This window comes from Chryseobacterium oranimense (genome assembly GCF_900129755.1).
GTDB lineage: Bacteria > Bacteroidota > Bacteroidia > Flavobacteriales > Weeksellaceae > Chryseobacterium > Chryseobacterium oranimense.
On the sequence record NZ_FQWT01000008.1, the window covers coordinates 115344 to 230686 of the forward strand.

Sequence of the window (115343 nt, forward strand, 5' to 3'; positions counted from 1 at the left end):
TGAAAACAAGATATTTTGGAAACGGAGCCAGGGTCATTCTAAAAAATAAGAATGAAAAATGGACTGAAAAATCCAAAATGGTTAAAAAAGACAAACCCGTAAAAGATCAGGTTCATTTCAGTGACACGGCACAGAATATTTGGGAAGAAATTCAAAAATATGCAACCATAAACAGGCTGAATAATGTGGTAAGTAAAATTGGAGAATTTGAACCCAAAATGATGGGGAAAGTCATTGGCCTTTTTGCACAGGATATATTGGAAGATTTCGGGAAAGATTTTCCTGAAGCCTTCAGGAGCGTGGAGAAAGAAGAGCAGAAAAGAATCAATAAGAAGTTGAATACTTTAGTTATTGATTTTATAAAACAAGAATTCATGACTCTTAAAGTTTAGTTCCGGTAAAATTGACCGGAACTTTTTTATGTCTAAAATTAACAAACGAATTATTAAAAATGAAAACAACAGAAAATATATTAATTATAGACCTGGAAGCCACCTGCTGGAACGACAGACCGCCCAGAGGCCAGGAAAGCGAGATCATCGAGATCGGGGTATGCATTATGAATGCTGTAACCGGCAAGGTCTCCAAAAATGAAGGCATTTTAGTGAAGCCGCAATATTCAAAGGTGAGTCCTTTCTGTACGGAACTGACTTCCATTACGCAGAATATGCTGGATAATGAAGGCATCATGCTGGAAGACGCACTGGACATCCTCAGAGCAGAATACAATTCCGAAGATCTTACCTGGGCAAGTTACGGAAACTACGACCTGACCATGCTTCAAAACCAGGCCAGAAGATTCAATGTGGATTATCCGTTAAGTGATGATCATATCAACGTGAAGACATTGTTTGGCCAGCTGCATCCAACGGTGAGAAAAAGTGTGGGAATGAGCAGAGCTTTAAGCGAACTTAATCTCAAGCTTGAAGGAACTCACCACAGAGGGGTAGATGATGCTAAAAATATTGCAAAAATCCTTCATTGGTGCCTTCAACAAGATTAATGAAATCATTTGAAAAACTATTTTATAGATGACTCTCTTTCTAAGAAAGGGAGTTTTTTTTGTATCAGATACAGCAATGCATATTTTTTAATTTTAAAGCTGATTGCAGTTTATTGCAAAAATTGTTTGTTTTTTGTCAGAACAGGGATTGAATAATTTAACTTTTTATTCAGAAATACGGATTAAATTACTATTGAAAGCATAATTTTTTGTTAAAAAACTCACTTTGAAGGGATAATTACATACCCTGTCAGTCATTTTTTTATTATTTTAGTCCCCAAGATTGGAATTATGCTTACTGAAGACGAATTGAAGAGGATTTATTTAAATTATAAAATCAAACAAATAATTCCTTTTCTTAAAAAGTTTACCCCAAAAAATAAGAAAGATGCCGCTGTCATTTTAAATAAAGACAGAGGTTATAATCAGGCCTCCATGCTTGCCATTTTAGCTTCCAGCCGGACCCAGGACCAGTACAAGAAACTGTTACCGGGTTATTATACAATCCCTACCAATTTTCTTTCAGAATTATTGCTCATTAATGATGTCCCCAGATATACTGAGTAAAGATAGAAACCTCGTCTGGTACGGCTTTTGAAGAGATTTGAGAATTAAGTTCCGGCTTTGCCGGATGAGTCCTGAACAAAGGACATTTGAAAAACTATTAATATCCATTCTTACAGCATAGAACATCCGGTTTTAATCTTAAAAATCTGGAGATATACTAAAGCTGTTACCTCTTGATCAGCCCAAAGCTGCGGCCGTAAGACTGAAAGAATGGCAAACAACATAACCTGAAAAAATTATTATCAAATTAAAAACAAATGAAAGAAAGACTTTATGAGATCCTTAATGAGGAAAAAGCACATGAGATTATTCCGTTTCTGAAACAACTTACAGCAGAAGAAAAAAAAGCCCTGGTACCTACCATAAAAAAACTGGACAGGGAGATCAGCAAGATCGTAATGACGAAAAATTCCTATCATACTGCCGGCTCCGCAGACCAGCATTCTATTATTGATATAGCATCGTTTGTCTGTATGGACCAAAAGCATTACGGGAAAGATTACTGGAGCCTTTTTCACAACAGGGAACAGACCGAAAAAATACTTGAATGGGGATGCCCGCACTGGTTTTCAGACTTTATCAACAATTCTATAGATGCAGAATTTACAGCATTTAATTATCAGGATATTCTTGGGTGGGCAGCAAAAGGCTATGTACAGCCAAGACCTGAATTGCTTGGATATCATTTAAGTCTTCAGCCCTATGACCTGGAGAAATTCCCGGAGACCCTGGAAACCCATTTCTGGTACCTGTGCGAATTTCCTTCAAAATCACTTCCTTTTAAAAGAGAATGGCTTCCATTAATTCAGAAACTGATTGCCGAGAATAAAATAGAAAGAAAAAGATTCCTGAAAGAATGTCTGTTGGCAGCCAACAGGAATTTTAACAAAAATGTTACAGGATGGTTTATGGATGCATTTAATGCATTGAAACCTTCTGATGAGGAACTTATTATATTTCAGGATGAACTGATGGCTGGTCTGGCCTCTGTACAGTCAAAAGCGGTGAATACCATGCTTACGAATTTGAAGAAAATCGTTCAGGATCCTGCGTTCAGAACCGATGAGTTTTCAAATTTCCTTCCCAATTTGTTGAGCTCAGAAGTCAAAACGGTGGTGGCCGCCAGTTTGGTAGTAACAGAAAGAATTTTTCAGAAAAAGAAAGCCGATACAGAAAACTTGGCAATGGCCTTAAGTGCGGCCTTCGTTAGCAAAGATGAGAGCATACAGACCAAAGCGGCCAAGATCATTCTAAAATATATTCCTGTTTCTGAGCAAATAAAAGAAGCACTGTCCCATTATGCTGATAATATCTTGGCTAATATAAGACCAGCACTGGTTCAGTATATAGATAACAGGCAACCTGAACTGGATATTTTTGAGCCGGAAAAATTAGAACTCATCAATGAGGAGTGTAAAGTTCAGGAGCTGCAAAGTTTTGAAGATCTTATGTTTCTTCTCCCGCAGGCTATTGAAAATCCAGGAACCCACTATTACGATTTGGCACTTGCAGGGCTTATCCGTTTCGCTGATGAAGCTGATGCCGGCTCTGTAAAGCTTTTTGAACCTGTATTTCAGAAAGCCTGTAAAACCATTGCCAAATGGGAAGTGCACCATTTTAATATATTATTGTGTAATCTCATCATTAATTATGGACTTTCACTTTTAGAAAAATTTCCTTTTCAGCTTAAGAATATTGAAAAAATATATAGGAAAACCCGCGAGGATGAAGCCTCCAGAGAAGTGTATTCCACCTATCATAAAAAGCTGAAGCCTGTTAAAGATATGTATGCAGGTGGTTTGGTTATGGAGCCGTTTAAGCATATTGCAGTCCATGTTTTCACTCAGATAGCTTCAGGAGATAAAACTCCGTTACTGTCTACAGTCACCCATGAGCCATGCTGGGTAAGCCCTGAAGCATTGGTAGAAAGATTTGAAATTTATCAGAACAAAAATATAGAACCGGATGACCTGGATGTACAGCTTGCATTGCAGCGATGTTCCTTAGAAAAGACTTCAGAGGCATTACGGTTGGCGGAGGAAAAGTTAAAAGGCGAGTATAAAAACCTCCTGCTTTTCTTCTTTAATAAAAATTCTGCTCCTGAAGGACAGTTTGAGCATCCGTCGTGGTGGATGACGGCCGGAATCACACGTTCTCCAGAAACTACTTTTGAAGAATTTAAGAACTTTGGTTATGACGATATTCCAAAAGAATTCCTGACCGGAATTTATGAATGGAAGACAATCGACAGCAAAAAAAATTCCTATTATCCTGTTGAGCTTAACATCAGGGTTCCGAAATACCACCTGAAAAAAAGGGAGCATCAGCTTTTCCTCGAATATTTTGTTGCAGAGCAGAAAAACTTTTCAGAAACCCCTTCATTGATATGGAGTTTCCCGAATACATTAGGAAATGTTTTGGCTAAAACCATTAAAGACTGCTTGTTCTATTCAGGAATTGCAGAAGTTTACGAAAGAAATTTTGTTCTGAATATAGCCCAGGCGCTCTATCAGATGAAAAAGCCTCTGGATACAATGGGCTACCTGTTCCTGGGAACTATTTTCCTGGACGGAGACAAAGTGATCCGTGGAACAGCCGCTGAAATATGGCTGGAACATGTTTCTCATAAAGTAATGGATAATAAAAGTCTGGGAAAGGTAATAGGTCTTCATGAAAAGCTGGAATGGGCTCCTGTTAAAAGACTCACAGACCTTATACAGCATCAGATGATCAATGTCAGCAAAGATCATAACCTGGCTTTGGAACAGCTTCTTACCCATATTTTGTTACAGATGGAAGCACCCGTTACCAATCTTAAAAAAATATTGGAGATTTACCACGAGGTTTTAGCTCTGAACCAATCGGAAACCGATACCAACTTAAAAGAAAAACTGAACAGCTGGAAAGAAAATTCCAGCCTGAAAAAAATCTGCAGTCTTCTTCTAAAAAAATAGATATGGAAGATACGCTAACTTATCATTATCAGAGACCTTCATCTTTGATAAAAAAATCTGCATCTGAAGAATTATTTCTGTCCAAATACAGTGAAATTCAGAAAAATACAGATGCTCCCTGCTTTTTCTGGGGCGATGTCGGCCAGCCTTTTATACTGGCAAGATGTCTCATCACGCTTTCCAATATTGTGAAATCAAGCTTTAACCTGTCACCGTTTCAGATGGCATTGCTAAAAGATCCTATTGTCACTGCCGGAAACGGGCGGTTGCGGTTTGAAGGTTTTTCGCATTGTGCCGGTGTTTATGCGCGGGTAGATATTTTACCTGACGGACTTCACGGTGAGTTTCTGGAAAACGGAACCACCAATGTAGATTTTAATCAGTCTATGATTACAGCTCTGGGGAGTATCCGGCCTAATGAAAAAATAATGCTTTCCGTAGGTGAAAAAGAATTGGGACTTTATAAAGAAGAACAAAAAGTGGTGGAACGGAAAGTTCCGCTGCCCGTAAAATGGATCAAAGGGCTAGGTACCGTTCAAATCTATCTTTCCGAATCAGAAAAGATTCATTGTTTCAATAAAATCCAGACTCAGCAGCTGTTCAGGGGAATACCCAAAGGCGCCATAAAATCAGATTATTACCTGATTATCAGAGGGAACAAGCCCATGTTTTCACCGGTGAAATCAGCGGATGCGGTTTGTATCGGGGGGCTTCACCGGCTGCGTCTGCTGGAACCTCTTATTCCTTATATTGATCAGATGCAGGTATTTCCACATGCCGATATGCAGTCTATGACCTGGCAGCTCTACATGGGGAATCTGAGGTTCAGCTTTTCATTGTCAAGAGAAGCCTGGAGGGGATTTTCCGGAGAAGGGGCTGTTTTGAACAGTCTTATTGACGATATTTCGGATGAATGGATAGATGCACTGGATAAATATGCTTACGCCAATCAGTCTTTTAATCCTTCGGCTTTTGCTTTAGATGAAAATATAAGCCTTGAAAAAACAGGTAATCTTACGGGAAGGCTGGCTGCTATGGGACTTTTGGGTTACGATCTGGATGACAACGGTTTTTTCTACCGGAGACTTCCATTTAAGCTTAGTAGGATTGTTGGTTTAAATCCAAGGATGAAAAACGCAGAAAAACTCATTGCAGAAGGAAAAGTTGAAATTTTAAATAAAAATACTACCAGAACGGAAGCAAGGGTAGAGGGTACCGGTGTACATCACACAGTGATCATAGAGAATGACAAAGAACGCTGTACCTGCGAATGGTTTAGCAAATACCAGGGTGAAAGGGGACCGTGTAAACATGTTCTTGCCGTGAAGAAATTAATACATCCTTAAATTAAAATAAAAAGGGCGGCTTATAGAATTAGCTGCCCTTTTTATTTATTGATGTTTCGTCCATTTCTCATAAGAATTATACCCAATTCCGGCTTTCCTTTACCTTTAAGGATAGATTAAACTCGAGCTGGTTTCCGTTTGCGGCATCGAAATAAATAGCCAATGCTGGCATCAGTGCAAAAACCATAAGCTTATCCATGCCTTCCCTCAGAAAATTATAAGGTTTTAATCTTTACTGGAAAAAACAAAATGTCTTGGCTGAAGATTTCTATCTGTTCCCACAATTCCAATGTAAACCTATCCATAAAAATACTTTTCATCCATATATTCAAGCTTCAGACCCAATATTTCAGTATAAAACTGGATTGAATTCTTCACATAATGTCATTTCGATAAAAATAAAAAATAATATAAAAAAAATGACTACGCAAAAAGACTGCGTAATTCTGTTTTTACTTTGCATCAGAAATCAAGAGGAAGATGATTTTCTCTAATGTTTAACAAAAAACAGTAACTCATGAAATTTAATTTTTTAAAGAAAGAGAAAAATACCATTCTGAACTACGAAGGTGCAAAGGCATTTACCATGACACCTGCCGAAGAACTATATAGTGCTGTAGTTACAACAGGATTATCCAATACCTCTTATGAAAAAGGAAATGAAAGATTGGAAAGGATTCAGTCTCTGATCAAGAAAAATGATCCTGAATTTGTTGCTAAACTGGCAGTTTATGCCAGAAAAGATATGCATCTGAGATCTATCCCATTAGTATTGACTGCAGAACTTGCAAAAAAGGCTTCAGGCACAGATTTGGTGAGCAGAACCGTTGATGGTGTTGTACAAAGGGCAGATGAAATCACTGAACTTTTAGCCTATTATCAGACTGCCAATAAAAGAACAGAAAATAAAAAGCTGAACAGGCTTTCCAAACAGATCCAGAAAGGTCTTGCAAAATCTTTCAATAAATTTGATGAATATCAGTTTGCGAAATACAACAGAAAAGCAGAAGTAACATTGAAAGATGCATTGTTTTTGGTTCATCCGAAGGCAAAAGACGAAAATCAGCAGACAGTTTTTAATAAAATTGTTGGTGATGCATTGGAAACTCCCTATACATGGGAAGTAGAGCTTTCTGTTTTAGGTCAGACCAAATTCACGGATGAAACAGAAAAAAAGCGTGCATTTAGCAATAAATGGGAAGAACTGATCTTCAGCAATAAGCTGGGTTACATGGCTACCCTGAGAAACCTGAGAAATATTTTAGAAGCAAACGTTTCTTCTGATGCTATGGATAAAGTGTGCAGCTATTTATCGAACGAAAAAGCTGTAATGAAATCAAAACAGCTTCCGTTCAGGTTTTTGGCAGCATATAGGGAATTGAAAACGATGAATTCTCCTTATCTGTCATCTGTTTTGGAAGCACTGGAAGATGCAGTGATGATGAGTGCCAAAAATATCAAAGGTTTCGGTTTTGAAACTTCAGTGGTGATTGCAGCAGATGTTTCCGGTTCTATGCAGCAACCGGTTTCTCCAAAAAGTAAAGTATTGCTTTATGATATTGGTTTGCTGATGTCTATGATCTTGCAGTCGCAATGCAAAAATGTCATTACAGGCATGTTTGGGGATAGATGGAAGAGAGTTCCTATACCTAAAAACGGTATTTTGAGAAATGTTAATGAATTTTATAAGCGTGAAGGTGAAGTAGGCTATTCTACTAATGGTTACCTGGTGATTGAAGACCTGATCAAAAGGAAAGAAAAAGTAGATAAAGTAATGTTATTTACTGATACGCAGCTATGGAACAGCAGCGGAAACCGCAACTCTTTTGAGAATTCCTGGAACCGTTACAAAAGCAGTGCTCCTGATGCTAAATTATATATTTTTGACTTGGCAGGCTACGGTAAACAGCCGCTGGATATCAAGGAAAATGATGTATATCTTATTGCAGGCTGGTCAGACAAAGTTTTTGATGTACTGAATGCCTTGGAAGATAGAAAATCTGCCGTTCAAGTGATTAAAAAAGTAGTGCTGTAAAAGGCACTGCTTTAATCAATTGATGAGTGATTACAATTGGTTTATAAATAAACAGAACTTAATATTTAAAAATAAAAATAAACTGCGTAAAAAGAATGCGCACTTCAGAAATAACTTTGCATTGTTATTAATCCGGTGCCGTAAGGAAAGAACTTCTTCGACTTTCACTTGAACAGAGTCTATCCGCCACATCGCCCGGTAAAACAAACCAATGCCGTACAATAAGAGTTTCATCGTCAAACTTCCAATTTGAATACATTCAAAAACTCTTATATCCATTGCTTGGTTTTATACAAAAAATAAAATAAGATTAAAAAACAGATAGTTATGAAAATTTATAAATCATGTCTTAAAGAAGCAGTGTACTGAGGTTAATCTCTCAATACATGAAAAATTTTAAAATATTAAAAAACTCCTTTAGAATTAATGAACATGGGCTCATTGATTTCCCAAAGAAAATTTCTGGCATACGAATCTCAAGGCTAGTGTATGGTGATAAAATGGGATGCTCATATTGTTTCCCACACGGTTTTGAAACCGTTAATTCCCATTATGGAAAATATCAGAGAAACTGGAAAAAATACAGAAAAACTCACTATAAAATATAAAGTAGGTGCCGTAAAACAGAATTACTTCGCTGGTGGCAGCAATATAGGTTCGAATCCTGTTCTGGAAACAGATGGCGTAATGGTATCGCTCTGTCTTAAGTTTCTGTTTGCCTGATTGATTGCCTTGCTAAAAAAAATCAAGTGTCGTTTTAGGATCATACTTCGGGATTTAGAACATTGGGGTCGCAGGTTCGAATCCTGCCTTTTCCCTCGAAAAGGAGAAGTAGCTCAGCAGGTAGAGCACATGCACGAAAGGTCCTTTTATTATTACCTTGATTTAAAATAAAACAAGGCTTAATTTAAAATGAGTCATTAAAGTAAATAAAAAAGTAGGGTGTCGTTTTAGAATCTTACTTCTTTTGTTAAACGTTTGGCCGCAGGTTCGACTCCTGCCTTCCCTGTTGTAAACGGGATTGTAGCTCAGAAGGTAGAGCAAAACGCAGAAAAGATTCTTTCATTATAACCCTGACTTCAATAAAAGAGTACCGCATAAAAGGCTTACTTCGAGTCGGAAAATTAAATCTCAAAATCTAAGAAAAGTGCAATGTCTCTGAATAACAGTAAGGAAAAAGATGCACGTCTGCCTTTTCCCTTTTGCCTCTTTTTGGTTAAAAATATAAACAAGTGCCGTAGAATAGTGTTACTTCGCTCATCACGACGGGGTCGCGGGTTCGAGTCCCGTCTCTTCCACAAAAACACAGCTTAACATAGGAAGAGTAGCTCAGTTGGTTAGAGCACGATTACACACTTTCAGCCGTTGCCTTGTTTTACCTAATATAAAAGTGTCGTAAGGAAAAAATACATCGTACCATTTTTGGGGAGGAATAGCGAAGCCGGTCACACCGGCAAGGTTATCCGGTTCGATTCCGGCTGAACGAGAGCCCCACTTTTTCCTGCTTATTACCTTTTACAAAAATGCCGGTGAGTTATTCGCCGGCATTAATTACTTGTTCTATTTCTTCTTCGAAAGTTTTCTTCCAGTTCATGATGGTTGTCCTGCTGATTTTATATTTTCTGGACATATAGCTGGTGGAAAAACCATGCTTATTCTGATACTGTAAAAGTTTGAACATTGTTTTTTTATCATAGGTTTTCAGCTTCTGGTTGTTGATCTGGCTTTCCTTAGACTGTTCAAAAATTTTTTCGTTAAGATTCAGAATATCCTCAGTTGTATTGAGTTTTCCCAGAAGTTCTTTGATCTTGGGGTCTTTCAGCTTTTCCGGATGCTCCAGTTTCAGCATATCGTAGTATATCTTTTTGTAATTGGGGCGCATAATGAGCTCTGTTTATCCGTTAGTATTATCATTATTTTTCTGAAGCCAGCGGTGAAGCGTACTTTTGGGGATAGAGTATTCTTTGATCACTTCGCTATACGTCATCTCGCCGGATAAGATTCTTTTCATAATAAAATCCTTGATTTCCTGGGTATAAATATTTTTTCTGAAATAGGGAATTTTATCAGATTTCTTCTGGTTCTTGTTCACTGCAGATGGTGGTGCATACAGAATGAGGTGTGAGCTGTAAAGCCTGAAAAAATCATATTCCAGGAGCTTGCTCCATCTCAGCAGTAAATCTGTATCAATGGATTTGCTCTGATATACGTTTTCAATAAACTGCTCGTCTTTGCTGAGAAAATTACAGATCCTTTCCATAGATACCTCATTTTCATCAACCATTTCTTTGATAAACTTTCCTATATGAATTTCCTTATATAACATGTATTATTATTTATTAAATCATGAATAAAAAAGAAAATAGATAATATATTACATTCCAATGAATGTCTGTAGCGTCAAAAATGTACGCTTCAGAAAATCTTAGCGGCAGCAAAAGGGAAATTTAAGCTGGGTAGCATATCTTTATATATGCACAGCGGCAGTCTGAGGGATGACCGGCCAATAATTGTTTTAGGTTATATCTTTAAGAATACTTTATATCTTCCATTTCCTGCTCTATATTCTATCAGTTAATTCAGATAACCTTTTATGCTTTAGATTTTAATTCTGTATAAATATGCTTATCAGGTATTTCCATACAGTTTTGTAATATTTTTAGCTATTTACCTTAGTGTCAACAGGGTTTACCAGGTATAATTTTAATGAATAGTAAACGATCTGTTTGTTAATTTTCAAATTTAAATAAAAAATAGAAGTTATTTCCTAAAAATAAATAAAAAAAGTCTTCAAAAATAAAATTTAATTAAAATTTAACATATTAAATAAACGTATTGGTGAATTCTTATAAGCTGGAATAAGCAATATTGAAGGAGGTTTAAATAAAGTGAATAATATTAAAGAAAATCCACTTTTATTATTATGTTAAAAACTATTTAGGCATCACACGGTATGTAGGATCATCCTGAATATTTACTTCTATAAAACCACTGGCATTATCCAGAAGCTTAATGCAGTCGGGGCTTAAATGTTTAAGAATGACATGTTTATTCTGTGCCTTATATTTTTCAGTGATTTTTTTCAGGATTTCAATAGCCGACATATCTACCACACGGGATTCTTTAAAATCAATAATAATAGTCTGCGGGTCATTAGTGACGTCAAATTTATCGGCAAAAGCAGTTGTACTGCCAAAGAAAAGAGGTCCGTAAATTTCATAGACTTTATTACCCGCTTCATCTATTGTCTTTCTGGCTCTGATCCTTTTGGCACTGTCCCAGGAAAATACAAGGGCAGAAATAATAACTCCAATCAATACCGCCAATGCAAGATTATGGAGAATAATTGTGATGAGAGCAACAAGTATCCCTACGAATATATCCGATTTTGGCATTTTTGTAATGATGCGGAACGAAGCCCATTCAAAAGTGGTGATGGCTACCATCATCATTACTCCCACCAGCGCAGCCATTGGGATCTGCTCAATAATGGAGCTTCCGGCAAGGATAATAAAAAGGATCGTTAAAGCCCCGACAATAGCAGAAATTCTGGTTCTTGCGCCCGCCCCGATATTGACCAGCGTCTGGGCTACCATGGCGCAGCCACCCATTCCGCCAAAAAATCCGTTGGTAATATTGGCAATGCCCTGAGCTACCGCTTCTTTATCAGATTTGCCTTTTGTATTGGTGATCTCATCTACCATATTTAAAGTCAGTAAAGATTCTATCAATCCTACACCGGCCATTACTAAAGAATAAGGAAAAATAATTTTCAGGGTTTCCAGGGTGAAAGGAATTTCAGGAATATGAAAAGAAGGTAATGAACCACTTACTGAAGCAATATCTATCACTTTCTTGGTATCAACATGGAAAAAGTACACTATAGCAGAAACAATAATGATAGCCACCAAAGATGCTGGAACAGCCTTGGTTATCTTAGAAAAAATTAAGACGATCAAAATAGTAAGAGCTGTCAATCCTGCCATAATCATTAATGCTGAACCTTCCATCCATGTCGTAATACCATCCTTTACCACTTTAAACTGAGCTACCTGGGCCATAAAAATAATAACAGCAAGACCGTTTAAGAAACCATACATAACAGGTTGGGGAATGAGCCGCACAAATTTTCCAAGCTTAAAAGTTCCCACCAATATCTGAATCATTCCTCCAAGGATAATCGCTCCGAAAAGATACTGTACTCCGTGAGATGAAGCCAAAGCTATTAAAACAACAACTGTTGCACCCGCGCCACCGGAAACCATTCCCGGCCTGCCGCCAAAAACGGCAGTGACAATTCCCATTAAAAATGCAGCATATAAACCTGTAAGTGGAGATAGCCCGGCCAATATGGCAAATGACAAGGATTCAGGGATCATTGTCATGGCAACCGTTAAGCCCGCCAAAACCTCATTTTTAAGATTGATATTCCGCAATGATTGAAAACCAGATAATATGTTTTCCATAAACTATTGAGATATATAAAGGTGCGAAGATTAAAAATTAAGTGATTATGAAAGACAGATCCAAAACAGAAACTCCGGATATGAGGAAAAATATTCACCTTAGTACTTAAGGCGGTGTGATTTGCGAAAATGTAACTGCGAATCGTTTCATAGACTGCAAAGGTAGAAAAAATAAAACGAACCTTAAAAAGGATCGAAACGGGATAGAATTTTAAGAAAAGGAGAAGAAAAACGATGAAAAATATAGGATATAGACAGTTGTAAAAGATAAATCTGTGAATCAGTAAGATCAGCGAGAATATGAAAATTACTATTCGCAACAACCAAACAAGGACTGTAAAATCAATCTACAGCCCTTGTTTTTTAAGTTGTTAATGTACTTGCAATGAAATCAGGTACTAAAGCATAGTGCGCCAGTTTCATGCTGATCGAAGCCCTTCCGCTCGTAAGAGTTCTCAGATCGGAAATATATCCGAATGTAGACGCTAACGGAACTTCCGCAGCAAAAACTTTCCTTCCGGACTTTTCATCAATAGACAGAATAATCCCTCTTCTCCGGTTAATATCAGCGGTTACTGCGCCTGTATATTCTTCAATACTCTGGATCTCGACCTCCATCACAGGTTCCAGAAGCTTAGGACTGCATAAAACAGCTGCTGCTCTGAACCCATCCCGCGCAGCCATCTCAAAATCATAAGCCGCAGAATCCTGACTGTGGAAAGATCCGTCCAGAAGAGTGATCTTCAAACTTTCCAGAGGATAGCCTTTTAAAGGACCGTTCTCCATAGCTTCCCTGAATCCTTTTTCTACAGAAGGAATAAATTCGCCGGGAATAACGCCTCCTTTAATAAGATTGACGAATTCCAGTCCCATTTCATTGTTTTCTCTTGGACCGATCTCAAAAGTGATATCTGCAAACTGTCCGTTCCCGCCGTTCTGTTTCGAAAGCTTTTCACGGTGGATCATAGCTTCAGTTAGAACCTCTCGGTAAGATACTTTAGGTTTCCCCTGATTGACTTCTATACCATGATTCAGACGCATTTTTTCCAGAGTTACCTCAAGATGAAGTTCGCCCAGGCCGCTCAATAACGTTTCTCCGGTTTGCCTGTCCCTTTCAACGACCAAAGAAGGATCTTCCTCCTGAATCTTGGCCAGAACCAAACCGAAAGATTTCTCGTCACTGTTTGTTTTAGGCTCAATCGAAACCCTGATCACAGGGGCAGGAATTGTAATCGCTTCCAGTAAAACAGGTTTCTCAACAGCTGATAGGGTATCTCCTGTTTTGGCATCTTTTATTCCTGTTAAAGCTACAATATCACCTGCTTTTCCTACCTCTATCGATAACGTTTTGTCCGACTGCATTTTAAGGATTCTCGAAATCCTGAAGCTTTCACCCGTTCTTGCATTCAGAACCGTATCTCCGGATTGTATCATACCGGAATAAATACGAAGCATAGCAAGCCTGCCCATGTGCTTGTCGATCACAACTTTAAAAATCAGTCCCGACAAAGATTCCATTTCATTTCTTGCCAATTCTACAGTTTCTCCCGTATGAGGATTTTCCCCCTGAATGTTTGAAAGCTCCTCCGGTGCGGGAAAATACGTTACTATAGCATCCAGAAGAGGTTGTACTCCTTTATTCTTGAAAGCTGAGCCGCAAAGAACAGGAACTGCTGCTCCGGATCTGCAGACTCTTTGTAATGCTTCACTGATCATTTCCTCAGTGACCTTCTTGTCGGAATCCATAAAAATCTCAAAGAAACTCTCATCATATTCTGCAAGGGTTTCCATAAGCTTCATTCTGTATTCATCCGTGTCAGCTTTAAGATCTTCAGGAATTTCCTTTTCAATAACAGTTTCCCCATTGTCATCCATCCAGTATAATGCTTTCTGCCTGATCAGGTCAATGACCCCTTCAAAATGGTCTTCCGCTCCGATAGGGATTTGAAGAGCCATAGGAACCGCATGAAGTTTCGTTTCAATTTCCCTGAGAACGGAAAAGAAATCAGCACCGATCCTATCCATTTTATTGATGAAGCATATCTTTGAGGTCCCATGTTTCTCAGCCTGGAACCAAACGTTTTCGGTTTGTGGCTGCACACCTGAAGAGGCACAGAAAACAGCAACAACACTATCCAGAATCCTTAAAGAACGCTCGACTTCTACTGCGAAATCGATGTGTCCAGGCGTATCAATGATATTGATGTTATAAACCGTTTCTCCCTTTTTCCATTGTGTAGATACAGCAGCAGATGAGATGGTAATTCCCCTGCTTCTTTCCTGGATATCTTTATCCATGGTAGTATTTCCATCGTCTACATTTCCGATCTTATGGATGAGGCCTGTGTAATAAAGAAGCCTTTCTGTTAAAGTAGTTTTTCCTGCGTCTACATGGGCAATAATTCCTATGTTTCTTGTGTTATATTTCATTTTGCTGAATTTAAATTGTTGATTTTTAAGAATACAAATGCGTATTCTCTCTGTTTGAAATCTGAAAATAAGGCAGCAAAAAAGACCCATCTGAATAGATAGGCCTTCAATATATTTTTTGTAATGTAAAATCTAAGGAACTATTCAGATAAATATTTAGTGCTGCCAGAGTACACAGCTCTCACAGGGTTACTTAAAGTTATTATATTTATCATTGTTGTTGACATTTTTGATTTTTAATCAGGTGCAAAATTAGATATTTTTTTTAATTATCAAAATTTTTTCGGATTAATTGAATTTAAACTAATAATGAAGTCTTGTTTAAATGACAGGAAAATCACAGTCAAAATTCATAAAAATTTCTTAAAACAGAGAAGTACATAATGCATTTATGAGAAAAATTTTATCTTTGGGAAGAATAGCCTATTAAACACTTGTTGATGATTAAATAATTTTAAATCTTTTTCAAGAAAGCTAAATAAAACTTTTAACTTAAAACTATTGAAAACGGATATCGACATTCATAACCACTGTCATTTTTCTTTTGACTTGTGGCTCACCCTAATCAAATCTCATCCTGAATTTAAAACAAAAAGAGTTGAGCTGTTCACCTCGTTTTTTAATATTGATAAGCCTATTGATGAAGTTGCGAAAACCGTAAAATATTATGATGATCTTTGCAATACGATCAATGAGGTAACTGGAGGGAATATCGATACATTTGAGATCTACTTAATGATTCTGAATGCGCTGAATGTAGATGTAAAACAATTAGATAATAAAAAACTGGACTCATTTTATCAGAAAAGTGAAGAACTGTTTTTAGAATATAAACCGGTTGTCATTTTCGAAAACATAAAAGAATTTCTCGATCAGATTAAAAATCAGGGAAAAACCATTAATATTTTAAGCAATACAGGATTTATCAAAGGAAGAACGATGCGGAAATTTTTGATCCAGGAAGAGCTGGATCAGTACATAGATTTTCACATTTATTCTGACGAGATCAATATTTCCAAACCGAATCCCCTTATTTTTCAGGAAGTAAAAAATAATCTTAAAGATCAGGAACTTCCGATGCACCGTATTCTTCATATCGGAGACAATCCGGTGGCAGACTACAGGGGCGCAAAGGATTTCGGTTTCAGTGCACACCTGCTAAAACACTAATATATTATGAACAAAAGATACAGCTTACACCACATTCATTCGGCGGATGAGTTCACATTCTCACCTGCGGAATACAGTTATTTTAAGTATGGCGCTAAGTCGTATGCTGAAAAATTTGCCAAAGAATTATTCGATGGATTTATTGCCGGGCATGCAGAACTTTTAAACACAGAAAAAGAAATTGTGGTTCTGCCAAGTCCCTATATGGCCATTCCGACAGCCTCTAATTTCTTATGCTTTTTCTTTAAAAAGCATCTGGATATGTATCTCTTTCAAAAAGGGAGAAAATCCAGTGTTTTATCAAAAATTAATAGAAATCATACCTATATCACAGATTACGGGAATCTTAACTTTGAAGACCGTAAAAATCTGATTGCCAATGATACATATTATATAGACAAAGACTTTTTACGCGGAAAACTTTGTATTTTTATAGACGATATTAAAATCACGGGAAGTCACGAATTTACGGTGAACAGGATTTTGGATGAATACAATGTGGAGGCCGATTTTATGTTCCTCTATTATGCGGAACTGATGAATTTTGATCTTGACCCGAAGATTGAAAACTTTTTCAATTATTATGCTGTAAAAAATATAAAACACATCGCAGAAGTAATGGAGAAGCCCGATTTCGAATTTAATACAAGGATCGTAAAATATATTTTAGGCCTGGATTCAAGTAATTTTGACTATCTTACGTCTAAAGTAAAAAAAGAGCAGATGGATCTGCTTCTGGAGCTGGCAATCAGCAATAATTATCATTTAATAAAAGAATATAAAAATAACATCAATACTTTAACACAAACGGAACTATATTATGGCTATTAACTTACAAAAAGGACAAAGAGAAAACATTAACGCACCTAAATTTACTGTAGGTTTAGGATGGGATATCAATAATACTTCTACAGGAACGGCATTTGATCTTGATGCTTCTTTATTTTTATTGGGAAGCGACAAAAAATTAGTTTCAGACGAGCATTTTATTTTTTATAATAACCTGGAGTCACCGGATAAATCTGTGATCCACACAGGAGACAACCTTACCGGTGAAGGTTCAGGAGATGACGAGCAGATCAAAATAGACCTTACAAAAATAGATTCAGCAATTCAGGAGATTACCGTTGTGGTAACGATCCACGATGCTGATGCGAGAAAACAGAACTTCGGGCAGGTAAGAAACTCTTTCATCAGAATTTTTAATTCAGATACCAATGAGGAAATCCTGAAGTACGAACTGGATGAAGATTTCTCTATTGAAACAGCTGTGGAATTCGGAAGAATCTACAACAGAAACGGAGAATGGAAATTTGAAGCTGTTGGGGCCGGCCAGAGAGAAGGTCTCGAAAAATTTGTATCAATTTATCAGAAGTAATTATGGACAATCAGGATAATCAGCCCATAGATCCGATGGGATCAATTGAGCCCCTTAAAACATTTGAACCCACACCAATGACTCCTCCGGGCCAGCCTGCACAAAATGCAGCACCTCCGGTTCTTGTAGACAAGGAAGGAAATGTAAATCTGGCTCATTTACCGTCAGATGAAAGACAGAAATACGAGCTTCTGGCCAATTCTATCGATGAAACCAATCCCGGTTCCATCGTGAATTATGGTGCCGAGCTTCAGAAAACCTTGTCCAACCAGAGTGACAGCTTTTTAGGAAATGTAAGAAGATCAAACTCAGGAGAAGTTGGCGCATTGATCAATGACCTTTTGGTAGAATTGAACTATGTAGACGTTGATGAGCTTCAGCAGAATAAAGTGAAAAGCTTCCTGAGCAAAATCCCTTTTATGAAAAAGGTCATGACGCAGGTGGAAAATCTTTTTGCAAAATATGACAAGATCATCAGTAATATAGATCAGATTGCCCATAAAGTGAATGCCGGAATCATTACGTCTACCAAAGACAATGCGGTTCTGCAAACCATCTTTGAAAGCAATGTGAATTCCATCAAGGCTATTGAAGAATTAGTGATCGCAGGAAATGTAAGAATGGAAAGAGCTGCCGGAGAACTGGCCCAAATGGAAGCTGCCCCGCAGAACTACCAGGATTACCAGATTGCAGATAAAAGAGATTTCATTGCGAGGTTAGACCGGAGAATGGCAGATCTTAAGGTAGTGCGTATCATCATGATGCAGTCGCTTCCACAGATCAGGCTGGTACAGAACAACAACGTTTCCATTGCAGAAAAAGCGCAAACGATCCTTACTACCACACTTCCGGTTTGGAAAAACCAGCTTTCACTGGCGGTGGCAATGTTCAGACAGCAGCAGAATATCGAGATCCAGCAGAAAGTATCATCTACTACAGAAGCGATCCTGAAGAAAAATGCAGAACGTCTTGGCCAGAATTCAGTGAATGTGGCAAGAGCGAACGAACAGACAATCGTATCCGTAGAAACATTGAGAGAAACCACTTCAATGCTGATCAATACACTGAATGAAGTGAAGCAGATCCAAAAGCAGGGAGCAGAAGGCAGAAGAAAACTGGATCAGGATCTTCAGACATTGGAGCACGAACTGAAAGCAAATGTCAGAAGCTAAATAACAGCATACCAAGGTGGGGGATGACGCAGCAACCATAATGTCTCAGAGCAAAAGAAGATTAACCAAGCTTAAACTTCTTGCTAATTTTTTTGAACATATTGATATCATATCTATTTACATCAAAACAGATATTATCCACAGTTTGTTTCAGGAAAATAAAACACTGGACTATAGCAAGCTGGAACTTTTTCACCTGCAGTATACCGACAGCCTCATTGAACTTCTGACCAAAATAAAGCGTCAGAAAGAAAATGATATGCTGACTGTTATTAACGAAATTGATGTTAATACAAAATATATTGAAAGCTTTGAGGAAAGGAGAGTAGATAGTTTTCAGACCGACCGGAAGATGTACAGCGGTATATTTTCCCAACATCTGAAAACACTCTACAAAGACCTTACAGAAGATATTTTTACAGCGGACTGGAATAATGTCCTGTATTTCCATAAGAAATACGGCCAGGAATTCTACAGAACGGGAGCAGATGAAGAACAGCTTAAGCCTAAACCTTTTCCGGCGTATCAGTATAAAGATTATACAATAGAAAGGAAGCTTTTGGGAAGGCTGAACATTCAGGGCTTCAAAGTACGTTTTATCTGCGGCTACCTGATCGGAACGTTCGAATATGAGCTCTTTAAAATCTTCCAGTCCGATGACTATTTTATTTTCGGGGTGGATGACAAAAAGCTTTATCTGTTTGACGGTAAACTGGAAAAACTGGATATTTCAGAAAACCAGTCCAACCAGAGTTCAATTATCAATCAGCTCAGAACAAAGAATGAGCTGCTTGAAAACTCGATCAACGAAAGAAAGCGTACGATGCCCGCAGAAGTGGAAAATGTGCTGAAAGATTATCTTAAAAGCCTCGAAAATATAGATATTATGAGCAAAATATTCGCATTCGATGAAGAAACAAACATCCTGCGGGCAATGCTTAATTTGAATTTAAATAATAATTAATGAGAAGAAGGCAAAGAAAGCTTATGAGCAAAGAAAAAACGATTTATTAAGCTTTACAAGCTTCCTTCCAAAATAAACAACAATACTAAACATACAAAATATGGCTATTAACTTACAAAAAGGTCAGAGAATTAACCTGAAAAAGGAAAACGGTGCCGAACTTACCCAAGCTTGTGTAGGAATCAACTGGGGAGCAATTGAGAAAAAAGGATTTTTCGGAACTAAAAAAGAAGCAGTAGACTTAGACGGAAGCTGTATTTTATATGACTCCAACAAAAACGTTACAGAAGTAATCTATTTCGGAAACCTGAAATCAAAAAACGGTTCTGTAAGACATAGCGGAGACGACCTTACGGGTGATGTAAACGGAGATGATGGATTGGATAACGAAGTGATCACAGTAGATTTCAGCCAGCTGGAACCGAATGTGGAACACGTTGCTCTAGTACTGAACAGCTACCAGGGACAGGATTTCGGAACCATTCCTTTTGCTTCCATCCGTATTTATGAAGGAACACCTACCAACGTAAGAGAGGTTTTCGCGAAATACGATATTGCCAATGATGCTTCATTCAAAGGACATGTAGCGATGGTTATGGGAGTTTTCTACAAGAGAAACGGCGAATGGAAATTCAATGCCATCGGAGATCCTACATCAGACAGAAAACTGGAACAGACCATCCAGACGGTTCAGGCCAACTATTTATAGTCAATAGCTGATCAGTAAAGATGCGTTTTGGCTCATTCGGAAAAAAAGAATAATTTTATAAGCTTGAGCTAAAATTTATTGATCTATTGATATCAACATAAAAACATTAAAAATTAGCAATATTTGTGCATACCGTACATCTATTGCTTTTATCATATAATAACATAAACTGAAGTGGAACATCAAAGTATTTTAGAATTGCACCCGGGCTTGGTGTGGGGATTTGCGGTAACGGTTGTTATCATGCTGCTCCTGGATTTAGGAGTATTCAACAAAAAAAGCCATGAAGTATCGTCCAAAGAAGCTACCATCTGGTCTATCGTATGGATTTCATTATCCATGGTATTTTCCGGAGTAGTATACTGGGTTTTCAACACAGACGGAACGCCTGAAAGTCATGCACTGGCCGTAGAGAAATTTACGCAGTATCAGGCAGCCTACTGGATTGAAAAGGCCCTTTCTGTGGATAACTTATTTGTATTTATCCTTGTTTTCGGGTTCTTTAAAGTTCCGAAATACCTTCATCACAAAGTTCTCTTCTGGGGAATTATCGGAGCGTTGATCTTCAGGGCGATATTTATCTTTGCAGGAGTAGGGTTGATTAACCTGACCTATCTTCCTGAAATGAATATTTTCGGTCATCCCGTACAAATCAATGTGGTAATGACCCTGTTCGGTCTGTTCCTTGTCTATGCCGGGATCAAATCTTGGGGCGACGGCGATGGCGATGATGATGAAGATTACAGTGATACTGCAGGGGCAAGACTGATCAAAAGTTTCTGGAAAGTTTCCGACAATTATGATGGTGATAAATTCTTCACGATTCAAAACGGGATCAAGATGGCGACGCCACTTTTAGTAGTGGTTGGGGTAATCGAATTTACGGACGTTCTTTTCGCAGTAGATTCCATTCCGGCAATTTTTGCAATTTCTAATGACCCGTTCATTCTTTATACATCCAATATTTTCGCAATCCTGGGATTAAGATCTCTTTATTTCCTGTTGGCGAATTTCATCCATATGTTCAGCAAACTTCCTTACGGATTGGCAATTATCCTTTCATTTATCGGGGTAAAAATGCTGATTGCACCGTGGATTCATATTCCGTCCCCAATTTCATTGGGAATTGTAGGAGGAGTTTTAGTGATCTCCGTTCTTCTGTCCATTATCTTCCCTGAAAAAGAAGAAGAGGAAAAAGAAAAATTAGAAGACTAAGAAAAAATTCTTTATTCAAAATAGATGCTCCTGAAATATGACTTTCAGGAGCTTTTTTTATTTTGGATTGCTTAAAATAAAATTTATCAAAAAAATAAACAGACCAGTCTGTCTATATTAAAATTTTCTTGTACATTTGTGGTATAAATTAGGAAGAATGAAATCTCCAAGAGAAAGAATACTGCAAATAACCTTTGATCTGTTTGGACGTCAGGGCTATAATTCTACAGGAATCAACCAGATTATTTCGGAAGCAGCAGTGGCCAAAGCAAGCTTTTACCAGCATTTCAAATCCAAAGAAGACCTTTGCGCAGAATTTCTAAATGTAAGACATCAATATTGGTTCAATGAGCTGAATCTTTTTTGTGCTGATGAAGAAAATCTAAAGCAGCGAATTCTGAAATCTTTCGATTTTCTTATTTATATGAATCAGAAAGAAAATTTCCGGGGCTGCAGTTTTCTCAATATTTTATCTGAGATCCCAATGGATAATGTTAAAATTTTAAGCGTAATCCAACAACATAAAAAAGACCTCAGAAATTATTTCTTCCAGCTTTTGAAAGATGAAGAACTGTCTGATCATATCTATTTGCTTTTCGAAAGCAGTATCATCGAAAGCCAGCTTTTCAGATCCAATGATCTCATAGAGCGATCAAAAAAAATAATCAATAATCTAATTCCTTAAAAAATGGAACAGAAACACCCGCTTCCGCCTTTCACCCTTGAAACGGCAATAGAAAAAATACAGATGGCAGAAGATGCCTGGAACAGTCAGGACCCTGAAAAAGTATCCAAAGCTTATACGGCAGACAGTGAATGGAGAAACAGAGATACCTTCATTAAAGGAAGAGAAGAAATCGTTAGTTTCCTGCAGAAAAAATGGGAAAACGAGCTTCATTATCATCTTAAAAAAGAATACTGGGCCCATACGGACAACCGTATCGCCGTCCGCTTCGAATATGAATATCAGACCAGGGAAGGCAACTGGTTCAGAGCCTACGGAAATGAAAACTGGGAGTTTGATCCTAATGGACTTATGCAGAAAAGATATGCCAGCATCAATGATGTAGCGATTCAGGAAGAGGACAGAAAATTCAGGTAAAATTCCAATCTATGATTACAGATTAAGGTGAGCAGAAAACGACTCACCTTTTTATTTCTTTAAAATTTTACTGAATAAAATGGTTCATGGTCTTCGTTACTAAAGCTTCTTACTCATAGCTCTTTCCGTGAAGCAGCTTATTGATTTTCTTTCTGGTCTGCATGGAAACTTTATAAGCTTCATCCCGCAGTTTCTGGATCTTTCCGACTGGCTGGAAAAAAATCTTGCTTTCGAAGGGATTAAATGACAATAATTCGTTCGTACAGCTGGCAGGATCCAGTAATGAGCCTTTATTAATTTTCACCTCCCCGATCTTAATGTAAGGCGAATTTTTCCATTCTACATTAAGCCTGTTAATGGGTTGGTTTTTCAGGTCATAGCAGAATTGGATTAGAACCTCTGCCGTATAATCATTTTCCTGGAAATAACTTTTCAAAGCATCTTTTATCTTTAATTTACGTCCGAATTTTTTGTTTACGGACACCGGGACCAGCTTTATTTTAATCATATTTTCCCCAAGCCGGTAAGCGCCTACAGAGTGATAATCGAAAGACAGGATAAAATCGTTCCTTTTGCTCAGGATTTTCAATACATTTTTAACAAAAGACAGAGAAAAGGTGGCAGGGATTATTTTAACAGCCTGAGAAACCAGTGAAAAAATACCGCTCCATCTTTTGGTATAAAAACGGTTTATTGCAGTAAAAAGCTTCAGAAAATGAGATACGGAATTCGTTGGAAATAAAGGAAAATTAACCAGTGGGAAATTCGCGATCAGGCCGCCGTTTTCATCTTTTACCTTTATGGCAAATCCATAAGCTGGAATATCCTTTTCAGTGTTTTTAATTTTCAGATGAGCATTCGAAAACCTGATGGTCAGGTCAAATTTTTCATTGTCAAAAAACGGAAGAAGTTCTTCAGGAATGTTCTGATCAATAAAAAAAGTACCATCAGCTGCAGCATACGTTTTAGCATGGGCATTTCTGGTGGCATAGTTGACATCGCTAATGGAAGATGACTGTTCTACGAAATCTGCAATAGACCTTTTATTGATTTCCAGAAGTTTTTTTTCCTCTTCATTAAGCTCATCAAATTTCTTATTATATTTTAGTGGTTGTGGCATTTAGTTTTTAAATCCAATTATAACGCCAAGTTTCGGAATCTGTGTTAACATAATATTAAAATTGTTTGAATTTTCATCAGATAGTGAAGTAATAATGCCAACCTGTACCCTAAACCATTGAATTCGCTTCCATTAGCCTAAACTCAAGAACTCAAGAACTCAATTAATCAAAACTTTAAACATAAAACTTTAAACACAAAACCTTAAACCCTAAACTCAAAACCCGCACCCGCAACTTACTCCCACAACTCAAAAACTCCTATCTTTGTAAAAAATATCAACAATGGGAGTAGCAGATATGTTATTTAAAAAGAAAAAAGAACTGGCAGAAAAGAACCTTAATGATGGTAAGGAATACATGGAAGAATATGGTAAAAGAGAAAGTGTGGTACAGCTTCCAAGCGGTTTGCAGTATGAGATCATTACCGAAGGCGAAGGTGCGAAACCGGGACCTAAATCTACTGTAAAATGCCACTATCACGGAACTACTATTTCCGGTAAAGTCTTCGACAGCTCTGTGAAAAGAGGAACTCCGGCATCTTTCCCTTTAAATAAAGTAATTAAGGGATGGACAGAAGCACTTCAGCTAATGCCTGTAGGAAGCAAATGGAGACTTATCATCCCTCCGCACTTAGCTTACGGGGATCAGCAGATCAGCAAAGAAATAGGCCCTAATTCTACGCTTGTTTTCGAAGTTGAATTATTGGATATAAAATAATCCGGCTTAAAAATAGCTTAAAAATTTACCTGAACTCAGGTAAATTTTTTTATTTATACTATATTCGTACAGATAATCGTAAAGCACGGTTGGGAACCAGTTTCCAATGTCTCTTTATAAACATGGTGTTTAAATTTATCATGATAAAACCTGGTATCTTAAAAAAGCACTCTAAAATCTTGCTCTTGCGATTACCTGAAACATTACACAAAGCAAAAATAAAACTGAATGAAAAAAATCGTTTACTTTTTGGTGGTATTCAGCCTGTTCACGTCCTGTGTTTCCAAAAAGAACCAGGCCATAAAGCAGAATATCCTTACCTTAAAGGACAGTTACTGTAAAGCCCCTTTTAAATATAACTACAGCAACAGAATTCCATCTTACAATTCAGACTCTATTTTGTTGGCCAATAAAGATTTGAGAGGAATGTTTTCCGATCAGAGTATTTTAATTCTGAATGCGCTGGATAATCTTGATGAGGTGCATCAGATCATTGAGCTTAAAAAAGATTCCTCTATAGCCTCACAGGTTAAAGTATTGCAGCTTAAAAGTAAAATCAACAGTAAAATTACCATTGCTCTCACTGAGCTGGATGCTGTGGCGGCAGAATTCGACTGTGAAGGGGAAAGAGTGACACAAATAGGAAACTATGTAGATAACCTTAATGACTCCAAAAATAATAAGCTGATTCTTCTTTCCATAGTAACAGGGGCTGCCGCATCCGTTGCAGGCGGAATTATACAGGATGGAGGATGGAGTAATGCCGTTGACATCAGTGGAGGAGTCCTGGGAGCTGGCTTTGGTCTTGCCACTCTTAATCCCAAAGGAAAGAAGGTAGAATTTATCCATCAGAGAAACCTGTTGAGAGATATCTGGAGGCAAAAACTGGAATCTCCTAATTTTCCGCCTTTCATCTGGTACATGTATACGGAGAAAAAATTTTCCAATAAAGAAAGACATTCCATTATCAGCAGCATGAAAGAAAGATGGCTTCATTACCAGTTTGATGATGACAAAACCGCTGCCGACCAATCCGTGATATTCAGTGACGGAGGTTTCTACAGGGCAGATGACCTCCATAACCGGGCTGCAATGCTGAACCAGATGCAGTCGGCAACACGAACCATTAACCAGAATATCAATTATCTGCTGCTGGATTTGGATAAATTAATTCTTTAAGAAAAAATTAACTGTAATAAAATTTGTTACATTTAAAAATTTTTATATCTTTGCCCTGTAATTACAATGAACAATACAAGATTTGCTACGGCAATACATATTATGACCTTATTGGCAAAAAGTCCTCAGGAGTGGCTCACTTCTGAATGGATAGCCGGTAGTATCAACATAAATCCCGCGATTGTCCGAAAAGAAATCAGCGTATTGAGGGAAGCTGGTCTTATTACCAGCAGACAGGGGAAAGAAGGAGGAAGCCAGCTTGGTAAAAGCGCAGAACAGATCAGTATTTCTGAAATCTACAGAGCGGTGAAGAATACTGAAGTTTTAGGCAAGAAAAATCAAAATCCTAATCCTGCCTGTAGTGTAGGGAAGGAGATTAATACTCATTTAAATACATTATTTGAAGAAACGGATCAATTGGTTACTCAATTTTTAGGTGATAAATCTCTGAAAGAGTTTTCCGAACAGTTTGAGTAAAATTTTTTAACCATAAATGTAACAGTTTTTATTACAATTTAATTTTAAAATAAAATATTATGAAAAAAGTAGCAGTAATCGGCGCAACAGGTTTTGTAGGAAGCAAAATCGTAAATGAATTAGCAGAAAGAGGATATGCAGTGGAAGCTTTGGTAAGAGATGCTTCCAAAGTAGAATCAAAAGAAAATGTAACAGCAAAAAGCGTTGATGTAAACAACACTGAAGAGCTTGCAGAAGCTTTAAAAGGAAATGATGCCGTGATCAGTGCCTTCAATGCGGGCTGGACGAACCCGAATCTTTATAATGATTTTCTGAACGGTTCCATCAATATTGAAAAGGCAGTAGAAAAATCAGGAGTGAAAAGGCTGATCGTAGTGGGAGGAGCCGGAAGCCTTTATACTCCGGACAACGTACAGATCGTAGATACTCCGGATTTCCCTGAAGCTTACAAGCCGGGAGCAACCGCAGCAAGAGACTATCTAAACAAAATCAAAGAAAATAATACCCTTGACTGGACCTTTTTCAGTCCTGCCATTGAAATGAACCAGGCGAATGTAGGAGAAAGAACAGGGAAATACAGAACCTCTCTGGAAACTCCTGTTTTTGACGAAAACGGAAGAAGCCGTCTTTCTGTAGAGGATGTAGCTGTAGTCCTGGCAGATGAACTGGAACAGAATAACCATATCCGTGAACGTTTTACAGCAGCTTATTAATTCACACAAAAAATCAACAATGTTAAAAAAGAAATTATTATCGTTGATGGCCATATTGGGTTTTGCAAGCTTGCTGTTGGCCGGAAACTTAAAGATCAAAGTTTATAATCCCGGTTCAAAAGCCATCTTTCCCATTACTTCCACCATTATTTATGGAGATAAGGATGCAATGCTGATCGATGCCCAGTTTCAGAAGCAGTATGCAGAACAGCTGGTAAAGGAAATTAAAGCCACAGGGAAAAACCTGAAAACAGTATTTATTTCCCACAGTGACCCGGATTTTTACTTTGGACTGGATGTCATCAAAAAGGCATTTCCAAATGTGAAAATCATTTCAACTGCACAGACTGCTTACCTTATATCTGCCTCGAAAGATGATAAAATGGCAGTTTGGAAACCACAACTGAAAGAAGATGCTCCGTCGGAAATCATTGTTCCTGAAGCTGTCAATGCAATTCCGGACCTGGAAGGGAATAAAATTGAAATAAAGCAGAATGCTGAAGATACAGCCCATAGTTTTGTGTGGATTCCATCACTGAAAACTGTTGCAGGAGGTATTTCCGTTTCCGTAGATTCACACATCTGGATGGCAGATACACAGAATGTGAAAGCCATTGATCAATGGTTAGCCCAGATTGATGCCATGAAAGCGCTGAAGCCTGAACAGGTAGTGCCTTCTCACTTTGCTAAATTATCTCTGTCTCCCCAGTCTCTTGATTTCGTCAGAAACTATCTGGAAAACTATAAAACAGCAGTGACTGAAAATAAAACATCTTCCGGGGTTGTAGATTTCATGGTTAAAAAATATCCTGATCTTCACGGAAAAGATGAACTGGCAATGGGAGCAAAAGTTTTCTTCGGAGAAATGGATTGGGACCTGAAGTCACCTTATCCGGCTATTGGAAATAAAGTGGAAGTTGATTTCGGAACACTTAAATTCGTTCTGGACTTTAAAGACAATAAGGAAATGTCTTTCACAGGAATTTCCGAAAACGTAAAAGGCCGCACGGATACCGTACAGTATACTGCCGTAGAAGTAGCAAAGAATGTCTTCATGGTGTACTGGCACGAACCCAAATTAGGCTCTAATGTTACCCATATTCAGGATTATAATAAAAATATAATCTATACCAATATTGCAGATCCAAACGGGACCTTTACCCATCTGAAAGGAACCTTAAAAATTCTGAAATAAATTGAATAATAAAGCAAAAACAAAAACTGCTGTCGATAAGACAGCAGTTTTTCTTTTATAAATTCATAAACAATTTCGGATTTACCGGAGTATTGTTTTTGTGTACTTCATAATGAAGGTGTGGTCCTGTAGAACGCCCGGAATTTCCGGATTTTGCAATAACCTGTCCTACCTTTACTTTATCATTTACTTTCGAAACCAATTGGGAAAGATGTCCGTATAGCGTAGCCAGTCCGTTTCCGTGAGAAACAATAACGCAGTTTCCGTAACCTCCCTTCTGCCCGGAAAAAATAACGGTTCCTGCAGCAGCAGCCCTTACATCTGATCCGTAAGCAACCGCAATGTCCAGACCTTTATGAAACTGCATCTGATCTGCCTCAGCAGGGGGATTGTTCTTTTCCATTGGAGCTTTAGCGGAAGTATTACCGGCAATAGTTTTCGTTGAGGTAGCAGCAGAGGATGGTTCAGGAGCCGAAGCAGAAGGAGCTGCTTTTGGGGTTACCATTACTTTTACTTCTCTTTTATTGCCATAGCTGTCAGTCAATTCTATGATTTTCTCAACAGGTTCAGCCTTTACTTCAGGTTTTGGAGCAGCAGCAACGGCTATTTTAGATTCAGCAGCGCCTGATTTTACAGAGGCAAATACGGTTTTAAATGGAATAGGATTTTTTCTGATGCCGAAATTAGAGGAAATATATCCATCAGTAGGCATTCCAAGAGGAACTTCCATCAGTTTTTTCTGCAGATTCATCAGATACTCGCTGTAGCGGTTGGCCTGCTTGGCAAGGTATATGGAATTCGAAATGCTGTCTTTACTGAGGACCATCAGCTTTTCATCGGTGATGTTTTTAGATCTCAGGAAAGAATTAAGCTCAGCAACAGTCTGGTCTACCATCGTAAGATCTGTTTTCATTTTTAGATAATCCACACTGTCTTTCTCAGTGTTGATCTTAACCAGGTTCACTTCATACATTTTGTCATCTTTTTCGGAAAATAACTTTGCGATAAAGACGGCCTGTGCAAAAACTACTAGCAAAAGCCCTCCCAGGAGAATATTCACGTTCTTCTTGCTGTTTAGAAATTTCTTCATATTTCTTCTCTTAGTATATTACAAAACGGTTTTAAGCGTGCAAATTTAATTAAAAATACTCTTTGTACGATATTTTTAGAGAAAACTTAGTTTTTTCTGTATTTAACGTATGATTAGATATTTAATTGTGTTCAAGTGTTAATTTTTTCAGAAAATGGTTTTTATCATAGGCTCAAAAGTCCTTGTTCCGTCTTTGTTTTAATATATTTGCAGTTCACATTCCAATTATGGCTAAAAAGAAAATAATTTCAGAATCTTCTCATCCAAAAAAGAATAAAAACGAGGTTTCTGTAGGAGTAGTAGGAAGCGGAAGTTTTGCAACCGCTATCGTAAAAATGCTTGTTGAAAACTGTAAAACGGTGCACTGGTGTGTAAGAAATGAATTCGTAAAAGGAGCTATTGAACTTCGCGGGCACAACCCATCCTATCTTACGGCAGTTAATTTCAATCTTAAAAGTCTGAAACTTACCACAGATATCAATGAACTTGTAAGTGCCTGTAATGTGATCGTATTGGCGACACCATCCATTTATCTTTCGGATACTATGGATAAAATGACCTGTGAATACGGAGACAAGATCTTTGTGTCTGCTATTAAAGGAATCATTCCCAAAGTAAACGATGTAGTAGCCCATTACCTGAGAGACGAATTTAAAATAGGTTTCAGAAACCAGGCGGTTATTGCTGGGCCATGCCACGCCGAGGAAGTGGCTATGGAAAGGCTTTCTTACCTTACAGTAGCTGCGGCGGAAGATGAAACTGCTGAGAAACTGGAAAAAATTTTCAGCTCAGATTTTATCAAAGTGCATTCCAGTAAGGACATCTTAGGAAATGAGTACAGCGCAATCCTTAAAAATATTTTTGCCATAGGTGCCGGAATTGCAAGTGGATTGGGCTATGGAGATAACTTCACCGCTGTTTTTGTTTCCAATGCGATCCGTGAAATGGAAATCTTCCTTGAAGCTGTATATGAAGCCCCGAGAGATGTTAATGAAAGTGCTTACCTAGGGGATCTTCTGGTAACGGCATATTCCCTTTTCTCAAGAAACCGGAGCTTAGGAAACCTAATCGGGAAAGGCTACACCGTAAAATCTGCAATCCAGTCCATGAATATGGTGGCAGAAGGATATTATGCAGCAGATTCCATCTACAAAACGGCAAAGCAGAAAAATCTTAAACTGCCAATTATCGATACCGTTTATGCCATTCTTTACGAAGGAAAAAATGCGGAGAAACAGTTCAAAAAACTGACTGCTAAATTAAATTAAAGAAAAATTTTATTCAAACTTTATATTGAATGATAAAAATACAGCTTAAGCCTTCCGGGTTTAAGCTTTTTTGTTGAATGCCTTGAGCAATAGTAAGTGTTTGCCTAATTTAATCAGCTATTTCAATAGACAATTATTGACAGTATCCATAGAATTTTATTGCCGGTTTAAAAACTGTTTTTACCATAAAAAATAACGTGTTAAAATCGTTAAACCCATTCTTATTTATAAAACTTTTCCCGAAATTTGAAGTAAAATTTAGAATTATGCCACAATCGCTTACAAGCAGAACACCGAAACCTAAATATGACGTTGTACTGATAGGCGGCGGAATTATGAGTGCCACTTTAGCAACGCTGCTTCACGAATTTGATCCCAATCTTGAAATCGCCATATTCGAAAGGCTTGGCAGGTTTGCCAAAGAAAGTACGGCAGCATGGAACAACGCAGGAACGGGACATTCAGCTTTTTGCGAACTAAATTATACCCCTGAAAAGCCAGACGGAAGTATTGATATTACAAAGGCAGAGAGCATTGCAGAACAGTTCGAAATGTCAAAGCAGTTCTGGGCGTACCTTATTACTCAGGGATATGTAAAAGACCCCAAAGAATTTATCAATTCCTGTCCCCATATGAGTCTTGTATTTGGTGAAAAAGATGCTGAATATCTCAGAAAACGCTATGAGAAAATGTCAGGATCTGTCCTGTTTTCCGGCATGGAATATTCTACAGATCATGAACAGCTTAAAGAATGGATTCCTTTGGTGATGAGCAAAAGAAATAAGACCGAAGTAATGGCGGCTACCAAAATGGATATGGGAACTGACGTAAATTTCGGGACATTGACCAGAAAAATGGGGCGCCACCTGCTGGAAGATTCTAATGTGGAAGTTTTCCTTTACCATGAAGTAAAAGATATTGATCCGAGAGAAGACGGTAAATGGGAAATGAAGATAAAAGACAGGATTCACAATCACAAGCAGGAAGTTGTTGCTGATTTTGTATTTATCGGTGCAGGAGGTTATGCACTTCCGTTGCTGGACAGTTCAGATATTAAAGAAAGTGAAGGATACGGAGGTTTCCCTGTTTCAGGACAGTGGCTGGTAAGTCATAATCAGGAATTGGTAGAGAAGCACCACGCCAAAGTATACACCCAGGCTACGGTAGATGCACCGCCGATGTCCGTTCCCCATCTGGATCTTAGAATCATTGATGGTAAAAAAGCACTTCTGTTCGGGCCTTTTGCAGGGTTCTCCACAAAATTCCTGAGAGAAGGAAGCTATCTGGATTTGCCTGAAAGTGTTAATACTAAAAACCTGAAATCATTATTCGGTGCCTGGTGGCACAATATTCCACTGACTAAATACCTTATTCAGCAGGTAGCGATGACAAAATCCCAGAGGATGCAGCACCTGAGAGAATTCATTAAAGATGCCAAAGAAGAAGACTGGGAACTGAAAGTAGCAGGGCAGAGGGTACAGATTATCAAGAAAGATGAAAAAGACGGTGGAAAACTGGAATTCGGAACCGAAGTGGTGGTCAACAAAAGCGGAACCATTGCCTCATTGCTTGGTGCCTCACCCGGAGCCTCCACAGCCGTATTTGCCATGCTGAATGTGCTTGAGAAATGTTTCCCTGAAAAATTACATGGTGAATGGAAAGATAAGCTTCTGGAAATGGTCCCTTCATATGGCCAGAAATTAGCTCAGAACCCTGAACTTACTGATAAGATTAGAAATTATACCAAAGAAAAATTAGAGCTGGAATATTAGAAAGTGAATAGCGAATGGTCAATTTTGCTTTCGCAAATGAATTTTTGAGTGAGATTAAAGTTGACCATTGACTATTCAAATTACTCATCACTTATTACCCATTATTTATAAAAAAGGTGGAAGAAGTTGTTATAAAGCCCATCATAGCCAAAGATCTCCTGGAATCCCTTCAAACCAAAGTAGAGGAGGAGAAGCAGGTGATTGTACACTGCTGTTTTCCGGCTTCCCCGTTTTTAGGCAACCTGATCAGAATCTGGAATTCCACTTATCTGCTGGACAATCAGTCTGAGCATAAAAGTAAGCTGATTCATGCAGAAAATATTACCATCTATCCCAACTGGACTCCGGTGCCGTTTATGCGGGATTTTTGGTTTACCCTAATATTCTCCGGCTTACCGAGAGATTGTAAAAGCTTTGACCTTAAAGAAGTTATTCCCGAAGAAGGAGGATTCTTTGTAGAATCGATCAAAAGAAATGCTCTGGATGTTTACCGGGTGAAAATTTCCGAATCTTATTAGCATAGAATGGTAGCACGCGAGGAAAAATTAAAACAGATCATCAGCTGGGCAGAAAATAACCCTGATATCCGCACCGTACTGCTTACCAGTTCGCTCGTAAACCCTTATGCTCCGGTAGATGATTTCAGTGACCTGGATATAGAGCTTGTTTTCGAAAACATGAAAGACTATGAGACGGACAGGAAATGGATTGATCTTTTTGGTGAGCCCATTTCAATGCTGGAAGAAGATGAAACCTATTTTGACGGGAAGCATGCTATGAAAATGGTACTGTATGCAGACCATGTAAAAGTGGACTTTAAGCTGTATCAGAAATCAGAGTTTGAAAAAGAAGTTCAGGGAGAAGTCCTTCCTGAGGATTGGGATGTGGGTTATAAGGTTTTGATTGATAAAGATCATCTGACTGAACATATGAAATCGCCTGCCTACCAGTCTATTATGGTCAAAAAGCCAACGGAACAGAAATTCAGACAACTGATGAACGATTTCTGGTGGGATACGACCTATATGGTCAAATGCCTTAAACGAGAAGATCTGTTCTATGCCCAATTTATGTCCGGGGAAATCAGAACGGATTATCTTGTTCCTCTGATTGAATGGTATATTGCCGGGCAGCACAACTGGGAAAATATCACCACCAATAAACATGGCCGCCTTTTCAGAAAATACTTACCCGTAGAACTCTGGACAAGAGTGAAAGCTACTTTCGCAGCAAGCAGTATTGAAGAAAACTGGCGTGCTTTATATGCCACTGCAGACTTAGTACATGAACTTGGAACAGTTTTAACCGAAAAACTAAAATTTGAATACCCTCAGAAACTGGAAAATGATATCAGGAAATACATCGATGAGATAAAATCCATGCCTTGATTTTAAACAAACTCATTCTGCCGGATCAGATTTTCAATACAGTATTCTGCAATGGCTGTGATCGTTACAAAAGGGTTGACGCCAATGGTTCCGGGAATTAATGAACCATCTAAAACATACAGGTTGTCGTGATCCTTTAATTTTCCATATTCATTCGTTGCTTTCCCCAATACACAGCCACCCAGCGGGTGATAACACACATTTGCCCCGAAACCGTTGTTAAATAAGAAATGGCTTCTCGTTCCGCCATTGGCCCTGTTCATCTTTTTGATAAAATAGTCGGCATTTTCCCTCATTTTTACGGTATTGGTCTGGTTCCAGTCTAAACTGATTTTCTTTGTGTCCGGGTCATAATAAACTTCGCCTTTTTTATCGACCCTGTTAATAAGAAGATATAAGGCTGTTGCCACATCCATTCCCATTGGAAGTGGTGCTATTTCAGTAAAAAAAGGATGTTCCTCATCTTCCCAGTTGTCTATACCGCCCACAGGAATGGTAGATTGTTTAGAGCCTGTACCGCCCGAAAGAGGTTTTACCCAGTTTCTGCCCGTCATGAAATTGCCGTTGTTCCCCCAATTCTTCCCGATCTGATCATGAACAGGAAAATGATTGACTGCATTGGAGTGCAGAAGCAGTTGTAAAGTTCCCATTGTTCCGGCAGCAAGAATCAGTTTTTTACAGTTGAATTCTTTCTCCGAAACTGTAGTTCCCGAAGTGTCGGTTTGCCGGACCTGTAAAGTGTACGTTTTATCGCCGTTAAGTTTTATATTTTCGACATGATGAAGATCCAGGATTTCAAGATTTCCGGTTTCCAGTGCTTTTTTAAGGTATGTTTTGTCCAGGCTGTTTTTCCCGTGATTATTTCCGTAGATCACTTCCGTGTTGAAAGCAGACCGCGGAACTTCATTTCTATATTCCTTCTCCATATACTGGAAATCATATACATTCGGAACACGGATGGTTTTAAATCCGGCTTTATGTGCTTCTGCTTCACCTACTCTTGTAAATTTATAATAAGGACAATCCTTTAAAAACTGTTCACCGATAACATTAACTTTCAATTCCTTTTGCACCAGTGGAAAATAATGACTGTAAAACTTTTCGCTGTCCAGATCAGGAAATACTTCCTTAAAATAGCTTTCCTTTGGTGTAACGGCCATTCCGCCATTAACCAGGGAACCTCCGCCAACTCCTCTCCCTACCCAGATATTGATGTTTTCAAAATCCATCCTGTCCAGTGTTCCAGTAAATGGAGCTAAAGAAAAAATATTCATAAAAGGAGCAATGGTTTTCTTTTTCAGCCATGCAGCACTTTTTCCGGGTTTCAGCATATTAGAAAAAGGAATCCCGGATTTTTCCCAATTCAGACCCATTTCCAGCATCACAACTTTTTTCCCTGCTTCACAGAGACGAAGAGCAGATACAGCACCGCCATAACCGCTTCCGATAATAAGTATTGGTGCTTCTATAATCTCTTTTCCAGATTTTCCTGTTTTAGGTTGTACAGCCTGAAACAGATTAGAATTAAGAAAATAAAATCCTGATACCGCCAGTAAGCCTGTTTTAATGAATTTTTTCCTGTCCATGCCATCTGTTGGTCAAAAAATATGCTAAAAGAAATAGAATTTTGATTATTTAAAAGAGATTGTATCTTTTTATCACAATTTTAACCTTTCATGCTATAGAAAATCTTTAATTTTACGTATAATTTGTATTAAAGATGAAAAAAAATCTGATCCTGATCTTGCTTTTCCCGTTTTTTGCTTTTGCTCAAAAAATGGTGTCCCCGGAAATTATGGCAGTTAAGAAATTCCAGGAAGAACTCAATGCTGAATATCTGAATCCTAAGGAAACACCTTTAAGAGGAGATAATTTTACCAATTTTAAGGGACATCCTTTCTTCCCATTTGATTTAAAATACAGGGTTACTGCAAAACTGGTTAAGACTAAAAATCCCCAGCCTTTTGAGCTTCCTACCTCTTCCGGAAAAACCAAATCTTATCGCGAATATGGGAAAGCTACCTTTCAACTGGATGGGAAATCCTATACCCTTACCTTATACCAAAGTCTTGGACTGATCAAGCAGAAAAAATATAAAGATTATCTGTTTCTTCCCTTCCGTGATGCTACCAACGAAAAAGAAACTTACGGCGGCGGAAAATATATGGATCTGAAAATTCCGAAAGGCAATACGATTATTCTGGATTTCAATCAATCCTATCAGCCTTATTGTGCATATAACGCTTACGACTACAATTGCCCGATCGTTCCTGAAGAAAATAAGCTCCCTGTAGAGATCAGGGCAGGAGTGATGTATCAGGATACTTATCATCATTAAAAAAATATGGTCAGTTTAAGGTTTTTCACAATATCTGATTTCCCGGAGCTTGATTATGCTCTGGATGAAAATCAGCTGAAGTATACTTCAACCGTAGAAAAAGCACTGGAAAGAATTAAACAAAGAAATGACAGTAAGGCAGTGGCTGTTACCATTCTTGAGGGTGAAAAGCCTGCCGGTTTTTTTGTGCTCGATTTTGGAGAAGACAAACTGGATCTTACCGACAATGAGAAATCGGTTTTATTAAGATCTTTATCTGTCAACCCGAATTTACAGGGAAAAGGAATCGGAAAGCTGCCATGCAGCAGGCAGATCTTTTTGTCAGAGAAAACTTTCCGGATTGTGATGAAATTGTTCTTGCCGTAAACCAGAAAAATATTTCAGCCTATCAGATTTACCTTAAAACAGGTTACCTCTACGAAGGAAAAAGCAGGATAGGAAGAAGCGGTCCGCAATACCTCATGCATAAAAAACTTTAAGAAAATTTTAATTCCAGATTTTCTGTTTGGCTTGATTCTTTCCATTAACTTTGAGTAAAATACGAATAAAAATATGGAAATATCCCTTCAAAATCAGGTGGCTGTTGTTACAGGTGCCTCCAGTGGAATAGGCTCAGGAATTGCTAAATCTCTTGCGGCTGCAGGAGCTACCGTAGTGGTCAATCACTCCTCAGAACGATCTCTGGGAGAAGCACAGGCTATTTTAAAAGAAATTACTGATGCCGGCGGAAACGGGATTACGTATCAGTGTGATGTTTCCAAAGAAGACCAGGTGATCAAAATGTTTCAGGATACTGTTTCGCAGTTTGGAACTGTGGATATTCTGATCAATAATGCAGGGATTCAGAAAGACGCCAAATTTACAGATATGACTCTCGATCAGTGGAATGCAGTAATCGGTGTTAACCTTACCGGGCAGTTTCTTTGTGCAAGGGAGGCGATCAAAGAATTTCTGCGTCGCGGTATAGATACTTCCCGATCCATTGCCTGCGGAAAAATCATTCATATCAGTTCCGTTCACGAAATTATCCCCTGGGCTGGACATGCCAATTATGCAGCCAGTAAAGGAGCCATAAGAATGCTGATGCAAACCCTTGCTCAGGAATATGGAGCGGATAAGATCCGTGTCAATTCTATCTGTCCGGGAGCTATTCAGACCCCTATTAATAAAGATGCATGGAGCACGCCTCAGGCATTAAATTCACTTTTGAACCTTATTCCTTACAACAGGATCGGTCAGCCACAGGATATTGGGAATTTAGCTGCTTTTTTAGCAAGTGATCTCGCCGATTATATTACAGGAACCAGCATATTTGTAGACGGAGCGATGACCACTTTCGAAAGTTTTTCTACAGGAGGGTAGACGCTGTGCGGGTTTCAGGGTTTGAGAATTTGAGTATGAACAGGAATGATTGTTAGTTTACTGGTTGTCAGTAATTGGCTTTCTATTTTGATATTCTGAAATCTGACGTCTTAAGTCTTTTCTCTTATTTCTATTCATCAATACGTTTTACAAAAACAACAACACATGTCCGAAAAACAAAGACTTTCAGAAATAGCATGGAAAAAATGGGGTCCCTATGTCAGTAACCGTGAATGGGGGCTTGTCCGCGAAGATTACAGTGCAAACGGAGATGCATGGAATTATACCACCCATGACACGGCAGAAGCCAAAAGCTACCGTTGGGGAGAGGAGGGAATCTGTGGTATTTGTGATGATCTCCAGCAGCTGGTTTTTTCCATCGGATTCTGGAATAGAAAAGATAAAATGGTGAAAGAACGTTTCTTTGGGCTTACCAACGGGCAGGGAAACCACGGGGAAGATGTCAAGGAATATTTTTATTATCTCGATTCTACCCCTACGCATTCTTACATGAAGATGCTGTACAAATATCCCCAGAAGTCTTTTCCTTATGAAGATCTTTTAAAAGTCAACGCAGAAAGAAATAAAAATGAACCTGAATATGAGTTGATTGATACAGGAATCTTCGATCAGAATGAATACTTTGATCTGTTCATTGAATATGCCAAAGAAAGTGAGCATGATATCCTGATTAAACTTACAGTAGTTAATAAATCTGAAAAAGAAGCTCCGATTTTCATACTGCCTACGCTATGGTTCAGAAATACATGGAGCTGGGGTTATGATGACTATCTGCCAAAACTGGACAGTGAAGATGCAAGACATATAACCGTCAGCCATAAAAATATAGAAGTCAAAAACGTATATGCAAAACAGTCCGTGAAGACATTGTTTTGCGATAATGAGAGCAATACGGAAAAGCTTTATAAATCCCCGAATCAGTCAAGATATTGCAAAGATGGAATTAATGATTTTGTGATCAATGAAAATTCCCAGGCTGTAAATCCCAAAAGTACAGGAACTAAAGCTTCTTTCTTTATTGATGAAATACTGGAAGCAGGAGAAACAAAAATCTTTGAATTCAGAATGTCAGAAAAGGATTTAAAGGACCCTTTTGCCGATTTTGAAAATATTTTTGAACTCAGAAAAAAAGAGGCAGATGAGTTTTATGCTGAAATTCAGGAAGGCATTTCATCAGACGATGAAAAAATGGTTCAAAGACAGGCTTTTGCCGGAATGCTGTGGAATAAAATGTTCTACCATTACAACGTTGAAAAATGGCTGAAAGGAGATCCCGCAGAAATGCCGCCTCCCAAATCCCGGGAAAAAATCAGGAATTATGACTGGAAGCATCTGAATAATGAACATATCATTTCAATGCCCGATAAATGGGAATATCCCTGGTATGCAACATGGGATCTGGCATTTCACACGATCAGTTTTTCACTCATTGATCCGGATTTTGCCAAACATCAGCTGAAGCTTTTCCTGTTCGAATGGTATATGCATCCAAACGGCCAGATTCCTGCCTACGAGTGGAATTTCAGTGATGTAAATCCTCCGGTTCATGCGTGGGCTGCCTTCAGGGTTTTTAAAATAGATGAATATATTAAAGGAAAACCTGATCTTGAATTTCTGGAAAGCGCATTCCAGAAGCTGCTCATGAATTTTACATGGTGGGTAAACAAAAAAGACAGCAACGGCAATAATATTTTTGAAGGAGGATTTTTAGGACTTGATAATATTGGTGTTTTCGACAGAAATCTAACGCTTCCAAACGGGGAACAACTGGAACAGTCTGACGGGACAAGCTGGATGGCTATGTTTGCCCTTAATATGATGCGGATTGCCCTTGAACTGGCTTTGTATAACAATGTATATGAAGAAATGGCTATGAAGTTCTTTGAACATTTCCTTTCCATTGCCAATTCACTGGATAATATGGGAGATGAAAAGTTCAGTCTATGGGACGAGGAAGATGAGTTTTTCTACGATGCCATCAGTTCCGATGACGGAAATCATATGTATTTAAGGTTAAGAACCATTGTTGGGCTGATCCCTATGTTTGCCGTTGAGGTGATTGATGATGAAATGATCGAAAAGCTTCCTAATTTCAAAAAAAGAATGAAATGGGTTCTCGAAAATAAGCCTGAACTGGCCGCCCTTGTATCAAGATGGGAAGTAAAAGGTCAGGACTCGAAGCACCTTCTTTCACTGCTTCGCGGGCATCGTTTGAAAAGATTGTTAAGCAGAATGCTGAATCCTGAAGAGTTTCTGAGCGATTACGGTGTCCGGGCATTATCTAAAGAATATGAACAGAATCCGTATACACTCAATTTGAACGGCACAGATTATTGTGTGAAATATACCCCTGCAGAAAGTGATAGCGGACTTTTCGGAGGAAACAGCAACTGGCGCGGACCTATTTGGTTTCCCATCAACTTTCTGATTATTGAAAGTCTCCAAAGGTTTTTCTTCTACTACAGTCCGGATTTCCTGGTAGAATATCCTACGGGAAGCGGAAACTATTCAAATCTGGATCAGATTGCAGATTCTTTAAGCAAAAGGCTTTCTAAAATATTTTTAATGGATGAAAACGGGAAACGCCCTGTGAATGGCCAGTACGAAAGATTCCAAACCGATCCTGACTTTAAGGATTATATTTTATTCTACGAATATTTCCACGGGGATAATGGAAGGGGAGTAGGAGCTTCACACCAGACCGGGTGGACGGGGCTGATTGCAAAAATCCTCCAGCCAAGGTTCTCCAAAAAAGAAATTGCAGAAGCCGAAACAGAAATGCCGGGAGAAGTGAAAAGCTAGCAGTTAAAGCGATCTTTATAACCTCGAATATTTTCTGCTATTCAAAGATCTGCTGTATCACTTCAAGCGATGCCGGGATTTTGAAATCTGTGATATGATAATGATAGTATACTAAAATACTGTCCAGAAAATCTTTTCGCTGTGAGGAATGAATTTTTGTTGCATAAAGGTTTTCTGCGCAGAGAATTTTTTTCCATAATCCGGAAATTTCATTAGTGAACAGCTGATGGGCAGGGAGCTCGGAAAATGTTCCGGTTTCCGGATCCAGATAAGGCCCATCATGCATCAGGGGTGCAACTCCCTGGATTTTCAATACTGCAATTAAAAACAACAAATGACACTGGTAATTTTTAGACATTAACTCGTCTATGAACTGATCAATACTGAAGAAAAGCCCTGGGTTCTTATTTTCGTGTCTCAGAACCTGATTCAGAAAGTCTGATATGAAGAAAATTACAGTATTGGTTCTGATATCCGTATACGTATCATGGTTTTTCACCAGCTCAAATTTTGAAACCAGCGGAATTCCGTTTCCTTTTGCAGGATTAACTGTGAAATTAAGCAAGCTTAATGGCTGGAGCAGGGCTTTCTTTTTATTTCTTTTGGAATAAATACCTTTTACGAAATACGTCTGAAAGCCGTCCTCTTCTGTAAAACAATGCAAGACTGCATCATTTTCACCATATTTTATGAATGATAATAAAAATCCGTTTTGTGAATTCATTAATTAACTACAGCTATTTTTGCAGTAGCTTTATCTGATCCGTCTTCATTAGTCATCAGGACAAAATAAATACCTGAAGCTACTCTGGTACCCTTTTGATTATTGAGGTCCCATTCATAATAACCACCTCTGGCTACCGCAGAATGAATTACATTTCCTGCCGCATCTGTGATTCTGATATTAGTTTTTTCCGCAAGTCCCTTAATGGTTACTTTTCCTTTAAAGTTTGAATACACAACAGGGTTAGGATAAACTACTACATTGCCGAAATTGGCATTCACATCTGCAACGTCTCCCTGATAGGCTACAATACCATTAAAAGTGACGAAATATACCTTCCCTGTTTTTCTGTCAACTTTTATATCGGTAACGGAATTGGTAGGAAGAGGCGAGTTTTCTTTTGTAAAATGTTTTATAGTCTGCTGTCCATCGGCAGAAAGATAATATACTCCTCCTCCGTCTACAGAAAGCCATTTGTAATCCCCGGCATCCACTTCTATCTGTAGTATCTGTCCGTCTCTGAAAAGTTCTTCTCCAAGTCCGCCCTGTTCTATGATAATAGGTTCCACTTTAGGATCCGGATCTTTTATTGCGGTAGCAGCATTAGGTAATATTCTTAAACCACTGTCGGTACCGATCCAGGCGTCTCCTGATTTGCTGAAAGCTACAGATAAAGTTCCTTTTGAATTTCCTGCAAACCCGTTGGTGTCTTTTAATATATAATCCGTATCATCCGAAAGGTTGGTAGGGGTTTTATAATCGTATACAATAAAATTATTAGTTCTTGGAAGCGGGAACCATACCATATTTTCATAATAAACCGGTGTTTGAGCACCATCACTTGTTATTCCGAATTTTTTTATGACAAAATCATCAGTTCCTCTGTCATAGATACCTATAGAGGGGCTTCCATAGTTGAACCCGAAGGAAACAAAAAGATTATTCTGCGGATCATGGGCAAAACCTACAGGACGATGGGAATAATCACCTGGCGATCCCAGATCATATCGCTTCACAAAATCAAAATCTTTACTGTTGGCGTTATACTTCATTTTATAAACACCCTGTGCAGTAACCGTATAGTTGGTAAAAAAAACTTCATTGGTATCTGCCGGATTGAATACGGCATCCAATACATTTATTGGTGCAGTCGTTGTTGAAAAAAAGGAAGAACGTAGCCACTCAGTACCGTTAAAATAATAGAATCCAGGCTTTTTCGGATTGTCTGCAGGCTGATTATACCTATTCACTCTTGATCCTGATGACACAAGCATTTGGTTATTATCATACAGGTTAATCTTATAAGAAGAGTTGGAATATGGCCCTGATGGTTTATATGTAGTTCCGCTTTCTTCCTTTATTCCGGACAATATTGTTCCTGCATATATTTTTCCGCCGGCGGTAATTGCTGTATTACAGTCTTCTCCTACACTTATGGCATTCTGCGATACTCCGTTTAATCCAAAAGTATATATTCTGTTATCCGTTACAATAATATTGTTTGCATTGATGACTATATCCTGGATGTTTGAAAAGCTCGCCGGTAATGGTGTGCCCGTACCGTTATTGTAAATATACGCAGCATTGGAAGAAGAAAATATAAGTGCCGATTCAGCATCAATATGTTTGTATGATCCTGGTATTTCATTTGTCCATGTAGAAAATACAGGAAACGTAGTATTCATTTCATGGCTTTTAAGGCCGGTATTTGTTACCGAATAAACTTTATTTCCGAACATGGCTGCTTCATTACTGGCTTCATATACACCACCGTTCACAAAGAATGCAGAATCTCCGAATTCTTTTTTATTAATATTAAACATGGAAACCCCGTATCCTACAGATATTACAGCCTGATCTCCTGTAATAGAAATATGATTGATTTTCTTACTTCCGTTATAACCGGTTGCGATAGGAATATCAACAATATATTTAATCTCTTGCGGAGTAATAACGTCCATCGAACCATTTGCGTATCCTATAATCCCTATTTTAGTTTGTGGATTATAATCAAAGGCAGATATACTGACGTCATGGAGTCCGTTAGCTTTTGACAGCTTTGTAATCTCCCCGGTTGAAATGGTATAATAGAATATCCCGTTTTCAGTGGCGGCAATTATTTTTCCATTATCTTCCTTCATGGCAAGGACATTATTATAGGAAAAGAGATCCGTCCATTTTTTTGATGAAATAACCTGCGCATTCATAAATTGCAGGGAGGCTAAAATACCCAGAGAGATTAAAGAGAGTTTTTTCATATTATACGGTTATGCTGCTGTCTATTGCCTGGTTGTTCCAGGAAATATGCTTTACGTTTTTATTTGCGTCAAAGTAAAAATCTATTCTGCCAAGAAGAAGACCTGCCCATCCTACCTGGTTGACCAGGACATTTTTACCCTGTCGGTTGGTGAATGTTTGTGGTTCAGGTAAAAAAGTATGGGTATGTCCGCCCAGGATAATATCAATATTTTCTGTTTTGGCAGCCAGAATTTTGTCGCTTATTTTATCAGGTTCATCTTTGTAGTCATAGCCTATGTGAGAAAGGCAGATGACAAGATCACATTTTTGTTCATTTCTCAGAAAATTGGAATAATGCTGTGCTACATCTACCGGATCCGAATATACGGTTTCTCCATATTGTTTTTTGCCTACAAGACCGTCCAGCTGAATGCCTACTCCGAAAATTCCAACCTTTATTCCATTTTTATTAAAGATTTTATAGGGTGAAGTTTTTCCGTCCAGAACCGTGTTTTTGAAATCATAATTTGAACAGATGAATGGAAACTGTGCATTGGGAAGCACTTTTAAGAAACCATCCAGGCTATTGTCAAAATCATGGTTTCCCATCGTGGAAGCATCATACTTCATCATAGACATCAGTTTAAATTCCAGTTCACCTCCAAAAAAGTTGAAATAGGGAGTTCCCTGAAAAATATCACCGGAATCCAGGAGAAGAACATTGCTTTCCTGGCTTCGGATCTGCTGTATCAGGCTTGCTCTTCTGGCAAAACCACCCTGATTGGGATTTTTGGTATAGCTTGCATCAAAAGGTTCAATTCTGCTGTGCTGGTCATTGGTATGAAGAATAGTCAGTTTATTTGCAGATTTGAAAGGATTGAATTTCAATTCTTCCGCCATCATCATATTGGGAGCTAAAGCTGCTGCTAAAGATCCGCCACCTATTACTTTTAAAAATCTTTTTCTATCCATTATTTCTTACCGATAAAATTTAAACGAGCATCTGTATTCGGAACCACTTCAGGAGTTTTCTTAAAATATTCAATGAAAAGATCCCTTAATCTGATTCCTGTGGAAATAGATTCTCCTTTGGAAAAGAATTTCATATTGTCCCCGCCAAGTGCCAGATAATCTGATGTGGCAATATAATAATCCTGCGAAGGATTTACAGGTTGACCATTAATCAGGGATTTGGTGAGCTGTCCATTATTGGTTTCAATATATAAGTGGGAGACAGGATTGTTGACCTGGGTTTTTGCATAGTAATCAAAAAGTCCCTGGAGATCCGATCCTTTCATTTTTACGATAATCACCTCATTTTCAAAAGGCATTACTTCAAAAACACTTTTCAGGAGAATATCACCCTTTCCGATTGTAGTACGTATTCCTCCGATATTGATCAGGGCCGCATCTACGTTTTTATTCAGATTCTTTTTCGTCCATGCATCGGCACCTTCAAAAGTATAATCGGCCAAAAGATTTCCAAGATTGCTGTTATCTCCCTGTTTTGTAAGGTCTATACTGGTATGGGAGATCTTTTGGTTCATCTCTTTATCCAGTTTCTGCTTATAAGGTTCAATAACATTTACAAACGCCTCATCATTTTTTAGCTCATTATTAATAGAAATGTTTTTCTGGGGCTGAACTTGGGCCAGCTGCAGCGTAGATGCTGTTTTGCAGGCAGTAAGTGTAGCCAGAGCAATTCCTAGTAACAAGAATTTATTTTTCATAATATCTTTTAGTATATGCAAATATAATTATATGTATAATAAAACATTATTATTTATTACAAATTCTTGTCGTAAATTATTAAATTTGGCAAAAATAATTCTAACAGATGAGCATTTTAAAAGGAGTAGGTGTTGCATTGGTAACACCCTTTAATGAAGATTTATCCGTTGATTTTGATAGTTTAACAAAACTTGTTGAATTTAATATCGAAAACGGAACCAATTATTTAGTTGTTTTGGGAACTACGGCAGAAGCTGCAACTCTTTCTGACGAGGAGAAGAAACAGGTGATTGATCATATCATTAAGGTTAATAATAAACGTGTTCCCCTGGTTTTGGGAATTGGCGGCAATAATACTCTTGAAGTTAAGAAACAGATTGAAGAAGCAGATCTTTCTGCATTTGAAGCGGTGCTTTCTGTGTCCCCGTATTACAACAAACCTAATCAGGAAGGACTTTACCAACACTATAAAATGCTGGCGTCTACCGGTAAAAATATCATTATTTATAACGTTCCGTCAAGAACAGGGCAGAATGTTGATGCTGATACTACGATCCGTCTTGCTAATGAATTTCCGAATTTATTCATGATTAAAGAAGCGGCACCGAATATTCTTCAGTATTTTGATATCTTAAGGAAAAAGCCTGAAGGGTTTTCACTGGTTTCTGGAGATGATGAATATACGCTTCCGGTAACTTTAGCTGGTGGAAATGGTGTAATTTCTGTTATAGGGCAGGGATATCCTAAAGAATTTTCCACAATGGTTCAGCTGGCTTTCGAGGGGAAAGTAAAAGAAGCTTATGAAATCCACAATAAATTGGTTGATATTACAAGACTTATTTTCGCAGAAGGAAATCCATGCGGGATTAAAGTGGTTCTTGCGGAAAAAGGCATTATTAAAAATTATTTGAGACTTCCTTTAGTTCCTGCTTCAGAAGGACTTTATGCGAGGATCAAGGCTGAAATGGCGAAAATTTAATAAGTCAATTGTGAAATTTACAAGTGAATAGTCAATCTTAAAATGTACCGTTGACGATTCACCATTGACATCAAAAATATCAAAGGTGAAAAGCTGCGGCTTTTCACCTTTTTTTAATTGTAAAATTAGAAAACATGAAATTAAAAAAAGGAACAGAAAAAGATATTCCATTGATCCGGGATCTGGCCAGAAGATCATGGGAAAGTGCTTATGTGGGAATTATTTCCCAGGAACAGATAGAATATATGCTGGATAAAATGTATTCGGATGAAGAAATTTTAAGCCAGTTTCAAAACCCGGATTATCATTATTATCTGATTTTTGATGAAAATAATAATTCGTTTGAAGGCTTTATGGGTTACGAAAACAATTATGAGGCAGGAACTACAAAGCTCCATCGTATCTATTTGGTTCCTGAAAGTAAAGGAAAAGGATTTGGTAAAGAGGCATTGATCTTTCTAAAAGACAAAGTATCTGAAAGTGGAAATGAAAGAATTATTTTAAACGTAAATAAAGTGAATTCTGCTAAAAAATTTTATGAATCTCAGGGATACAGAGTATATGATGAAGTGGTTTTGGATATAGGTGGAAATTTCGTGATGGACGATTATTTAATGGAGTATGTATTTCACAAATGATTGACTTAAAATTCTGTAACATTTAATTTTAATTCTATAACAAGTGATGTTTTTTTTTGATTCATCTTTGTATCAGAACCAAATCACTTTCAATAATACATTCATATGCTTGGTTTTGAGCTTTCGTAGCTTTTTATCAGTATATTTTTTTCATCCTTAGTGTTTAAATTCCTGTATTCAATATGCAGGAGTTTTTTTCTTTTTATACATTATGTTAAAAAAATAATTCTATTTCACTTTTAAATGAAATAAATTATTATATTTACTTCGAAATTCAACACACTTATACCAGGATGAAAATGTATGTAAAATTTGATTTCAATGCTCTCTGTAAGAAAGTATTGGATGAAAAGCTAAAAGAGCATGGGCTGAAATACCGCCTGCTGAACTTTGGCGAAGTGGAATTCTATGAGCCCTTTACCCAGGAACAGCATAATCTTTTTAAGAAAAATCTTAAAGATTACGGAATAGAAATTATAGAAAGCCAGAAAACGGCTTTAGTACAGAAGATAAAAGATGTCATCGTAGAGCTTGTTTTTTCCGAAAATGCGGTTCCCGTTAAAGCATCCATTTATATTGCTGAAAAGCTGAATCACAGCTATGGATATCTTTCCAATCTTTTTTCCGAGGTTGCCTATACATCAATAGAAAATTTTATCATCCTTCAGAAAATAGAATATGCCAAAGAGCTGATCCTGAATAATAAACAGAGTCTTACAGAAATTGCGCATAAGCTGAATTATTCCAGTGTAGCGCATCTGAGTACCCAATTTAAAAATACTACCGGAATTACCCCTTCCCAGTTCCAGAAGATCGTTATGAAAAGAAGAAAAAACCAAGCGATAGCCATAAATTCAAAAATGCTGTATGAATAAAGAATACCTGAATGTAATAACGGTAGATGATGACGAAGGAAACATAATATTCTTTAAAAATATTTTCAAAGATTTAAAGATAGGTGTGAAATCGCAGTGTTTTTCGGATGGGGAAGGACTTATGAAATATTTGAAAAACTGCGGGGCCATTATTCCGGAAGTAATCTTTATAAGGTATGATATGCCGGGAAAGCATAGTATGGATTATCTGAAAGAAATTAAAGCAGATTCTAAATTCAGTACCATAGTAATTGTCATGTATGCTCAGCAGATTTCTGAGGCTGAAATTGAAGAAATATTCGTTGCCGGAGCTCATGTTTTTATGAGACAGCCGGAGACTTACGAAGGGCTGAAAAAGGCAGTCACAGAAATTATTACAATCAACTGGCAGTATCATTCTTCAGGATTGAATATAGATAACTTTATTATGAAAGTATGATGAATAGAGTTTTTTTCAGCAATTGTTTTCTGAAAAGAAATTATATTCAATACATTCTATTCACACAAAAGTGAAAATTGTATAATTAATAATGAAAATAATATAAGAAGAAATCCACGCAATATGATCAATTTTGTAAACATAAACATTGCAACACAAATTATTTATATATAAAAGCAATGGATGATAAGAAAATAGATTATTTCATATAGAAAACAAGATATAAATCACAATGTTAGTTTTAACAAAATGAATTATGTTTATTTCCAGCTATAAAGCATAGAAGATCTTTAAACAAAACGGTACAATCATGAAAACTTAAGAAAGTTGGAGGGTATTTATTCGTTTCATTCCCACTTCCTTCAACTTGAACAGTTAGTTTTTATAATAAGCAAGTTGGAAAAATAATTCATTTTGTTTTTTAATTTATTTTAATAGTCAGGACTGAAAAATTCAAATAGTATATAAATATTTTCTCACCAAATCACAAAATATTAGTTCTTACTATTAAAATAAATTTTTAAGATCAAAAAAGTAATTTCTTCTAAATAACAGTTTTATAAGGGGGCCGCGGAAAGATTTTTCTTTACGCGGTTTTTTTATGAAATTTTACTCCATTTATTCTTTCCCCTATAGTATTTCAAATAGTAATTTTTAATGATCATATTGTCCGGTCTGTTCAGATGCGGATCTGCTTCCAGGATTTTATCAACCGTATTTTTTGTTGTTTTGATAATGGCGGAGTCATTCACAAGATCAAGTCTTTTAAAATCTACAACCCCGCTCTGCTGCGTTCCTAAAATATCTCCCGGCCCCCGGAGCTGCATGTCGACTTCAGAAATCTTGAATCCGTCATTCGTTTCCGTCATGGTCCTGATACGGGTTCTGCTTTCTTTCGATAATTTGTCTGACGTCATAAGGATACAATAGCTTTGTTCCGCACCCCTTCCTACGCGTCCTCGCAGTTGGTGAAGCTGGGAAAGCCCGAATCTTTCTGAGCTTTCTATAACCATTACAGAAGCATTCGGGACATTAACACCCACTTCAATAACCGTAGTTGCCACCATAATTTCTGCTTTTCCGGAGGCGAAATAATTCATTGCGGCATCCTTTTCAGCAGGCTTCATTTTTCCGTGAAGCATCGTAACATTATAATCAGAGAATGCATTCATCACATGATCCAGACCTTCCATCAGGTTTTTATAATCTAAAGTTTCCGATTCTTCGATTAATGGATACACGAAATAAACCTGTCTTCCTTTTCTGATCTCGTCTCTGCAGAAATTATACACATAGGTTCTGTCTTTTTCCCGTCTGTGCGCTGTAATGATAGGCTTTCTTCCCACAGGCATTTCATCGATCACAGAAACATCCAGATCAGAATAAAAGCTCATAGCCAGCGTCCTGGGAATAGGAGTTGCAGTCATCACCAGAATATGGGGAGGAATTTTATTCTTAGCCCATAATTTTGCTCTCTGTGCTACTCCAAACCTGTGCTGTTCATCAATGATAGCCAGGCCAAGGTTTTTAAATTTTACCTTATCCTCCAAAACAGCGTGAGTTCCTACCAATATGGAAAGGGTGCCGTTTTCCAGCTCTTCATGAATGATTTTTCTTTCCGAAGTTTTACTAGAACCTGTCAGCAGGCGTACATTTATACCTGTTTCCTTTAAAAGGTCTTTAATTCCATTGTAATGCTGCTGGGCGAGGATTTCAGTGGGAGCCATCATGCAGCTCTGAAAGCCATTATCCATAGCAATGAGCATTGTAAGCAAAGCGACCATTGTTTTCCCGGATCCAACATCTCCCTGAAGAAGCCTGTTCATCTGGATCGGTCTTTTCATATCCACACGGATCTCCTTTAAAACCCTCTTTTGTGCATTGGTAAGGTCAAAGGGAATATGATGATTATAAAAATCGTTAAAATGATCACCTACCACAGGAAACGGATTTCCAGGTGAATGACTTTTATGATGGAGCTTTTTAAGGGCGTAACCCAGTTGGAAAAAAAAGGATTCTTCAAATTTCAGCCTGTTGTCAGCTTTTTCAAAATGTTCCATATCCTTTGGGAAATGCATATTCAGAAAAGTATGCTGCCGGGATAAAAACTTAAAGGCTTTGATCATATATTCAGGGAAATTTTCCTCAATGAGGCTGGGAATCTCCTTGCAGATATTTCTTAGAACATTCTGGAAAAACCTCTGATTCAGACCTCTTTTGGTAAGCTTTTCCGAACCGGGATAGATAGGTTTCAGGCGGCTGTCGTTTTCTTTATTTTCTTCAGCTTCAATTTCAGGATGGGGCATGGAAAACTGCCTGTTAAAAACATTGATCTTCCCGAAAATATAAACCTCACGGTTCACCGGAATCTGCTCTTTCAGCCATTTTGAATACTGAAACCATACCAGGTCCATTGTTCCCGTATCATCATTGAATTTTGCAGAAAGCCTTTTGGTTTTTCCGGTCTGTACTTCCTGGACCTGTGTAATTCTTCCTTTCAGCTGTACCTCAATAGCGTTTTCCTCAAGCTGGGAAATTTTGTATACTTTATTCTTATCCAGATACCGGATAGGGTAGAAGTTCAGAAGATCTTCTACAGTGGAAAGGCCCAACACACCTTTGATGAGTTTGGCTCTGTCAGGACCAATTCCTTTTACATATTCTATAGAGGTCTCTAAAGTCATTTTAAAAATGAGCCCTAATTTCGGGAAAATAGACTTAAGATTAAAATTTTTCTCTAAAATAAAATCAAAAAAACGGCTTCCAATTGGAAAGCCGTTGTAAGGTTTAATCTTTTATTTTAGATTTGAATTTCTTCTGATAATCTTCCCACTGTTCTCTGGACCGGATCTTTTTAAACATATCTTTAGAAATAAATTCTAAATAAGGTTCTAATTCCCTGGCAGAAAGCTCTCCCTGAAGGATCGTAATAGGCCCACCATTTTCATCCAGAAATACAGTACTCGGAACTGCTCCGACGTTCATATACTGAGTAAATTCATGCAGGGAATTTCTTCCCTTTTTATGTTCGGTATTATCATTGGAAAATGTTCTTCCGAAAGCTTCAATTGATTTTTTTTCTTCAGCATTGAATTTTACGGGATAATAATTTTCATTTAAGATCTGTGCAATTACAGCATGACCATATGTCTTTTTATCCATGATTTTACATGGGCCACACCAGTCTGCATAAAAATCGATCAGAATTTTTTTCGGATTTTCCTTTTGGGCTTTTAAAGCTTCTTCAATGGTCATCCATTTTATTTGCGCAAAACTGAAATTTATTAGTAATAATAGAATTATGCTTATAATTTTTTTCATAATTTGATATTTAACATAAAAATAAGCATAATCTGCTTACGTTATTTTACATCCTGCATTAATTTTTTCACAAACGGAGATATCAAAATTAATACCACACCGGCAATTACCGCATACAATCCCAATTGTTTATATCCATCGGTGTAAGTGATCAAAGCATCATAATTGGTAGATCCTTCTTTTGCTGTGGCAAGACCGGCACCAATAATCCCTGCAACATATTGCCCGTAAGCCGAAGCCAGAAACCACATCCCCATCATCATTCCTTGCAGGTTTTTGGTTGAAAGCTTAGTCATAATCGATAAACCGATCGGAGAAAGGCAAAGTTCACCAAGAGTAATAATCAACAGTGCAAGTGTAAAGAAGTTCAGCGATGTTATTCCCTGAAGGTCGGCAAAAAGTCTGGTTGCAAATAAAACATAGTAACCAATTCCAAGAAAAATAAATCCTAAACCGAATTTAACGATGGTATTGGGTTCAATTTTTCTTTTATTCAACCAGATCCAAAGAAGCCCGATAAGTGGGGCTAGAAAAATAATGAAAAATGCTCCTCCTGAATTATTTACCCCATTCGGATCAAGTCCGAAAAGGTCTTTATTAAGATTTTTAGCAGCAAAAATACTTAGTGAGCCTCCACTTTGTTCATAGATTCCCCAGAATAGAATAGAGAAGATGATGAAAACTAAAGCCGCCCAAAGTTTTTTACGTTCTGATGAAGTTACTTTGGACATTTCATAGAAAAGGTAGATCAATGTTAAAGGACCGATGGTCCACATAAAATAATCCGTGTATTCCGTTTTGGCTACCATTGTCATAATAATCGGAACGAAAATGAGAGATAGTACATAGACGCCGTATTCTTTCCATTTCGGTATCGGAGCAGATTTTACTTCTGCCAACGGATGTCCCGGTTGAAGACCAATGGTTCCCAGGGTTCTCTGGGTAAAAATAAAGTTGATAAGGCTGATTACCATTACTATTGCTGCCAGTCCAAAGGCAATATTCCATCTCATTCCTTCCGGAATAACGCTACTTAATACTTCTCCTTTTCCAATGGCAATACATAAATATCCACCAAGTAAGGCACCGAGATTAATTCCTGCATAAAAAAGAGAAAATCCGGCATCAGCACGTGAATCGTTAGGCTTATAAAGCTGTCCGACCATGGATGAGATATTAGGTTTAAAGAACCCTGTTCCTACTACAGTAAATGCAATTCCTAAGAAAAAGAATTTGTGTGGATCGGTTGCCAGGATTAAACTTCCGACGATCATCAGGAGCCCGCCCCAGAAGAGAGATTTTCTGAATCCAAGGATTTTATCGGCGAAAAGACCACCTACAAAGGTAAAGGCATATACGAATGCCTGGGTTGCACCATATTGAAGATTGGCTTCTTTTTCATGGAAATTAAGCTGCGAGATCATAAAGAAAACCAGCATCCCACGCATTCCGTAGAAACAGAATCGCTCCCACATTTCAGAGAAAAACAGGCTCCAGATCTGCTTAGGATATTTTCCTTTAAAATTTTGTATTTCTTCTAGAGTTAAGCTCATAATTGTATATGATAATTTTTAATTAAGGATTGTTATTATTTTTTTGATCCAGTTCAAAACGGATTCTGTCCTGATCTATGATTTCTTTTAATTCCTCTTCTTTTGGTAAGTAAAGAAGATATTTGCTGGCAAAGAGGTTGTTTTTGTCATTCAGAACAGAATATTTTACGATAGTTTCGTCTTTTTCTGAACAGAGTAGAATTCCAATAGTAGGATTATCGCCTTCGCCACGTTTCAGATCGTCATACATTCTTACATACATATCGATCTGTCCGATGTCCTGATGGGAGAGTTCTCCGGTCTTAAGGTCGATGATGACAAAGCATTTTAAAATATAATTGTAAAAAACAAGGTCTATATAAAAGTCTGAAGTATCAGTGGAAATATGCTGCTGCCGGGCCACAAAAGCAAATCCTTTCCCAAATTCCAGAAGGAATTTCTGAATATGGTCAATAATGGCAGTCTCAATTTCTTTTTCTGATATTTTTTGATCCGCTGTTAAACCTAAAAATTCGAAGATGTAGGGATCTTTTAATAAGCTGTGGATGTTTTCTGCCGGAGATTTTTTATGCTCCAGAACTCTTTCGTAGGCAAGTGAATTGATCTGTCTTTTTAAATCCCTGTAGTTCCAATTATTCTGAATAGTCTCAGTGATGTAATAGTTCACTTTATCAATGTGATCAAGCCTTACAAGAAGTCTGTAATGGGTCCAGCTCAATTCGTGACGCAATGCGTCACATTTTGGAAAAGTCTGGTAAAAAGAACGCATATTTCTTAAATTACTCTCATCAAAACCTTTTCCAAATTCCAGAGAAAGTTTTTTAGAAAGATTCTTTAATGTTTGTTTTCCGTATTCGGCACGTTCTTTTCCCTGTTGCTCATCTTCCACGATCAGTTTTCCTATCTGCCAGTAAGTAAGCAATAAAGTAGAATTCGCGATCCGAAATACTTTTTCGCGCGACTGCCTAATAATTTCCTTTACGGACTGGAATAAAGAATCTTCGGAGATTTCCATCGTACGAAAATAAAAAAAACCTCTGACTTTGCAGAGGTTTTTATTATATTAATTGATGCGGTTATTTCACACCGTGCATCATTTTCTTTAATATTGGAGAAAGGAACGCCAAAATAACAGATGCGATACCACAAAGTACTACGAATACCATAAAGAATTCAAATAGGTTGTGGATCTCAAATCCTGCAAATGTAGGATTGTGTAATGGTAGCTGAGCCTTTTCAAACGCTGCTGTCTGATCAGCAGTAAGAGTTACTTTTTTATCTAGGACATCCTGAAGGTTGACCCCGATTTCTTCTGCTTTCTTAAACTTATCCCCTGTTGCAGGAATAAGAGCTCCCAATGAACCTGCCAGGGCATAACCCGCAGCATTGGAAATGAAGAAAACACCATATAATAAAGATGCAAACCTCTTTGGAGCCAGTTTACCAACCAATGAAAGACCGATTGGAGATAAGCAAAGCTCACCACAAGTCTGGATGAAATATAGAAGCATTAACCATTTGATAGCCAATAATCCTGAATTTCCAAGATCTTTTACATTGTGTGCAATGATGAAGTAAGAAAGAGCGATTAGTGCCAGACCCATTGCCTGTTTGAAAGGAGATACAGGTTCTTTTCCTTTTGCTCTCAGCTTATCCCATGTTAAACTGAACGGAACTGCTAACAGAACTACAAAAATACCATTAAAGATCTGAACCATTGAAGGCGGCATATTCCAGCCGAAAATATTTCTGTCTGTCTGGTTATCTGCGATGAACGTTAATGAAGATCCTGCCTGTTCAAATGCTGCCCAGAAGAAAATAATAAAGAAGGATACGATATAAATTACCCAGATTCTCTGTCTTTCCACTTTGTTTTCTGCAGAAGTCATGATCAGGAATGCCAGGGAAATACCGGCTGCGTAAATGAAAGGATAGATAATTCCTTTAATTAACTGCCCCATTTCTACAGAGCTGAATCCGAATTCACCCACTAATAAATACCTGAAAACAAAGAATAGAACTACAAAAATAAGTCCTGTAATACCCAATGATGTTCCTGAGAATTTAGCAGTTTGTGTTTCACCTTCCTCAAAATCCTCACTTGTATTATGTTTTGGCAATCCACCGATAGGTCTTCCTTCCGGGGTCACCACATATTTGTTTTTAAGGATGAAGAATGTTACCGTTCCAATGATCATTGCAATTGAAGCCGCTAAGAATCCCCATTTGAACGCGAAAATATCTCTTACTCCTGTGGCAGCATCTTTCACGTCTCCTACGTACGGACAGATAAATTGGCCAAGGAATGCTCCGATATTGATTCCCATATAGAAAATGGTGAAAGCAGAATCTAATTTGGATTTTTCCTGCTTAGGGTAAAGGCTCCCCACCATTGAGGAAATATTAGGTTTAAAAAATCCATTACCGAAGATGATAACGAATAAAGCCAGCCACATAATCATTTTGGAGCTGCCAAGATCAGCAGAGAAGGTGGAAGCACTGATAAACAGTAGAAACTGGCCGATTGCCATTAAAGATCCACCGATTAAGATGGCATTTCTGTTTCCGATGTACTTATCTGCAATGAAACCTCCCAAAAGAGGCGTTAAATAACATAAAGCTAAAAATCCACCGTAGATGATTGCCGCATCCGCTTCTTTTATTAATAAGGAATTTACCATAAAGAGCGTTAAAAGGGCTCTCATCCCATAAAAGTTGAAACGCTCCCACATTTCTGTTCCGAAAAGAACCCACAATCCTTTTGGATGCCTTGAATTCTTGTTCTCTACAAATTCATCCGGTTTCGGACTTAATGCTTCAGTATTATCCATTCTATTGTTAATTTTTGTTAAGACTGACAAATATAGTTTTTTTTGGGTTTTTGGCAAGGTTTTAATTTTATATTTAAATAAAAAAGCTGCAGAATGATTCTGCAGCCTGATATTCTTTATGATAAATAAGGATTAATGTCCTTTTTCTTTCATGATCTTGTTTAATCTTTTTAACATAGACAGCCCTAAAAGTGTAGCAAATATTAATAAAGCGAAATTAACAAGGAAGTAATTCATCTTGTTATCGTAGCTGTACCAGGTACTGGCCAGGATACCTGAAAGCTTATTTCCCACCGAGTTGGCAAGGAAGAAACCTCCCATCATCAAAGCTGTAATTCTTGCCGGAGAAAGTTTGGACACAAAAGAAAGTCCCATAGGTGAAAGGCATAATTCCCCGATGGTAATGACTCCATAACCAGCTACAAGCCATAATGGTGAAACTTTTACAGCTCCGTTATCCCCGGCCATTACGGCAAGAACCATTACAAGGCATGATAACCCCGAGATAAACAGCCCCAAAACAATTTTTGTAGGCGTCAAAGGTTCTTTTCCTTTTCTTCTTAATAAGGCCCAGAATCCCACGATAACCGGTGTTAAGGCGATTACCCAGAACGGATTGATAGATTGGAATAATTCCGTATTGTATAAGTAGACCTTCGTTTCCGGATTTTTCTCTAAGGCAGCACGCTGTTCAGTAGAGATATTTTTGAAATATACGTCTTTTCCGGTTTCTTTAATGGTATTTCCATCTTTGTCTTTCTGAGACTGGAACTGGTTGTCGTATACGGGAACTTCCTTGTCTTCATAACTCTTTCCGTCCACCATGTATATGTTTTCAAGAGGTTTCTCCAAAGAAGCGGGAACACTTCTGTCCGTATAATAATTGGCCCATCTTGTAAGAGCCGTACCATTTTGCTTGAAAACCGCCCAAAAGAACATACTGATCAAAAATACGGAAAGCAGGGCCCCGATTGAAGGTTTCTCTTCCGGCTTAGCCTTAAAGTAAAGGGAAGCGTAAAAGTAAATAACAGGAACACAGGCAAAAATGAAGGCATCCGTACTGTCGCTTCCGAAAATATTTCCGGGAACAAACCATCCTATAGCTCCTACTGCAATGGCAGGAACAAAAACTTTAATTAAAATTTCGGAAAGTTTGGTATCTCCTTCTTCTACAGGTTTCATCTGTGCGGCATGGATATAGTGTTTTCTTCCGATCGTAAAAATAATCAGACCAACGAGCATTCCTACTCCTGCTGTGATGAAAGCTTCGCCCCAGCCAAATTTATTACGCATAAACGCTGCAATGATGTTACAGATGAACGCCCCGATATTGATCCCCATATAGAAAATATTATAGCCGGAGTCTTTATTGGCTTTATAAGGTTCTTCAGAATAAAGGTTTCCTAAAAGTGTGGAAATGGTAGGCTTAAAGAAACCATTCCCAATGATAATTAATGCTAAGGAACCGTAAAAAAGAGGAAGGTCCTTGAAAACACCCATGCCTATGTAGCCGGCTGCCATTAGTATTCCTCCCAGATAAATAGATTTAATATACCCTAAAACCCTGTCAGCCAAAAAACCTCCAAGAAAAGGGGTGAGGTAAGTTAAAGCGATATAGGTTCCGAAAATATCATCAGCAGTTTTGTCCGGAAGTCCAAGTCCTCCTTTCAGTCCGGTAGGCTCAATGACATAAAGAACAAAGATTCCAAGAATCAGATAGTACCCGAAACGCTCCCACATTTCTGTGAAAAAGAGGAAGGGCAGGCCTTTAGGATGTTTAGTCTTCATATAATCAATTTTCAAATTTCCCAAAAATAGGTTTTTAATTTTAATTGATAAAATAAATAATATTTTATGAAAATGATTAATAATATAAATACAAAACCTCTCCAGTGATGGAGAGGCTCTGAAAATTTATTTAAAAAAAATTATAAGTTATTCAAGATAAAATCTGTCATCTTCTGATACAGCTGTGGTCTTGTCTGTCCGCCGTAAATTCCATGGTTTTTATCCGGATAAGCCATAAACTCAAATTGTTTTTTGTTTTGAATCAAAGCCTCGGAAAATTCCATAGAGTTCTGGAAATGGACATTATCATCGGCAGTCCCGTGGATCAGTAAGAATTTACCCTTCAATAGATTGGCGTATTCTGTCGGAGAATTTTTATCATATCCGTCAGCATTTTCCTGAGGGGTTCTCATAAATCTTTCCGTGTAAACCGAATCGTAATATCTCCAGTTCGTTACCGGCGCTACGGCAATTCCGGCTTTGAAAACATCTGCTCCTTTCGTCATTGCTAAGCTGGTCATATAACCTCCAAAGCTCCATCCGAACATTCCGATTCTTGTTTTGTCGATGTAAGATTGCTTTCCAAACCATTTTGCAGCAGTAATCTGATCTTCAATTTCATATTTTCCTAAATTCATATAGGTCACTTTCTTGAATTTACTTCCCTTGTAACCTGTTCCACGGCCATCTACACAGGCAACGATATACCCTTTCTGCACAAGGTGATTAAACCACAAAGCATTACCATTATCCCACGAATTCGCAACCTGCTGAGATCCGGGTCCGGAATACTGGTACATAAACAGCGGATATTTTTTATTAGGATCAAAGTTTTTAGGCTTCATGATCCATGCATTCATCTGGTCACCGGCGTCATTTGGAATGGTAATGAATTCTTTATCTGCAAAATTATCGGCTTTTAATTTCTGTAGCTGCTCATTATTGTTCTGAAGTTCTTTTACTGTTTTTCCGTTTCCGTCTTTCAAAACATAAGTGTAAGGTCTTGCAGCGGTAGAAGATGTTTCAATGAAATAACTGTAATTTTTACTGAAGTTGGCAGAATTGTTTCCTTCCGCATTAGAAATAAGCTGGGATTTTCCGTTTTCAATATTTACTTTGGAAACAACTTTGTTAATGCTTCCTTTTTCAGTGGTCTGAACATAAATTTCCTTAGATTTCGGATTGAAACCGTAATAATCCGTCACTTCCCAGTTTCCTTTTGTAATCTGCTTTTTTAGCTTTCCGTCTTTGTCGTACCAGTACAGATGGCGGTTTCCATCTCTTTCAGAAGCCCACAGGAAGGAATCATCTTCAAGGAACTCTAGGGTAGGACTGTCCGTATCGATCCATTTTTCATCCGTTTCTGTGAATAGTTTCTGAACGGCTCCGGTTTTGGTATTCAACTTTAAAATATCGGAAGCATTCTGAATTCTTTCAGAAGTAATCAGAACCATTTCGTCAAGTTTTGCGGTCTGGATTACGTTCGGGATATAATAATTTTTGAAAGAACTTAGGTTGATCGGCATTGTTTTTCCCGTATCAAGACGGTACAGCTGCGCAGAAACAATAGAGTTTTTTTCTCCAGCTTTAGGATATTTATAACGCATTTCTGTTGGGTAAAGCGTTTTCCCATAGATCGGGATATAGATTTCCGGAACCAGGCTTTCATCGGATTTTACAAATACAATGGCATCCGAGTTTTTGGTCCATTCATATTGTCTTGCATGCCCGAATTCCTCTTCATATACCCAGTCTGCAAGTCCATTGATAATAGAATTTTTCTTTCCGTCACTGGTAATCTGGGTAATTTTCCCCGTGCCCAGATCCTGGTAGAATAAATTATTTTCAGAGATAAATGCTACTTTCGTGGCATCAGGAGAAAATCTGGGTTCCTGAACTGTTTTTCCTTCATTCAGGCTGATTGTTTTCCCTGATTTAAGGTCTTTTACATCAAATTTTCCCAGAAAGGAATGTCTGTAAATAGGCTGGCTTTCTGTTAAAAGAAGGATTTTCGACTCATCATCGGAAAATTCGTAGCTTTCGAACTTACCGTCCACAATGTTGCCCTCTTTTTGTGAAGTTTTGTAAGAATATTTGGCAATTCCGGCCGGCTCAATAACCAGGTAATTCTCTCCGTTTTTCATGGATGTAATCCCGGCAATGCCTTTTCCGCGGTAATATCCTGAATATATTTTATCTAAAGTAATTTCCTGCGCAGATACATTATGGAATGCTACAGCTACAGTAAGAGTTAAGAGTAGTTTTTTCATTTCTATTATTAATGGATTTCAAAGATAATAATTTTATTAAATGGACAAAAAAGCTTTTTTTCTGTTGGTTTTGGCAAAAAAATTGAATGTATAACAGCATATCAAATTAAAATAATAATTATGGAAACGAATGCATACAACCAGAAACTGAACCGCTATGTTTTAGCTGATCAGATTGTTTATACTGGATTTTCAAGTTTCAAAGATGCGGAAGAATGTGCAAACAAAAAAGGGGGAACTTTGGTGGAAGTAGGTTTTAAAGATGGGAATGATAATCCTCAGATCACCCATGAAGCAGGACTCATTGAAAAACGACTTCATTATTATGTATATGCCGGTGACGAATATAAATTTATCCATTCCTCTGATCCCGGATTCAGAAAATACGCAGATGAACTACAGAAAATAAAGGCAAAAATACGCCAGGATGCACCGGACGAAAGGTATCTGGCCAATTTCGAGATTGAAAATGCAGAAGACCCGATCATTGTGATCAAGAATGATCATTTTGAATCGGTAACTTCAAGAGAACGCTCCAAATATTTGAAGCACGCTGAAGTATATGAACTAGGGGTATCCCTGCCAAAATCTTAAAATTTTTATATCATGAGCAAGACTAAATATTCAGAAAAAGCTCAGGACAAAGTAGGAAAGGTCATGCACGAATTTAAAGAGGGTAAACTGAAATCTTCTTCAGGAAAAAAAGTGACCAGTAAAAAACAGGCAGTAGCCATAGGTATTTCCGAAGCCAGAGAAAAAGGGCTGAAGGTACCAAAGAAAAAAAAGGATTAGACTCAAAATAAAAATTCCGGGAAATTTTTCCCGGAATTTTATTTTGAAGGGTTAAGCAATTAAATTTCTTAGCCTTTTTGCCCATTATACAATATCCTGTAATATTCATCCGCCATTCTATCACTGTTAAAATGTTCCTGAACATCATCCATAGCCGTATACTGGATTTTTCTCCATCGGTCCGGATGATCGTAATAGGTAGGAAGGATCTCGTTTTCAAGGATTTCGTACAGTTTATTCAGATCATAAGTATCCTGTTCGTAGATGCTCATATTCATATAATCTGCTTTTGGAACGACAAATGAATTTTCTCCCGGTTTGGCAAATTCAGGAATCCATCCGTCATCGGTAGAAAGGTTAACGGATCCGTTCATGGCAGCTGTCATTCCCGAAGTTCCCGAAGCTTCTCTTGGTACCCTTGGGTTGTTAAGCCACAGATCTGAACCCTGCTTCAGAGATTTACTCAAAGAAAGCTCGTAACCGGTAAGAACGGCCATGTTTTTATGATTCTTGCTTTCTTCCACCAGTGTGTTAAAGGTAGAAATAGCAGAGTAGTCCATCGGATAGGGTTTTCCCGACCAGATGATCTGCACCGGGTATTTTGGATTGTTTAGTAATTTGTAGAATCTTTCCTTGTCGTGAAGCAGTAAGTCTGCCCGTTTGTACCCGGCAAACCTTCTTGCCCAGACAATAGTGAAAATATTTGGGTTAAACAGATTTCCGGTTTGGTCTGCAACAATTGTGAATAACCTTTTCTTTAAATGTTTTTTGCGGTAATCGAAAACGGTTTCGTCATTCTCATCTTTAGCATTGTAAAGAGGTTTATCCGCCCAGTATTTAAACTCCTGGGCATTGGTAATGGAAGTGATTTCGCAGATTCCCGGATATTTGCTCCACATAGCCCTTGAAACCACACCGTGCAGCTTAGATACACCGTTCGCTATCCGAGCCATTTTCAAAGCACATAACGAGTGATTGAAACGGTCATCGTCCGATCCCTCAATGCTTTTCACATCTTCCATGCTGAAGCCTGAGAAATAAGACATATCGTAGCACAGTTTCAGATTATGCTTTTCATTTCCTGCTTCTTCCGGGGTATGAGTGGTGAAAACCAGTTTTTCTTTTACTCTGTTCAGGTCCCCGTTATACTTTTTCAGAAGGTAAAATGCTGCAGGAAGTCCATGTGCCTCATTCAGGTGGTACACATCCCTTTCTGCATTCATTTCGTCCAATAATTTGGCACCTCCTTTTCCTAATAAAATATACTGGGCCAGCTTTGTAGACTCATTGGCATCATAAAGCTTGTGGCAGATCGTTTTGGAAACATGATCATTTTCCGGAACATCCGTAGAAAGAAAAAACATCGGTGCCGTATTGAAAATTTCAGGATCAAGGTACCATACTTTTACCCATACCGGGGCACTGTGGATTTCGATCTGGAATTTTATTCCCGTATCTTCAAGGAAGCTGTACATTTTTCTCGTCCATACCGGCTGAAGAGTTTGGTCATGGTTTCTCGCCTGATCGTAATAACCGAATTTCCATAGGATTCCGATCCCGATAAGGTCCTGTTTCAGGTTATATGCACTTCTCATATGGGATCCTGCAAGGAATCCCAAGCCTCCCGAATATATTTTTAAAACCTGTTCAATGGCAAATTCCATCGAAAAATAGACGGTTTTTTTAGAATATTGTGGATTAACGTTGTAAGGTATTTTAAAGTTTTTAAAATCCATATAAGTCACAGTTTTATAATTTGAACGCTAAAGGTATTGATTATGAAAATAAACTTTACATTAATTATTTGATAAATTAATTTAAAAGTATCCTGTGAATAGTTTTTTTACTTACCTTTATTATGTAATTTTTTGAAAATCAAAAACTTCTAACGGTGAAAGTCAATGCGGCATGCGCTCTATGGTTACTTAAAAAAAATTACTTATGAAAAAGACATTTTCTGATGAAGATTTAATAAAGAATCTGAGCCTATACTATATGAACCGGCATTTGAAAAAAAAGCCGATGGAGAAATATCACCGTAAAATAGATGAATCTCTGCTTCATGACCGCGAGAAGTATAGAAAGAAATCTGAAATTCTGCTGCTTAATTCGTTCATGCATCACTTCCCCGAAGTGAAATTTGAAGATCTTACCTGCGAAAGCCCTGACTTTATCGCAAAATTCAACGACAAGAAAATTGGCATAGAACTGACCGAAGTGATCAACCATCTGGAAATGAAAAAGGTGGAAAGCACTTTAAATAAAATGTTCCGCCAGGCAGAAATATTATTAGAACAGGAAGACACCGCGAAGTATCGTGGTGTTTATTTTTTAGAATTTTATCCGAATATTAAATTTGATAATATAGAACAGCAGGAAGAAAATATCCTGAGTATTTGTAAAAGCATCAAAAAAAATAAGCCGGTAGGATGTGTAAAAGGAATGAGAAAATCTTTTCACCGGAGAAATGTTTTTATTACCCATGAATACAGCATGAATCTGTTCGATGAGCTTTGCTCCGAGAAAATCCTTGAGCTTATCGATAAGAAAAATGAAAAATTCCCTTACTATGATACTTCCGTGGATGAATGCTGGCTGGTGATTGTATCCGATATGAATTCTATTGCATCCAGATATACCTTCATCCAGGACAAAGAACACCTGCAGGAAGTGAAGAGTCCTTTTCATAAAATTTTTCATCTGGAAAATCTGTGCGGAAATATTACAAGTATAAAATAGTTGTTGTTTATCGTTGGATATCATAATTATTATGTGTTTTTATTTGTAATAATTCAATATTTTTAAAATTCTATTGTTTGTGATTAAATTATAGGTATATTTGATGTACGTGTTGTAAATCAGCACCTACCATGTGATTTTTAAATCATTTACTAAAAACTATATATCTATGAAAAAACTTTTACTTCTTATTTTTTTCGGTATTTCCCAGATATTTTTTGCACAGGCAGATTGTGCGACAGCTCTTGCAGTCTGTGGAAATTCCAATATTACTTATAGTCCTACCGGATATGGTAGCATCAAAGAGCTTGTCAATTCAGGGAGCTGCATTGATGCAACCGGAGAGCACAATTCGATCTGGTATAAAATTACAATCGCCACCGGAGGCACGCTTACCTTCGATCTGGTTCCGAATAATCCGGATGCCGACTATGACTGGGCTATTTTCGGTCCTAATGTAAACTGTGGAGCTTTAGGATCACCTATTCGCTGCAACGCTGCAACGGTTATAGGCCCCGGACCTGCTACAGGATTAAATATGACCAGTACGATAACCAATGCTTTAGGAGGTTCACTTACCCCTTACTGTAAATACATGGATGTTTTACCCGGACAAACCTATTATTTGTTTATTGACAACTGGGTGAGCAGTACCAGCAGCACAACGGCGCCATTTTCTTTAACATGGGGCGGAACTGCAACATTAGCTTCTCCGTTTACCGATCCTGCTTTACAGCCGTATCCGTTCATCCCGCCGGGAGTTCCTGCTGCTAATCCGGCAGATCCGAAAGAAGTAGTTATATGTACAAACCCTGCCGTATTTGATTTCTCTACCCTTTCTGCAGGAATTTTAAACGGAAATCCCCATTTCAGCGTAAGCTATCATATGAGTCAGAATGATGCGTTGACAGGAAATAATGCGATCACTGTTCCTACAACAGTAAATACAACTTCTGTTTATTATTATAGTATCAGCTATACCGATCCGACCAATCCAAACAGTCCGCTGAATCAATGTAAACAGATCGGAACATTTAAATTCAGGGATGGTAAGATCACTGCAAAAAATGCGACACTGACCCAATGTAACAACAATAATGCAGGAACAGCGGTATTTGACCTGACAACAGCCGATGTTATTGCAGATCCGACGGTAACTAAAAAATATTACAACACGCTTTCAGATCTGAATGCAGGCATCAATGAAATTACAAATCCATCAGCATTTACTTCTGCCGAAGCAACGATTTATGTAAAAGTGATCTCTACATTCGGATGTACTGCTGTTGCACAAATTACACTGAAATTTCATCCTGTTGTAGTCGTAACTGATGCTACATTAAGATCCTGTGCCATTGAGGGTACTCCTTCCTTAGGCTCTTTTAATCTTACGGTAGCGTCTGTCACCACACAAACAGGTGCAGGGAAGAAATATTATCCTTCAGTGGCAGATGCGGTCAATCAGACCAATGAAATTGTAACGCCTTCACCTTATACGGCTCCTGACGGTGTAGTATATGTAAGGGTTTCCAATGCACAGGGATGCTATAATATTGCTAAAATTACACTCGTGGTTATTCCTCCGGTTTATTCCACTGTTCTTAAGGATAAAATTATCTGTGTGGAAGACAGGACAACTCTGGATGCCGGACCTGGATTTAATGGCTATGAGTGGAGTACGGGGGCAACCACTCAATCTATCACCAATGTAGGGGTTGGCACTTATTGGGTGAAACTTAAAACAGGTGACTGTACCGTAGTTCAGAATGTAAAAGTATATCCTTCCGAGCAGCCTGTTGTCTCCAGTATCGAAATTTCAAACACTACCGTTACAGTATTTGTAATAGGAGGTACGCCACCTTATAAATATTCGATGGATAATATTAACTGGCAGGATTCCAATGAATTCAATAATGTCAAAAGAGGCGATGCGACAATATTTGTAAAGGATTCTTATGATTGTGATCCTATAGAAATCAGTATTGTCGTTCCTAATCTGGTAAATGTGATCACTCCAAATGGCGACGGTTACAATGATTTTATCGATTATTCTGCTTTAGCCAATAAGACCAACTTTGTAATGAATATTTTTGACCGCTATGGCAACATGATCTTCCAGATGGATAAATTTAGCGGATATAAATGGGAAGGCACCAGCAAAGGCGGAGTGAAAGTACCTACAGGAAACTATTGGTATTCCGTAAGCTGGAATGAAAATGATAAACTGAGCACCCCTGTAAAATACTCAGGGTGGATCGTTGTTAAAAACAGAGATTAAGCTTTTTAATAATAAACTATATAGACAAAACCATTTCGGAAGAAGTGGTTTTGTTGTTAAAATAACTTTAATTTTAGTTGTACAAAATAAAAAATATGAAAGAGCTTTTTGTAAACCGTTTTAAGTATTATAAGTCTCTCGGAGACAAATCCTTCGGGCAGCTTTCTGATGAGCAGATCTTCTGGCAGTACAATGATGAAAGTAATTCCATCGCAGTAATTGTTAAGCATATTGCCGGGAATATGCTTTCCAGATGGACCAATTTTTTAACGGAAGATGGTGAAAAGTCCTGGCGGAACAGGGATGATGAATTTGTGAATACTTTTAAAACCAAACAGGAGGTTACAGATTATTGGGAGAAAGGCTGGAAATGTTTTTTTGAAGCCCTGGATCAGGTTAATGAAGAAAACTTATATTCTACAATTTATATAAGGGGAGAAGCACATTCCGTTTTAGATGCTGTTCTGCGGCAGCTGGCTCATTATCCGTATCATATCGGGCAGATCGTTTCTATTGCGAAAATGCTCAAAAATGAAGACTGGAAAACACTTTCTATTGCTAGGAACAAGTCTCAGGAGTTTAATGCTGCAATGAAAGATCAGTTTTCTAAGCCTGAAGAATCTTCCAATTCATCACCGGTGTGCTTTCAGAACAGTTCCGAAGTAAGGGATGAATTTAAATAATAGATTGAATCAATTTAGCAGTATTATTAAAATTACTATCTTTGCACCCATAAAATTTACGAGTCAATAAATGTCTACTTTTCACGGAACTGCCGCATTTCATACCCTCGGCTGCAAATTAAATTTTGCGGAAACATCTACTATTGCCCGTCAATTAACAGATGCAGGTTATGATAAGGTAAGCTTTGATGATAAAGCAGATGTTTATGTGATTAATACCTGTTCAGTAACTGAAAATGCTGACCGTGAGTGTAAACTTCATGTGAAGCGTGCTATGAAAGCCAATCCTGAAGGGCTGGTGGTTATCGTAGGATGCTATGCCCAGCTGAAACCCGAAGAAATTTCGCAGATTGAAGGGGTGGATCTCGTTCTGGGAGCCAAAGAGAAATTCAATATTCTGAGCTATCTCGATGATCTGGAAAAATCGGAAAGTGAAGGAGTGGTTCATTCATGTGAGATTGAAGAAACGGATTTCTTTATCGGAAGTTACTCAATCGGCGACAGGACAAGGGCTTTCCTGAAAGTACAGGATGGATGCGACTATAAATGTACATACTGCACCATTCCGCTGGCCAGAGGAATCTCTCGTTCAGATACCATCGAAAACGTAATCAAAAATGCCAGGGAAATTGCTGAAAGAGACATCAAAGAAATTGTTCTTACCGGTGTCAATATCGGGGATTACGGTAAAGGTGAATTCGGTAATAAAAAACACGAACATACTTTCTTAGACTTAATTTCAGAACTCGATCAGGTGGAGGGAATCGAAAGAATCCGTATCTCTTCCATAGAGCCGAATCTTTTAAAAGATGAAAGCATTGATCTTGTTTCCAAAAGCAAGAGCTTTGTTCCTCATTTTCATATCCCGCTGCAGTCAGGATGCGATGATTTATTGAAAAAAATGAAACGCCGTTATCTTACCAAGCTGTATAATGACAGAGTAAATAAAATCCGTGAGGTAATGCCGGATGCTGCCATTGGTGTAGACGTTATTGTTGGATTCCCCGGTGAAACGGAAGAAAAATTCATGGAAACTTATAATTTCCTGAACGAGCTTCCTATTACCTATCTTCACGTATTTACCTATTCTGAAAGAGAAAATACGGAAGCTGCCGATATGGATGGTGTAGTACCAATTCCGGAAAGAAAAAAACGCAATAAAATGCTGAGAATACTTTCTGAAAAGAAGAAAATGGCATTTTACCAGACCCAGCTTGGAAAGACACTTCCTGTTCTTTGGGAGCACGAAAATAAAGACGGCAAAATGTATGGCTTCACAGAAAACTATGTGAGAGTCCAGAAAGATTTTGATCCTGCATCCGTCAATCAGATTGAATTTCTAAATTTAGAAAAAATCCTGTCAGATGGCACGGTTTCTGTGCAGTCATCCTTCGAAAGTTTTTTAGCAAAAGCGTAGTCTCTTTGCAAAATTTCTACTAAATTTATTTTAACTTTAAATACCACATTCATGAGAGATAAGTTTTTATCTTGGGGAATTGTATTGGTAATTGCAACATGGATTGTCGCGTTACTGATCAGAGCACATTACTGGATACCCATCCTTTTATCTGCTATCTATGCATTGGGCGTTTATAACGCTTACCAGTCGAAACACGCTATTTTGAGGAACTTCCCGGTATTGGGCTACTTCAGGTACTTTTTCGAGAGTATCTCACCCGAAATGCAACAGTATTTCATCGAAAGAGAGACAGATGGGAAGCCGTTTCCAAGAAATCAGCGTTCTGCGGTGTACAGACGTGCAAAAAATCTGAGTGATACCGTTCCTTTCGGGACACAGTTAGAAGTTAATCACAGAAAATATGAAGGAATCAAGCATTCCATTTATGCGAAATCACCTAAAGAAGAGCTTCCGAGAGTATGGGTTGGGGGAGAGCAATGCACCCAGCCTTATCATGCCTCTCTCTTCAATATTTCAGCAATGAGCTTTGGAGCGTTAAGCGACAGGGCACAGATTTCCCTGAACAGAGGAGCTAAAAAAGGAAATTTCTATCATAATACAGGTGAAGGAGGTATTTCCCCTTATCACCTGGAAGGAGGAGATCTTTGCTGGCAGATCGGAACCGGATATTTCGGCTGTCGTGATGAAGAAGGGAAATTCAACCCGGAACTGTTTGAAAAGTATTCCACCCTTCCTAATGTGAAGATGATTGAAATTAAACTTTCCCAAGGGGCGAAGCCGGGACATGGAGGAGTGCTTCCTGGAGTGAAAAACACCCCTGAGATTGCAAAGATACGTCACGTCACTCCGGGAATGACTGTTATTTCACCACCATCCCATTCTTCATTTTCCGATGCAGCTGGCCTGTTGAGGTTTGTACAGCAGCTTAGAGAGCTTTCCGGAGGGAAGCCAATCGGTTTCAAGCTTTGTATTGGAGATACCAAAGAGTTCGAGGATATCTGTGTACAGATGAATGTTCTAAAAATCTATCCTGATTTTATCACCATAGACGGAGCAGAAGGAGGTACAGGAGCAGCACCGCCGGAATTCTCAGATGGAGTGGGGATGCCTTTGGAGCCGGCTCTGATCTTTGTAAACAGAACTTTGAATAATTATAATTTAAGAAGCAAACTGAGAGTAATTGCTAGCGGAAAAGTCCTGACAAGCTTGGATATTCTGAGAGCCATAGCTATGGGCGCGGATATGTGTAATAATGCAAGAGGATTTATGTTCTCTTTAGGGTGTATCCAGGCTTTAAGATGTAACAATAACAACTGTCCTACAGGTGTTGCCACTCAGGATAAAATGTTGGTTAAAGGCCTTGATGTTACTGATAAAAGTGAAAGAGTATACCATTTTCATAAAAACACCCTTCACACCTGCAATGAACTGATCGCAGCGGCAGGAAGAAACTCTTATGAAGAAGTAGATGCTACGATGTTCATGAGGGGAGATGAATTTGATCATCTGGCAGATCTTTATTTCCCGGATATTTTAGGGAATGTAAAGCAGAAAGCAAGATAATAATCAACAGATATAAACATAAAAAACCGCCTTCATCTGAAGGCGGTTTTTTATATAATTGAATTTAAATTATTGTCCATCCGGTCTGTCTGCTCTTCCATACACCTGGAAGTTGAACACCATAGAGTAATTTCTCAGAGAATACTGCGTATTGTAAGGATAGTGTGGATCTCTCGCAAAAGCAGCTCTTGAAGGCACAATAATAACTCCCTGAAGATTATAGGGGCTTCCACTTGAAAGATTGTTAAATGCCTTAAATTTCTGCATTGCTTCACGGAAGCCTTCGACTTCATAGTAACTTCTCTGTTTTGCAGCATCTGTTGTAGCTGCATCCAGCACAGACTGTTTTACATAATAATACATAGGATCCACAATTGGAAGTCCGTTACCATTAATTGTGTTGGTAATGGCCAGAGTTGAAGCAAAAGCTACATTTCCATCGGTATTAACAGCTAAAAGAGCATTAGCTCTCATCATCATAGTAAGAATATCTTTCGGACCGATGGTTTTAGCATCAGTTGCTGATGGCTGCGCCCCTTCCCGAACAATATAGATCGTTCCTGATGGAAGTGTTTCATAAGGCATATCTATCAGCTTCTTCTCATTATCATCACTGGTATCCGTAGTACTGAAAGCTTTTATATTTCCCTGGGCGTCCAGATAATTTTCGCTCATAAACTTCTTAATCGCCTGATCATCATAACTGTTCTGAACGGTAATGTCTTCCGGTTCTTTATACGTTTCAATTTCATCATCTTTCTTACATGCAGAAAAACACAAAGATCCCGCAAGGATATATAAAAATATTTTTTTCATTTCAAAAAACTTTAATTACTTTACAAATAATATAACGGCAAAAGTATAAAAAATTATGAGAATAGATAAATTTTTATGGTGCATTCGTTTTTATAAGACGAGAAGTATTGCAGCAGAGGAAATTAAAAAGAACAGGGTTTCCATAGGAACATCCGCCGTAAAGTCGTCTAAGGAGGTAAAAGAGGGGGATGTTATCAAGATTCGTAAAAATCAGATTGATTATAAAATAAAAGTCACCCAGATCCCGAAAAGCAGGATGGGAGCCAAGCTTGTTCCCCTTCATATCCAGGATGTGACGGATAAAGAGCAGTATGAATTATTAAAGCTTCGTAAAATGTCACAGGATTATTATAGAAGCAAAGGTGAGGGAAGGCCTACGAAGAAAGACAGACGTGAGATGGATGAGTATGTAGGAAATGATATTGCCTCAGATTTTACAGACTGGGATGATTTCTTTGGTGAAACAGCAGATGGCCCCGAAGACAGTGAAGATTAAATGAAAAGCTCTAGAGATAGAGCTTTTCTACTATTTCCTGAACAATATCTTCCGGGGTTCTTGAATCTGTATTGATGCTGTACTGTGCTTTGCTGTAAAATGCATTTCTTTCAAACAAATGTTTAGCGATGAACTCAGGCAGATCTTCATCCGGAATATTGGCTATCAGCGGTCTTTTTTCTTTCTGCTTGGAAAGTCTTTCGTATAATGTACTGACGGAAGCCCTTAAAAAAATACTTTTTGAGCTGTGGTTGATAATTTCCATATTATTATAATAGACCGGCGTCCCTCCTCCCAGGCTTAAAACCACATTTTCTTCCGAAGCAAGAATTTCCTCCAGCGCCTCTCTTTCCAGCTTTCTAAACTGAATTTCCCCCTTTTTTTCGAAAATTTCTGGAATGGTTAATTTATTTCTCCTGGAAATCTCTTTATCGAGGTCAATGAGTTTAAAATTTATTTTATCGCTTAAAATTTTGGAAATGTGAGATTTGCCACATCCCATGTATCCGATCAGTGAAATAACCATGAATTTTTTTTAAACAAATTTGCAAAAAAGTTTTGAGATAATGAAAAAACGCCTATCTTTGCACCACTGAAAACGAGGGATATTATTCAAATATAAATCGTTTATAAAGTGGCCGACTCGGTAGCTCAGCTGGTAGAGCAATACACTTTTAATGTATGGGTCCTGGGTTCGAATCCCAGCCGGGTCACAAGCGAAAAAATTACTGGATTTTTGTAATTTTATAGCCTGCGTGGTGAAATTGGTAGACACGCCATCTTGAGGGGGTGGTTTCCTAAGGATGTGCTGGTTCGAGTCCAGTCGCAGGCACTGCAAAGAAAATTTTATAATTAACAATGAAGTTATTTCATTTTTAATTGTGGCCGACTCGGTAGCTCAGCTGGTAGAGCAATACACTTTTAATGTATGGGTCCTGGGTTCGAATCCCAGCCGGGTCACAAGTTTACTGAAAAGTAAATTTTTTTCATATTAATATTTTGTGATTTGGTGTTTCAAAGGTCTCGTAAGAGACCTTTGATTTTTTTTATAATTACTATTGCAGGAATAAAAAAAGATTTATATCTTTGCACCGCTTTAAAAACGATATCAGAAACGTTAATCGTTTTATTTGTGGCCGACTCGGTAGCTCAGCTGGTAGAGCAATACACTTTTAATGTATGGGTCCTGGGTTCGAATCCCAGCCGGGTCACTAATTTACTGAAAAGTAAATTTTTTTCATATTAATATTTTGTGATTTGGTGTTTCAAAGGTCTCTTACGAGACCTTTGATTTTTTTATTATATGCAGTTTTATGAAAAAGAAAAACTCTGATTATATTAACCAGAGTTGAGTTTTTATAAAAAAAGTAACGATGTATTTTTGTTGAACAATTGTTTAATTAATCCAGGTGCATATTGTCAATAAGCCTCACTCCATCTACTACAACCACGATAAATGCTCTGTAATTCCTGTCTTTATAGAAAAAATCTGTTTCTTTTAAAGTGTTTTCATCGGCAATCAGGAAATATTCCAATTTCATTCCCTGTTGCTGGTCAAAAATATCTGTTACTCTTTCTTTTATTTCAGGAATGGTGATCACGCGGAACCAATCGTTTACCTTAACCAGGGTTTCGTAAATCACCTTTGAGGCTTCTTTCCTGTCTTCATGAAGTCTTTGGTTTCTTGAGCTCAAAGCCAGGCCATTTTCAGCTCTGTAAATAGAAACTCCTATGATCTTTACCGGAAGATGTTTCTTTTCAACCATTTTTTTAATGATGGCAAGCTGCTGGAAATCTTTTTCCCCGAAATACGCATGGTCCGGTTTTACCTGTCTGAAAAGCTCTTCTACCACAGTTCCCACTCCATCAAAGTGTCCGGGTCTTGACTTTCCTTCCATCTCGTTTTCCAGTCCGTCGAAATCATAATGCCGGCTTTCTGTTTTTTCAGGGTAAATGTCAGCTACTTCAGGAATGTAAACTGCATCCACCAATCCCGAATTTTCTAAGATAAGAATATCCCTGTTCACATCTCTTGGATATTTCTCCAGGTCTTCCGGATTATTAAATTGGGTAGGATTTACAAAAATTGAAGAAATTACCAGGTCATTATCTTTTCTGGCTTCTTCATACAGGGAAAGATGGCCTTTATGAAGCGCTCCCATAGTAGGGGCAAAGCCTATCTTTTTACCCATTTCTTTCTGTCTTTCAATGAAATCCTGAAGGGTTTTCTTATTCTTTATAACTTCCATAGTTTATTTTAATACTAATTCAAAAATACTAAAAATATCATATAATTATATGAGTTTTTAATAATTTGAAAATGGGAATTATCGTAAAAAAATGTTAATTAAAATAATGTTGAATGTTTTTTTGTAATTTTGCACATTAAAGCATTTTTACAAAAATATAGATAGAATTTATGCCGAATCAAAAAATACTGTACATTACTACAGAGATGTATCCATATCAGGAAGATACGAATATGGCTGCATTGGTAAACAAAATGGCACTTAAGATGCACAATGAAGGCAATGATGTAAGAGTTTTTATGCCAAGATTTGGACAAATAAGTGAAAGAAAATTTCAACTTCATGAGGTGATCCGTCTTTCGGGAATGAACATTATTATCAATGATCTGGACCAGCCTTTAATTATTAAAGTAGCATCTCTTCCGGGGGAAAGACTGCAGGTTTACTTTATTGATAACGAAGAATACTTCAAAAGAAAACAATATTACGTAGATGATGAAGGAAATCCTTTTGACGACAACGACGAAAGAGCTATTTTCTTTGCAAGAGGAGTGATAGAAACCATCAAAAAATTAAACTGGGTTCCCGATGTAATTCACTTAAACGGATGGATGTCTTCCTTTGTTCCTATTTACCTAAAAACATACTACGAATCCGATACCTATTTCAAAGATGCCAAGATCATCCTTTCCTTATACAATGAGAAGGATGCTGCACTGGACAAAAACATTGCCGAAAAACTGACATTCGATAATATTTCAGGATTAAAAGCGTTAGATAATCCGACAATCAAAAGTTTTGTTATTGAAAGTATGAACTATGTTGACATGGTAGTGAAAGGAGATGAGTTTCTGGATGCAGATCTTGACAAAGGTTTCAATGAAACTGCCACTTCAAAATCGGAATACGTCGACGTAGATTCTATAAACCAAATTTATTAAACACATTTTTAATGACTCATACTGTTAAAAGGACCTTTGCCATACTTTTCATGGCGGTTTTCGGGAGCGCTCTTCTTTATAATTGCGAACCGGAGGCGGATTCGCTTGGCGAACAGCTTTTTATAGATGGTGCTGCGGAAGGCAATGTATCTTCTTATGACCTTATTGCTTATAATATTGATAATCACGATTCGATCAGAAGTGATGCCAGCAGACTGGTACAACAAATTAACACTTCCGGCATATCCTCATCCCGTTTTGTTCTAGGAGCTTTTTCCGAAGGGCAGTTTGGTATGCAGAAAGCATCTTATCTTACCCAGTTAAGAATGAGTACGGATAATTTTAGTTTCGGGACTACTCCAAAAGTGGATTCTGTAGTTCTGGTACTGAGACCTGATGTTGTTGCCGATTCAGTAACTACCCTTCCCCTAAAGGACGAAAGCATATTAGTCGGAACTGAAACGGTACCTGTTTCTACGGAAATCAAGACGTATCCTACCAGTTTTGAGTATAAATATGGTAAAACAAAGTTAGGCCCGGGAGGAACACATACTTTAATGCATATTAATGTAGATGAAATTACAACCTTCCTGGATGGAAATGATGTTGCTTTCAAACGCTCCAACGTGGTTGTAGGTACGGGAGCAGCTTTAGGATCTACTGTATTTAACGGAACGGTAACTGCTAAGACAATTACTAAAAAGTCGGATAATTCAGCTTTATTTACTTCTGATGCAGGAATCAGAATTCGTTTGGACAAGGATTTTTTCCAAACCAAGATTCTTGACAAGAACGGTAAACCGGAGCTTATGGATGCGGCTAACTTTACAAGATACTTCAAAGGAATCAAGCTTTCTGTAACAGATACAGACGGATATCTTCTGCAGATTTCTCCGGAATCTATGGAAATGATCATGTATTATACCAATGAAAAGAATGATAACGGGACTATCACCAGACCACAGTCTACCTTTAAGTTCTTGCTGACAGGAGGTGTGGGTAATGCCCGTATCGGCCAGTACGAATACGACAGAACAGGTTCTGCATGGGCAGCTGCAAGATCGTCAATCAATGAAGTTGATGGGGATGCCAAGCTTTATGCACAGGGAATGGGAGGACCTTCTATTGCTGTGAAGATTCCTGATGCTACAATTGCCAGCCTTAAAGCATCATATGAAAAAGATAAGAATGCAATTATGAGTGCCAAGATCAGAATCTATACAGATGCTGCAACATGGAGCAATAACTATAAAAGAACGATTGATAACTTAATGATTCTTCCTGTTGTGAAGGATGCGAACGGATTGCTTACTTCTTCAGGATTTCTTTCAGATTTAACATCAGGGTTTGGGATGATAAAATCTTATGATTTAGATAAAAATCCATCTTATTACGACTTTGTAGTTACAAAAACAGTGAAAGATATTGTTGAAGGTTCAGAAACAAATAAAATACTTCTCGTTAATATCGGAAAGTTTGTTCTAACTACATCAAGTTCACTGGGAGGTTATAAGTTTACCACCCGAGCATTTGCAACAGAAAGAGGCGTTTATGTTGGTTCAGATAAAACCAATGCCAACAGAATTCAATTAAAAATTACTTACGGAACTAAAAAATAAAAACACCAGAAAAATATGTGTGGAATTGTAGGATATACAGGATTTCAGGATGCGTATGATATTGTAATCAACGGTCTTAGAAGATTAGAATATAGAGGATATGACAGTGCGGGGATTGTTTTGGAAGGTTCAGATAATAAATTTGAAGTTGAGAAAACAAAAGGTAAGGTTGATGATTTGGTTAATATTTCATCACAGTTGAAAGGAACAGCCAAAATAGGAATGGGGCATACCAGATGGGCTACCCATGGGGTTCCAAGTGATAGAAATTCACACCCACATGTGTCGAACAACGGGAAAATTGCTCTTGTACACAATGGTATTATAGAAAACTATGATACGATTAAAACAATGCTTACCGAAAAAGGATTTACTTTTAAATCCGAAACAGATACAGAAGTTTTGGTAAATCTTATCCAGTATTTCACAGATCTGAAGCCGGAAACAGATTTTCCTACGGCAGTAAGATATGCTTTAAATGAAGTATACGGAGCATACGCTATTACTGTGCTTCATGAAGATTATCCGGGAGTATTGGTAGTGGCAAGATTAGGTTCTCCGCTGGCAATCGGTCTTGGAGACAAAGAATATTTCATTGCTTCTGATGCATCTCCTTTCGTGGAATTTACCAAAGAAGCTATTTATCTTGAAGAAGGCCATATGGCGACTATTTCATTGGAAAATGGAGTAGACATCAGAACTATCAATGACAACTCAAAAATAGAACCGGAAGTTCAGGAACTTAAATTAAGCCTGGAACAGATTGAAAAAGGTGGTTACGAGCATTTCATGCTTAAAGAAATCTTTGAACAGCCTAAATCTATCCATGATACAATGAGAGGAAGACTTCTTGTGGATGAAGGTGTTATAAAGATGGCCGGAATCTGGGATCATCTGGAGAGATTCAAGAACGCTAACAGAATCATCATTATTGCCTGCGGTACGTCATGGCATGCAGGTCTTATCGGGGAATACCTTATCGAAGAATATGCAAGGATCCCTGTAGAGGTGGAATATGCATCAGAATTCAGATACAGAAATCCTATCATTACCGATAAAGATGTTGTTATTGCTATCTCTCAGTCAGGAGAAACAGCAGACACCATGGCTGCATTGAAACTGGCAAAAGAAAAAGGAGCATTCATATACGGTATATGTAATGTAGTGGACTCTTCCATTGCAAGAATTACAGATGCAGGTTCATATACTCACGCTGGTCCTGAGATCGGGGTAGCTTCTACTAAAGCATTTACTGCACAGCTTACTATTCTTTCTTTAATTGCCCTTAAATTAGGAAAACATAACGGTAACCTTGGAAATGCTGAATTCATGAGCCTGATTACTGAACTGAATGCACTTCCTAAAAAGATCGAAGAAGTTTTGAGCACTACTCACGAGCTTACTCAGAATATTGCCAAAGACTTTATCCAGACTACCAATTTCCTTTATTTAGGAAGAGGATACAACTATCCTGCGGCATTAGAAGGTGCCCTGAAGCTTAAGGAAATCTCTTATATACACGCAGAAGGATATCCGGCAGCAGAAATGAAGCACGGACCTATCGCGCTTATTGACGAGAACATGCCAATCGTTATTATTGCTCCTAAAAAAGGACATTATGATAAAATTGTAAGCAATGTTCAGGAAATTAAAGCCAGAAAAGGAAAAATCATTGCCGTTGTTAATAAAGGAGACCAGCAGGTAAGCTCAATGGCAGATTATGTGATTGAAATCCCGGAAACCTCAGAATGTTTCTCTCCAATCGTTGCCTCTGTGCCTTTACAGCTATTGGCGTACTATATTGCTATTTACCGAGGAGCCAATGTAGATCAGCCAAGAAACTTAGCAAAATCGGTAACTGTGGAATAAAAAACAGTTGTAAATAAAATAAATTTAGATTTCTTCCGTTATTTCAAAAAAAATCTTAAAAGTTTCTTAAAAAAATTATATATTTACGGCTTAATTATAAAAATTAACATGAAAAGGATATTTCTTTTATTATTGTCTGCGTCGGTAGCATCAGTATCTTGTTCAGGTGGTGGCAGTTCTTCTGTAGGGAAGCCTGGAACAAAAGGAGAATTGATACCAAGAGAAAAAACGAAATCATTTGTTGCGGAAAGACCATACGGAATGGTCGGTATTCCTGCAGGTTCATTTGTTGCTGGTCTTGCAGATCAGGATCCAACAAACACACCTGAAAAAGCTTCATTGAAAACTGTTACTGTTTCCTCATTCTTTATGGATGAAGCAGAAACTACCAATGCAGAATACAGAGTATTTATCAATTATGTAAGAGATTCCATTGCGAGAACTCTGTTGGCCGAAGCTGCTGGGGAAGGCGGTGAAGAAGGCGGACGTAAAGGCGCAAGCATTGGAGACTATGCATATCTTGCTAAAAAAGAAGAAAATTTAACACCTTATCAAGAATATTTAGAAGGCCAGGGAGGAAGAGAAGACGGAGGCTATGATCCATCCAAAAGACTAGACTGGAAAATCCCTTTGCACTGGAGTACTGGAAAGTATCCTGATGTAGAGTATGCAGAAGTTTTGGAATCTATGTATCTGCCTGCTTCTTCAAGAATAGGAAACGAAAGAATTTTAGACGTTAGTAAACTAAAATACAGCTACCAGTGGGAAGATATGGATGCCGCACTTGCTGATAACGAAAGAGGAGCAAACTTCCTTAAGAATCAAAGCATTGCCATCTATCCGGATACTACTGTGTGGGTGAAAGACTTCCACTTTGCTTACAACGAACCATTGTTTGAACAGTATTTCTGGCACAAAGCTTACAAAGATTATCCTGTAGTAGGGGTAACCTGGGATCAGGCAAGAGCTTACTGTAACTTCAGATCTAAACTGAAAACAGATTATAACGAAAGCTTAAAAAGAAAAAAGCAAAGACCAATGAAGTTCCGTCTTCCTACAGAAATCGAGTGGGAATATGCTGCCAGAGGCGGAATGCAAAATGCTACTTACCCTTGGGGAGGTCCATATTTAATGGATGACAGAGGTTGCTACCTTGCCAACTTCAAACCTAAGAGAGGTAACTATATGGAAGATGATAAAAAAGGTACTTATACATATACAGCTCCAGTAAAGAAATTTAAGAAAAATGGATTTGGGTTATTTGATATGGCTGGAAACGTTTCTGAATGGACAGAATCTGCGTATAACAACTCTTCTTATGGATTCTCTTCTACATTAAATCCTTCTACTAAGGATAAAGTAGACACAAAGAGATCGGTAAGAGGTGGATCTTGGAAAGATATAGGATATGCCCTTATGACAGGTGCTAGAGATTGGGAAAGAAAAGATTCTGCAAGAAGCTATATCGGATTCAGAACTGTACAGGATATTCCTGAAGCAGCTGTTAAGCCAAGAAGAGTTAACAGATAATTTAACCAGACAATTTTTCAATAACAATTTTATTTAACATTAAAAAAACTAACTTAATATGTTTAAGACTAAAGATGCTTGGATGAATTTCTTTTATTCATTCGGTGCTGCAATTGTAATTCTTGGAGCTTGGCTTAAAATTACTCACATTACCTTGGGACCAATTAACGGTAATATGGCTCTTACAGTGGGTCTTATTACGGAGGCTATTATCTTTATCATTTTCGCATTTGACCCTCCGAAATCAGAAGAGTCTTATGCATGGGAAAATGTTTATCCTGAACTATTGGATAAGCATGCCAACCCAAACCCTTTACATTCTAATGTGTCATCCAAAAACAATGCACAGCAGTTTGCAGAATTAGAAAATTCTCTTTCAAATAAATTAGACAAAATGCTTCAGGAAGCAAAACTGGATGTTCAGTTATTTGACAGACTTAGAACAGGTATCGACAAATTCTCCAACTCTGTTGACCAGATCAACCAGACTGTGGATGTATCTGCTTCTACTCATAAATATAACGACCAGCTTAACAAAGCTGCACAACATATGGAAAGCATGAATGCTTTATATGCAATGCAGCTGGAAAACGGTAAAAAACAATCCGAGTTTGCCAACAAGTACGTTGCAGATATGCAGAAATCTGCAGAGCAGTCTGAAAAATTCAATCAAGAATTACAAGGTTTAACAACTAATTTAAATAGCTTAAACAGAGTTTATGGTGGTATGCTTACTGCTATGAAGTCTTAATTCCTAACCATTTCTAAATTAACTACTTAATCAAAAACTAAAAGAAAAGAGAATGGCACAAGGAAAACAGACCCCTCGTCAGAAGATGATCAACCTGATGTATTTGGTGTTCATCGCGATGATGGCCCTAAATATTGATGCAGAAATCATCAGATCATACTATGACTCTACCAGAGCATTAAACGAAACCAGAACTCTAACGGAGAAAAAGAACGAAAAGATCTTTGAAAAAACATTAGAAGCTAAAGCTCAGCAGGTTCCGGATACGTATGCACAGCCTTGGGAGAACTATAAAGTCTTAAAAAGTAAGATCGATCTATTGGTATCCTCTGCTCAAGGTATTAAAGATGCTTTGAAAAAGCAGTCGGAATTTCATGACAAAGATCCTAAAACAAGAAAAGATATCGATGTAAGTGAAAACTTCGCTGCATTGAACAACAATGAAGCAACTACAGAATATTTCTTTAAAGAAGGAGATGAAAATACACCTTCAAAAGGAGCTCTGGAACTAAAAGCTAAAATTGACGACGTAAGAAATTATATCAATGCAACTTTTGGAAATAATCCTCAGCTGAAAGATTTAGTAGACAGAGCCAATAAATCTCTGATCGCTGAATATCCGAAAGGGAAATCTCCGAATGAAAAGACATGGTTTCAGAATAAATTCTATCACCAGCCGTTAATCGCTGCGATCTCAAACCTTGAGATCATCCAGAATGATGCGAGAAACGTACAGTCTGATGCATTGGCATTATTACTTCAGGAAAAAGTGGATGCGAATATTAAATTCTCAAGCTACGAGCCTATTGTTTCTGGTCCGGTGGATATCCAGGCAGGAAAACAGGCTGAAGTAAAAGTAATGTTGGGTACTTATTCAAACAGCAATAAGATCAATATTTCTGGGGTAAGCAGAGTAGAAAATGGTAAAGGTATCATCCCTATTTCAGGATCTGGTATTGGTGAGCATAAACTTGCCGGAACAATTACTCTAACGGATGCTTCAGGAAAACCTCAAAGTTTCCCTTGGACGCATACTTATAACGTAATTGCAGGACCAAGAGAAGTAAAACTTGAAAAAGGACTATTGCTTTCTGCTGATAAAATGAATGTAATGTATAGAGGACTTGAGAACCCTGTTTCAGGATCAATCTTAGGTGCTGACAATTCTAAACTTTCATTATCTGCTCCGGGTGCTTCTGTAAGAGGTACAGGCCCAGGAAAATGGATTGTAAAACCAACAACAGGAAATACAGTTAAACTGACGTTATCAGGAGTAGATCCTTACGGAAAATCTGTATCTCAGGTGTTTGAATATAGAATTAAAAATGTTCCGCCGCCACAAGGTCAGATGAGAGGACAGAACGTATTGTCGATGCCGGCTACTTCTATTCCTAACCAGTCTGTACAGGCAGCGATTCCTGACTTCGACTTCCCTGTTTCGTTCACTGTGACTCAGTTCATGGTAAGAGTACCTGGAAGAGCAGCATTACTGGTTCACGGAAACACATTAGGTGATGCCGCAGGATTAGTGAAAAACCTTAGAACAGGTGATGTAGTTTCAATCTTCGATATCAAAGCTACAGCACAAGGATTGGAAGGACAGCAGATTAAAAACATTACTCCTATAATTATTAATGTTCAATAGGACTAAAATTGTAATTTATTATGAAAAAATATATTAGCACCCTTTTAGTATTAGTTTCGGGATTTGCTTTTTCCCAGACTATCCTGAACGCATCTTCTCCGGAAGAGTTCAGACAGATGAGAGAAGAAAACAAACAAAAAGTTGGTGATACTATTATTGATAACAAAGTAAAGCCTCTTGAATATGGTTTTGTAGAAGATAAAGATATCCTTAAGAGTATGTTTGTTTGGGAGATCATTGATATGAATGATAAGATCAACCAGCCATTCTATTACGACAATCCGGACGGACTTCTTGCTACGCCTACAAGATCTTTGTACCAGTTATTATTGGACGGTGCCTTATCAGGAAAGATCGAGCAGGTTTATGATGATGAAAACTTTACCGTGAAACTTTCACCGGAAGGTATCCAGAAAAGACTGGAAAAAGTAATCATCAACGATGCTGCTATTGATATCCTTAACTCAGGAAGACCATTAACTGAACAGGAGAAAAAAGAATATACCGACGTTTTCAAGACTACTACTGAAAAAGTAAAAGTTCTTAAGATCATGGGTATGTGGTTTATCGATAAGAGAGACGGACAGATGAAATACAGACCTCTTGGGATTGCAGCAATGGGACCAGATCCTGCTGTACAGGGAGTTATAGGACCAGATGGTAAGCCAATTGCCGGTAACGACGAGCTTATCGACTTGTTCTGGATTTTCTATCCGAATGCGAGAGATATTTTGGCAAACAATTATGTTTACAACAGAAAAAACTCTTCTGCAGACCTGTCTTTCGATGATATCATCAATGGAAGAAGATTCTCTTCGGTTATTTACAAATCATCAAGCGGTTTAGGGGATGGTACCATCAAGGATTACATTCCTAAAGACGCTGAAGATCAGTTGGAAGAAAGCGAAAGAATCAAAGCTCAAATCCTTAACATGGAAAATGATATGTGGAATTACTAAGATTTCACTTGATATTTATACAAAACCTGAGTACTTTTACTCAGGTTTTTTTATTATGAAAAATATAGACTATATCATTGTTGGAGACGGATATGCAGGACTCTTTTTCGCACATCAGCTAATTAAGAATAACAAATCATTTGCGATCTATTCTGAAGGCAGGAAAAGCGCTTCTCAGGTTTCCGCAGGAATTATCAACCCTGTGGTTCTCAAAAAATTTACTACGTTCTGGAAAGCTCAGGAACAAATTGACTTCCTGAAAGACACTTTAAATGAAATAGAATCTTACAGCGGAAAAAATTACCTCATCAGTTCACCCATCCATAGAATTTTTCACGATGAGAATGAACAGAACCTTTGGCTGAAGAAATCCGTAAATGAAGAACTTTCAGGCTTTCTTGATCAAAAATTCGATCATTTAGAGGTGGTAAAAAACGACTTTAAGACAGGAAAGGTTAATCAGTCTGCCAGGTTAGAAGTAAGTGGGTTTTTCATGGGTCTATTTGATTTTTTAGAAAAAAAGGAACTTCTGATTAAAGAAAAGTTTGATTATTCAAAACTGAATCCTTCCACAGGTTCCTATAAAGATATACAATTCAAAAATATAATCTTTTGTGAAGGCATGGGAGTGAAGGAAAATCCTTTTTTCTCAGATATTGCTGTTGTCCCGAATAAAGGACATCACATTAAAGTAAAACTTTCCGAAGAAATTCCACAGGATGTAACCATTAAAAAGAAACATTTCTTATTTCCAACAGATAACGGACTCCATTTCTATGGCGGAACCTACGATAGGGAACAGCTCCATCACCATATTGATGAATCCGCCGTTACACAGCTTGTGAACGGTCTTTCTGAAATTTATCCCTATGACTTTGAAGTGAAAGAAGTAAATTTCGGCTTCAGACCTACCGTGAAAGACAGAAGACCTATCATCGGAAGACATGAATCATTTAAAAATCTTTATGTTTTCAATGGTCTTGGCGCAAGAGGAATCCTGAATGGCTGCTACTTTTCCAGAAGCCTTTATCAGTTTATTGAAGAAAATATACCACTTCACGAGGAAGTTTCCCTTGACAGATTCAAATAATTCATATCTTCAGACAAAGAATTAAACTATGAACGAAAATGTCCTGGGTATAATAGCCGGAATTCTTACATCCATCTCCATGATTCCTCAACTCATTAAAGTAATAAAAGATAAAAATGTAGATGATATCTCGTTAGTAATGCTTCTGGTACTTATTTCAGGACTGTCGCTCTGGGTCTGGTATGGCTTTATTAAAGACGAATTGCCCATCATTTTATCAAATGCTTTTGCGGTTCTTGTCAACATAAGCTTGCTGGTTTGCTACATGATCTATAAAAAATCTTAACAAAAAAAGGTGGCCGAGAAACTCGAAGCCACCTTTTTATATCGTAAATATATTGAAGGCTGAATTTTTTGCCTTTTTACTCTTTCTTAGCCTTAATTTTTACGGCTGAAGAACAAACTTAGCCAACGGAGCCATTCTTGCTTTGTTAAGTGTCAGAGTATTTCCGTTTACCGAATAATTATCTGCAGCAAGCACTGCTTTTGTAAATAATTGTTCAGTTTCCAGATCCTCACAAGCCATCATGGTAGACATTCCCTGATTGAATTTGATCCTCATCACCTCAGGTTTGATCTCATAAGTTCCTCCAAACCCATTGCATCCTGCATGGCCTTCATATCTCATACCTTCCGTATTAAGCTTGAAATAAGGATTGTTTTTAGGGTTTTTAAGTTGGATCGGCTGTCCGTTCAGTTCTGTAAGCTTCCATGTTTTGCCCGTGATATCAGTCGTTTTTTCTGCTGTCGGGGTAGTAGTTTTACACGCCGTAAGACATACGAATAATAAAAAAGCGGATAAATAATAATACAGGTTTTTCATAATAATTATTTTGGTGGTAATATATTCAGGCCTTAGATTAATAGGAGGCCATTTTCGCAGATCCTGATCCATTCTTTTCACGTTTTGCATGAAAGAGAACCATATCTACATTTTTTTTCAGTAAAGTAATGTTTCCTTTAATATTGGAATATTGATATTCTTCATTGCTGGCAGTATATTCAGGAAGAGCGTCACTTTTTTTAAGGTCATACGTTTTGCCTTCCAGATGAACTGTGGCTGTACCTTTTGTATGATTAATAGTGACCTCAATTTTTTCCCCATAACTGTCCGTGAAAACATCTTTTGAGATTTCATCCCTGTTCTCAGGAGCAGCTTCCGTAACAACTTCTGCCTCTTTACCAGGATGTTTACATGCTGTTGAAGAAAGGACTGCCAGCCCGATAAGGACCGATGTAAATAATTTTTTCATAGTGATAAGTGATTTGTAAGTGTGTCATGAAATAGCAGTGTTAATACTACATAAATTTACAAATATTTTTAATAAATATATGTTAATTTTACATAAATTAATTAGATTTTTTTATCCGTTATGCATTACAGATTCCTTACAGCAGTTTTCATAAAGCCTGAAAATACTGTGTTTCTTTAAAAAATGTAAGTCAGATCACCGTTAGAATGGCTTGTGTTAAGCCGACGGTTTAAGAATAAAATAATACAGTTTTTCCATGTTCTACATTTGTTGTTTTTATTGACTGCAAAAATATTAAAAATTATATGATGCTGATATACAGTAAAAAATGATTTAAATCATGCCACCGTAAATTCTGTTTTTCACATTTATTTGACATACATTAATGCGTTCTTGTGAAAATTCCGTTGAATAAAGGATTTAGTGTCTGTCATGAAAATTTAAAAGCAATTAAAAACCATTGTGAAAATTTCAAATTTTCTTATTCAGTTTATTTAAAGGAGAGTTAAATTTTGTTAATCTGTTATGAGCGTATGCCTTTCTGGACGTACATTTGCGACTTCAAATGAGAAATTTTATTATTTACTTTTTAACCGGCCTTTTTCTGCTTTTCGTAGTAGAAAGCAGACTTAGTGTTAAAACACTCCGTAATGACTATTCAGGTCATGTTTCTCATCATATGCCTAAAAAAGCCAACCGGCTGAACCAGACTTTCGAGAAGCTATCCATACAGCAGATGGCCGATCAAATGGACAATTCAACCCTGGAACTTACTGAAGATGACTTTCAGCTGTCCGATACCATACAGCTGTTTGCTGTTTTTGCCGGTGTTTTCAGCCTGGTTTATATTTTTGGCTTATCTTCTTCAAAAAGCAGAAAACCTGTTATTCCGGGCTTTCTTTCGCTCTATTCCAATGTTAAAACATTCATTCTGATCCGTTCGATCAGAATTTAAAATTCCGTTTTTTCCCAATCTGTTTTCTGTCCACTATGCGGATGGAGATCAGCTGCGTTGCATATGCAGGTAATCATTACGGCGCAGTACATCTATTACCGCTTTTCATTCAAAACATTAACGATTTATTATAAACTCTAGAATTATGATCAAAAGAGTTGTCGCAAGTATTGCGCTAAGCAGTCTTCTGTTGTTTACAGCATGTAACAAGAAGAAAGAAGAAAAAGAAGAAGCCGCAGTTTATCCCGTAACCACCCCGGTAGTGATGGACACGGTAATTGACAAAGAATATGTAGCACAGATAAGATCTGTAAAAAACATCGAGGTTCGTGCCCAGGAAAAAGGTTTTCTTGAAAAAATTTATGTAGACGAGGGTCAATACGTGCATCAGGGGCAGACATTGTTCCGTATCATGCCCCAACTGTACCAGGCAGAATTACTGAAAGCTCAGGCAGAAGTTGCCCAGGCTACCATCGAATTAAAGAATGCAAGCACATTAGCCAATAACAATATCGTTTCCAAAAACGAAAGAGCAATGGCTAAAGCTAAACTTGATGCAGCGAATGCTGAAGCTAAACTGGCTCAGATTCACCTGTCATTCACAGACATTAAAGCTCCGTTTTCAGGGATTATCAACAGATTACCTTTGAGATTGGGAAGTCTGGTGGATGAAGGAGATTTGCTGACGTCCCTTTCCGATAACACCAATATGTACACCTACTTTAATGTTTCAGAACCTGAATATCTTAATTATCAGAGAAATGTAGCTTCAAGAGGAAGTAATCAGGTAGGTCTTTTGATGGCAAATGGAGATTTATTCCCACAAAAAGGTGAGGTTGAAACCATTACAGGAGAATTCGACAGTGAAACAGGAAACATCGCCTTCAGAGCCAAATTCCCGAATCCTGATAAATTATTAAGAAACGGAGAAACCGGAAAAGTAAGAATGACCTTACCGCTGAGAAATGCTTTAATCATTCCTCAGAAAGCAACCTACGAAATTCAGGATCAGAAATACGTGTTCGTAGTAGATAAAAACGGAGTGGCAAGGTCTAAAAATATCAAGATTGCTTACGAACTTCCGGATGTTTACGTTGTGGCATCAGGACTTGCAGTGGGAGATAAAATCTTACTGGAAGGAGTTCAGAAAGTGAAAGACGATCAGAAAGTTCAGACAAAAACTCAGGATCCTAAAAAAGTTCTTCAGTCATTGAAATTAAAAGCAGAGTAGGACTCTATAAATGAAGTAAGTAAATTATGTTTAAGAAATTCATTCGCAGACCTGTTCTGTCTATCGTAATCTCTCTGATTATCGTATTTATGGGAGTTTTGTCTTTGGTAAAACTCCCGGTAACACAGTTCCCGTCCATTTCACCGCCAAAAGTAAACATCACCGCAGAGTATCCGGGTGCCAACAATGAATTGTTGATCAAATCCGTGGTTATTCCATTGGAAAGAGGTCTTAACGGTGTGCCGGGAATGAAATATATGACCTCCGATGCCGGAAACGACGGGGAAGCTTCTATTCAGGTGGTTTTCGATTTGGGAACCGATCCTAACGTAGCAGCAGTCAACGTTCAGAACCGTGTATCTTCGGTAGTAAACAAACTTCCGCCGCTGGTAGTTCGTGAAGGGGTAAAAATTACCCGTGAAGAGCCCAACATGCTGATGTACATCAACCTGTACAGTGATGACCCGAAAGCTGACCAGAAATTCCTTTTCAACTACGCAGATATTAATGTAATGTCCGAACTGAGAAGGGTAAGCGGGGTTGGTTTCGCAGACATCCTTGGGACAAGAGAATATGCAATGCGTATCTGGCTTAAACCGGACAGATTAACGGCTTACAGTATTTCGGCAGACGAAGTGATGGAAGCGTTAAATGCTCAAAGTTTGGAAGCATCTCCGGGTAAAACAGGGGAGAGTTCCGGAAAGCGTTCGCAGTCATTTGAATATATTTTAAAATATCCGGGTCGTTTCAACAATGAAAAAGATTACGGGAATATTATCCTTAAAGCAAAGCCTGACGGAGAATTTATCAGATTAAAAGATGTGGCAGATATAGAATTCGGTTCCTCCATGTATGATATTTATTCTACACTGAACGGAAAACCTTCTGCCGCAATCACCGTAAAACAATCATACGGTTCCAACGCAAGTGACGTTATCAAAAATGTAAAATCTTTGATGGCTGAGTTGCAGAAAACCACCTTCCCGAAAGGAATGCATTACGATATCAGTTATGACGTATCAAGATTCCTTGATGCCTCAATTGAAAAGGTTGTTCATACCTTATTTGAAGCCTTCATTTTGGTGGCCATTGTGGTATTCCTGTTCCTGGGAGACTGGCGTTCAACGCTGATTCCTGCTTTGGCGGTTCCGGTTTCACTGGTGGGAACATTTGCCATCATGTCCGCCTTTGGAATTACATTAAACATGATCTCGTTATTTGCGCTCGTAATGGCGATCGGGGTTGTTGTGGATGATGCGATTGTGGTAATTGAAGCTGTTCACGCCAAAATGGAAGAGAAACATTTATCTCCATTAAAGGCGACGGAAGAGGCTATGCATGAAATCAGCGGTGCGATTATCGCAATTACTTTGGTAATGGCATCCGTATTCATTCCGATTGCCTTTATGTCCGGTCCGGTTGGGGTTTTCTATCGTCAGTTCTCCATTACAATGGCTTCTGCGATTATCCTTTCAGGGGTGGTAGCCTTAACATTGACGCCAGCTCTGTGTGCTTTGATCTTAAAAAATAACCACGGAAAGCCTAAGAAAAGAACTCCGATTACCATTTTCCTTGATAAATTCAATGGTTTATTTACAAAAGGAGCTAATAAATATGAAGGGATGCTTAATAAAACGGTTAAGAAAAAGACCATCACTTTACCTTTATTATTAGCATTCTGTGCCTGTACATTCTTTCTGAGCAACTCACTTCCTTCAGGGTTTATTCCTGCGGAAGATCAGGGGATGATCTATGCGATCATTCAGACACCTCCGGGTTCAACACTGGAAAGAACCAACCAGATCGCTAAAGAATTGTTGAGAGAATCTGAAGGAATAGATGGAGTACAATCCGTTTCTTCACTGGCAGGTTATGAAATTCTGACAGAAGGTACAGGTTCCAACTCCGGTACGTGTTTGATTAACTTAAAAAGCTGGGAAGACCGTAAAGAATCCGCCGCAGAAATCATAGAAAAGCTTGAAGAAAAAGCTAAAAATATTCCGGGTGCGAATATAGAATTCTTCCAGCCCCCATCTATTCCGGGGTATGGTGCTGCAGGTGGTTTCGAGCTTCGTTTGCTGGATAAAGCAGGAAGTGGAGATTATCAGAAAATGGAAAAAGTAAGTAATGATTTCGTAAGGGAACTGAAAAAGCGTCCTGAACTTGGTTCTGCATTTACATTCTATTCAGCTAGTTTCCCTCAATATATGTTGAGAGTGGATAATGATCTTGCCGAGCAAAAAGGAGTGACGATTGAAAATGCAATGGATAATTTATCTACGTTAATAGGTTCCAACTATGAAACCAGTTTCATCCGTTTCGACAGACCGTATAAGGTAATTGTTCAGGCGGGTCCTCAATACCGTGCGCTGCCGACAGACTTATTGAAATTATATGTTAAAAATGATAAGGAACAGATGGTTCCGTATTCAGATTTCATGCATTTGGAAAAAGTATATGGTTTGTCTGAGATCACGAGACATAATATGTATAATTCGTCCGAGGTAAGTGGAACTCCTGCACCAGGCTACAGTTCAGGACAGGCGATTGCAGCGATCAAAGAAGTTGCAGATAAAACCCTTCCAAGAGGTTTTGGGATCGACTGGGCAGGTATTTCCAAAGATGAAGTAAGCCGTGGAAATGAAGCGGTATTTATCTTCCTGGTGTGTTTAGGATTCGTGTATCTGATTCTTTCTGCACAGTATGAAAGTTTCATTCTTCCGTTGCCGGTAATTTTATCATTGCCGACGGGTATTTTCGGAGCTTTCCTGTGTTTAAAACTGTTAGGATTGGAAAACAACATCTATGCTCAGGTGGCGATGGTCATGTTGATTGGTCTTTTAGGTAAAAATGCCGTACTGATTGTAGAATTTGCCGTACAGAAGAAGGCCGAAGAGGGGATTCCGGTAGCTCAGGCTGCCATTGAAGGAGCTGCGATCCGTTTCCGTCCGATCCTGATGACATCATTTGCATTCATCGCAGGTTTGATTCCATTGGTAATGGCGACCGGGCCGGGAGCGATTGGTAACCGAACGATCGGTACAGCCGCCGCAGGAGGGATGTTGATCGGAACTATTTTCGGATTAATGATTATTCCTGGATTGTATTACATCTTCGGAACCATTGCTGAAAAATCTAAACTGGCAAAATATGAAGAAGAGAATCCTTTAACTGAACAAACAGAACCGTACCAACACGATGACAAACATGAAGATTTATAATAAATATATAGCAGCCATTGCCTTATCGCTTGTTTTAGCAAGCTGTAAGGCGCCGATGGCGACCGTCATAAAAGACGAGATGAAGGAAAATGTGCCTCAGAATTTTAATCAGGAAGATCAGGGAGATGCCAATAATAACAGCGGAACTACACCCTGGAGACAATTCTTCACAGATCCTGATCTGGTAAACTTAATTGAAACAGCTCTAAAAAACAACCAGGAATTACTGATCACTCTTCAGGAAATTGAAATTGCCAAAAGTGGTGTTTTAGCTAAAAAAGGAAGATTAACGCCTACGGTTGCAGCAGGAATAGGAGCCGGGGTGAAAAAGTCCGGCCGTTATACAAGCGAAGGAGCAGGTGATGCTACTACAGAAATAGAACCCGGGAAAGAAATGCCGGATCCGCTGGGTAATTTTGAAGGAGGGCTGATGGCAAACTGGGAAATCGATATCTGGAAAAAGCTCAGGACCGAGAAAGAAGCAGCTGTTGCTCATTATCTTTCTACCGTAGAAGGGAAAAACTTCGTATTGTCCAACCTTATTGAGGAAGTGGCAGATAATTATTATGAACTGCTTGCTCTGGACAACCAGTTAGATATTATTCAACAGTACATTAAACTGCAGCAAAGAGCGCTGGAGATTTCCAAAATTCAGAAAGAAGCTGCTGCTGCCACCGAACTGGCTGTGAAAAAGTTTGAAGCTGAGCTGGCAAAGTCAAAAGCGGCAGAATATACCATCCGTCAGAATATTACGGAAAAAGAAAACCAGATCAATGCTCTTCTGGGAAGATATCCGCAGCCCATCGTGAGAAAGAAAGAAAGTTTCATGTCTACAGTACCTCAAACGGTTTATACAGGAATTCCGTCCCAGTTATTGGCGAACCGTCCGGATATTAAACAGGCAGAATTAGAATTAAAAGCATCAAAGCTGGATGTAGAAGCTGCCAGAAAGGAGTTTTATCCGTCACTGGAAATTTCTGCAACCTTAGGATTGGAAGCTTTTAAACCTTCTTATCTGGTTAAATTGCCGGAATCTATTGCTACAAGTCTTGCTGGTGAACTGGCTGGTCCGCTGATCAACAAAAGTGCAATCAAAGCCAATTTCCAGACGGCTGATGCGAGACAGATACAATCTCTGTATGAATATGACAAAACGATCTTGAATGCTTATCTGGATGTAGCCAACCTTATGTCAAAGGTTAAAAATATAGACCAGTATTATCAGTTAAAATCACAGGAAACCAAAGCTTTAGACCAGTCTATTGATATTGCAAACCAATTATTTAGGAATTCAAGGGCAGATTATCTTGAAGTTCTTCTGAACCAGAGAGATGCTCTGGATGCAAAACTGGAGCTGATTGAAGCTAAACAGAAACAGCTGAGCACCGTTGTAGATATTTACAAGAGCTTAGGCGGTGGCTGGAAATAAAACATCATAATTCTCAGTAAACAGTTAATGTTTTGGGCTGATCCTTTCGGGGGTTGGCCCTTTTTATTTTCCATGAGTAGATTTTGTTGATGGGGGTTGACTTTATTCGCTAATTGCAAGAAATTGATTGAAGAAATACTTGCATATGTGAATTTAGATTAAATCTCAAAGTTGGGATTTGAAATGCGTTAAAAAACGTTAAATTTGCAAAAATATATTAACTAACAACACGAATAGATGGAAAAACTCTACATGAGTGCATTTACCATGTGCACAGTTCTGGGGCTATCTGCCCAGGAAGTATTGTGGCAGAAAGATATCAAGTCCAATACTCAGGATTTTCTAAGCCAGATCACTACAACCATTGACGGTCAATACTTAATTACAGGAAGCAGTATTCAGAGCAGTAAGCTTCAGGCAGAAGACAGTAAGCAGAATGGTGGCTACGATTTCCATTTAATCAAATTAAACCAGCAGGGAGAAGAAGTCTGGGAGAAATACTTTTCAGGTCAGAATCATGATTACCTGTCAGCTTCTGTAGCTACCCAGGAGGGTGGATTTCTTGTTGCCGGCACTTCTTATTCCGGAAAAGGTTTAGATAAAAAAGAAGATTCCAAAGGTGGCTCTGACATATGGCTTATTAGATTAAATGAATTTGGAGATGAATTGTGGGAGAAAACATTAGGAGGTTCTTCCGATGAGGAAGCCAGAGCTGTGATTCAAAGTACAGACTTCGGGTTTTTTGTAGCTGGTAATGTTCAGAACTCAGCAAAAGGCTATGGCTCCAAAGATGTTTTAATTGTAAAACTTGATAAGGATGGAAAAGAAATCTCCCAGTTAATTTTAGGAGGAAAAGGATTAGACGAAGTGGAAAAAATGATTCCTACTAAAGATGGAGGAGCTTTGTTAGGAGTCTATTCAAGAAGCAATGCAGGAGGTTCTAAGAAAACTGAAAACTTTGGTGAGGGTGATTATTATATTATCAAACTTTCAAAAGAAGGAAAAGTAGAATGGGAAAAGAGCTTTGGAGGAAAATCGGATGATCATATAAGAACTCTTGCTTTAACATCAACAGGATATTTAATTGGCGGAGAATCCAGATCCGAGAGATCCGGAAACAAATCTGTAGGAATAGAAGAAGGAACAGATCTGTGGCTTATTTCCTTAAATGAAAGAGGCGAAGAGCTTTGGCAGAAGTCCTACAGTTTCGGAAACAGGGATATTCTGATGGGAACAAGTGTTCTTCATTCGGCGGATGATAAAGCTTCCAAAGGAATTTTATTAGGAGGTTACACCCAGGCAGAAGGAAAGATACAGACTGATGATGAAACTTTCTGGATGCTTTATCTGGATCAGGAAGGAAATGAAAAGTGGAGAAAACACGTAAAAGGAGAATCCAGAAAAAGAGAAGAAAGGTTATCTGATATAAAACTGAACAGAGACGGCTCGATTATTCTGGCCGGAACCAGCGCAGAGGAGCTTGGAAAAGAGAACTGGAAGATCATAAAGCTTGGAGATAAACAACTCGATCAGTTAATTGAAAAGCAGGACATCAAGATTTATCCGAATCCTGTTTCAGATTATGCTTATGTGGAAATCAGCTTTGATTTCAAAGAAGCTGATATTATGCTGTATGATATGGGAGGAAGACAGCTTCAGAGTTTGAAAACTAAGAATAAGGTGACTAAGATTAATACCCAAAACTTGATTCAGGGGGCTTATCTGGTAGCCATAAAAACGGATAACAATAAAACTGCTAACGCAAAATTAATTAAGAAATAATGAAAATATTTAGTATTCAATTGACTTTTATTCTAATGATAGTATGTCAATTAATTAATGCTCAAGATAGACCAATGGAAGATTATTCCATTGCAAAAAGGATAAATATTTCAAATGATTACAATTCTGGAAAACCTAGTATCACTATACCATTATACAATATTAATTTAGATAATTTAAACTTATCAGCTTCATTAGGATATTTAAATAATTTAATTATAGGTGAGCCAGCGATAGTTGGTACAAACTGGGATGTTAATTTGTTCGGCAAAATTATCTTACAGTACTCATGGGGAGATTTCGACCCAATTCCTAACAAACAGGCAAATGGTTTCTATACTAATGTTGGCCGTGTATGTTTTATAAGAGAACAAATTAATCTTACAAAAAAACAAATGTTAGATAATCCAAATGCAAATGTGAGAGCTTATACCCCAAATAAATTTTATTTTGAATTTTTAGGATATAAAGGGACATTTGTTTCAGATAATGTAGGTAATATAATAGTTTCTTCTGATAATTCAGATTTTAAAGTTACATTCAATGGAGATAGATGCTATAATGATTATTCACCAATAAGTAATTCATTACCGGAAATAATAATGGAAGATCAAAAAGGAAATAAATTTTATTTTGGTGGCGATTATAATTCTCTAGATATTAATTATGCAAAAAATAAATATACATATTCTAACATGGTTAGCAATGGAGGCAATACACAAGTTACAGAATATGATGTTTATAGACGTATTAATTATATAAATGGTTTTTATCTAAAAAAAATAGAATTAAATAGCGGAAGAATAATAGAAGCATTCTACAAAAACGGTAATAAAGATTTATTAGCTGGATTTACTAATGGTGGATATTATTTTGGTAGTGATTATTCTTTTGTAATGCCCTCTAAGTCTACTTTGGAAAATAATAATTTATTTATTGGCGTGGATAAAATAAATAACTATAATACTGGTAGTGATTGGAATACTTCTACAAGTAGTGGACTTACTCGTAATCAAACAGATACATATCAAAAAATTGCGATTTTAGATTCTATAAAATTATCGGATTATGGTATTATAAATTTTGAATATCAACAGATCAATAATGATCTTACTAAACCTTTTTTAAAGAAAATCCAATTAAAAAATAATAATAAGCTTATAAAAACTATTGATTTCAACTATAATATAAAAAATGATAGAGTTTTTTTAGGAGATATAACAGCTAATTCAGAAAAGTATGCTTTTAATTATTACGATGAATTGAGTAATCAAAGTATAACAAATAGTTATAGCGGGTTAATAAGCAAAATTATCTATCCTACTAAAGGATTTGATGTTTTTGAATATGAACAAAATAATGTCTCTAAAGTAATTGGTGTTAATAGTAATTATATACCTGTGCTCAATGAAATTCAAGATACTTCAGTCCCTGGTCAAAGATTAAAAGCAATTAAATCATATAGTAATAATTCCAACTATATTGAAAAAAAATATACGTATAAAAATGACAATGGAAAATCTTCGGGTATAACTACTGTTAAATTAGCACCTCCTACAGGTAGTGCATCAGATCCTTTAGCAACGTTTTCTACTAATGGTGGATATTATAAATCATTATATGGTCCTTATATTACATATAGTAAAGTGACTGAAGAAATAATGAACAAGGGGAAAAGTGAGTTTTATTTTACGGACATGGCTACAAACCCGGACTCATTAGATGTAAATAGATATGCTACATACAGCACTGCCGACTATGGTTCAAATGCTATTTATATAAATAAAAATGTTGAAAGAGGTAAACTTTTCCTGACTAAAAAATATGATAATGATAATAACTTAGTGTTTCAAGAAACGATCAAATATAAAAATTTCTTGCATAATGCCAATCTTAAAAAAGAAGTTTCAAATACTTGTTTGGACTGCAAAATAACAGATTACAGATTCTATGTTAATGCAACTATGAGAATGGATCCGTTAAATGGTCAAAGGGTAGCAGGTTTATACACATCTCAGCCCCTTATGCCATTTCTACCAGCTAGTATAAACACAAAGCAATTAACTTCTGATAAATCAACATTTTTAGAAACGACGACAAACATAGAGTATAATGATAAATATTTGTATTGGCATCTACATCCAATAAAAATAACGACAAATGTTAATGGAAAAATTACTACTACTTATAATTATTATCCAGGAGATGTTTTAAAAACAGTAGGGTGTTATACAGCTAATTGTAGTTTTGTAAACCTCGATAAACCAGGAAGGAAAATGTTAACATATAAACAGATGACGGATAGTAATATTAATTTCCCTATTCTAATTCTTAATAAAAACAGTAATAATAAATTTTCAATTTCTGAAAAAATTTTTGAAAAATTTGGTGTATCAAATAAATACAGATTGCTCTCCGAAAGAATAAATGATATTAGTTCTTCTTTTGATGAAACAAATTTTGAAAATGCAGTAGTTTTTGAGACTAAAAAATATGAAATTTATGATAGTAAAGAAAATTTAATCCAATCAACACCACAAACCGGAATTCCTATAACGACTATTTGGGGGTATCATCAAACATTGCCGATAGCTAAAATAGAAGGCGCTACATATTCTCAAATTATGCAAATATTTAATTTAGATCCTAATGATCCTAATTCATATTTACAATTGGAGATTGTTAAAAAGTCAGATCTTGATAAAGATGACTTATCTGAAAATGTACTAATTTCTAAATTAGATAATTTCAAAAATCATCAAGCCTTAAAAGATTATCTTATTACGACTTATACATATGATCCTTTGATTGGAATAAAAAGTATTAATCCTCCATCTGGTATTAAAGAAAATTATTTATATGATACTTATAATAGACTAGAAAAAATTGTAAATATCGAGGGTAATATTTTAAAAGAATATAAATATAATTATGCTCCAACAAAATATTATAATTCTGAAAGAAGTGGAAATTTTATGAAGTATTGTGGTAGTAGTGAAATAGGTACAACTTTTACTTATACCGTAGCTCCTAATACATACACATCAATAATAAGTCAAGATGATGCTGATCAGAAAGCACAAAATGATGTAAATGCTAATGGACAGAATGCTGCAAATAATAATCCAAATGGCACATGTACACCTTTTACTTGCAATCTTTCTTTTAATTCATCAATTGGAATAAATGGAGGAGGGAGCGCTTCAGTCCAACCGAACTCTTATTATAAGTTATCTTTTGGTTTTTCTTCTGGATCAAATTCGGTTAATTTACCTTGGAGCACAGGAGTTACAATAGGTACCATAAGTGGAACGTGTAGGCCAACATCAGAATATTCTTCCTACAATGGACAGGTGTATTATACAATTAAAACCAATGGTGAGGTTATTTTAAAGACTCATGGATCTACGTTACCAAATAATACATCATATAATTATGACATAATTTTCCCAATAAACTAAAACGATGAAAAAAATAATATTCATTGCTGATATACATCTGTTAACAGCAGTTGTAAATCATGTAGCAGCTTCACCATTTAGCAATAACCAGTTAAAAGAACAAGAACAGTTTCTTAATATTTACCCATTAATTTAAAAATATGCATAAAAAAATATACATAAGCATAGGATTAGTACTGGGTATGTATCACTATGGCCAGGTAGTCCTGAATTCTCCTCCTGCTCCTAATACGGAAAAAGCAGATCCTCAAAGTATACGTATGCTTCCGGGATTCAGCTTCAATTCTGTAAGCGGGACATTTCGAGCCTATATCGGAGGGTCTTCTTCCAATAATCCGGGGAATACCTATACGCCTGTCACTGTTGATTATTCAACTAATATTTCAAATACTGAAAATTATATTTATACCAGACAGTATTTAGTACCTACTGAAGTTTCAAACGGATCTCTGCAGCAGATACAGAGCATACAGTTTTTTGATGGCCTTCGAAGGCCTAAGCAGTCAGTGAGCATAAAGTCTACTCCAACAGGAAAAGATCTTGTCATTCATATTCCTTATGATGGATTTGGAAGACAAGTAGACAGTTGGCTTCCGGTTCCTATGTCTTCACAAAATGGAAATATTCAATCCGAAGTGGAAAGCAGCGCCAATACTTATTATCAGGGGAACGGAATAAATGATTCATTCCCATTCAGTCACAAAAATTTGGAAAACTCTCCGCTTGACAGGCTTTTGAGCCAGAAAAATCCTGGTACAGACTGGCAGAATAAGCCTGTTACTTTCGGTTATGATACCAATACAACAGGTGAAGTGAAAAAATATACCACCACAACTAGTTGGGTTGATGGTGCTACTTCTTCTGAATTAAATGCCTCCGGAACTTATGGTGAGGCACAGCTGTATAAAAATACCGTTATTGATGAAGATAACAATAAAACGATAGAATACAAAAACGATAAGGGACAAATTATACTAGTCAGAAAAGTCATCAGTTCTTCAGAAAATGTGGATACTTATTATGTGTATAATGAATATGACCAGCTGGCGTTTGTAATTCCTCCTTTGGCTTCCGCTTCCGCATCAATATCTGCTGCAGTTTTGGATCATCTATGTTATCAGTATAAATATGATGGCAGGAACAGGCTCGTAGAAAAAAAGCTTCCGGGAAAAGGTGCGGAGCAGATGGTTTACAACAAAAAAGGCCAGATTATTCTGTACCGGGATATTGTTCTGAAAAACGGGATACCTAATTTCACAGCAGATAACTCATGGGCTTTTACCAAGTATGATCAGTTTGGAAGAATTGTTTACACAGGAATTTCAAGGGATGGAACTTCAAGGCAAAACATTCAGACATCCATTGATAACCAACCAGCGGGCATTTCCTATGAAACCCGTGGAGGAAACCTTGTTCTGAATGGAATTAACACAGGATATGGAAATGTTTCTTATCCTACAAGTATTGACAAGGTCCTTACGGTCAATTATTATGATACTTATCCTCAGGATGCTCCGGCAATTCCGGCAACTATTTTAGGCAAGGAAGTATTGCCTCAGGATGTTCAGAGTTCGAATGTTAGTACCAAGGGCCTGTCTACAGCCTCTTATGTGAAAAATGTTGAAAATGATAACTGGACAAAGACCTATACTTATTATGATAAGAAAGGAAGAGCAATATCTGCCTATTCTGTAAACCATCTCGGTGGGTATACCAAAACTGAAAGTTTTCTGAAATTCTCGGGGGTTCCTGAATATACACTCACTGAGCATAAAAGAGCAGCAGATGGAACAAAAGTAAATATCAAAGAAACTTTTGAGTACGATCATCAGGAAAGGCTTGTGAGGCATTGGCATCAGGTAAATGGCGGAGCACAGGAACTCCTTGCAGAAAACCTTTACAATGATCTTGGCCAGATACAGACAAAAAATGTAGGGAATACAACAGGAAGTGCGTTGCAGAATGTTAAATATGCATACAACATCAGAGGGTGGCTCACAAAAGTTAATGAACCTTCCGATCTGCAGAATAAACTCTTTGCATACGAGTTGAGGTATAACAGGCCGGACAGCCAATTCTCCGGTTCTGCGAGATACAATGGAAACATCTCTCAGATGTCATGGATTACCCAAAGTGATGCTGTAATGAGAAATTATTCTTACGAATATGATCCCCTTAACCGTCTTAAAGAAGGACGTTTCTGGGACGCTATGAATTTAGACAAGGGAGAATACTATGAGCAGCTTACCTACGATTTGAACGGAAATATTAAAACCCTGCTCAGAAGAGGAAGACAGCTTCCAGGCTATACCGCGCCTGAAGTTATGGATAACCTCGAATACCATTATGAAAATGGTGAGCAGAGTAATAAACTGGCTTACCTTAAAGAGATAGGTACAGGTAATGCTTTAAGCGGCTATCCGCTTTCATCAGGAAGTACCGGCAGTACAATTATCTATGACCTGAATGGGAACATGACGGTTCAGCAGGATAAAAGTATTTCTTCTATTCAATATAATTATCTAAATTTACCAGAAAAGATTACCCAAAACTCTAAAGTAACAGATTACACTTACAGGGCGGATGGGATAAAAGTAAAAAAGATCTTTGGTACAGATACCACGGATTATTTAGATGGTTTCCAGTATGAGAACAGTACATTGAAATTCCTCCCTACTTCAGAAGGCTATTTTAATTTTGAAACAGGAAAGTATGTGTATAATTATATTGATCATCTTGGAAATGTCAGGTTGAGTTATTTTAAAAACGCCTCAGGGGCAGAGATCATTGAAGAAAGTAATTATTATCCGTTTGGCTTGAAGCATGAAGGGTATAATGTTTTTTCGGGAAATCCTGCGTATAAATATAAATACAATGGGAAAGAACTTCAAGAGACTGGAATGTACGATTATGGAGCGAGGATGTATATAGCAGATCTGGGAAGATGGGGCGTTGTGGATCCACTGGCAGAAACATCACGAAGATGGAATCCTTATACTTACGCCTACAATAATCCAATTAGATTTGTTGATCCTGACGGTATGTTAGCAATGCCCCCTGAGGGTAGTGGAGGCTTTAATATTGGGCAAATTTGGACAGATAGTTATGGCAGTTGGGTAAGAGTAAATGAAGGCTGGGAATCAATAACAAAAGGGCAGCCTTCTATTGTTGATGAAATTCTGCTTACGGGTAAGGCTGATGGGGGTTATGTAAATGGAGATATGATTTATAACGATAAAAATACTTCAGGATACAAATTCATTAGTACCGGATATAATAAGAATGGGGATTATGCAGGCTTTGAGAGTAATCTTTCATTAATTCATACAGCATATACAAATAATACTGGAAGTGGGGCACTTCCCCTTGCTTTTGATGTGGGTGGTGAAGCTTCTATCTTATCTTCCAATATATCAGTTAGGTTAGGTACGGAAAATAATAACTTTTCTGGGAATGCAAATGGAAGTATATGGTCCATAAATGCAAATGCTGCTGGAGGAGCATTTACGGGAGAAGGGGATAGGTTTGGTGTTTTATTTGATGGAAATATAGGGGCTCAAGTTTTAAAAGGAGAAATTTCAGGTTCTCTAAAATTATTTGGAGTAAATTTTAAAGGAACACTTGGAGGGACTGTTGTCTCTGCTCATATTGGAGGTACTGCAGGAGCTTATTTAGATAATAATAGCGGAACGTTTAATATACAGCTTCAAGAAAATATCGGTTTAGGTTTGGGGGAAAAAGGAGCAGTTGAAATTCAAATTCCTGTACCATTCATTAGTAATTAAAAATATTAAATAAATGGATTTTATAATTAAATTATTACATTCTTTATTCTTCGGAGTAATTTTTTTTATTGCCTTCATAAATTATGAAAAAGAGAAATCTATAAAGCCTCTACATTTCATAGTTTTATTACTGTGTTTAGCAGTATTAATTTATTTGGATACAAATTATAGTGTTATTTCCAATAAATTACTTTTCTTATTGTTAATATTTTCTTTATCAATAGTAGTTTTAAACTTAATGAAAGGCTTTATTCATTTAGAAAAAAATAGTCTTTTAAAAAATAATGATTATCTGAGAAATAATTATAAAAATGTCAAAAAGATATTTTTTTCAAAAATTATCCCCATGATGATTTTTTTATATCAACTTTTGATAATATGGTTTCCTAATATTTTTGAAAAAATGTCACAAAAATGATCAACAAATCTATAAAGTATGATCACTCGGCAGTGCTAACATACCCTGATGGCGCGAGCGTGTCGCTCGTGCCAATAGATAAAAATAAAACCCTCGCAATTTTGCGAGGGTTTTGTGTTTATAAAGCATGTTGTTTACGAATACACTTTTTAGCTTTGTCCTTTAATAATAAAACGACTACAACAGTTTTACTTTTTTAAATATTTAACCTAAATTTATACAAATACAATACCCATGAAAACAATCTCCCATATCCTTTATATCCCACTCCTTCTCATCACATTTTCCTGCATCAACTATATAAAACCCATCCATACAGATGCGGTTCCTGATTCCGAAAACATAACAAGAAAATTATTTCTTCAGAACGAAACACTGGATGTTAACTTTTATGGAGATTATATATTCAATAAGGTTGAGAAAAAAATCATTTTTTTCACTAATAAAGATGTTGGCAATATCCTTAATAACTTTAAAGAAAAGCCTTCTTCACAGGTCCTTTTTACCTATACGAAGATCAGTATTTACAACAATATGCTTGGATTTTATTATGCCGGGAAAACTTTGGCAGATATAAAAAATAATTTCTCCATCAAAACTCCCGAAAAAGAAATGCAGAACGGACTTTTATATGCCTATGAATACAACGGCTACTATATTATCGAAGTCTTCAGACAAACGGAAAAAGGAGTCGTTCTTTTTATTTCGATCAACAATTCTTCACAACAAACCGTTGAGAAATTCAGAAAGGAAAATACAAAGCTGTTTTTTGAAATCAATTCAGGGCTTTTGAGCCAGTATTAATAGCGGTTTTTTATCTTGCCTTTGGGAAATATTTTGTGTTTGACATGGTTGTAGCACTTTTGTTTGGTATATTTGTTAGACATCAACATCACACAAATCTTCGTTATGAAAAAGTTCCTTTTAGCCGTTCTCGGTATTCTTGTTATTTTGATTGCTATACTGCTGATCAAAATGTATACCTATCCGTTCAAAAAAACGACAGCAGAAACTTCTGAAGGATGGAAACCCGTAAAAAACGATTCTGCAGTACTTCGGTTGTCAGGAGGAATCAAAATACCTACAGTTTCTACGGGAAGTCTGGGAGAATTCAATTACACTCCGTTTGATCAGTTTAAAGAATACCTGAAAGCATCATACCCTTCGGTATATCAGCACACAGAAAATATTGAAATCAATAGCCGTGCTTTGGTTTTCAGGCTTAAAGGAAGCAACCCGGCATTGGAGCCTATACTTTTCCTTTCCCATATAGATGTGGTGCCACCCGGAGATGCCGATGTGAAAAATAAAGAGCAGAATATTTTCAGACCAGATGATAAACCTTTACCTCCTGTTTCAAAAGTAGCAGAAGACTGGGATTTTGAACCTTTTTCTGGAGCTGTTGTCAATGGAAGAATTTATGGAAGGGGAGCCATCGATATGAAAGGAATGCTTTTTTCCCTGATGGAATCAATGGATGCAATGGTTAAAAGCAAAAAAGTTCCCCAAAGGGACATCTACCTGGCTTTCGGATTCGATGAGGAAGTGGGCGGGCAGAAAGGAGCGATGCAGATTGCAGATTATTTTAAGAAAAAGGGACTTCAGTTCGATGCAGTTTATGACGAAGGAGGTCTGATCATGCGTAAAGGAAATGTAGCCGGAGTAGATTCCGATATCGCTGTAGTGGGCTGTGCAGAAAAAGGATTCTTATCCGCAAAAATAAAAGTTAAAGGACTTGGCGGACATTCCTCCATGCCTCCTATGGAAAGCGCAATAGGAAAAGCCGCAGTGATCATGCAGCGTCTTGAAGACGATCAGATGAAGCCTGAAATCACCCCGCTCATCAAAGGTTTTTTTGACAATATCGGCGGAGCAATGCCATGGACCACCAGACTGGCTCTTTCTAACCAGTGGCTGCTAAAACCTCTTCTTATATCCCAGCTTACCAAAAATAACACCACCAATGCCTTAGTACGCACAACCACTGCTTTAACGATGATGAAAGGAAGCGACGGAACAAACGTGTTGTCTCCAGAAGTCGAATTTGTAGTCAATTTCAGGCTTCTTCCCGGAAATACGGTGAAAGACGTTCATGATCACATTGCAAAAGCCACAGAAGGTTTCGATGTTGAGATAGAAGAGATCGACAATACCAGAGAAGCTTCCGCTGTTTCTCCTTCTGATACAAAAGGATTTAAACTGATAGAAGCTGGCGTAAAGGAGATTTATCCCGGTGCCATCGTGACTCCCTATCTTACCATGGCCGGAACCGATGCCTATAAATACCAGATCGTAAGTAAAAATATTTACAGATTTATGCCGATCCGGATCAACAGCTCAGAACAGCAGAGCATCCACAGCACCAATGAATATATCAGCATAGAAAATTATCTGAAAATGATCCATTACTTTGAATATATTATGACGAATTATGATAAATAATTGCGGGGTGCGAGTTTCGGGGTTTGAGAGTTTGAGACTTTACTACTTAGAAACAATGGATCCTGAAATATTAAATAAATGACAAATACCTACTGGCTGAGACTCCCGAAGCTACCGTTACCTATGTCCGAAATCTAAAATCTCATATCTGAAATCTTGACTCTTGGATCCAGGTTCTTGGCTCTCATCCTTAAAAACATTTTACAAAAAAAATAACACGTCAAGTTTTGTCGCATTACAGCAATAGCTTTGTCATATCAAAATTACAGAGCTATGGAATTGCCGTTTTACTTAACATTTAAAGAATTTGAAAGCCATTATTACGACACCCTTGAACAATGGTTTCAAGAATATCATAACGCCAGCGAAATTGATTATCTGAAAGCCCTTGCAGAACTTTACAGCCCTTATCTGTATTACAGCTTTGCGGACGATAAGCTTTTGGCTGATGCTTCTATGGAGATCAAAGATTGTTTTCTGCCTTATCATGAAAAGATCGGGATTTCTTTCTGCACCAACTGTGAAAATGAAAAACATTTCAAGACCAAAGGAATGAACCATATATTTGAGTGGAAAACCATTACCATGATGGAGTACGCCCAGCATATTCTGGATAAAATCAACAGATATCTGCTAAAAAACAGCAGTTCTCCGGAAGGAAATAAAACAGTCCTGGATTACATCAACGATCGTGAGGTTGTTACCGCCAGGGAAGGAGCAGGATATTGTGTCAATTACAACAGGCATCAGGCATCAGTTCCTTTTCTGAAAGCTTATCTTCCTTATCACGGTCAAACGGTGGATATTGCAGTGTACAGGGATTTTATTTTTTCTGTTGTACAGATTGCAGAATATATAGACAGGAAACTGAAAGCCGTGCGCGCTTTTGAATACACTGTTTATGCTAAATTAAAATCAGAAGCCAAATTCAAAGTGCAGATGAGCCATCAGTTTTTGACGATCTGTAATTAAATTTTACACCAAACATTCATATCTAAATTATATTGATGGAAGACTTTTACCGGCTTTCCAAACAAATCTTGGCATTACTGTCAGGATTTTGTTAATCATACCACTACTTATCTTTTTACTTTAGATTTCTGGATTTTAATTCCTCTTCTAATGCTTTGCTGTTTCTTTTCCAGCTATTGGCAGCAAAAAGAGCAAAAATAAGAGGGAGAAAGGTGAAGAGTCCCAGCCCATACTTTATAGTGCTGTAGGTTGCAATACCAATCAATACGCCCAGAATAACTGCGTTGGTGATTTCGCTGGCCTTTGTCTTCTTTCTTCTTTCTAGTAATTCTTCATCGGTTAATTCAGTTAATTCTTTTTCCATGATATAAAGTTTTAAATTTGAAATTATCTGTTTTTAATGTACTATTATTAGTTAAAGTAAAAAATATACTAAATAAAGTTTTGTGATTTCATAAATAATTAAAATAAAAAAGTCTTAAACAATTAAGTTTAAGACTTTTATCTTCTTGCAGAGAGGAAGGGATTCGAACCCTCGATACAGTTACCCGTATACTACCTTTCCAGGGTGTTTTATAGATTATATATCATGAACATTATCAATTGTTTATAAATGTATTGGATAAAAATTATGTGAAATATTTGTAAAATATCAGTAATTGTTATCTTGATGTTACCAATTTTCATCGTTCTTAATGTCGTATTTACTAACATCAAATAAATCAGAAAAAGAATGATCAATGATAGATGAAGATCTGCCTTGGAATTGCCCTTTAAAATACTCTCTATCTTTTGTAAGAGCAAATGATTCCAAGTTGTCATCACCATTACTGCTTACTCCAATGCCGCCTGAATATAAAGACCATGAATCTCCCTTGAATTTAATATTGCTTATGGATACTCTATATTTTCCTTCTTTAAATTCCATTTTAAAGTTCCCACTGAATTTTGAGCTATTTGAAAGATAATTTGGTGTCCCCATTCTAGTATAGCCTGCACCTTTGAAATCCATTATGAAGTCACTAATATCACCAGATAAATTATTGTTATCACTTTCATTATTATTAAACTTTATCTTTCCATTAGTCATTAAAATTTTTTTTATTTCTAAAGCGGATTTTGTTGATTCATAAATCTTTTGCCAAGAAACTTGTTTATTAACTATAGTGAATGCTTTTTCCTGGCTATATATCACGGTTGTTACAAATATTATGACAAGCGTTATAATTTTATTCATTGGTATTATTTTTTACAAATATAAAAAGTTTAAAAACATTATTTTATGGTTTCCCGTAATGTCTTATTTTGAATAAATAAAAAATACACTATCCGTATAAATACTTAATTGTTGTATAAAATAAAGTATTATATTAGCAATATCATGAATAAGTGAAATATTATTTATCTAAGTTGTTGATTTATTAGTATTTTTATGCAGAATTATAAAACTACAGTAAATGAAAACAAGAGTAATTATTTTATCAGCAGCCTTAACAGTGTTGGTGATTTCATGTAAAACCGATAGGAGTGAGGATGAGGAGCTTAAGGTTTCTCCAACTTCTAAAGTTGAATTAAAAAAACTAAAAATTAATAACAAGGATTCTGAATCTAGCAAAGAAGGAGATACAATTATGATTTCTCCACCTAAAACCCAAAGTACAAACGGGGAGGGTTTAGATCCAAATGAAATTATTCCGCCAGGAGATGTTAAACCACCTAAACCGTAAAAAACTTAGAATATCATCTATATCAGCGCTAGGGTCATACTTAGTGCTGTATAGTTGTCTTATTCCCTTTTCAAATAATATTATAGAAGCATTTTATCCAAGTGCTAAAACATATTACATACCGGCTGCAAATAATAACTTATCTGCTGTTATTTGGTCTCTTGGTATGTGCGTTCAACCTGTTATATTTTTTTTAGCCTCTAGAATGAAACCATTTATTTGGTCATATTCACTTCCCCTTTTTACATCAATATACGGAACGTCTTTTTATTTTCTTCCTTTGTTAGGACATAAACCAAAAGAAAATATTTGGTTTTTTGCGGCTATAATCGTTATAGTTTTTATGTTAATTGCTTGTATGTATATAACAAGCTTTTACTTTAAAGTTATGAAGTTGAGAGAAAAAGTATTGATAAAAACTTTAGAAGAAGTTGCAAATCAAGATTAAATGAGAGAGGACTACAAAAAGATAAAAAAGCTTATAGAGCGGAATGATTATTTTTATAATAAGAAAATCATTCAAAAAAAAGAATATGTAATCAATAGTATATTGTTTGCAGAAAAGCTAGATAAAATTCTAAATCAGGATCAAAGAGAAGTTGTGGCTGATTTTTTATCAGATGAATATAGCTTTGTCAAATTCAACTTAAGTGTGTCAATATTAAAAGCAGTACCTAACTAGTACTGCTTTTTTTACTTTTTTCAACCTCATTTTCATCATTTGAAGTTATACCTAAGTGTGCGATAATTGCCTTAAAATATAGTTGATCCCTCTCCTTCAATATTTCAATTGTACTTTCTAATTTGTCGATCTTATTATAAAGCATTTCCATCTGTTCATCATGGGGTTTATTTCTAATTAAATGTAACCCTTGATCTGAATGGAGATCATTTTCTTTTTCATTTTGCGAGGAATTTATCATATTTCCTTCGCCATGTAGTAACCACAATTTGTTTAATTCAGGGAATACCGGAGCTATTTTACTATCAAATGTTGATGGTTTAATGCTTTTTCGCATGTTACTAATGTAACTGGTTGATAAACCTGCTAACTCTTCAAATTGTCTAGGGTTAATTCTCTTGAACTCTATAAATTTTAACAATCTTTCTTTTACTGAGCTTTGCTCATTATTTGTTATTTCTAATTCCTCAGTCATGCTTTATTTTTTCTTATAAGGATGGCAAAATTCCGCAATCATATCTTTTCTTACAATAGGGTTTTTACGGATATTAATAAAATCAATTTTTTATTATTGATTATCAATGTGTTATAACATTGTTAAGAAAAAGTTCATAATTTACTTTGTTTGTATTTAGCAATGTTATATATTTGCTATATCAAAATGATAGAACAAAATGAAAAATCAAACAAATATACTAAAACCACGAAAAATAAAGGGTGAAGTATTTCGTAAGATTCTGGATGATTATAATTTAAGAAAAAAGATTGCAGATGAAACGGGTAACAGAGAGACAGCGGTTTCAAATTGGGCCTATAGAGAATCGGATAAAGTTTTGAACTATTTCGCGGTTAAAGCTATAAAAAAGCACACAGGCTGGACAGATAAGCAAATATTTCAATCACAATAAACTAATTATGGCAACTTCACAAGAACTTCAAATACCAAAAGGATATGTATTGGTGCCTGAATCATGGGCGGAAAAGTATTTCAACAAATCATTTTGGTCTGAAATAAAAGAGCCTAGAACAAATGAAGTAGCGGAATATGTTGGGGTAAGTGTCGAAAAGATTAAGAAGGACCTTAGAAATATAGATTGCCCGCTTAGAAAGTCTGAGAAAAGTAAAGCGGGTAGGGGCAATCAAACAAAATTTCACAAATGGTCAGTCGAAGAATATAAGGACTGGATTAAAAAATAAAAGCCACCTGTTCGCACCAGGTGACTCAGTAGAAATTAACTCAAATAAGTTAACAATCATGACAAAATTACCAAAAAAAACAATCTTAGGAAAATCCATTTTAAAATGGGAGTTCTACAAAATGCAGATTCCGCGTCTTTACAAGAAAGGGATATTCGGATATATCTCTTTAGAAGGTGGAGAAAGAATCAAATGTGAAAACGGAAAGTACTTCATATTGAATGAAAGGGCGGAGCGTTCCGGTCAGATTCTAAAGACCAACCCGGCTTATAAGCTTATCAAAAGATTAATTGCCCGTTGGTTCACAACTTACAGAAACGGGAATAGAGGCGGTCAAATGCATCATGTTGGATACTGGAAGTCAAGAGTTATAGATGGACTTCATAACTGCAGCCTTTTCAGAAACTCCAATATTTCCTTCAAGAAAAACCAAACTAACTTTTTAAAACTAGCATCATGAGAAAGTTTCTTTTAATAATGAAATGGTTTGGCCAGCAATACAACTACTTCGTTGAGTACCTAATTAAATACCATTAACCATGAAAGTAACAGTAATCATCGAAAATGTTGGCGGGGTGTTCTTTGTTAACCATAAACGCCTCGGACACGATAAGCTTTCAGACATGGAGAAAGTTGCACTGAATGAATTTATAAAGGAATACAAACAATCAAATCAAGAAGCATGTTAGAAGAGATAAAGTCAGAAGAAATTAAGATTAAGGTGTCAATATGTAATATGTGTAAAGGGTGGGTTAGAAGTGCAAAATGGCATAAACTTAACAAAAAGGAAAGAAATGCATTTTACCGAGAAGTTTCCAAATATGAATTAGATATTAACACTTTGACTTTCACAGAAGCTAAAGAGTTTAATACTCCAATGTGTGAATGTACATAAAAAAGTAAAAGTCAAGATATGGGTATTCAAGACTACAGTCGGGGGAGAAACAACGAAAATTCAATAGTTGCCTTCCAGAAAGTAAAAACAACTATTCCGGCAATGTGGAAGCTTGTTCTGGAAAGAGTTGACGGATTGAAAAGTACTTCTGAAATAGCGAATGATTTAGGTCTTCCAATTCACAAGATAAGCGGCCGGTTTTCGGAGCTTAAGTCAAAGCACTTAATTATTCAAACAGGAACAAAAAAGATTGGCAACTCTCAATTTGCCGTGTTCACTAAAACAAGTATTTAAAATGGAAAAACAAGTAGCGCAAACCAATAGAAACGAAGTAGCGCCAAATTCAGAAGATTTACGTTTAAGAATTCAAAATTTCATAAATAACCTTAATAAACATGACCCAAAGGATGGTGTGGATCCTACACCCGATGGAAGAGCTAAAACATTAGGAATTTCACACATTGAAATGACACTTGATGAATACTTCTTAGGTCTTTGGGAAACAGAGAATTTCAGATGGTCTGTCATAAGTAATGAAGTGGTAGGATCAATTGATCTAATTGTTACTCACCCTGTAACAGGTCAGAAATACAAAAGAGTAGGGGCTGCATCCATAATCATAATGGTAGACAAGGGAGCTTCTGCATTAGATGTCTCAAAGAAGAAGGCCAATGCACTTGATTTAGGATTTCCCAAACTTAAAGCGGAATGTACCAAAAATGCAGCTCAATCATTAGGAAAGCTATTTGGGCGTGATCTTAATAGAGGTTCTAAGTCAGATGTTTTCAATCCAAAAATAAAAGAAACAGTAAACTAATGCTAATAAGCCAATCATTAATAAAAGAAGTTCTTAAGCCTGATCATTGCCCAAAACAGATTTATTTCTCATTTGTTGAAGGATATGAGTTGACTGAGCCTTCCGAAAGTATGCTTCTAGGTAGGTACTTTGAAAGTGAATTGATAGGTGCGTGTCGCGGAGGATCAAAACAAGAGCCTATAAGGACGCTTCCAACATCCTTAAAGCCTAAGTCGAATGCAAAGAAAGAAGAACTGATTGAATACATCAAGAATAATGACGATACAGGTTACGACTTTATAGGTAAAAACAATTCAGAGCTTCAGGAATTTATAAAGTTCATGCCCCGAAATGAAATCCCAGGAGAAAAAACCAAACCATTTAGAGAATGTGATGACTTAGTTCTTTTTGCAAAGCAAGTTTTCAATAGAGTAGGTTTAGATGTTTCTAAGGGTTGGAGTCAGGTTGATGTTAGATCAGAAACTTTATCAGGAAATATTGATCATAGGAATTTTGATCTACAGGACAAATCAATTATAGCAAACTATGATGTAAAGTGGACCGCTACTAAAATGGATGATAAATGGAATGGTTGGGGAGATCCGGAGAGTGACATAAATTCAGAAATTCAGGCAGCACATTATACTATAGTTACGTATGAAGAACTTGGAAAGTGGATTCCTTTTTATTTCATAGTCTTTGGAAAAGACAAGTGGGTTAAGATCTTTCAGTTTAAACTTACAAAAGATGCGATTGATAGGCACTACAATAGGATAGCTCACACATCGGCTATCATTAGAGAATACGCAGAAAATAACTACAAAGGTAATGGAGACTTTAACAAATGCATTTCATGTCCCTTTTATGAGATCTGCGACGATAAATCAACAACTATTAACATTGAAACAATATACATATGAGTCAATTATTTTACGGAAGCATAAATTATGATGCGCTTCTAAACGCAATTAAAACCGGAAAAGTTAAAACATTCAAATCAGCCTCCGGAGTAAGGTTAGTAAATATTAACGTGTGGGTTAATGATCAACCTGATAAGTTTGATAATGACGCCTCTATTCAGGTTCAATTTAAAGATGAATTTAGATCTGAAAAGGCAGATTACATTGGGAATCTTAGAAAGCACGTGAAAAATGAAAATACAGCAATAGATGCTGAGATAGTTACAGGTGAAGATGACGATTTACCATTCTAATGAAAGACAAAGACGGATTCTATATAGGCCGTGATTCTGGCGGCCTGTTTAAATGGAATGAAAAAGTTTTAATAAGAATCGAAGAACCAAAACCCAAAAAGAAACAAAATGAAAAATCTCCCAAAAGAAGTACAGGCAAGAATTTCAGAGATTAAAGAGTCTTATCTGCCTTCAGTACAAATCCCCAACAGTAGAGTGTATAAAAAAGCAAATCTTATCGAAAGTATCGCTGTTTTAGAATACGCAAAAAGCCTAAGACGTCCTGTAAGACGCGCGGCGCCTAACGAATGCGAAGCTCTGTATGAATATCTACAAAAGAAACAGATTGAATCGGATGATTATATTGATGCTCCGACCGCAGCCTTTGAATTAGATGTCCCGGTTACAGAAGTAAGAGCTTGGAACAGGGAAGGAAAGATCAACGGAATAAGAAGAAACGGAAAGATCTATTTCTCAAAAAAAGAAATCGAAGACTACAGAAAAAACAACGGTCCTTTTTTCCTGGACTAACCAAATCAGCCATACCATAGTGTGATGTTTAAGTATGGTTGCTGAATTGAATTAACTAAAATTTTAAGAATGATATGTAAATAATGAGTAATAAAGAAGCCTATTACTTCAGTCATGATAGTAACGCAAGACAAGATGATAAAATAGTAGCATTACGCATGAAGCATGGATGGGAAGGATATGGTGTTTATTGGGCATTGGTTGAGAAATTAAGAGAAAGCAGTGGTTACATGAGTATCTGTGATTATAATATAATAGCCTATGATCTTCGTACAGACGCTGCATTAATAAAATCCATAATTGAGAATTTCAGGTTATTTTCCTTTACCGAAATAGAAAATTTAGGTAAGTGTTTCTACTCTGAAAGTTTAAAAAATAGAATGGAAAAGAAAAGCTCAAAAGCCAGAGAAAGCGCTAATAAAAGATGGGGAAGAGAGAAAGAAATGCAAACGCAATGCGAACGCATACCAAACGCAATGCGAAATGATGCTATTAAAGAAAAGAAAAGTATAGTATATAATATTACTACTAACAGTATTAATAATCTATATAATTATTCTTTTGTGAAAATCAATGATTTCCACGAGCTCTATAAAAATTTTGAATTTGAAAGGAAGTATTTGTTTCTGGCTTACAAGTTTTGGGAAATATGGAATAAAGAAAATCCCAATCAAAAAACTTTGACAGATGCTAAAATTTCAAAATGGTATGAGGCGATACGGTTAATTGTGGAAGTTGATAAGCAAAAGCCTGATAAACTGTTAGGTATTTACTGTTACTTTCTGAAATGCACAAGTAAAGAATCTGGATTTGATGATTTCTGGTTTAAAACAGTAAAATCTGTATCTGCATTCCGAAAGAAGGACAAAGATGAAGTTTATTATCTAGATAAAATAATCAGCCAGGTAAATGACAAAATTGCTAAAGATCAAGATTTTTCAAGACTCGTACAGGACACAATTAAAAAATTCAACAAATGAAAGCCATTAGACACCTCAAAAATCGATTTGAATACGCTTTGAATGGATCTGGTTCGATGAAGGTAAATCAAAACGATATAGACGCTTTAAATGCGTTGATCAAAGAAGAGAATACAAAGAATAGAAATACAGAACTTGAAGATTCGCTAATTCTGTTTTATCTCCTATCGGCCTACAAAGTTCAAAATGTAAATAACAAAGCATTACTTAAGGAAAAGGATCCAGAAGAAATTAGGTTTCCATTAGGCATGCCAGAAGCAAGTGTGATACTTAATAATCTTTCGAGTAGAATAAACCCTAAACAACAGATTATTCAAATGATTGCAGATGAACTTTGGATTTATCAGGAGTATGAACGAATTCCTAAAGACCGGGATTTATATTTGAAAGAAATGCATATAGATCCATCTTGGGAAAAACAGGGAGATTTTTCAATTCAAAAGATAACCCCTCAAGAAATGATTCCAATAAAAAAAGAAGATAGGATCACATTTGAACAAGTGGAAGAATTATTGAATAATGCAATAAAACATGCAAAAGACAATTTTCCTATGTTCAAAGCACTAGATCAAGAGTTTGTAAAGTTTATGAAAATCGAACCTTTAAGTCATAGGTTATGATTGAGGAATTAAAACCCATAGGACAGATTGAAAAATCGACTGAGATTATAAAGCTGAATGATTACCTGGTAAGTCCAGATGAAGATATTCCGGAACCCACACCAATATTATCAATAAAAGAGAATGGACGTAGAATACCAATTTTTACAGAAGATAATGTATCGATGATATTTGGACCAGCTAAATCAAGAAAATCAGCATTGATAAGATCAATTTGTCAATCGATTATGTCGGGAGAAAATGAGAAAATGTATTCAAATTATTACAGCAATAATATTGCAATATTTGACACAGAACAATCGCGGTACCACTGTTTGAGAACTACCAGATTAATCTGGAATATGACCCAGCAAACTGTAAACTATTTCTGTATTTCGACATTAAACAAGGATCAGAAAAAGAAAATTGTAGAAGATTTTTTGATACAAAATTCGGATTGTGGTTTAGTAATATTAGATAACATTGTTCATTTTGTTGGTGACTTTAATAGCGCCCAGGAAAGTTCAGATGTTACAGAATGGGTACTAAATATGAAAAGCAGATACAATACCCATATTCTGGTGGTTTTACATGAAAATGCTTCAACTGGGTTTATGAAACCTAGGGGGCATTTAGGGACAAACTTGATGAATTTATGTGAAACAGCTATTAGAATTCAGAAAGATCCAAACGATAAACATCAAAGCATTGTTTCAGCAGCTCTAACAAGAGGACGAAGTTTTGAAGACTTTGCTTTAACAATGGATGACCAAATGATTCCATACCTAAATGATTTAAGTCCATATGAAAAAGAAAATTTCAGACTATGAGAAACCATAATAAATTAGCAAAGTCAAAAACAGAGTGTATTAAAGACTTTGTTGAATCACAAAAGCCAAAGAAGCCCGCTAAGACTGTTGGGGAAATGTATCGGGAATTAAGGCGAGAAGAGTTTATATCAACTTCTGAAAATGATAGAGCTTGCCTTTAATGGTTTGTGAAAACTCTACTTCTTGTTTAAACCTATCTGAGTACCAACGGTCTGAATTACAATCGGGTTCAATCTTCTTTAAAGTGGCATGAAATGCCTTAAAATTCGTGTCGATAATAATAACACGATTATTTAAACAGCACGAAAAAAGCTTACTAATCCTCTCATTCATTTGACAAATATACAAAATAAGCACCTAAAATAGAAAAATGTTTTGAATTTCCAAAATAAGTGCTTATATTTGAAAAACAAAATCAACAACAATTAAAATAAGTCAATCATGAAAAACGAATTTATCTACAGAAACAGAACAATAATTGAAACAACAAATGGAACGTTTCAAGCATTTTATTCAAATCATTCTTCACATTTAACAAAATCGTTTAAGACACTTGAAAAGGCAAAACAACAAATCGACAAATGGTTGAATTAATAAATAACGAACAAAAAATAAGATGGGAGGTTCTAAAAACAAATGAACCTCCATTGAGAACAAAGGTTCTAGTTAGTGTAAAGTCAAGTTCGTACAATGGAACTACTACGGCTTATTTCAATAAGTGTGATAAAACGGGAGATATAATTTGTGTTTTAGATGTGGGAGGTTGTGTGCAAGGTGATGAAATTATAATCTGGGCAAATTTACCCGGCATACCTGAGTCGCTTATTAATCAGGCTAAAAATATCATAGATCAGGTGAAATTTGATAATGACTTCAAGAATCTAGAATTTGATTATACAAAAGGTGATTGGATTACAAACAGAGATTAATAAAAAAATCACATAGTTAAGTTTTCCGGGTGGATGTACGCTGAAGCCCGGTTTTAAAGTCAAACATTTAAATCAAAATATTATGAACGAATTTAAAGGAACAAAGTACCACTGGGTGGTTGACACCGAAGTAAAGTCAACAGAAGAAAGTATATTCTTTTTAGATATTGATTCACCAGGATGTTTACAATTAGGCATAGCAACAATTTATGGTGGATCTGAAAATGACATCGAAATGAAAGCTAATGCTCAACTAATAGCAAAAGCTCCTCAGATGCTTGAAATGCTTAAGAAAGCAAGAGATAAATTCATGGACTTAAAACATGATAATGATTTGCCGGAATTGAAAGATATACAATGGCAAATTGAGGATTTAATCAAAGAAGCAACAGAGCTATGAACACCAAGTACGTAAAAGTGTCGACAGCTGATCGACTGCCGGAGGAATCCAAGCATTATATAACACTTAATTCACAGGGCCAGCCGCAGGTATCTTTCTATGATAATTTAGAATTTGTATCATATTTCAAACCAGTTTACTGGCTCGAGGAAAAGCCGGACTATGATGATGAAGTAATACGTGTATTACAGAAGTGTTATGATGAATTACTTCTTGCAGCAGAAAAAGGGAATTACCCAGATAGTTTTCTCGAAGAAAATGGAGGTTCAGGCCTGTCTGAAATTTCAAATTTAATAACCAAAATAAAAGAATCATGAAAATACATAAATTAAAAACTTTACAGCCGTATTATGGTGATGTTTTAAAAGGTCGAAAAACGTTTGAACTAAGAAAAGACGATCGTAATTTCCAAGTTGGAGACAGGCTTGATTTATTTGAAGGTGATGAACAGGTAGACGATATTTCAAAGCGTAAAAACCAAAACCACATTCATAGATTTGTCACTTACAAATTAGAGGGCGGCAAATTTGGACTTGAAGTAGGCTATTGCATTTTAGGTTTAAATTACTAGATTCTAGTTAAACTCAAATAAACACGGAATCCGGGACCGTTTCTTTCTCGGTAAATCAAAACTTTTTAAACAATGAAAAAACTATTTTCAATCAGCGTTTTTGCGCTGGTAATGCTAACAGCATGTCAAAATGCAAATGAAGACGTAACAGTTAAAAATCAAGAATTGTCTAGCAAGGCAGTTGAATTGGTTAAAATGGGAGCAAGTGGGCAATCGTCCAGGTTAAATCCTAATGACGCATTTATAAGTTGTCATGATGATTACAATCATTTTACTGGAAACGC

109 protein-coding genes and 4 tRNA genes (2 of these 113 cut by a window edge) are annotated in these 115343 nt (G+C 37.1%); 86 read left to right on the top strand and 27 right to left on the bottom strand.

Annotation, left to right across the window (positions count from 1 at the left end; translation table 11 throughout):
- The 7 genes from BUB03_RS19625 to BUB03_RS21985 form a co-directional block, all read left to right on the top strand.
- Positions 1-392: the final stretch of an RNA ligase, Rnl2 family gene (locus tag BUB03_RS19625; protein WP_073066338.1), read on the top strand. Its footprint begins 622 nt before the window's first position; 392 of the gene's 1014 nt are visible here — the last part of the coding sequence; the start codon falls outside the window, past its left edge; its stop codon occupies positions 390-392.
- Between the two features lie 59 nt (positions 393-451).
- Positions 452-1003 (top strand): 3'-5' exonuclease, encoded by a 552-nt coding sequence (locus BUB03_RS19630; protein WP_073066340.1) that lies wholly within the window; start codon positions 452-454, stop codon positions 1001-1003.
- 291 nt (positions 1004-1294) lie between these two features.
- Entirely contained in the window at positions 1295-1570 is a 276-nt protein-coding gene (locus tag BUB03_RS19635) for a hypothetical protein (RefSeq protein WP_073066343.1), read from the top strand.
- A 257-nt stretch (positions 1571-1827) separates the two neighbouring features.
- A complete protein-coding gene (locus tag BUB03_RS19640) occupies positions 1828-4524 on the top strand; it encodes a DUF6493 family protein (protein WP_073066345.1) in 2697 nt (898 codons plus the stop codon).
- 2 nt (positions 4525-4526) lie between these two features.
- On the top strand, positions 4527-5870 hold the full coding sequence (locus BUB03_RS19645; RefSeq protein WP_073066348.1) for an SWIM zinc finger family protein: 1344 nt from the start codon (positions 4527-4529) through the stop codon (positions 5868-5870).
- A 517-nt stretch (positions 5871-6387) separates the two neighbouring features.
- On the top strand, positions 6388-7905 hold the full coding sequence (locus BUB03_RS19655) for a TROVE domain-containing protein (RefSeq protein ID WP_073066351.1): 1518 nt from the start codon (positions 6388-6390) through the stop codon (positions 7903-7905).
- A gap of 552 nt (positions 7906-8457) precedes the next feature.
- Positions 8458-8628: a hypothetical protein gene (locus tag BUB03_RS21985; protein WP_175547519.1), complete on the top strand. Its 171-nt coding sequence runs from the start codon at positions 8458-8460 to the stop codon at positions 8626-8628.
- Between the two features lie 811 nt (positions 8629-9439).
- Here the strand turns inward: BUB03_RS21985 and BUB03_RS19665 are convergent.
- The 4 genes from BUB03_RS19665 to fusA all read right to left on the bottom strand — a co-directional run bounded on the left by BUB03_RS19665 (position 9440) and on the right by fusA (position 14801).
- Positions 9440-9787, bottom strand: coding sequence for a hypothetical protein (locus tag BUB03_RS19665; RefSeq protein WP_040996879.1), 348 nt, complete (start codon positions 9785-9787; stop codon positions 9440-9442).
- Between the two features lie 12 nt (positions 9788-9799).
- Positions 9800-10231: a transposase gene (locus BUB03_RS19670; protein WP_040996878.1), complete on the bottom strand. Its 432-nt coding sequence runs from the start codon at positions 10229-10231 to the stop codon at positions 9800-9802.
- A 607-nt stretch (positions 10232-10838) separates the two neighbouring features.
- Positions 10839-12371, bottom strand: coding sequence for a SulP family inorganic anion transporter (locus BUB03_RS19675; RefSeq protein WP_073066356.1), 1533 nt, complete (start codon positions 12369-12371; stop codon positions 10839-10841).
- A gap of 363 nt (positions 12372-12734) precedes the next feature.
- Entirely contained in the window at positions 12735-14801 is a 2067-nt protein-coding gene (gene fusA / locus BUB03_RS19680; protein ID WP_073066359.1) for an elongation factor G, read from the bottom strand.
- A 501-nt stretch (positions 14802-15302) separates the two neighbouring features.
- Between fusA and BUB03_RS19685 the strand changes: the two genes are divergently transcribed.
- From BUB03_RS19685 to BUB03_RS19725, 9 genes are all read left to right on the top strand, one after another.
- Positions 15303-15971 carry an HAD family hydrolase gene (locus BUB03_RS19685; RefSeq protein ID WP_073066362.1) on the top strand — a complete coding sequence of 223 codons (669 nt, stop codon included), beginning with the start codon at positions 15303-15305 and terminating at the stop codon, positions 15969-15971.
- 6 nt (positions 15972-15977) lie between these two features.
- The gene (locus BUB03_RS19690) at positions 15978-16802 is read left to right on the top strand and encodes a phosphoribosyltransferase family protein (protein WP_040996870.1); all 825 of its coding nucleotides are present in this window, start codon (positions 15978-15980) and stop codon (positions 16800-16802) included.
- A complete protein-coding gene (locus BUB03_RS19695) occupies positions 16792-17349 on the top strand; it encodes a TerD family protein (protein WP_040996868.1) in 558 nt (185 codons plus the stop codon). Before BUB03_RS19690 ends, BUB03_RS19695 begins: the two co-directional genes overlap by 11 nt.
- A gap of 2 nt (positions 17350-17351) precedes the next feature.
- Positions 17352-18521, top strand: a complete 1170-nt coding sequence (locus BUB03_RS19700; protein ID WP_175547520.1) for a toxic anion resistance protein — start codon at positions 17352-17354, stop codon at positions 18519-18521.
- A gap of 16 nt (positions 18522-18537) precedes the next feature.
- Positions 18538-19485, top strand: coding sequence for a hypothetical protein (locus BUB03_RS19705; RefSeq protein WP_139258933.1), 948 nt, complete (start codon positions 18538-18540; stop codon positions 19483-19485).
- Positions 19486-19585: 100 nt separating this feature from the next.
- A complete protein-coding gene (locus tag BUB03_RS19710; RefSeq protein ID WP_040996865.1) occupies positions 19586-20194 on the top strand; it encodes a TerD family protein in 609 nt (202 codons plus the stop codon).
- A 174-nt stretch (positions 20195-20368) separates the two neighbouring features.
- A complete protein-coding gene (locus tag BUB03_RS19715; RefSeq protein WP_040996863.1) occupies positions 20369-21409 on the top strand; it encodes a TerC/Alx family metal homeostasis membrane protein in 1041 nt (346 codons plus the stop codon).
- Between the two features lie 157 nt (positions 21410-21566).
- Positions 21567-22094 (top strand): TetR/AcrR family transcriptional regulator, encoded by a 528-nt coding sequence (locus BUB03_RS19720; protein WP_073066368.1) that lies wholly within the window; start codon positions 21567-21569, stop codon positions 22092-22094.
- A 3-nt stretch (positions 22095-22097) separates the two neighbouring features.
- Complete coding sequence (locus tag BUB03_RS19725) at positions 22098-22511, top strand: nuclear transport factor 2 family protein (RefSeq protein WP_073066370.1); 414 nt, start codon at positions 22098-22100, stop codon at positions 22509-22511.
- A gap of 109 nt (positions 22512-22620) precedes the next feature.
- On the opposite strand, the gene BUB03_RS19730 is transcribed toward BUB03_RS19725, so the two are convergent.
- Positions 22621-23631 (bottom strand): catalase family protein, encoded by a 1011-nt coding sequence (locus BUB03_RS19730; protein WP_073066372.1) that lies wholly within the window; start codon positions 23629-23631, stop codon positions 22621-22623.
- Between the two features lie 283 nt (positions 23632-23914).
- Here BUB03_RS19730 and BUB03_RS19735 point away from each other — a divergent pair, with 283 nt between their 5' ends.
- The 5 genes from BUB03_RS19735 to BUB03_RS19755 all read left to right on the top strand — a co-directional run bounded on the left by BUB03_RS19735 (position 23915) and on the right by BUB03_RS19755 (position 27913).
- Positions 23915-24349: an FKBP-type peptidyl-prolyl cis-trans isomerase gene (locus BUB03_RS19735; RefSeq protein WP_073066374.1), complete on the top strand. Its 435-nt coding sequence runs from the start codon at positions 23915-23917 to the stop codon at positions 24347-24349.
- A gap of 228 nt (positions 24350-24577) precedes the next feature.
- Positions 24578-25528 (top strand): hypothetical protein, encoded by a 951-nt coding sequence (locus BUB03_RS19740; RefSeq protein ID WP_073066377.1) that lies wholly within the window; start codon positions 24578-24580, stop codon positions 25526-25528.
- Between the two features lie 66 nt (positions 25529-25594).
- A complete protein-coding gene (locus BUB03_RS19745) occupies positions 25595-26005 on the top strand; it encodes an Rrf2 family transcriptional regulator (protein ID WP_040996854.1) in 411 nt (136 codons plus the stop codon).
- Positions 26006-26064: 59 nt separating this feature from the next.
- Positions 26065-26718, top strand: a complete 654-nt coding sequence (locus BUB03_RS19750; protein ID WP_040996852.1) for an NAD(P)-dependent oxidoreductase — start codon at positions 26065-26067, stop codon at positions 26716-26718.
- Positions 26719-26737: 19 nt separating this feature from the next.
- Positions 26738-27913: an MBL fold metallo-hydrolase gene (locus BUB03_RS19755; protein ID WP_073066379.1), complete on the top strand. Its 1176-nt coding sequence runs from the start codon at positions 26738-26740 to the stop codon at positions 27911-27913.
- A 55-nt stretch (positions 27914-27968) separates the two neighbouring features.
- Here the strand turns inward: BUB03_RS19755 and BUB03_RS19760 are convergent, their stop codons facing one another.
- On the bottom strand, positions 27969-29003 hold the full coding sequence (locus BUB03_RS19760) for a M23 family metallopeptidase (protein ID WP_083539020.1): 1035 nt from the start codon (positions 29001-29003) through the stop codon (positions 27969-27971).
- A gap of 227 nt (positions 29004-29230) precedes the next feature.
- Here BUB03_RS19760 and BUB03_RS19765 point away from each other — a divergent pair, with 227 nt between their 5' ends.
- From BUB03_RS19765 to BUB03_RS19780, 4 genes are all read left to right on the top strand, one after another.
- Positions 29231-30271, top strand: a complete 1041-nt coding sequence (locus BUB03_RS19765; RefSeq protein ID WP_073066382.1) for an NAD(P)H-dependent glycerol-3-phosphate dehydrogenase — start codon at positions 29231-29233, stop codon at positions 30269-30271.
- 266 nt (positions 30272-30537) lie between these two features.
- Positions 30538-32043 (top strand): malate dehydrogenase (quinone), encoded by a 1506-nt coding sequence (gene mqo / locus BUB03_RS19770; protein WP_073066385.1) that lies wholly within the window; start codon positions 30538-30540, stop codon positions 32041-32043.
- Positions 32044-32159: 116 nt separating this feature from the next.
- A complete protein-coding gene (locus tag BUB03_RS19775; protein WP_073066388.1) occupies positions 32160-32561 on the top strand; it encodes a hypothetical protein in 402 nt (133 codons plus the stop codon).
- A 6-nt stretch (positions 32562-32567) separates the two neighbouring features.
- Entirely contained in the window at positions 32568-33431 is an 864-nt protein-coding gene (locus BUB03_RS19780; protein ID WP_073066391.1) for an AadS family aminoglycoside 6-adenylyltransferase, read from the top strand.
- Positions 33432-33433: 2 nt separating this feature from the next.
- Here BUB03_RS19780 and BUB03_RS19785 read toward each other — a convergent pair whose 3' ends face one another.
- Complete coding sequence (locus BUB03_RS19785; RefSeq protein ID WP_073066394.1) at positions 33434-35017, bottom strand: GMC family oxidoreductase N-terminal domain-containing protein; 1584 nt, start codon at positions 35015-35017, stop codon at positions 33434-33436.
- 134 nt (positions 35018-35151) lie between these two features.
- Between BUB03_RS19785 and BUB03_RS19790 the strand changes: the two genes are divergently transcribed.
- From BUB03_RS19790 to BUB03_RS19805, 4 genes are all read left to right on the top strand, one after another.
- Positions 35152-35769, top strand: coding sequence for a DUF1684 domain-containing protein (locus tag BUB03_RS19790; protein ID WP_073066396.1), 618 nt, complete (start codon positions 35152-35154; stop codon positions 35767-35769).
- 6 nt (positions 35770-35775) lie between these two features.
- On the top strand, positions 35776-36135 hold the full coding sequence (locus BUB03_RS19795; protein ID WP_228417946.1) for a GNAT family N-acetyltransferase: 360 nt from the start codon (positions 35776-35778) through the stop codon (positions 36133-36135).
- Between the two features lie 186 nt (positions 36136-36321).
- Complete coding sequence (locus BUB03_RS19800) at positions 36322-37131, top strand: glucose 1-dehydrogenase (RefSeq protein WP_073066399.1); 810 nt, start codon at positions 36322-36324, stop codon at positions 37129-37131.
- A gap of 165 nt (positions 37132-37296) precedes the next feature.
- The gene (locus BUB03_RS19805) at positions 37297-39954 is read left to right on the top strand and encodes an MGH1-like glycoside hydrolase domain-containing protein (RefSeq protein WP_073066402.1); all 2658 of its coding nucleotides are present in this window, start codon (positions 37297-37299) and stop codon (positions 39952-39954) included.
- Positions 39955-39991: 37 nt separating this feature from the next.
- On the opposite strand, the gene recO is transcribed toward BUB03_RS19805, so the two are convergent.
- Genes recO through BUB03_RS19825 form a run of 4 tightly spaced genes read right to left on the bottom strand, consistent with a single transcriptional unit; the run spans position 39992 to position 44646 of the window.
- The gene (gene recO, locus BUB03_RS19810; protein ID WP_073066405.1) at positions 39992-40678 is read right to left on the bottom strand and encodes a DNA repair protein RecO; all 687 of its coding nucleotides are present in this window, start codon (positions 40676-40678) and stop codon (positions 39992-39994) included.
- Positions 40678-42936, bottom strand: coding sequence for a type IX secretion system anionic LPS delivery protein PorZ (gene porZ, locus BUB03_RS19815; protein WP_073066407.1), 2259 nt, complete (start codon positions 42934-42936; stop codon positions 40678-40680). The genes recO and porZ overlap by 1 nt, the downstream gene beginning before the upstream one ends.
- Before the next feature lies 1 nt (position 42937).
- Entirely contained in the window at positions 42938-43888 is a 951-nt protein-coding gene (locus tag BUB03_RS19820; protein WP_073066409.1) for a bifunctional metallophosphatase/5'-nucleotidase, read from the bottom strand.
- Complete coding sequence (locus tag BUB03_RS19825; RefSeq protein ID WP_073066412.1) at positions 43888-44646, bottom strand: 5'-nucleotidase C-terminal domain-containing protein; 759 nt, start codon at positions 44644-44646, stop codon at positions 43888-43890. Before BUB03_RS19825 ends, BUB03_RS19820 begins: the two co-directional genes overlap by 1 nt.
- Positions 44647-44753: 107 nt before the next feature.
- Here BUB03_RS19825 and dapA point away from each other — a divergent pair, with 107 nt between their 5' ends.
- The 4 genes from dapA to BUB03_RS19845 all read left to right on the top strand — a co-directional run bounded on the left by dapA (position 44754) and on the right by BUB03_RS19845 (position 47578).
- Positions 44754-45626 carry a 4-hydroxy-tetrahydrodipicolinate synthase gene (gene dapA / locus BUB03_RS19830; protein WP_073066414.1) on the top strand — a complete coding sequence of 291 codons (873 nt, stop codon included), beginning with the start codon at positions 44754-44756 and terminating at the stop codon, positions 45624-45626.
- Positions 45627-45760: 134 nt separating this feature from the next.
- Positions 45761-46264 (top strand): GNAT family N-acetyltransferase, encoded by a 504-nt coding sequence (locus BUB03_RS19835; protein ID WP_040997097.1) that lies wholly within the window; start codon positions 45761-45763, stop codon positions 46262-46264.
- Positions 46265-46557: 293 nt separating this feature from the next.
- Complete coding sequence (locus BUB03_RS19840; protein ID WP_073066417.1) at positions 46558-47139, top strand: helix-turn-helix domain-containing protein; 582 nt, start codon at positions 46558-46560, stop codon at positions 47137-47139.
- Positions 47132-47578 (top strand): response regulator, encoded by a 447-nt coding sequence (locus BUB03_RS19845; protein WP_073066421.1) that lies wholly within the window; start codon positions 47132-47134, stop codon positions 47576-47578. Before BUB03_RS19840 ends, BUB03_RS19845 begins: the two co-directional genes overlap by 8 nt.
- 599 nt (positions 47579-48177) lie before the next feature.
- Here the strand turns inward: BUB03_RS19845 and recG are convergent.
- From recG to BUB03_RS19880, 7 genes are all read right to left on the bottom strand, one after another.
- Positions 48178-50262 carry an ATP-dependent DNA helicase RecG gene (gene recG / locus BUB03_RS19850; RefSeq protein WP_073066423.1) on the bottom strand — a complete coding sequence of 695 codons (2085 nt, stop codon included), beginning with the start codon at positions 50260-50262 and terminating at the stop codon, positions 48178-48180.
- A 103-nt stretch (positions 50263-50365) separates the two neighbouring features.
- Positions 50366-50899 (bottom strand): thioredoxin family protein, encoded by a 534-nt coding sequence (locus BUB03_RS19855; RefSeq protein WP_040996818.1) that lies wholly within the window; start codon positions 50897-50899, stop codon positions 50366-50368.
- A 41-nt stretch (positions 50900-50940) separates the two neighbouring features.
- Entirely contained in the window at positions 50941-52452 is a 1512-nt protein-coding gene (locus tag BUB03_RS19860; RefSeq protein WP_040996816.1) for a peptide MFS transporter, read from the bottom strand.
- Positions 52453-52474: 22 nt separating this feature from the next.
- Complete coding sequence (locus BUB03_RS19865) at positions 52475-53467, bottom strand: PDDEXK nuclease domain-containing protein (RefSeq protein ID WP_040996814.1); 993 nt, start codon at positions 53465-53467, stop codon at positions 52475-52477.
- Positions 53468-53528: 61 nt separating this feature from the next.
- Positions 53529-55283, bottom strand: coding sequence for a peptide MFS transporter (locus tag BUB03_RS19870; protein WP_073066426.1), 1755 nt, complete (start codon positions 55281-55283; stop codon positions 53529-53531).
- A gap of 132 nt (positions 55284-55415) precedes the next feature.
- Positions 55416-57071, bottom strand: coding sequence for a peptide MFS transporter (locus BUB03_RS19875; RefSeq protein WP_073066583.1), 1656 nt, complete (start codon positions 57069-57071; stop codon positions 55416-55418).
- 140 nt (positions 57072-57211) lie between these two features.
- Positions 57212-59341: a S9 family peptidase gene (locus BUB03_RS19880; protein ID WP_073066428.1), complete on the bottom strand. Its 2130-nt coding sequence runs from the start codon at positions 59339-59341 to the stop codon at positions 57212-57214.
- Between the two features lie 120 nt (positions 59342-59461).
- On the opposite strand from BUB03_RS19880, the gene BUB03_RS19885 reads away from it, so the two are divergent.
- Together BUB03_RS19885 and BUB03_RS19890 are read left to right on the top strand one after the other, a co-directional pair.
- Complete coding sequence (locus tag BUB03_RS19885; RefSeq protein WP_040996808.1) at positions 59462-59935, top strand: hypothetical protein; 474 nt, start codon at positions 59462-59464, stop codon at positions 59933-59935.
- Between the two features lie 12 nt (positions 59936-59947).
- Positions 59948-60133 (top strand): DUF6496 domain-containing protein, encoded by a 186-nt coding sequence (locus BUB03_RS19890; protein WP_073066431.1) that lies wholly within the window; start codon positions 59948-59950, stop codon positions 60131-60133.
- Between the two features lie 68 nt (positions 60134-60201).
- Here the strand turns inward: BUB03_RS19890 and glgP are convergent, their stop codons facing one another.
- Entirely contained in the window at positions 60202-61869 is a 1668-nt protein-coding gene (gene glgP, locus BUB03_RS19895) for an alpha-glucan family phosphorylase (RefSeq protein ID WP_040996806.1), read from the bottom strand.
- Positions 61870-62074: 205 nt separating this feature from the next.
- On the opposite strand from glgP, the gene BUB03_RS19900 reads away from it, so the two are divergent.
- From BUB03_RS19900 to BUB03_RS19920, 5 genes are all read left to right on the top strand, one after another.
- Positions 62075-62872, top strand: a complete 798-nt coding sequence (locus BUB03_RS19900; RefSeq protein ID WP_073066433.1) for a hypothetical protein — start codon at positions 62075-62077, stop codon at positions 62870-62872.
- Between the two features lie 169 nt (positions 62873-63041).
- Positions 63042-65150, top strand: coding sequence for a T9SS type B sorting domain-containing protein (locus BUB03_RS19905; protein ID WP_073066435.1), 2109 nt, complete (start codon positions 63042-63044; stop codon positions 65148-65150).
- A gap of 95 nt (positions 65151-65245) precedes the next feature.
- Positions 65246-65833, top strand: a complete 588-nt coding sequence (locus tag BUB03_RS19910) for a DUF1572 domain-containing protein (RefSeq protein ID WP_040997093.1) — start codon at positions 65246-65248, stop codon at positions 65831-65833.
- Positions 65834-65903: 70 nt separating this feature from the next.
- Positions 65904-67250 (top strand): tRNA (N(6)-L-threonylcarbamoyladenosine(37)-C(2))-methylthiotransferase MtaB, encoded by a 1347-nt coding sequence (mtaB, locus tag BUB03_RS19915; RefSeq protein ID WP_073066438.1) that lies wholly within the window; start codon positions 65904-65906, stop codon positions 67248-67250.
- 51 nt (positions 67251-67301) lie between these two features.
- On the top strand, positions 67302-68816 hold the full coding sequence (locus tag BUB03_RS19920; protein WP_073066440.1) for an FMN-binding glutamate synthase family protein: 1515 nt from the start codon (positions 67302-67304) through the stop codon (positions 68814-68816).
- Between the two features lie 69 nt (positions 68817-68885).
- Here BUB03_RS19920 and BUB03_RS19925 read toward each other — a convergent pair whose 3' ends face one another.
- On the bottom strand, positions 68886-69632 hold the full coding sequence (locus BUB03_RS19925; RefSeq protein ID WP_073066442.1) for a hypothetical protein: 747 nt from the start codon (positions 69630-69632) through the stop codon (positions 68886-68888).
- Between the two features lie 55 nt (positions 69633-69687).
- Here BUB03_RS19925 and BUB03_RS19930 point away from each other — a divergent pair, with 55 nt between their 5' ends.
- Positions 69688-70128, top strand: a complete 441-nt coding sequence (locus BUB03_RS19930; protein ID WP_040996794.1) for an RNA-binding S4 domain-containing protein — start codon at positions 69688-69690, stop codon at positions 70126-70128.
- Positions 70129-70138: 10 nt separating this feature from the next.
- Here the strand turns inward: BUB03_RS19930 and BUB03_RS19935 are convergent, their stop codons facing one another.
- Positions 70139-70654 (bottom strand): shikimate kinase, encoded by a 516-nt coding sequence (locus BUB03_RS19935; RefSeq protein ID WP_073066445.1) that lies wholly within the window; start codon positions 70652-70654, stop codon positions 70139-70141.
- 114 nt (positions 70655-70768) lie between these two features.
- Between BUB03_RS19935 and BUB03_RS19940 the strand changes: the two genes are divergently transcribed.
- The 4 genes from BUB03_RS19940 (at position 70769) to BUB03_RS19955 (ending at position 71339) form a co-directional block, all read left to right on the top strand.
- Positions 70769-70841 (top strand) — tRNA-Lys (locus tag BUB03_RS19940).
- A 36-nt stretch (positions 70842-70877) separates the two neighbouring features.
- Positions 70878-70960, top strand: a tRNA-Leu gene (locus tag BUB03_RS19945).
- A gap of 55 nt (positions 70961-71015) precedes the next feature.
- A tRNA-Lys gene (locus BUB03_RS19950) sits at positions 71016-71088 on the top strand.
- Positions 71089-71266: 178 nt separating this feature from the next.
- Positions 71267-71339: transfer RNA gene (locus BUB03_RS19955), tRNA-Lys, on the top strand.
- Positions 71340-71528: 189 nt separating this feature from the next.
- Here BUB03_RS19955 and panC read toward each other — a convergent pair.
- Positions 71529-72377, bottom strand: coding sequence for a pantoate--beta-alanine ligase (gene panC / locus BUB03_RS19960; protein ID WP_073066448.1), 849 nt, complete (start codon positions 72375-72377; stop codon positions 71529-71531).
- 170 nt (positions 72378-72547) lie between these two features.
- Between panC and BUB03_RS19965 the strand changes: the two genes are divergently transcribed.
- The 9 genes from BUB03_RS19965 to BUB03_RS20005 all read left to right on the top strand — a co-directional run bounded on the left by BUB03_RS19965 (position 72548) and on the right by BUB03_RS20005 (position 83067).
- Positions 72548-73318: a glycogen/starch synthase gene (locus BUB03_RS19965; RefSeq protein ID WP_073066450.1), complete on the top strand. Its 771-nt coding sequence runs from the start codon at positions 72548-72550 to the stop codon at positions 73316-73318.
- Between the two features lie 11 nt (positions 73319-73329).
- On the top strand, positions 73330-74937 hold the full coding sequence (locus BUB03_RS19970; RefSeq protein ID WP_040996787.1) for a DUF4270 family protein: 1608 nt from the start codon (positions 73330-73332) through the stop codon (positions 74935-74937).
- 15 nt (positions 74938-74952) lie between these two features.
- Complete coding sequence (glmS, locus tag BUB03_RS19975) at positions 74953-76806, top strand: glutamine--fructose-6-phosphate transaminase (isomerizing) (RefSeq protein WP_073066452.1); 1854 nt, start codon at positions 74953-74955, stop codon at positions 76804-76806.
- A gap of 108 nt (positions 76807-76914) precedes the next feature.
- Positions 76915-78336, top strand: a complete 1422-nt coding sequence (gene porK / locus BUB03_RS19980; protein WP_040996785.1) for a T9SS ring complex lipoprotein PorK/GldK — start codon at positions 76915-76917, stop codon at positions 78334-78336.
- 58 nt (positions 78337-78394) lie between these two features.
- Positions 78395-79087: a type IX secretion system motor protein PorL/GldL gene (gene porL / locus BUB03_RS19985; protein ID WP_040996782.1), complete on the top strand. Its 693-nt coding sequence runs from the start codon at positions 78395-78397 to the stop codon at positions 79085-79087.
- A 52-nt stretch (positions 79088-79139) separates the two neighbouring features.
- Positions 79140-80732, top strand: coding sequence for a type IX secretion system motor protein PorM/GldM (gene porM, locus BUB03_RS19990; RefSeq protein ID WP_073066455.1), 1593 nt, complete (start codon positions 79140-79142; stop codon positions 80730-80732).
- A gap of 20 nt (positions 80733-80752) precedes the next feature.
- Positions 80753-81691 (top strand): type IX secretion system ring subunit PorN/GldN, encoded by a 939-nt coding sequence (porN, locus tag BUB03_RS19995; protein ID WP_073066458.1) that lies wholly within the window; start codon positions 80753-80755, stop codon positions 81689-81691.
- Positions 81692-81746: 55 nt separating this feature from the next.
- Entirely contained in the window at positions 81747-82781 is a 1035-nt protein-coding gene (locus BUB03_RS20000) for an NAD(P)/FAD-dependent oxidoreductase (protein WP_073066460.1), read from the top strand.
- A 28-nt stretch (positions 82782-82809) separates the two neighbouring features.
- Complete coding sequence (locus BUB03_RS20005) at positions 82810-83067, top strand: SemiSWEET transporter (protein ID WP_040996774.1); 258 nt, start codon at positions 82810-82812, stop codon at positions 83065-83067.
- Positions 83068-83166: 99 nt separating this feature from the next.
- Here the strand turns inward: BUB03_RS20005 and BUB03_RS20010 are convergent, their stop codons facing one another.
- Complete coding sequence (locus BUB03_RS20010) at positions 83167-83604, bottom strand: META domain-containing protein (RefSeq protein ID WP_073066463.1); 438 nt, start codon at positions 83602-83604, stop codon at positions 83167-83169.
- A gap of 37 nt (positions 83605-83641) precedes the next feature.
- Complete coding sequence (locus BUB03_RS20015) at positions 83642-84034, bottom strand: hypothetical protein (RefSeq protein WP_040996770.1); 393 nt, start codon at positions 84032-84034, stop codon at positions 83642-83644.
- A gap of 565 nt (positions 84035-84599) precedes the next feature.
- Between BUB03_RS20015 and BUB03_RS20020 the strand changes: the two genes are divergently transcribed.
- From BUB03_RS20020 to BUB03_RS20070, 10 genes are all read left to right on the top strand, one after another.
- Positions 84600-84989 carry a hypothetical protein gene (locus BUB03_RS20020; RefSeq protein ID WP_040996768.1) on the top strand — a complete coding sequence of 130 codons (390 nt, stop codon included), beginning with the start codon at positions 84600-84602 and terminating at the stop codon, positions 84987-84989.
- Between the two features lie 148 nt (positions 84990-85137).
- On the top strand, positions 85138-86220 hold the full coding sequence (locus BUB03_RS20025; protein WP_073066586.1) for an efflux RND transporter periplasmic adaptor subunit: 1083 nt from the start codon (positions 85138-85140) through the stop codon (positions 86218-86220).
- Positions 86221-86246: 26 nt separating this feature from the next.
- Positions 86247-89441 (top strand): efflux RND transporter permease subunit, encoded by a 3195-nt coding sequence (locus tag BUB03_RS20030; RefSeq protein WP_040996766.1) that lies wholly within the window; start codon positions 86247-86249, stop codon positions 89439-89441.
- Positions 89428-90870, top strand: coding sequence for a TolC family protein (locus tag BUB03_RS20035; protein WP_073066589.1), 1443 nt, complete (start codon positions 89428-89430; stop codon positions 90868-90870). Before BUB03_RS20030 ends, BUB03_RS20035 begins: the two co-directional genes overlap by 14 nt.
- Positions 90871-91107: 237 nt before the next feature.
- Complete coding sequence (locus BUB03_RS20040; RefSeq protein ID WP_073066465.1) at positions 91108-92652, top strand: T9SS type A sorting domain-containing protein; 1545 nt, start codon at positions 91108-91110, stop codon at positions 92650-92652.
- Positions 92652-96113 carry a DUF5977 domain-containing protein gene (locus tag BUB03_RS20045; RefSeq protein ID WP_073066468.1) on the top strand — a complete coding sequence of 1154 codons (3462 nt, stop codon included), beginning with the start codon at positions 92652-92654 and terminating at the stop codon, positions 96111-96113. The genes BUB03_RS20040 and BUB03_RS20045 overlap by 1 nt, the downstream gene beginning before the upstream one ends.
- A 140-nt stretch (positions 96114-96253) precedes the next feature.
- Entirely contained in the window at positions 96254-99898 is a 3645-nt protein-coding gene (locus BUB03_RS20050) for a DUF6443 domain-containing protein (protein ID WP_073066471.1), read from the top strand.
- Positions 99899-100550: 652 nt separating this feature from the next.
- Entirely contained in the window at positions 100551-101120 is a 570-nt protein-coding gene (locus tag BUB03_RS20060; RefSeq protein ID WP_073066475.1) for a hypothetical protein, read from the top strand.
- A 105-nt stretch (positions 101121-101225) separates the two neighbouring features.
- A complete protein-coding gene (locus BUB03_RS20065) occupies positions 101226-102758 on the top strand; it encodes a M20/M25/M40 family metallo-hydrolase (RefSeq protein ID WP_073066478.1) in 1533 nt (510 codons plus the stop codon).
- A 273-nt stretch (positions 102759-103031) separates the two neighbouring features.
- Complete coding sequence (locus BUB03_RS20070; RefSeq protein WP_073066479.1) at positions 103032-103730, top strand: hypothetical protein; 699 nt, start codon at positions 103032-103034, stop codon at positions 103728-103730.
- 115 nt (positions 103731-103845) lie between these two features.
- Here the strand turns inward: BUB03_RS20070 and BUB03_RS20075 are convergent, their stop codons facing one another.
- Both BUB03_RS20075 and BUB03_RS20080 read right to left on the bottom strand, forming a co-directional pair.
- Positions 103846-104094 carry a hypothetical protein gene (locus BUB03_RS20075; protein WP_083539025.1) on the bottom strand — a complete coding sequence of 83 codons (249 nt, stop codon included), beginning with the start codon at positions 104092-104094 and terminating at the stop codon, positions 103846-103848.
- A 309-nt stretch (positions 104095-104403) separates the two neighbouring features.
- Entirely contained in the window at positions 104404-104967 is a 564-nt protein-coding gene (locus tag BUB03_RS20080; RefSeq protein WP_073066485.1) for a hypothetical protein, read from the bottom strand.
- 220 nt (positions 104968-105187) lie between these two features.
- Between BUB03_RS20080 and BUB03_RS20085 the strand changes: the two genes are divergently transcribed.
- Genes BUB03_RS20085 through BUB03_RS20095 form a run of 3 tightly spaced genes read left to right on the top strand, consistent with a single transcriptional unit; the run spans position 105188 to position 106139 of the window.
- Positions 105188-105457, top strand: a complete 270-nt coding sequence (locus tag BUB03_RS20085; protein WP_073066487.1) for a hypothetical protein — start codon at positions 105188-105190, stop codon at positions 105455-105457.
- A complete protein-coding gene (locus BUB03_RS20090) occupies positions 105435-105905 on the top strand; it encodes a hypothetical protein (protein WP_073066490.1) in 471 nt (156 codons plus the stop codon). Before BUB03_RS20085 ends, BUB03_RS20090 begins: the two co-directional genes overlap by 23 nt.
- On the top strand, positions 105906-106139 hold the full coding sequence (locus BUB03_RS20095; protein WP_073066492.1) for a hypothetical protein: 234 nt from the start codon (positions 105906-105908) through the stop codon (positions 106137-106139).
- Here BUB03_RS20095 and BUB03_RS20100 read toward each other — a convergent pair.
- Positions 106132-106614 (bottom strand): hypothetical protein, encoded by a 483-nt coding sequence (locus tag BUB03_RS20100; RefSeq protein ID WP_073066494.1) that lies wholly within the window; start codon positions 106612-106614, stop codon positions 106132-106134. The two genes, BUB03_RS20095 and BUB03_RS20100, sit on opposite strands and share 8 nt — an antisense overlap.
- A gap of 199 nt (positions 106615-106813) precedes the next feature.
- Here BUB03_RS20100 and BUB03_RS20105 point away from each other — a divergent pair, with 199 nt between their 5' ends.
- The 19 genes from BUB03_RS20105 to BUB03_RS20185 all read left to right on the top strand — a co-directional run.
- Entirely contained in the window at positions 106814-107047 is a 234-nt protein-coding gene (locus BUB03_RS20105; RefSeq protein WP_073066497.1) for a hypothetical protein, read from the top strand.
- 7 nt (positions 107048-107054) lie between these two features.
- Entirely contained in the window at positions 107055-107336 is a 282-nt protein-coding gene (locus BUB03_RS20110) for a hypothetical protein (RefSeq protein ID WP_073066500.1), read from the top strand.
- Between the two features lie 58 nt (positions 107337-107394).
- The gene (locus BUB03_RS20115) at positions 107395-107796 is read left to right on the top strand and encodes a hypothetical protein (RefSeq protein WP_073066502.1); all 402 of its coding nucleotides are present in this window, start codon (positions 107395-107397) and stop codon (positions 107794-107796) included.
- Positions 107797-107875: 79 nt separating this feature from the next.
- Positions 107876-108025 (top strand): hypothetical protein, encoded by a 150-nt coding sequence (locus BUB03_RS21990; RefSeq protein ID WP_175547522.1) that lies wholly within the window; start codon positions 107876-107878, stop codon positions 108023-108025.
- Positions 108019-108231 (top strand): hypothetical protein, encoded by a 213-nt coding sequence (locus BUB03_RS20120; RefSeq protein WP_073066504.1) that lies wholly within the window; start codon positions 108019-108021, stop codon positions 108229-108231. Before BUB03_RS21990 ends, BUB03_RS20120 begins: the two co-directional genes overlap by 7 nt.
- An 18-nt stretch (positions 108232-108249) precedes the next feature.
- Positions 108250-108525 (top strand): hypothetical protein, encoded by a 276-nt coding sequence (locus BUB03_RS20125; protein ID WP_073066507.1) that lies wholly within the window; start codon positions 108250-108252, stop codon positions 108523-108525.
- Between the two features lies 1 nt (position 108526).
- On the top strand, positions 108527-109048 hold the full coding sequence (locus tag BUB03_RS20130) for a hypothetical protein (RefSeq protein WP_073066510.1): 522 nt from the start codon (positions 108527-108529) through the stop codon (positions 109046-109048).
- Positions 109048-109947 carry a hypothetical protein gene (locus tag BUB03_RS20135; protein WP_073066512.1) on the top strand — a complete coding sequence of 300 codons (900 nt, stop codon included), beginning with the start codon at positions 109048-109050 and terminating at the stop codon, positions 109945-109947. Before BUB03_RS20130 ends, BUB03_RS20135 begins: the two co-directional genes overlap by 1 nt.
- On the top strand, positions 109944-110240 hold the full coding sequence (locus tag BUB03_RS20140; RefSeq protein ID WP_073066515.1) for a hypothetical protein: 297 nt from the start codon (positions 109944-109946) through the stop codon (positions 110238-110240). The genes BUB03_RS20135 and BUB03_RS20140 overlap by 4 nt, the downstream gene beginning before the upstream one ends.
- Positions 110241-110348: 108 nt before the next feature.
- Positions 110349-110750 carry a helix-turn-helix domain-containing protein gene (locus BUB03_RS20145; RefSeq protein WP_139258935.1) on the top strand — a complete coding sequence of 134 codons (402 nt, stop codon included), beginning with the start codon at positions 110349-110351 and terminating at the stop codon, positions 110748-110750.
- A gap of 83 nt (positions 110751-110833) precedes the next feature.
- On the top strand, positions 110834-111730 hold the full coding sequence (locus BUB03_RS20150) for a Lin1244/Lin1753 domain-containing protein (protein WP_073066519.1): 897 nt from the start codon (positions 110834-110836) through the stop codon (positions 111728-111730).
- Positions 111727-112350, top strand: a complete 624-nt coding sequence (locus tag BUB03_RS20155; RefSeq protein ID WP_073066522.1) for a hypothetical protein — start codon at positions 111727-111729, stop codon at positions 112348-112350. The genes BUB03_RS20150 and BUB03_RS20155 overlap by 4 nt, the downstream gene beginning before the upstream one ends.
- Positions 112347-113159 (top strand): hypothetical protein, encoded by an 813-nt coding sequence (locus tag BUB03_RS20160; RefSeq protein ID WP_073066524.1) that lies wholly within the window; start codon positions 112347-112349, stop codon positions 113157-113159. The genes BUB03_RS20155 and BUB03_RS20160 overlap by 4 nt, the downstream gene beginning before the upstream one ends.
- Positions 113156-113320 (top strand): hypothetical protein, encoded by a 165-nt coding sequence (locus BUB03_RS21995; protein ID WP_175547523.1) that lies wholly within the window; start codon positions 113156-113158, stop codon positions 113318-113320. Before BUB03_RS20160 ends, BUB03_RS21995 begins: the two co-directional genes overlap by 4 nt.
- Positions 113321-113740: 420 nt before the next feature.
- Positions 113741-114088: a hypothetical protein gene (locus BUB03_RS20165; protein ID WP_073066527.1), complete on the top strand. Its 348-nt coding sequence runs from the start codon at positions 113741-113743 to the stop codon at positions 114086-114088.
- Between the two features lie 82 nt (positions 114089-114170).
- Complete coding sequence (locus tag BUB03_RS20170) at positions 114171-114488, top strand: hypothetical protein (protein WP_073066529.1); 318 nt, start codon at positions 114171-114173, stop codon at positions 114486-114488.
- Entirely contained in the window at positions 114485-114805 is a 321-nt protein-coding gene (locus BUB03_RS20175; RefSeq protein ID WP_073066531.1) for a hypothetical protein, read from the top strand. The genes BUB03_RS20170 and BUB03_RS20175 overlap by 4 nt, the downstream gene beginning before the upstream one ends.
- Positions 114802-115059, top strand: a complete 258-nt coding sequence (locus tag BUB03_RS20180) for a DUF3850 domain-containing protein (RefSeq protein WP_073066534.1) — start codon at positions 114802-114804, stop codon at positions 115057-115059. Before BUB03_RS20175 ends, BUB03_RS20180 begins: the two co-directional genes overlap by 4 nt.
- A gap of 72 nt (positions 115060-115131) precedes the next feature.
- Positions 115132-115343, top strand: partial view of a hypothetical protein gene (locus BUB03_RS20185; protein ID WP_073066536.1) — the 5' portion only. Its footprint extends 118 nt past the window's final position; only the first 212 of its 330 coding nucleotides appear in the window; the start codon lies at positions 115132-115134; its stop codon lies beyond the right edge, outside the window.

What these genes read in the sequence shown, in the direction of transcription:
- BUB03_RS19630 (WP_073066340.1), top strand. Translation starts at nt 452, where the DNA reads ATGAAAACAACAGAAAATATATTAATTATAGACCTGGAAGCCACCTGC.
- BUB03_RS19635 (WP_073066343.1), top strand. Translation starts at nt 1,295, where the DNA reads ATGCTTACTGAAGACGAATTGAAGAGGATTTATTTAAATTATAAAATC.
- BUB03_RS19640 (WP_073066345.1), top strand. Translation starts at nt 1,828, where the DNA reads ATGAAAGAAAGACTTTATGAGATCCTTAATGAGGAAAAAGCACATGAG.
- BUB03_RS19645 (WP_073066348.1), top strand. Translation starts at nt 4,527, where the DNA reads ATGGAAGATACGCTAACTTATCATTATCAGAGACCTTCATCTTTGATA.
- BUB03_RS19655 (WP_073066351.1), top strand. Translation starts at nt 6,388, where the DNA reads ATGAAATTTAATTTTTTAAAGAAAGAGAAAAATACCATTCTGAACTAC.
- BUB03_RS21985 (WP_175547519.1), top strand. Translation starts at nt 8,458, where the DNA reads ATGGAAAATATCAGAGAAACTGGAAAAAATACAGAAAAACTCACTATA.
- BUB03_RS19665 (WP_040996879.1), bottom strand. Translation starts at nt 9,787, where the DNA reads ATGCGCCCCAATTACAAAAAGATATACTACGATATGCTGAAACTGGAG.
- BUB03_RS19670 (WP_040996878.1), bottom strand. Translation starts at nt 10,231, where the DNA reads ATGTTATATAAGGAAATTCATATAGGAAAGTTTATCAAAGAAATGGTT.
- BUB03_RS19675 (WP_073066356.1), bottom strand. Translation starts at nt 12,371, where the DNA reads ATGGAAAACATATTATCTGGTTTTCAATCATTGCGGAATATCAATCTT.
- fusA (WP_073066359.1), bottom strand. Translation starts at nt 14,801, where the DNA reads ATGAAATATAACACAAGAAACATAGGAATTATTGCCCATGTAGACGCA.
- BUB03_RS19690 (WP_040996870.1), top strand. Translation starts at nt 15,978, where the DNA reads ATGAACAAAAGATACAGCTTACACCACATTCATTCGGCGGATGAGTTC.
- BUB03_RS19695 (WP_040996868.1), top strand. Translation starts at nt 16,792, where the DNA reads ATGGCTATTAACTTACAAAAAGGACAAAGAGAAAACATTAACGCACCT.
- BUB03_RS19700 (WP_175547520.1), top strand. Translation starts at nt 17,352, where the DNA reads ATGGACAATCAGGATAATCAGCCCATAGATCCGATGGGATCAATTGAG.
- BUB03_RS19710 (WP_040996865.1), top strand. Translation starts at nt 19,586, where the DNA reads ATGGCTATTAACTTACAAAAAGGTCAGAGAATTAACCTGAAAAAGGAA.
- BUB03_RS19720 (WP_073066368.1), top strand. Translation starts at nt 21,567, where the DNA reads ATGAAATCTCCAAGAGAAAGAATACTGCAAATAACCTTTGATCTGTTT.
- BUB03_RS19725 (WP_073066370.1), top strand. Translation starts at nt 22,098, where the DNA reads ATGGAACAGAAACACCCGCTTCCGCCTTTCACCCTTGAAACGGCAATA.
- BUB03_RS19730 (WP_073066372.1), bottom strand. Translation starts at nt 23,631, where the DNA reads ATGCCACAACCACTAAAATATAATAAGAAATTTGATGAGCTTAATGAA.
- BUB03_RS19735 (WP_073066374.1), top strand. Translation starts at nt 23,915, where the DNA reads ATGGGAGTAGCAGATATGTTATTTAAAAAGAAAAAAGAACTGGCAGAA.
- BUB03_RS19740 (WP_073066377.1), top strand. Translation starts at nt 24,578, where the DNA reads ATGAAAAAAATCGTTTACTTTTTGGTGGTATTCAGCCTGTTCACGTCC.
- BUB03_RS19745 (WP_040996854.1), top strand. Translation starts at nt 25,595, where the DNA reads ATGAACAATACAAGATTTGCTACGGCAATACATATTATGACCTTATTG.
- BUB03_RS19750 (WP_040996852.1), top strand. Translation starts at nt 26,065, where the DNA reads ATGAAAAAAGTAGCAGTAATCGGCGCAACAGGTTTTGTAGGAAGCAAA.
- BUB03_RS19755 (WP_073066379.1), top strand. Translation starts at nt 26,738, where the DNA reads ATGTTAAAAAAGAAATTATTATCGTTGATGGCCATATTGGGTTTTGCA.
- BUB03_RS19760 (WP_083539020.1), bottom strand. Translation starts at nt 29,003, where the DNA reads ATGAAGAAATTTCTAAACAGCAAGAAGAACGTGAATATTCTCCTGGGA.
- BUB03_RS19765 (WP_073066382.1), top strand. Translation starts at nt 29,231, where the DNA reads ATGGCTAAAAAGAAAATAATTTCAGAATCTTCTCATCCAAAAAAGAAT.
- mqo (WP_073066385.1), top strand. Translation starts at nt 30,538, where the DNA reads ATGCCACAATCGCTTACAAGCAGAACACCGAAACCTAAATATGACGTT.
- BUB03_RS19780 (WP_073066391.1), top strand. Translation starts at nt 32,568, where the DNA reads ATGGTAGCACGCGAGGAAAAATTAAAACAGATCATCAGCTGGGCAGAA.
- BUB03_RS19785 (WP_073066394.1), bottom strand. Translation starts at nt 35,017, where the DNA reads ATGGACAGGAAAAAATTCATTAAAACAGGCTTACTGGCGGTATCAGGA.
- BUB03_RS19790 (WP_073066396.1), top strand. Translation starts at nt 35,152, where the DNA reads ATGAAAAAAAATCTGATCCTGATCTTGCTTTTCCCGTTTTTTGCTTTT.
- BUB03_RS19795 (WP_228417946.1), top strand. Translation starts at nt 35,776, where the DNA reads ATGGTCAGTTTAAGGTTTTTCACAATATCTGATTTCCCGGAGCTTGAT.
- BUB03_RS19800 (WP_073066399.1), top strand. Translation starts at nt 36,322, where the DNA reads ATGGAAATATCCCTTCAAAATCAGGTGGCTGTTGTTACAGGTGCCTCC.
- BUB03_RS19805 (WP_073066402.1), top strand. Translation starts at nt 37,297, where the DNA reads ATGTCCGAAAAACAAAGACTTTCAGAAATAGCATGGAAAAAATGGGGT.
- recO (WP_073066405.1), bottom strand. Translation starts at nt 40,678, where the DNA reads ATGAATTCACAAAACGGATTTTTATTATCATTCATAAAATATGGTGAA.
- porZ (WP_073066407.1), bottom strand. Translation starts at nt 42,936, where the DNA reads ATGAAAAAACTCTCTTTAATCTCTCTGGGTATTTTAGCCTCCCTGCAA.
- BUB03_RS19820 (WP_073066409.1), bottom strand. Translation starts at nt 43,888, where the DNA reads ATGGATAGAAAAAGATTTTTAAAAGTAATAGGTGGCGGATCTTTAGCA.
- BUB03_RS19825 (WP_073066412.1), bottom strand. Translation starts at nt 44,646, where the DNA reads ATGAAAAATAAATTCTTGTTACTAGGAATTGCTCTGGCTACACTTACT.
- dapA (WP_073066414.1), top strand. Translation starts at nt 44,754, where the DNA reads ATGAGCATTTTAAAAGGAGTAGGTGTTGCATTGGTAACACCCTTTAAT.
- BUB03_RS19835 (WP_040997097.1), top strand. Translation starts at nt 45,761, where the DNA reads ATGAAATTAAAAAAAGGAACAGAAAAAGATATTCCATTGATCCGGGAT.
- BUB03_RS19840 (WP_073066417.1), top strand. Translation starts at nt 46,558, where the DNA reads ATGAAAATGTATGTAAAATTTGATTTCAATGCTCTCTGTAAGAAAGTA.
- BUB03_RS19845 (WP_073066421.1), top strand. Translation starts at nt 47,132, where the DNA reads ATGAATAAAGAATACCTGAATGTAATAACGGTAGATGATGACGAAGGA.
- recG (WP_073066423.1), bottom strand. Translation starts at nt 50,262, where the DNA reads ATGACTTTAGAGACCTCTATAGAATATGTAAAAGGAATTGGTCCTGAC.
- BUB03_RS19855 (WP_040996818.1), bottom strand. Translation starts at nt 50,899, where the DNA reads ATGAAAAAAATTATAAGCATAATTCTATTATTACTAATAAATTTCAGT.
- BUB03_RS19860 (WP_040996816.1), bottom strand. Translation starts at nt 52,452, where the DNA reads ATGAGCTTAACTCTAGAAGAAATACAAAATTTTAAAGGAAAATATCCT.
- BUB03_RS19865 (WP_040996814.1), bottom strand. Translation starts at nt 53,467, where the DNA reads ATGGAAATCTCCGAAGATTCTTTATTCCAGTCCGTAAAGGAAATTATT.
- BUB03_RS19870 (WP_073066426.1), bottom strand. Translation starts at nt 55,283, where the DNA reads ATGGATAATACTGAAGCATTAAGTCCGAAACCGGATGAATTTGTAGAG.
- BUB03_RS19875 (WP_073066583.1), bottom strand. Translation starts at nt 57,071, where the DNA reads ATGAAGACTAAACATCCTAAAGGCCTGCCCTTCCTCTTTTTCACAGAA.
- BUB03_RS19880 (WP_073066428.1), bottom strand. Translation starts at nt 59,341, where the DNA reads ATGAAAAAACTACTCTTAACTCTTACTGTAGCTGTAGCATTCCATAAT.
- BUB03_RS19885 (WP_040996808.1), top strand. Translation starts at nt 59,462, where the DNA reads ATGGAAACGAATGCATACAACCAGAAACTGAACCGCTATGTTTTAGCT.
- BUB03_RS19890 (WP_073066431.1), top strand. Translation starts at nt 59,948, where the DNA reads ATGAGCAAGACTAAATATTCAGAAAAAGCTCAGGACAAAGTAGGAAAG.
- glgP (WP_040996806.1), bottom strand. Translation starts at nt 61,869, where the DNA reads ATGGATTTTAAAAACTTTAAAATACCTTACAACGTTAATCCACAATAT.
- BUB03_RS19900 (WP_073066433.1), top strand. Translation starts at nt 62,075, where the DNA reads ATGAAAAAGACATTTTCTGATGAAGATTTAATAAAGAATCTGAGCCTA.
- BUB03_RS19905 (WP_073066435.1), top strand. Translation starts at nt 63,042, where the DNA reads ATGAAAAAACTTTTACTTCTTATTTTTTTCGGTATTTCCCAGATATTT.
- BUB03_RS19910 (WP_040997093.1), top strand. Translation starts at nt 65,246, where the DNA reads ATGAAAGAGCTTTTTGTAAACCGTTTTAAGTATTATAAGTCTCTCGGA.
- mtaB (WP_073066438.1), top strand. Translation starts at nt 65,904, where the DNA reads ATGTCTACTTTTCACGGAACTGCCGCATTTCATACCCTCGGCTGCAAA.
- BUB03_RS19920 (WP_073066440.1), top strand. Translation starts at nt 67,302, where the DNA reads ATGAGAGATAAGTTTTTATCTTGGGGAATTGTATTGGTAATTGCAACA.
- BUB03_RS19925 (WP_073066442.1), bottom strand. Translation starts at nt 69,632, where the DNA reads ATGAAAAAAATATTTTTATATATCCTTGCGGGATCTTTGTGTTTTTCT.
- BUB03_RS19930 (WP_040996794.1), top strand. Translation starts at nt 69,688, where the DNA reads ATGAGAATAGATAAATTTTTATGGTGCATTCGTTTTTATAAGACGAGA.
- BUB03_RS19935 (WP_073066445.1), bottom strand. Translation starts at nt 70,654, where the DNA reads ATGGTTATTTCACTGATCGGATACATGGGATGTGGCAAATCTCACATT.
- panC (WP_073066448.1), bottom strand. Translation starts at nt 72,377, where the DNA reads ATGGAAGTTATAAAGAATAAGAAAACCCTTCAGGATTTCATTGAAAGA.
- BUB03_RS19965 (WP_073066450.1), top strand. Translation starts at nt 72,548, where the DNA reads ATGCCGAATCAAAAAATACTGTACATTACTACAGAGATGTATCCATAT.
- BUB03_RS19970 (WP_040996787.1), top strand. Translation starts at nt 73,330, where the DNA reads ATGACTCATACTGTTAAAAGGACCTTTGCCATACTTTTCATGGCGGTT.
- glmS (WP_073066452.1), top strand. Translation starts at nt 74,953, where the DNA reads ATGTGTGGAATTGTAGGATATACAGGATTTCAGGATGCGTATGATATT.
- porK (WP_040996785.1), top strand. Translation starts at nt 76,915, where the DNA reads ATGAAAAGGATATTTCTTTTATTATTGTCTGCGTCGGTAGCATCAGTA.
- porL (WP_040996782.1), top strand. Translation starts at nt 78,395, where the DNA reads ATGTTTAAGACTAAAGATGCTTGGATGAATTTCTTTTATTCATTCGGT.
- porM (WP_073066455.1), top strand. Translation starts at nt 79,140, where the DNA reads ATGGCACAAGGAAAACAGACCCCTCGTCAGAAGATGATCAACCTGATG.
- porN (WP_073066458.1), top strand. Translation starts at nt 80,753, where the DNA reads ATGAAAAAATATATTAGCACCCTTTTAGTATTAGTTTCGGGATTTGCT.
- BUB03_RS20000 (WP_073066460.1), top strand. Translation starts at nt 81,747, where the DNA reads ATGAAAAATATAGACTATATCATTGTTGGAGACGGATATGCAGGACTC.
- BUB03_RS20005 (WP_040996774.1), top strand. Translation starts at nt 82,810, where the DNA reads ATGAACGAAAATGTCCTGGGTATAATAGCCGGAATTCTTACATCCATC.
- BUB03_RS20010 (WP_073066463.1), bottom strand. Translation starts at nt 83,604, where the DNA reads ATGAAAAACCTGTATTATTATTTATCCGCTTTTTTATTATTCGTATGT.
- BUB03_RS20015 (WP_040996770.1), bottom strand. Translation starts at nt 84,034, where the DNA reads ATGAAAAAATTATTTACATCGGTCCTTATCGGGCTGGCAGTCCTTTCT.
- BUB03_RS20020 (WP_040996768.1), top strand. Translation starts at nt 84,600, where the DNA reads ATGAGAAATTTTATTATTTACTTTTTAACCGGCCTTTTTCTGCTTTTC.
- BUB03_RS20030 (WP_040996766.1), top strand. Translation starts at nt 86,247, where the DNA reads ATGTTTAAGAAATTCATTCGCAGACCTGTTCTGTCTATCGTAATCTCT.
- BUB03_RS20035 (WP_073066589.1), top strand. Translation starts at nt 89,428, where the DNA reads ATGAAGATTTATAATAAATATATAGCAGCCATTGCCTTATCGCTTGTT.
- BUB03_RS20040 (WP_073066465.1), top strand. Translation starts at nt 91,108, where the DNA reads ATGGAAAAACTCTACATGAGTGCATTTACCATGTGCACAGTTCTGGGG.
- BUB03_RS20045 (WP_073066468.1), top strand. Translation starts at nt 92,652, where the DNA reads ATGAAAATATTTAGTATTCAATTGACTTTTATTCTAATGATAGTATGT.
- BUB03_RS20050 (WP_073066471.1), top strand. Translation starts at nt 96,254, where the DNA reads ATGCATAAAAAAATATACATAAGCATAGGATTAGTACTGGGTATGTAT.
- BUB03_RS20060 (WP_073066475.1), top strand. Translation starts at nt 100,551, where the DNA reads ATGAAAACAATCTCCCATATCCTTTATATCCCACTCCTTCTCATCACA.
- BUB03_RS20065 (WP_073066478.1), top strand. Translation starts at nt 101,226, where the DNA reads ATGAAAAAGTTCCTTTTAGCCGTTCTCGGTATTCTTGTTATTTTGATT.
- BUB03_RS20070 (WP_073066479.1), top strand. Translation starts at nt 103,032, where the DNA reads ATGGAATTGCCGTTTTACTTAACATTTAAAGAATTTGAAAGCCATTAT.
- BUB03_RS20075 (WP_083539025.1), bottom strand. Translation starts at nt 104,094, where the DNA reads ATGGAAAAAGAATTAACTGAATTAACCGATGAAGAATTACTAGAAAGA.
- BUB03_RS20080 (WP_073066485.1), bottom strand. Translation starts at nt 104,967, where the DNA reads ATGAATAAAATTATAACGCTTGTCATAATATTTGTAACAACCGTGATA.
- BUB03_RS20085 (WP_073066487.1), top strand. Translation starts at nt 105,188, where the DNA reads ATGAAAACAAGAGTAATTATTTTATCAGCAGCCTTAACAGTGTTGGTG.
- BUB03_RS20090 (WP_073066490.1), top strand. Translation starts at nt 105,435, where the DNA reads ATGTTAAACCACCTAAACCGTAAAAAACTTAGAATATCATCTATATCA.
- BUB03_RS20095 (WP_073066492.1), top strand. Translation starts at nt 105,906, where the DNA reads ATGAGAGAGGACTACAAAAAGATAAAAAAGCTTATAGAGCGGAATGAT.
- BUB03_RS20100 (WP_073066494.1), bottom strand. Translation starts at nt 106,614, where the DNA reads ATGACTGAGGAATTAGAAATAACAAATAATGAGCAAAGCTCAGTAAAA.
- BUB03_RS20105 (WP_073066497.1), top strand. Translation starts at nt 106,814, where the DNA reads ATGAAAAATCAAACAAATATACTAAAACCACGAAAAATAAAGGGTGAA.
- BUB03_RS20110 (WP_073066500.1), top strand. Translation starts at nt 107,055, where the DNA reads ATGGCAACTTCACAAGAACTTCAAATACCAAAAGGATATGTATTGGTG.
- BUB03_RS20115 (WP_073066502.1), top strand. Translation starts at nt 107,395, where the DNA reads ATGACAAAATTACCAAAAAAAACAATCTTAGGAAAATCCATTTTAAAA.
- BUB03_RS21990 (WP_175547522.1), top strand. Translation starts at nt 107,876, where the DNA reads ATGAAAGTAACAGTAATCATCGAAAATGTTGGCGGGGTGTTCTTTGTT.
- BUB03_RS20120 (WP_073066504.1), top strand. Translation starts at nt 108,019, where the DNA reads ATGTTAGAAGAGATAAAGTCAGAAGAAATTAAGATTAAGGTGTCAATA.
- BUB03_RS20125 (WP_073066507.1), top strand. Translation starts at nt 108,250, where the DNA reads ATGGGTATTCAAGACTACAGTCGGGGGAGAAACAACGAAAATTCAATA.
- BUB03_RS20130 (WP_073066510.1), top strand. Translation starts at nt 108,527, where the DNA reads ATGGAAAAACAAGTAGCGCAAACCAATAGAAACGAAGTAGCGCCAAAT.
- BUB03_RS20135 (WP_073066512.1), top strand. Translation starts at nt 109,048, where the DNA reads ATGCTAATAAGCCAATCATTAATAAAAGAAGTTCTTAAGCCTGATCAT.
- BUB03_RS20140 (WP_073066515.1), top strand. Translation starts at nt 109,944, where the DNA reads ATGAGTCAATTATTTTACGGAAGCATAAATTATGATGCGCTTCTAAAC.
- BUB03_RS20145 (WP_139258935.1), top strand. Translation starts at nt 110,349, where the DNA reads ATGAAAAATCTCCCAAAAGAAGTACAGGCAAGAATTTCAGAGATTAAA.
- BUB03_RS20150 (WP_073066519.1), top strand. Translation starts at nt 110,834, where the DNA reads ATGAGTAATAAAGAAGCCTATTACTTCAGTCATGATAGTAACGCAAGA.
- BUB03_RS20155 (WP_073066522.1), top strand. Translation starts at nt 111,727, where the DNA reads ATGAAAGCCATTAGACACCTCAAAAATCGATTTGAATACGCTTTGAAT.
- BUB03_RS20160 (WP_073066524.1), top strand. Translation starts at nt 112,347, where the DNA reads ATGATTGAGGAATTAAAACCCATAGGACAGATTGAAAAATCGACTGAG.
- BUB03_RS21995 (WP_175547523.1), top strand. Translation starts at nt 113,156, where the DNA reads ATGAGAAACCATAATAAATTAGCAAAGTCAAAAACAGAGTGTATTAAA.
- BUB03_RS20165 (WP_073066527.1), top strand. Translation starts at nt 113,741, where the DNA reads ATGGTTGAATTAATAAATAACGAACAAAAAATAAGATGGGAGGTTCTA.
- BUB03_RS20170 (WP_073066529.1), top strand. Translation starts at nt 114,171, where the DNA reads ATGAACGAATTTAAAGGAACAAAGTACCACTGGGTGGTTGACACCGAA.
- BUB03_RS20175 (WP_073066531.1), top strand. Translation starts at nt 114,485, where the DNA reads ATGAACACCAAGTACGTAAAAGTGTCGACAGCTGATCGACTGCCGGAG.
- BUB03_RS20180 (WP_073066534.1), top strand. Translation starts at nt 114,802, where the DNA reads ATGAAAATACATAAATTAAAAACTTTACAGCCGTATTATGGTGATGTT.